The sequence below is a fragment of the Thermocrispum municipale DSM 44069 genome, assembly GCF_000427825.1.
Lineage (GTDB): Bacteria > Actinomycetota > Actinomycetes > Mycobacteriales > Pseudonocardiaceae > Thermocrispum > Thermocrispum municipale.
The window spans coordinates 633,500-714,952 of the sequence record NZ_ATYT01000003.1; the positions used below are offsets into that span (position 1 = coordinate 633,500).

Consider the following 81,453-nt stretch of genomic DNA (forward strand, 5'->3'; position numbering starts at 1 on the left):
TCATGGCGGGCGTGCGCGCGGGGATCTGGAAGACCGCCGCGCCCAGGTCGATCGTGGTGGTCCGCGCGGCCAGGTAACCCAGCACCGTGGCGGCGTCGGATCCGTAGGCCTCGGCCACCCAGACAGCCGAGTAGCCCAGCCGTTCCGCTTCGGTCGCCAGGTCGAGCTTGGCCTGTGCCACTGCCGGGGTGGTGTCCGCGCCGGACCAGTACCCGAGGTTCAGTCCTAATCGCACGGGGACGGACTCTATGGCGCGCTCGCGGCGCCGACGGCACGGGGGTCGAGCGATTGGATCACCACTCGCATAGGCTGCGAGCATGCGGCAACGGCGGCTGGGTGGATCGGGTCTGCGGGTATCCCGGATGGGCCTGGGCACGATGAGCTGGGGAGAGGCCACCGACGCCGACGAGGCGGCAAGTCAGCTGGTGGCCTTCGTCGACGCGGGCGGCACATTGGTGGACACCGCGGACGTGTACTGCGACGGGGAGAGCGAGCGGATCCTCGGGGACCTGCTCGGCGACGTCGTGCCGCGTGACGACATCGTGATCGCCACCAAAGCGGCGGCCAAGCGCAACGACGGGCCGTTCGGGTCCGGGGCGTCTCGGGGTGCGCTGCTGAACGCGCTCGAAGGCTCGCTGCGGCGGCTGCAGGTGGACCACATCGACCTGTGGCAGATCCACGTCTGGGACGACGAAACTCCGTTGGAGGAGACGCTGGCGGCGGCCGACCATGCGGTGTCGTCGGGCAAGGTCCGGTACTTCGGCGTGAGCAACTACACCGGGTGGCAGTTGGCCGCCGCGGCCGAGATCCAGAAGCGCGGGCCGAATCCGATCGTCTCGGTGCAATCGGAGTACTCGCTGCTGGAACGCGGGATCGAACGCGAGGTCGTGCCCGCGGCCCGGCGTTACGGGATCGGGTTGCTGCCGTGGGCTCCGCTGGGGCGTGGCGTGTTGACCGGCAAGTATCGCGGTGGCACGCCGTCGGATTCGCGTGGTGCCGATCCCGGCTACTCCAGCTACGTCGAGCACCATCGGCACGACCGTGCGGCCCGGATCGTGGAGGCGGTGGCCACCGCGGCCGAGGGCCTCGGGACGTCCCCGCTGGCGGTTGCGCTGGCCTGGGTGCGGGACCGGGAGCAGGTGGCGGCGCCGATCGTCGGGGCACGCGACACCGGCCAGCTGACCGGATCGCTGGCGGCCGAGGAGTTGGAGTTGCCCGCGGAGATCACCGCCGCGCTGGACGACGTGAGCGCCATCGAGTTGGGCTATCCGGAGCGGCGGCGTGGTTAGACGAGCAGCGTGTGTGCTGGTCGCAGTGCTGGCGCTCGGCGCGTGCAGCTCGGACGACGGCACCGGTGCGCCGGACGATCCACTGCAGGTCACCGGCGACCTGACCGCCGCGACCCCGGCCCGCTCCCCCGCCACCAGTACGAAGCCGGCGGGCAAGGTTCGACAGGGCGAGCCGCCGAAGGCCGCTCATCGGACTGCTCAGCTCGGTGCGTGGACGCTCGTCGCGCGCGGCAAGCAGGGCATCGAGGTTCGGCGAGACGGCAAGCGCGTGAAGATGATCTCCGACGACCTGGCCAGCGCGGATCAGGTTTTCGTCGTCGACGGGCAGGCCGCGGTGCTGGACCGGCTGCGGAGCGCCGTCTTCCAAGTCGATGTGCAGGCAGGAAAGGTGCGTCTCGGGTTGCGTGCCGGGCAGGGAGCGACGAACGGGACGGTGGACGAGTTCGGCCGGATCCTGGTGGTGGACACGCGCAACGAGGCCCTGCTGGCGTTCGGCATGGACCCGTTCCTGCTGCGTCAGCGCTACCCGGTGCCGGGATCGCCGTACGGGATCGCCTACGACGCCAAGCGGAACATCGCCTGGGTGACGGTCACCGAGACCAACGAAGTGGTGGGGTTCGACGTGGCAGGCGGCGAGCCGCGAGAACGATACCGCTTCCCTACCGTTCGGCAACCGAATTCCGTTACCGTCGAGGAACGCACAGGTGACGTGCTGGTGGCGTCGGCCGCCGGCGAAGGGAACCAGGTGATTCGACCGTGACGACCGGGGCGGTGGGCGAAGGAGAGAGCCAGACGGCGGTGGTCGACGGGAAATGGGAGTACCGCCGACTGCGGATCCCGCCGGGAGTGTCCCGACCGACGGCTGCGATGCAGCTGGCCATCCATGCCGAGTTCTCCGGCTGGGAGCTGTCCAACGTGCGGCTCTACTCGGACGGCTCGCGCCGAGTGTGGCTCAGACGCAAGCAGCAGCCTTCCTTGCCCGGCTTGATCACCTGAGCACGCTGCCGGTCAGCAGCTGCGCAGGAACCGATCCAGCACCCGGGTGCCGAACTTCAGCGCGTCGACCGGGACCCGCTCGTCCACGCCGTGGAACAGCGCGGTGAAGTCCAGGTCGGCGGGCAGTTTCAGCGGCGCGAACCCGAAGCAGCGGATACCGAGCTTGCTGAGTGCCTTGGCGTCGGTGCCACCGCTGAGCATGTAGGGCAGGGTGTGGGCCTCGGGGTCCTCCTCACGGACCGCGGCCTTCATCGCTTCCACGAGCGGTCCGTCGAACGTCGTCTCGATCGGCGGCAGCTCGAACCATTCGCGCTCGACGTCCGGGCCGAGGATCTCGTCGAGTTCCCGGTTGAACGCCTCCATCCGGCCCGGCAGGATGCGACAGTCCACAGTGGCTTCGGCCACCGACGGGATGACGTTGGCCTTGTAGCCGGCGTCGAGCATCGTCGGCGTCGCCATGTCGCGCAGCGTGGCGCCGATGACCCGGGACACTCCCCCCAGCTTGGCGACGGCGGCGTCCAGGTCGTCCTCCGGGAACTCCATGCCGGTGATCTCGGTGACGCCGGCCAGGAACTCACGGACCGAGTCGGTGAGGACGAGCGGGAAGCGGTGGTTGCCGAGCCGGGCGACCGCTTCGGCCAGCTTCGTCACGGCGTTGTCGTGGTTGATCATCGAGCCGTGCCCGGCCCTCCCCCGCACCCGCAGGGTCATCCACCGGATGCCTTTCTCGGCGGTCTCGATGAGGTAGGCGCGTTGGTCGTTGTTCAGCGTGATGGAGAACCCGCCGACCTCGCCGATCGCCTCGGTCGCGCCGGCGAACAGGTCCGGGCGGTTGTCCACCAGCCATTGGGCGCCGAAGGTGCCTCCGGCTTCTTCGTCGGCGAGGAAGGCGAAGATCAGGTCGCGAGGCGGGACGATGCCCTCGCGCTTGTAGTAGCGGGCGATGGCCAACGTCATGCCCAGCATGTCCTTCATGTCGACCGCGCCGCGGCCCCACACGTAGCCGTCACGGATCGCCCCGGAGAACGGATGCACGGACCATTCGGTGGGGTCCGCGGGCACCACGTCCAAGTGGCCGTGGATGACCAGGGCGCCACGCTCCGGGTCGGCTCCGGGTACCCGGGCGAACACGTTGCACCGGTTCGCCGCGCCGGACTCCACCAGCTCGGTTTCGTAGCCGACCTCCTGGAGCTTGGCGGCGACGTATTCGGCGGCCTCGCGCTCCCCGACGACCGTTTCCGGATCACCGGTGTTGGTGGAGTCGATCTGGATGAGTTCGCTGGTCAGTACGACGGACTCGGCTGCCGCGGCGTCGAGTCCGCGGGCAGCGGCCGGGCTTTCGTGGTGGGCGCACACATAGGGATTCCTACCATTGCCGGCGGCCACCCCGCGCGCGGCCGCGGTCGGCACGCCGTGGCGTGGCTAACCCTCACCCCCCCGTGCATGGATCTTGCTCCATCCGCTACCCTGGACGCCGCAAAGTCCGGGTGGCGGAATGGCAGACGCGCTAGCTTGAGGTGCTAGTGCCCGTAAAGGGCGTGGGGGTTCAAGTCCCCCTCCGGACACGGTTGTTGTTCACCCGCAATGCGGGCTGGATGGTCACAGTCGCGATCTTGTCCTCGGGTTCGTAGAGGACGTCCAAGCTCAGCGTCGAGTAGAGCTCGGCAAGCCGCTCCGGCTTGGCCGTGTTCAGGGAATCTCCGACATCGGCGAGCGAGTCGATCATGGCGTAGCCCTCTGCCTCTGTGATGGCGTCTGTGGCTGCCGCCGTGCTGGGAGCGGCCCTGGCTGCGTCACGTTCGGCGAGGGCGGCGTTGACCGGCTCGACGAGTGCGGCGGGGTTTACCCCGGCTTCGATGGCGTCCTGCAAGCCTCCGTGGCAATCCTCATCGTCTGGCGATGGTTGGCAGGGCAGCACGTGCGGGAGATTCACGAGAACCCGCGCTACACCGCTACGCCTTCTTCTTCGGGTGCTGGCACCGCCTTGCCGGCCAGCAAACACTCGACAGCGGCGAGGATCTTGCGCCGGTTGCGCGCCCCGTCGGCCGATTCGACCTACCGGGCCGCCTGGACGCCGCGCCAAGATGAATCGCGTCAGAGTGCTCGCCGTGCTTCCGGCGTCTCACTCGCGCACCGGACACACCGACGGCCGGTCTCGGCCACAGGTTGCCGCTCATCCCGGCGGACGTCCGGGAGGCATCGGCTCATGCCCGCCGCTCGTGCTCCTCGACGAAGCGCGCGAGCGATTCGCTGGCCGACTTGATGTGATCGACCATCGCCTGCCGTGCCGCTTCGGCGTCCTGTGCCAGGATCGCTTCGGCGATCCGTTGATGCTCCCGCAGGTTCTGCTTCAGCAGCCGCGTGTTGCCCGCATACGCCGGGTAGCTCGAGTTGAGCGGAAGCCTGCGGCCGATGTCTTCCAGGCTGAGCATCAGTTGCCGGTTGCCCGACCCGGTCACGATCGCGCTGTGGAAGTCGCTGTTGGTCCTCGACCACCGCTCGTTCGCCTCGTCGGACTCCGACAGCTCGGGGCTGCCGGTGTACCGGTCGATGGCCTCGGCGAAGTCGTCGAGCGCGCGCTGCATCTGCGCCACCTGCGCGTCGTTGATCCGCTCCACGGCCAGCTCGGCGGCCAGTCCTTCGATGGCCGCGCGGACCTGTCCCAGCTCGCGCACGTCCCGGCCGGAGTGCCCGTTCACCCGGGCACCCCGGTTCTTGACGATCGTGACGATGCCACGGGCGTGCAGCACCCGGAGTGCTTCCCGCACCGGAGTCCGGCTCACCCCGAACTCCTCGGCGATCGAGTTGTGCCGCAACCACGAGCCGACCGGGATGGCGCCGTTGAGGATCCGGCGCTGCAGCTCGTCGGCCACCCGGTCGCTGATCGACTCGGAACCCTCGATGTCATCCATATGGGATACGCACTCCTCGCGACGGAATCCTCACCCGGGCTGTTGGCATGTAACGGGAGGATTATGCATCCACCCTAGTGATCAGCTTGCCGGGTGATCCGCTCGAGACGTTTACTGCTCGTGGTCAGCACCATCCCCAGCGCGAGGACCAGCACCAGGGGTACCAGTTGCGTCAGCGGCGCCAGCGCCCACGCTTTCGCGGTGAGCACCGCGCCCAGTGCGGCTCCGCCGATCAGCCCGAGCAACAACGCGGCGTTGCGCCCGACGCTGCGGACTCCTCCACCGGTCGCCAGCCGGACGACGAGTCCGGTGAGAGTGCCGGTCAGGTAGGTCGTCGACAAGCCCCCGGCACCGAAGCGCTGCACGGTGCTGCTCTGCAGGCCCAGCGCCAGAGCGTGTCCGCCGAGCAGGATCAACCGCACCGTTTCGCCGCGCTCGGGTCCGGTGACCCACCAGGCGATCGAGAGCATCACGGTCAGCGCGGTCTGCACCGCCAGCGCACGGGTGACAGCGGCAGGCCACACCGGATCACCGGATTGCGGCAAGCCGGCCAGCCGTGCGCCGACGGCGCACCCGACGACGAAACTGACGATCGCGCTGACGGCCAGCACGATCAGGCTCCCGTCGCCCGTCGCCGCGCCGACACCGGTGATCACCATGTTCCCGGTCATCACGCTGGCGAACGCTCCGCCGAGCGCGAGGAATCCGATGGCGTCCGTCGCCCCGCTGGTGACGGCCAGCAGCACCGCGAGGCGGTCCCGGACACGTTCCTGCGCGGCGCGACGGGCGTCGTCGCGCTCCAGCTGGTCAGCCCCAGGCATACGTGACGCGCTTCTCCTTCGGCTCGACGAAGTCGTTCGGGTCGATGATGTCGTGGTTGCGACCCGACAACCCGCGGCCGTTGGACTGCGGCTTACCCGGCTCCTCGGTCGCCGATTCCCGCACCAATTCGATGATGTAGTGGGTGACCGGGTGGTCCTCGAGATTCTTCAGCCGGTGCGGCTTGAGGCCACCTTGCCTGCCGACGGTCTTGAAGAACGCATAGCCCGCCTCGGCGTTCTGGGCGTGGCTGAATTCTTCCTCCTCGTCGAACTCCATCGACGCGGCACGGCCCGGATGCGGCCACAGGATCAAGTGGTCGTACTGGTGCGAGTGGTAGAAGATCGCCTCGCCGGGCTGCAGCGTCATCGCCCACACCCGCACGTGCTCATTGGCGAAGATCAGTTCGTTTCCCGGGTCGGTGGGGAACCCCTGCGGGGTCTCGCTCATGATTTCTCCTTGGTTTGTGGTCACTGCCGGCTGGCTTCGGATTCGCGAACTTCCTGCAGGTACGCCGTGACGGCTTCGGCGGTCGCCGGCACGTTGCGGTCGATCGAGCCTGCGACGCCTGCCTGCGCGCGGTCGACGTAGGGGCGCTGACGCTCCTCGTACTCGGTGAAAGCGGCCGCAAGGTCGTCCGGGTGCTTCTCCAGCGCCTCGGCGAGGAAGTAGCTGCCGCTGATGGCGAGCGATGTGCCACGCCCGGACAGTGGTGCGGCACAGTGCGCCGCGTCCCCGACCAGTACCACCCGGCCTTTGGACCACGTCGGCATCTTGGTCTGACCGCATTCGTCGAAGTACAGGCCGTCGCTTTCGCCCATCCGCGCGACGAGCTCCTGGATCCGCCACACGTCGTCCTGGTAGACGCCGCGCAGGACCTCGTGGACGGCTGCCGGATCGCGATAGTTGATGTCGAGCTTCGGCGACCGGAAGTACCCGGCCACGATCTCCTCGTCCGGCGTCTGCAGCAGGCTGAGCATCCGGCCGGGCGCCAAGTGCATCTGCCCGGGCGTTCCGGCAGGTGCGGGCGGGCCGATCGGCGCGAGGACGACGTAGACGCCGAGGAAGTTGACGTAGTCCTCTTCCGGGCCGAACACGAGCGCGCGGGTCCGGGAGTGAATTCCGTCGGCACCCACCACCAGGTCGTAATCGTCCTCGGTGCCGTCACTCAGCACGACGTGTACCGAGTCGCCGTTGTCGGACAGCTCGGTGACCGTCGTGGAGAACCGCACATCGGTGTTCTCGTCGAGCGCGCCGGTGAGGATGGGCATCAGCTTCGGCCGCGGGATCTCGATGTCGTCCGGCCGGTCGTTGGCGTACCTGGTGGAGAAGCCCGCGACGCGCTTCCCGTCGTCGTCGACGTACTCCGTGCCGACGGTCATGCTGATCTCGGCGGCCCGCATCTCGTGGTAGATGCCCATCTCCCGGACCATGTCCAGGGCATCGCCCCGCACGTCGATCGGCGAGCCGGTCGTCCGGACGACGGGTGCCTGTTCGATCAGCGTGACTGTGTGGCCGCGGCGCTGCAGGGTGATGGTGGCGGCCAGGCCGGCCACACCGGCCCCGGTTACCAGAATTTTCATGCGTATCCGATCTTGTTGTGAGGTGAGCAGCGGCGAGCCGCCCGGCTGTTACGTACCGATGCGATTCGCCAGAACGTGTTCCCGGACGAGCCGGGCGACGGGTTCCTTGAACTCCGAGCTCAGGCCGTGCCGCGCGTCGGGCACGCATACGAAGGTGGCATTGGGGATCCGCTCGGCGATGAACCGCCCGTCGTCGGGGCTGGCCAGCGGGTCGTCGGCGCCGTAGATGAGCAGCGTCGGGGCCTTGATGGTCCGCAGTTCCTCGTCCAGATCGTGCGTCCGCAAACACTGGATCCGGTACGAGTCGGGGTCACTGACCTGCCCGGCCATCATGGTGCGCAACCGCTCCAGCTGCGCCGGATCGGACTGACCGGCCGGGCTGAGGATGGCCTGCACCATGATGTCGAAGCGTTCCTCGGGCGGACGGGCCAGAGCGGCCTTGGTGAACTCGTTGATGTTCCGGAAGCTCGCGGGGGCCGCTCCACAGATCAGGCTCTGCACACGGTCGGGATGGCGGATCGCGATGTGCAACGACACCGCGCCACCGAACGAGAACCCCATGATGTGGGCCCGCTCGATCCCAAGGGCGTCCAGCAGGGCCACGCTGTCATCGGCGATGTCGCCGATCTCGTAGGGGTCGGTGCAGCGGAAGCTGTCCCCGACGTCTCGCTGGTCGTACGAGATGGCGCGGATGCCCTCGCCGAGCAGTGGGGCGAATCCGGCGTACTGCCCACGGTGAGACTCCCCGCCGTGATGCATGAGCAGGACTTCACCCGAGCCGAGCTCGTGGTAGGCGATCGGTCCGTTGGTCGTCTCCGCCACCTTGACGGTGCTGAAGCTCATCGCGTCGACCTTCTCCTTCCGGATGAGTGAATCCAGTTTATCACTTATTGCATCCCAAATTGAGTGAAATGGTGCCAGTTCCTTCATTCGTGGTACGGGCGGGCGAGTGCGCTACTGCTCGACGCGCGGGATCGAGGCGACTAGCCGCTTGGTGTAGTCGTGCGCAGGCCGGTCGAGGACGTCCGGTGTCTGGCCGGACTCCACCACCTTGCCGTGGTTGAGCACGTACACCCGGTCGGTGATCTGCCGGACGACGGCGAGGTCGTGGGTGATGAACACGTAGGTCAGCCCGAGGTCGGCCTGCAGTTCGCGGAGCAAGTTCAGGATGTGCGCCTGGACGGACACGTCGAGGGCGGAGACAACCTCGTCGCACACCACGATGCGCGGGTTACGGCTCAGCGCGCGAGCGATGGCCACCCGCTGGCGCTCGCCGCCGGACAACTGGCCCGGCCAGCGGTGCGCGTATCCGGCAGGCAGCCCGACTCGTTCCAACAGCTCGGCGGTCGCCGCCTCGAGATCGTCCGCTCCGGACAGGCGCAGGCCCTCGCGAAGCGTGGAGCCGATCGTCCTGGTGGGGTTCAGCGTCGACATCGGGTCCTGGAACGCCATCTGGGCAAGCCCGCGCACCGTCGCCCATTGCTGTCTGGACACCCGTTTCGCGGCCAGCTCCACGCCGCCTACCCGCACACTTCCCGCGCTGGGCCGGGTCAGCCCGACCATCATGCGAGCCAGCGTCGTCTTGCCCGAGCCGGACTCCCCTACCAAACCGACGCTTTCCCCGGCGTACACGTCCACGTCGACACCGTCGACAGCGACTTTGTCCTGATAGTTCTTGCGGACCGCACGCATCTTCACGAGGAGATCGCCTGGCTGGACCGTCTCCGCACCGGCAGCGGGCCCGCCGGCCGCCTCGTCGGTGATCAGCGTGATCTCCTCGGCGCGATCGCACCGAACCCGATGTTCGCCGGACTCGTCAGTGATGCGTAGTGAGACCGGCGAATCGGTACAGGCGGCTACGGCGTAGGAGCAGCGCGGGGCGAAGCGGCACCCGTCCGGCCTGCTACCGGGCGACGGGACCGAGCCGGGAATCGTCAGCAGACGCGGCACCCGATGATCCAGCGGCGGTTCGGCGGCCAGCAACGCCGCCGTGTACGGATGTCGCGGCTGGGTGCGGATGGCGTCCGTCTCCCCCACTTCCACGATCTGGCCCGCATACATCACGTAGACGCGGTCGCAGGTGGCGAACGCGACGCGGAGGTCGTGGGTGATCAGGATCAGGCCCAGCTCGTGGGTCTTGCGCAACCGGTCGAGCAGCTTCAGCACTTCCTGCTGCGTGGTGACATCCAAAGCGGTGGTGGGCTCGTCGGCGATCAGCACCCGCGGGTTCTCCGCGATCGCGGCCGCGATACCCACCCGCTGGCGCATCCCGCCGGAGAGCTGGAACGGGTACTTGCCCGCCACGGCCGGATCGGTGATGCCGACCTCGTTCAGCCTGGCCACGGCCTCGGCTCGCCGCTCCGCCTTGGACAGCTTGCGCCCGTCCTCGCCGCGCAGCGCCGCGGTGACCTGGTCGCCGACCTTCAGCACCGGGTTCAGCATGGTGAACGGGTCCTGCATGATGAAGGCGATCTCGTTGCCGCGCAGCCTGCGCCGCGCCGCCTCGCTGAGCCGCAAGAACGACGTGCCCGCGACGCTGACGTCGCCTTCGCTGGTCAGCTCGGGCGGCAACAGGCCCAGAAGGGCGCGGGCGGTGACGGACTTGCCGCTACCGGACTCGCCGACGATCGCGATCGACTCCCCCGGCGCGACCCGCAGGCTGATCGACTCCGCGATCGGTCTGCGGGCGCGACCTTGTTCGAGCCAGACGCTGAGCGAGTCCGTGGCCAGACCGGTCTGCCGCCCGGTCGAGATGGTCGGGTTCATCGTTGTCTCCTCGCCTGGTCGTGCTTGCGCTGGAGGTATTCGCCGATCAGGTTGGTCGAGACGGCGAGCAGCACGATCGCCACCGCGGGAACGACGGCGGGCCACACATTGGTGAAGATCGTCGCCCGGTTGTCCGAGACCATCCGGCCCCAGTCGGGCGCCCCGGGCGGGGAGCCCAGGCCGAGGAACGACAGCGACGAGAACTCCACCACGCCGTAGGTGAAGACCAGGAAGAACGTGGCGACCATGTTCGGCACGATGGTCGGCACCAGGTGCGTCAGAACGACCCGCCACGTGGGCAGGCCGAGCGTGACCGCGGCTTCCATGTACGGCAGATGTGCCCGCTCCATGACGGCGGCGCGCAGGTTGCGCACGTGCAGCGGAAGACCGAAGACGATCAGTACCGCGAGCGTGATGCCGAACCCTCCACCGGTGACCCCGGCGACCACGATCGCCACCAGCAGGGCGGGCACCGAGTACAGCAGGTCCACCAGGCGGCTGATCACGGTGTCGGTGCGGCCACCGAAATAGCCCGCCGCCACGGCCAGCAGAGTGCCGATGACGGTGACGCCGATGGCCAGCAGGAGCGGGCCGAGCAGTGACGTCCGGGCTCCGGCGATGATCCGCGAGAACATGTCACGGCCGAGCTGGTCGGTGCCGAGCAAGTGCTCGCCGCTCGGTCCTTCCAGGCTGACGGCGGCGTCGATGGCGCCCGGGTCCGCCGGGGCCAGGCCGGGGAAGATCGCGCAGGCGGCGACGGCGAGCAGGAAAAGCCCGGCCAGCGCCGTCAGGACCGGGATCCGCGGCACCCGGAAGCGGGCGGCGCGAGAACGGTTGGAGGTGGACGTGGAGTGTGGCACCGCGGTCATCGTGCGGACTCCAATCGGACGCGCAGGCGGGGATCGACCAGCATGCAGAGCAGGTCGACGACGAGGTTGACCACCACGACGAGCAACGCGGCGCACAGCGTCACGCCTTGAATCACGGGCATGTCCTGGTCGTGGATGGCCTCCACCATGAGGCTGCCGATGCCCGGCAGGTTGAACACGCGCTCGACCAGGATCAACCCGGTGAACAAGCTGACCACGATCGTGCCGGACAGCGTGATCAGCTGGACGCCTGCGTTCCGCAGCACGACGTTGCGCAGCGTCCACCAGCGTCCAAGACCCCTGGCGCGGGCGAACAACGCCTGGTCCTCGGCGAGGATCTGCCCGATCCGGACCCGGCTGATCCTGGTGGTGATGGCCAGCACGGCGATGGCCATGGTGGTCGCGGGCAGGACGAGGTGGGCGATGGTGTCGAGACCACCGTCGCCGATCCCCAGCGCCGGGAACCAGCCGAGCTCGACACCGAAGAACCACGCGAACACCGTGCCGACCACGAACGCCGGAGTGCTCGCCCCGAGCGTCGTCATGCCCAGCGCGAACCGGTCGATCCGGGACCCCGCCCGGTAGGCCGTGACGATGCCGATCGCCACACCGGCAACCAGGGCGATGACCCAGGTGAACAGCAGCAGCGGTACCGTGACCTGAGCCGCCTCGCCGAGCAGGGCGGCCACCGGCCTGCGCTGGATCACCGACTCACCGAGCTCGCCGTGCAGCAGCTGGCCGAGATACGTCCAGTACTGCTCGAGCAGCGGCCGGTCGAAGCCGTAGATCTGCCGGATGTTCGCCAGTTGTTCCTCGGTCGCCAGCTTGCCCGCGATGGCGTACTCCGGCCCGCCGGGTGCGGCATGGACGAACAGGAACACCACGAAGCTCACCACGAGCATGACCACGATCGCCGCGGATATCCGCAGCAGCACGTAGCGCAGCAAACCTGGTGGGATGCCGCCTGGGCGTTTGCGGGTGGCTGCCGGGGCTTGCGTAGTGGTCATCGGTTCACCCCCACCAGCAGGTCCCAACGCTGCATCCACCAGTAGTTGGTGAATCCGTCGATCGTCATCGGCTTCTTCAGGCCGAACGTCATGTCGGGAATCGCCAACGGCAGCGACACGCCGGCGGAGTGGTAAGCCTCCAGCCCCGACAGCAGCGCTTGCCCCCGCTTCGCCTCGCCGACCGGGATGGCGTGGCTGCGGGCCAGCGCCTCGTCGGCCGCCGGGGTGTTCTGGCGCGTCAGGTTGAGGTGCGACTTCGCCGGGACGAAGTAGTCCATCGGCATGACCGGGTCGGGGGCGTTGCTGGAGAACTGGAACAGCAGGACGCCTTCGTGCTTGCCGCGCAGGATGACCTCGACGTAGTCGTCACCCTTCTGCTCGAGCCGGACGTCGATTCCTACCCGCTTGAGGTCCTGCGCCAGCGCCTGCGCGACGAGGCTGGCGTCCGCGTCGGTGGACTCGACCGGGAGCGTCACGCTGAACCCGTTCGGTTTCCCGGCCTTACGCAGCAGCCGTTTCGCCAGGTCGGGATCGAACGCGTTGTCCTTGTCGAACTTGCCGAGGGTGTTCTCGACCGCATGCGGGCTCGCGACGCGTTCGAGCGTGGACGCCGACACCAGGGTGCGGGCCACCTGCCCGTTGCCGGCCAGCGCGGAGTCGACCACGCCTTGCCGGTTGATGGCGTGCCGGACCGCGGCGCGCACGTCCGGATCGTCGAACGGCGGCTTCGTCACGTCCATCATCAGCATGATCAGTGACGTGCCGTCGATCGTGGTGAACGTGAAGTCCTCGACGGTCCGCACCGCTTTGATCTGGCCGGTGGGGATTTCGAAGATCGCGTTGGCTTCGCCGGAGTGCAGCGCCAGCAACCGTGCCGAGTCGTCCGACACGATGGTGAAGGTGATCGACGCGAACGGTGCCTGGTCGCCCCAGTAGTCCGGGTTGCGCCCGATCGTCATCGTCTTGTTGGGCTCGAACTTGACCAGCTGGTACGGGCCGCTGCCCAGCTGCCCCACATCCGGGGTGCCCACTTTGTCCCCGTGCTTGTCGTAGAACGCTTTGCTGACGATGCCGGTACGGGCGACGGTGTAGAGGAACAGTGAATGCGGTTGGGCGAGCTCGACGGTGAGGGTCTTGCCCGAGACGTCAATCGACTTGATGGCTTTCATGACGATGTGCGTGGTGCTCATGTGGTCGTCGCGCATCGCCTGCTGGAAGGTGAACTTCACGTCCTCGGCCGTCAGCTCACTCCCGTCGCTGAATCGCACGTCGTCGCGCAGTTCGAACACGAACTTGGTGGGCGAGACCTGATCGAACGACGCGGCCACGTTCGGCTGGAAGCCGTCCCCGTCGTAGCGGATCAAGGGTTCGTTGACCAGCAGCAGCACACCTTGCGTGGTCACCCCGCCTTGCCACTGGTCGAACACCGGCTGCATCGCCTCGACCAGAACATGCAGCTCGTCGGGCTGACCGGAAGAGCCCGCGCCGCTGGACACCCCGCAGGCGGCCAAGCCGGTGAAGACGGTCAGCGCGGCGAGGGCCGCGGATAATCGTCGGCGCACGCGCCGTAAGCTCCCGTGCGGTTTCATGGTGTTGTCTCCTCGTGCCGGGTGAGCGGTGAACTTCGTCAGACGTGCGGTACGAGCTGGGGCTTTCGACGCCGGGTGAGCCGGTGGGGCTATCGCCCCACCGCGTATCCCTGTGCGCCACGCGGGTTGGCGCCCGCGCGCATCTGGCCGGTGACCGGGTCCCGGTCGACGGCGGACAGCCTGCCGAGGTTGCCGGGGTTGGACACGGTGACGGCGTGTCCCCGGCGGCGCAGGCCTTCGATGACGTCCGCGCCGAGGGCCGCCTCCACGACCAGGCCGCCCGGGGTCCATTCCCGGGGCCAGAAAGACTGCGCGACGGCGGTGGTGTGGAACATCGGTGACTCGATCGCCTGCTGCGGGTTGTAGCCGCCGACCAACGTGCGCAGCAGATACAGCAGTTGCCACTGGTCCTGCTGGTCCCCGCCGGGCGAGCCGATTGCCGACACCGCGACGGAGCCGCGTTCCAGGATCGTCGGGGTCAGCGTCGTCCTGGGCAGGCGGCCGGGGCGAAGCGCGGACGGGCTCGCCGGGTCGAGCCAGGTCATCTGCAGGCGGGTGCCCAGGCAGAAGCCGAGTTCGTCGATCGCGGGATTGGACTGCAGCCAACCGCCGGACGGGGTCGCGGACACGACATTGCCGTGCCGGTCGATCACATCGATGTGGACGGTGTCGCCGCGGGTTTCCCCGGTCGGGCGCACGGTCGGTTCGCCAATTCCGTAAGCGTTGGACACCGCGGCGTCCACCTCTGCTTTGGTGCGCAGCGGCGGGAAATACGGGGGCGTGCCGGGAATCGTGCCCGGCCGCCATTCCGCCGACGCACGAGAAGTGATCAGTGCGGCACGCTGTTTGGCGTACTCCGGCGAGAGCAGGGTGCGCAGGACTTCGTGGTCGTCGCGAGCGTCGCCGTAGTAGGCGTCGCGGTCGGCCATCGCGAGTTTGAGGGCCTCGGCGATGGTGTGCACGCCGCGCTCGGTCGACGGATCGAGGTCGGCGTCGTCGAAGTGGTCGAGGATGGCCAGCGTCTGGAGCAAAACCGGACCTTGCGACCAGAACCCCGCCTTGACCACCGTGGTGTCCCGGAACGTCAGCCGTACCGGGTCCTCCAGCCGCACGGTGAACTCGGCGAAGTCGTCGACCGACAACACGCCGGCGTAGTCGTTTCCATCGGCATGCCGGTGCCGGGTCTGGGCCGCTCGCGCGGCGGCGGTGGCGACGAATCCGGTCTTCCATTCGCGCAGCGCGGCATCGATGCGAGCTTCCCGTGTCGCCCCGGCGTCGGCGGCTGCAATGAGGCGGCGCAACGTACGGGCGTACTGCGGGTTCTTGTGCAGCATCCCCGCAGCGGGCGCCTGACCGTCGACCAGCCATAGCTTGGCGGATTCCGGCCAGTGGTCGCGGAAGAGACCGGCGACAGAGGCGATGGTGCCGGCCGCGTTCGGCAGCAGCGGATGCCCCACCTCGGCGTAGTGCAGGACGTACGACAGGACGTCCCGCAACTCCCACGTGCCGAACTCGCGCAAGATCACCAGCCAGGCCTCCACGGCGCCAGGCACGGCACTGGCGAGCGCTCCGGAGCCTGGGACGAATTCCAGCCCGAGCGACCGGTAGTGCGCGATGTCAGCGCCCTGCGGCGCGGGACCTTGCCCGTTGACCACCATGGTGTCCTCGCCCGCGGGAGTGACCAGGGCGACGAGGTCTCCGCCGGGCCCATTCAGATGCGGTTCCACGACGTGCGTCACGAATCCAGCGGCAACGACGGCGTCGAACGCATTCCCGCCGCGCTCCAGCACGCTTTGCGCCACGGCGGAAGCGACCCAGTTGGTCGACGCGGCCATCCCGAACGAGCCGGTCAGGGCGGGACGGCTCAAGTGGTCAGGTGGAGCAGTGAACATGGCGGAAGTATGCAGTCTTCTGGAGTTGGATGCAATCCCGAAATGATAGGATCCTCGAGTTGTAACGGTGCCGAAATCGCTGCCGCCTGTGGCTACCGTCGTCGGTGGCGCGGACCGGAGCCGGGCCGGCGGGACGTGACGATCATCGTGCAAACGGCCGGCGCCAACCAGCTCGCCCTGATCGCCTGGGGACTTGCTGGAGTACCACCAATAACGATGGGAATCGGTCCGGTACCGGCGACGGCAGACGCCATGCGGCGAGCGGGGTTGCGGCTCGTCGACGACGCGCGAGGGCCGTTGCCCACGCCGATGCCTTCGCGATCAATGTGCTGCGTCAGGATGAACCGGACTGACGTTGCTGCCAGCGGTCCGCAGCTCCTCGCGGTGGCAAGCGCCCGCGTGGCGCCCGGCTCAACGGATCGAGGGCGGGCAGATGGTGGGTGTCGTGGAGGCGAACAATGGGCAGGAGGGTCAGCTGCCCTCGTCTTGCTGGGCATTTCGTACCGTGCCGGCCTCGTCGAGGTGCTGGACCATGACACGTTCGGCCTTGACGGCGTCGCGTTTCGTGAGGGCCTCCACCAGCGCGCCGTGGTGTTCGAGGAAACGTTTCGCGTTCGACGGTTCGTGCCACAGCGATGTTCTCAGCGGCACCGGATGGTTGCGCCACACCGTGTCGAGGTGGTCGGCGAGCAATGCAGGCCCACCCGCACGCGCGATGAGGTCGTGGAATCGTCTGCTGTCCTCAGCAAGATTCTCGACACGACCCGCCTCGAAGTCGCGCAACATCTGCTCGTGCAACTCGCGCAGGGTCGCCAGTTCGTCATCCGTGATCCGCTCGGCGGCCAACCGCGCGCAAAGTCCCTCGATAGCGCCGCGCAGGAGGTAGAGCTCGAGCACCGCCTCCCTGCTCAGTTCGGACACGGTCGCACCGCGATGAGATCGATATGAGATCAGCCCTTCGCTTTCCAGCCGACGCAATGCCTCGCGTACGGGAGTGATCGAGACGCCAAGCCTTCGGGCGATCTCGTCTTGAGGTACTGGGGCGCCGGCCGACAACTTGCCGCTGATGATCTCCTCGCGTAGCACCTGGTGCACGTAGTCAGCTTTGCTACCCGGTGGACGTGGCCGTGTCGGCCTCGCTGAGACCACGCGAGCTCCCTCCAGACATCAGCGGACGTCCCTCACAGTAGCCGAGCGTCACTGCGGGTCAGCCGGAATGGCCGCCCTGACGGAGAAAACAAGGCCTTGACCGCAAGGATGCATTTTATAAGATGCATCCTGTGAATCCACTCTCCGGAATCAAGGTCGTGGACGTCTCGACGCTGTTCGCGGGCCCGACGGCAGCCATGCTCATGGGCGACTTCGGTGCCGACGTGATCAAGGTCGAACACCCGCGACGCGGCGACCCGTCCCGCGGGCACGGATACGCCAAGGATGGTGTTGGCCTGTGGTGGAAGGTCCTGTCCCGCAACAAGCGCACGACAGCGATCGACCTGTCCGCCCCGGAAGGTCAACAGTTGCTCAAGCGCATCCTCGCCGATGCCGACGTACTGATCGAGAACTTCCGTCCCGGCACCCTCGAGCGCTGGAACCTCTCTCCCGCGCAGCTGCACGAGGTCAATCCCCGGTTGGTGATCGCCCGCTTCACCGGATTCGGACAGGTCGGTCCCAAGTCGAATGAACCTGGTTTCGGCACCCTGGCCGAGGCGATGAGCGGCTTCGCGGCAATGACCGGCGAGCCCGACGGCCCACCGACCCTGCCACCGTTCGCGCTTGCCGACGGAGTCGCCGGGCTTGCCGGGGCCTACACCATCATGGTCGCGCTGCAAGGCAGGCAGAAGTCCGGCAAGGGTCAGGTGCTGGACCTGGCGATCATCGAGCCGATCCTGACGGTGCTCGGCCCCCAGATCACGGCGTACCGCGCGCTCGGCGTGGTTCCGGAACGCACGGGCAATCGGTCGTTGAACAACTCGCCGCGCAACATCTACCGCACCCGCGACGGGCGGTGGCTCGCCGTCTCGACCAGTGCGCAGTCCATCGCTGAACGGGTGATCCGGCTTGTCGGCAGACCGGACTTGGTCGACGAACCGTGGTTCTCCTCCGGCCGCGCCCGCGCCCAGCACGCTGACGAGCTCGACGCAGCGGTCGGCAGCTGGATCGCCGAGCGAGACGCGGACGAAGTCATCGCTGCATTCCGGGAAGCGCAGGCTGCCGTCGCCCCGGTGTACGACGTCGCGGACATCGTCGCCGACCCACAGTTCCAGGCGCTCGGCACGATCGTCGACGTTCCAGACCCCGAGCTCGGCACTGTGTCCATGCAGAACGTGCTGGCACGCCTGTCGGATACACCCGGCGAGATCCGGTGGGCCGGCCCTCGCTTCGGTGAGCACACCTCGGAAATCCTCGCTGAAGCGGGCGTTCCGACCGACGACATTGCGGCACTACGCGAACGTGGAGTGATTGCCTGATGCCGACGTCCGTGCCGGTCACCTCGCTGTACGTACCTGCCAGCAGGCCCGAGATGCTGCCCAAAGCGCTGAACAGCGGCGCCGACGTCGTCCTCGTCGACTTGGAGGACGCGGTCCTGGCAGGGCAGAAAGAAGCAGCCCGAGCCAACGCCCTCGCGCTGCTCGACGAACTCCCCGACGAACCCGCCGTGCAGATTCGTGTCAATCATCCTCGCGGGGATTACGGGATTCGCGATCTGCTCGCACTCGGCCGGCATCCGGTGTTCCGGCAGGGGCGTGTCGGATTGCGTATCCCTAAAGTCACTGCTCCGGACGACGTCGACGTGGCGTTGCGACTCCTCGGAATCGACGACGTCGAGTCGGCTCCACCGGTGCACTGCCTGCTCGAATCCGCGGCGGGTGTGGAGAACGCGAACGCCATCGCCCGCCATCCTGCCGTCGTCGGTCTCGCGCTGGGCGAAGCCGATCTGGCGGCCGAGCTGTCCCTCGAAGGTGAGGAGGCGTACACGTGGATCCGTAGCCGGATCGTCGTCGCAGCGGCTGCGGCAGGCCTGCCGGCCCCCGCTATGGCGGTTTACACCGACCTCGACGACCTTGCCGGGCTCGCGAGGTCCTGTGCCCGCGGAAAAGCCCTCGGCATGTTCGGGCGCAGCGCGCTGCATCCCAAACAGCTTTCCACGATCAAATCGGCATTCGCCCCGACCGACGACGAGATTCGTCGGGCTCGCGAGGTCGTCGCAGCAGCGGCGGCCGGAGAGGCAGACGGCACCGGAGCTCTCGCACTCCCGGACGGTCGGTTCATCGACGCGCCGATCATCGAGTCCGCCCGTCGCACCCTTCAGCTGGCAGAACAGCTCAGCTGATGCGTTCTTCCGTTCCTGTTCCTACAACGAAGTGGATCCCTCATGCTTGGCATCTGGGCGCTGGTCGCCTACATCGCGATCATCATCGCGTGGAACGGCGTGTTCAAGCGCAATATCGGGGAAGCCATGATCCTCGGCTTCGTAGCAGTTGCTGCGTTCGGCGGCAGCTCGTTCCTCGACATCTTGTGGGCCGGGCTCAAGGGCGCAGCCACCGAGGAAATCGTCTTCGCCGCGTTGACTTTCGTGTTCATGGGATTCGTCCTCGGTAAGACCGGAGTTGTCGATCAGCTCATCGCGATGCTGAATTCCCTGTTGGGTCGACGTCGCGGCGGCGCGGCATATGTGTCGACCGTGGCCTCCGGCCTGTTCGGCGCGGTATCCGGATCGGGATCAGGAAACGCTGCTGCCGTGGGCTCGGTGACGATCCCGTGGATGGAGAAGTCGAACTTCAGCCCGAAGCTTTCCGCCACCATCGTCGCGGGCAACGCCGGCCTCGGCATCGCCATCCCGCCCAGCTCTTCGCTGTTCATCCTCACCGGATCCGCTGCTGTCGCGAGCTACGTGACAGCAGATCAGCTCTTCGTCGCGTTGTTCCTGGGCGGCGCTTGGACGCTGCTGTACCGCTTGATCCTCGTGTACTACTTCGTGCGCCGCCACAAGATCGGCGCAGTCGATCCGACGCTGATCGAACCCTTCAAGCGAACGTTCGCCGCGGGCTGGTCCAGCCTGCTGGTGTTCATCGGCATCATCGTGCCCGTGTTGCTGACGTCCGGACCCACCGGCGATGCACTTGTCTCGTGGATCGGAGAAGATCCGGCGGACGAGATCTCGATCATCACCTGGATCCCGGTGCTCGTCACGATCATCGGGCTCATCCTCGGGCGGAAAGCCTTGCCTCGGCGGGCATCCGGTTGGTGGCAACTCCTCGGAGAGGTCGGGCCGCGCTACGCCGTCATCGGCGCGACACTGTTCTTCGCTTTCGCCGCCGCCGAATCGCTCGGTGAGCTCGGGCTCGCCGAGCAGCTCGCTTCGCTACTGGGCGAGCTCGACTTGCCGCCGTTCCTGGTGGCTCTCGTGATCGGCTTGATCGTGGTCGGTGTCGCTGCGCCCCTGACTGCAACCGCGACCGTCGCGGCTGTGGGCCCGGTCGCGTTCACCACATTGCTGGCCGCGGGTGTGTCACCGATCCCTGCCGCCGTCGCGATCCTCGTCTTCGCCTCGACCGAGGGTGCGTCCCCGCCCGGTGCCGCACCAATCTACATCGCCAGCGGCATCGCACGCGTCAACCCGGCACGAACGTTCGTTCCGCTGGTTGTCTGGTACGTCCTGCCGATCCTCGTCATCGGCTCGCTGATCGCGGTCGGCGTGCTGCCGGTCTGATGCCAAAGGAGACTTGGATGATCACACGAACGTTGGACATCACTTTCCGCGTCAGCTTGGCCTTGTTCCTCATCGGTGGCGTGGTTGTGGTCGTGACACAGGCGATCGGGCTCGTCGTCCGAAACGGGCCGCTCGTCGAATCAGTTGTCGAATGGGCTGGTACCCCGACCTATGTCCTGGCCGGGATCGCCGGTCTGCTCGGCTTCGTCCTGTCCTATGTGAAGGGCTGGGACACCAGCGACTGAGACCCGGGTAGTTTCCACGACACCGACGCCGAGCGGCTCGGCGTCGGTCGTCACGAGCCGGCGGAACGTGGGTGAGCCACACGTGGTACCGATCGCTAGGGATACCGCGGGTGTCCTGGACGATGCCGCCAGCGGCTCGGGGTGAACATCCAGTTGAGGTGCCAGGCAGCGTCTCGAGAGTCATCGAGGCGGCCGAAGACCCACGCTGTCCGACGTCGCCTGAGGGAATCGATCACGGCGCGGAGGCCTAGGCTTCGCTTGCACTCCAGCTGTACGCGGCACGCCGCGTACAGCACAGACGACGTGGGTCACTCGCGGCGATAGATCGCGGCGTACTCGGCCCGGGCCCGAGCGATCGACTCGCGGTTGGCCTCGGCCCGGGCGGCGCGGAAGGTGCCAGGCGGAAAGCCGTGCTTGGTCAGGCGGTGCTCCGCGCTCTCGGTGCTGTAGGCGCCGGAGTAGAAGTAGCTCACGATCAACGCGAGCAAGCTCATCCCGACATGCATCAGCGGTTCGGCAGGCAACAGCCACCACACCGCAGCGAGTGGCCAGATGACAACACTCGCCCGCACGAAGTGGCGCAGCAGCCAGCGGCGCCCGGTCACGTCCTGCAGCACCCACTCGCGGTACCGGTCCGGCAGTCGTCCACCCGCGGCGTACCACAGCCAGCGCAGCGGGCCGGGTCGCCTCAATTCGCTCTTCATCAAGTCCGACCATACGCACGCCTCGGCCTGGGAGGGTGTTAGAACGATCACGACGAGGCGGGCCGAACTCGCAGGTCGCTGCGGCCGCGGAAACGTCCATAGCCAGCGGCGCCGGAAGGAACCCGTGCGTTGTACGCCCGCCGTGCGGTCCGGTGCCGGCGGACATCGGCGTGATCGAACTGGACCAGCCGCGGAGCGGTCTGCTTCTGATCAACCAGTGGCGGGAGTGAGCCGCGAACTCCACGGCTCGGTCGCCGATACTCCCGCGGCAAATCACCGGATTCACCCCGAAAGGCGCGCTGAAGTGCGACGATTAGTCGATGGAGTACGTGGAACGTTCTCCCGTACCGGCTCTGGCGGGCGTCGTGCGGACTGTCTGGATCCACCGCACCGGCACAGATCCGTACGTGCAACGGCACCTGCCGACCGGCGGAGTCGAGATCCACTGCCCCATCGGCGGGCGGCCACAGCTGATCGGCCCGCTCACCGGCCCGAAGGTCGACGTCATCCCACCACGCACGACCATCGTGGGCGTCCGATTTCAACCGGGAACCCCGCCCCCACTGCCGGCCGTCCCCGGCGAGCTGCTCGACCAGCAGGTAGATCTCTCGGACCTGTGGGGACGGCTGGTCGACCGCCTCGTGGCGGCGATGGCCGAGACGGGCTCGCCCGAGCGAGCACTGACGTACCTGCAAGCCCACCTGCTCGCCGAGTATCGCCACGCAGGCGGCCCGGACCCGCTGATGCGCGAACTCGTGAGCGCGCTGATGCCGTGGCATCCGGTCAGCATCGACGCGATCGCCTCGCACCTGTCACTGTCGATCAGTCAGCTGCGTCGGCGCTGCGTACACGAAGCCGGGGTGAGCCCGAAGGTGCTGCAGCGGACGTTGCGGTTCCAGGGTTTCCTCGCGCTCGCCCAGGCCGGTGCTGCCGCCACGGGCCGGCGTGGCACGGACGGAGTCGCCGGGCTCGCGATCGACGTCGGGTACGCCGACCAGGCGCATCTGACCCGCGAGTGCGTCCGGCTCACCGGATGCACACCGCGTCAACTCCTCGGCGGTGACATCGACCGGTGCGCATGCGGACACGACCACGCCGCCTCCTACCGGCCGTTCCTCGCGACCCGCCTGCGGCCGCCGTTGCGGGGGTAGACCTGCGCGATTCGTTCAAGAATCGCCTTCTCGCCACGCCTAGCGTCGAGGGCATGACAGACCTTGCCCGGCTCGACGGCACCGTCTTCGCCCCGGGATCGCCGGGATACGAAGCGAACCGCCGCCCAGCCAACGTCGCGTATCACGACGTGAGGCCCCGACTGGTGGTGTCGTGCCGCTCAACCTCGGACGTCGTCGCCGTTGTGTCGTACGCGGCGACCGCCGGGGAACGACTCGCGGTGCGTGGGGGTGGGCATTGCTTCGCCGGACGTTCGTCTACCGACGGAATCGTGCTCGACCTCTCCGAGCTGAACGACGTCACCGTGGCCGCCGACGGCGTCGCGACGATCGGCGCCGGCGCCCGCCTGGGACAGGTCTACCCCGCGCTGCACGCGCACGGCCGGACATTGCCGGCCGGGTGCGGACCGACCGTCGGCATCACCGGCCTCACGCTCGGCGGCGGCATCGGCCTGCTCGGACGACAGTACGGATTGACCTGCGATCGCCTGGTCGGAGCACAGGTCGTACTGGCCGACGGCAGCGTGGTGAACTGCGACGATGCGCACGAGCCGAAGCTGTTCTGGGCGCTCCGTGGTGCGGGCGGCGGACAGTTCGGAGTCGTCACCGCGCTGCAGTTCGCCACCGTCCCGGAGCCGCTGACCACACGCGTGGAGGCGTGGTGGTCCGACGTCGCCGTCGAACGGGTCATGGCCGCATGGCAAGCGTGGGCACCGGACGCCCCGGACCAACTCACCGTCAACCTCGCGGTCATCGCCGAGCCGGGCGAGCCGGTCGCGGTCACGGCATTCGGAGCGGCCACGTTGCCCGAGGCCGACACCCACGGGTTGCTGCGCGAGTTCACGCAGCTCGCCGGACTGCCACCGGTGACGGAGCTGATCCCGGACATGCCCGTGCATCGGTTGAAGGCGTCCTTCTCCGACTCGGGCGAGCCGGGCCGAGCCGTGCGGATCAGATCGGAGTTCTTCACTCGCCCGATGCCGGACGACACTCTCGCATCGCTCACCTCTGACCTCACTGCCGGGCCGATCCACACCACCCGCCAGCTGTCGTTCACCGCCATGGGCGGGGCATACGACCGCGTGCCGGTCGGCGCCACCGCGTTCGCCCACCGCGGCCAGCGTTTCCTGCTCGAGCACACCGCAGCCGCGGGAGACCCGTGGGTGGACCGTTCGTGGCACGCCGCGCACGGCGACGCCTCCGGTCGGGTGTACCCGAACTTCCCGGATCTCGAGCTCGACGACTGGCCCGCGGCCTATCACGCCGAGAACCACGCTCGGCTGGTCGAGGTCAAGAACGCCTACGACCCGCACCGGTTCTTCCGCTTCCCGCAATCCCTCTGAACCCGGCGAGCAAGGAGCACACGATGGGCAAGGTCTACAGCGCACATTCGGTCTCGGTCGACGGATACATCACCGGCCGCGGGCCGGCGCCCGGACGCGGACTCGGCGACGGCACCGTGCTGTTCGACTGGTACTTCGACGGCGACACGCCGAGTCGGGTGTTCGACGGGTTCCGGCTGAGCGAATCCAGTGCGAAGTTCTTCGACGCGCTGGCCGGGCGGGACGGCGCCATTGTCGCCGGTCGCAACACCTACGAGGACTCCGACCGCTTCGGCGGCGGGAGCCCGCACCCCGACGCTCCGCTGTTCGTGGTCAGCCACCGGCCCGCGCCGGAGATCACCGAGCGGCAGACCCTGGTCACCACCGGCATCGAGGACGCCATCGCCGCCGCCCGCAAGGTCGCAGGCGACAAGGACGTCGGCTTGATGGGCGGCGGTGTGCTGACCGCCGCGCTGAGAGCCGGACTGGTCGACGAGGTCGTGCTGCACCAGGTGCCCGTCCTGCTGGGCGGCGGCCGCTCGTTCTTCCAGGAACTGCCTGAACACATACACCTGCGGCTACTGGAGGTCGTGCCCGCACCTGGCGTCACACACCTGCACTACGAAGTCGTCCGCTGAACCCGCCGAAGGAGCAACCATGCTTGACCCCGCTGTCCGCCGCGTCCTCGACGGCACCCCGATCGCGCACCTTGCGAGCGTCTCACCCGACGGGGCGCCGCACGTGGTTCCCGTCTGGATCGGCACGCGCGGCGACCACGCCGTCGTGCTGACCGGGCCCGGCTCGCGCAAGGCACGCAATCTCCGTCGCGACCCACGTGTGGCGCTGTCCATCGCGCCCGCCGACAACCCGTTCGAACCGGTCGTCATCCGCGGCAAGGTCGTCGAGTGGCTCGACGGGGACGCGGGATGGGAGGTCGTCGACCAGTTGTCGGACAAGTACGTCGGTGCTGCCTACCCTCGTGACGACGAGCGGGTCGTGGCCGTCATCGAGGTCGTTCGGCAGACCGTCGGCGTCGGGTGAGCTCACGCTCTCGCGCCAGCATCACCTGTCTGCGGGGGTCAGCGTCACCGCTGCACACACCTCCGGTCGCGGCACAGATCAACAAGGCCCGTCGAGCACTCTCTCGACGGGCCTTGTCACCTGTCTGGCTGTCGGCCGCTATCCCTTCCGCGGGCCCCGGTAGTACTTGATCATGCTCGCGTAGCTCTCGCCGGCGAGGCCGTCGGCGATCGCTTGCCGGGTGAGCTCGGCAAGATGACGGGGTAGCGCCGCGTTCACCTCGTGGTCCTCGCTGGTGCGGGTCACGTGCTCCAGTGCCGTCAGATTCATTTCCGTGGTGTCGATCGTGCCCGCGAACTCGCCCGCATCGATCTTCGGCGCTTGGTCGTCGAGGATCGGCACGACCACCGAGTTGAGAAACCATCCCGTGGCCATCGACTCGAACTCCGTGGCGGAGACTCCGGCCGTCCCGACGAGTGCCGCTGCGTGGTAGAAGCCGTTGACCGTCGCGTACATGAAGCCCAGCAGTGCTGTGTTGTACAGCACCGCCAGCCCGGGGTCGGTCCCCACGTGCGACGACGCGCCGCCCAACACGTCCAGGGTCGATCTGTGCGTGTCGAACACGGCGCGATCGCCGCTGTAGAGAATCACGGCGTCCGGCTGCCCGACGGCGGGCACCGGCACCATGATCGCGCCGTCGAGGTAGTCGACGCCGTGTTCCTCGGCTCAGGCCGCGGCCTGACGGGCCTGTTCCGGAGTACCCGAGCTCAAGTTGACCAGCAGTCGCCCGCGGAGGGCGTCCACGCTCGAACCGAGAACGTCGTACATGGCGTCGTAGTCCGCGACGCAGGAGATGACGATCTTGCTGGCGGTCACGGCGTCATCGACTGTGTCGGCGCGAGACGCGCCTTCTGCGACGAGCGCGTCAGCCTTGGCGGCCGTGCGGTTCCACACCGTCGTGGCGTGGTCGTGCCGCAGGAACGCCCGAGCCAACGCCGAGCCCATCGGACCGAGCCCGAGGACCGTCACCGATAGTTGATCATCCATGTGCGCCATTGTGGTGCCGTCACCGCGCGATCGCTTGTGCGATGTATTTCGCCAGGACTTCCGGTGCCTGAGCGTGCGCGAGGTGGCCCTGCCCCGGCATGCGAACCACGTCGGCTTGTGGCAGGGCATTCCGGATGACCTCGAACGCCGTGCCGTACGGCGGCGCGCCCTCGTTGAGTTCGCCCAGCAGGAGTGTGACCGGAACGTCGATCTCGGGGTACCGGTCCCACGCCGGAGTGTGTGCGTTCAGCGCGACCAGCTCGTCCGCAAGGGGGTGGGCGAGCGGACGTAGCACGGGCCAGACGGGGTTCGCGCGTAGCTCGGCGACGTACTCGGCGGAGAACCCCGACACGGTGCGGTTGACGATCTCGACGGCCCGGTCGAGATCCCCGTCGTGGTGCGCGTTCCGCAGGTCGTCGAGCGCCTCGATGCCGAACGGGCTCGACACCGGTTCGTAGGCGACGACCGAGCGCAATCTTTGACGGTCGACAGCGACCTCGAGGGCGATCAGGCCGCCGTAGCTCCAGCCGAACAAGTCGACCGGCTCGCCGATGACGTCCAGCACGTGGTTCAGGTCGTCGATCTCGGTACGCAGCGAGTAGTCCGGCCCGAGCGGCCCGCTGGGCACTCTCCCCCGCCGGTTGAGCACGATGACCGGATTGGGCACCGGCAGCGCATCGACGACCGGCCGCCAGCTGCAGGCGTCGGCCATGACGCCGGGTACGACGACCAGCGGTACGCCGTCACCGTCGCTGCGCTCGGCGAACAGCACGGTGCCGTCGCGGTCGAATCGCAGGGTTCGCATCATCTTCCTTTCAGGAGGTGAAACCGGGCAGCAAGCCCAGCAGCGGGATGGTGATGGCGGTGCAGACCGTCATCGAGAACACGTTGCCGGCGAACGGGTGGACGCCCGCGGGCAGACGCCGGGTGGCGAACGCCGCCAGTGGTGGGCCGGTGAGGGCGCCCAGGACCGCGCCGGCAACGATCGCGGGGATCGTCGGGCCGAACGTGAGCACGGCCGCCGGGGCGACGGAGACGACCGGAACGAAGGTCGGGTACCAGCCGTGCTGGGCCCATTGACGGCGGTAGACCAGCACCCCGACCGTCGCGGTGAGTACCTGTGCGGCGAGCAGCGCGGGCAGCAGTGTGCTGCCGTAGACCGGAACTTGCGGGTTCAGCACGTACGCCAGGACCGTCCCCACGATCAGCCCGAGCGAGGCGATTTCGTTGCCGTGGAACGGCGCCTCGGTGAAGTCGGCGAGTACGCGCCGGACCACCCATGCGGGTCCTTGACGCGGGGGTTCGACGGGCGCTTCGGGTGCGGGCAGGGGTTGCGGCATCCAGGGCAGCAACCGGCACAGCGGGAAGGCCAGGAGCGCTGATATCCACATCGCGGTGACGTTGCCGACGACGGCGGGGAGCTCGAGCGGCGCGCACACGTAGTTGACCAGTAGCAGGGCGATCGGAACCGTCAGGCCTGCACCGAGGATCGCGCCGGTGACGGCCACACCCCACCCGCGGCCGTAGGTCAGTACGACAGCGGGCGGGACGGACACGAACGCCACGAACGTCGGCTGCCACACGCCGGACGTCTCCAGCGTCCAACCCCACAGGAAGTGCGACACGACCACGGCGAGCAGGGCCGACGCGGTCACCCACGGCCACAGGCCGGTGCCGCCGCTGATGGCGAACCCGGCCCATCGGCGGCCGCGTTTCCACGCCACGTGAGCGATCCACCCACCCGCGAGCATCCCGAGCCCGCCGAGCGCGGTCTTGTAGAACTGCGCCTCGGTCGTGTCGCCGAGGCACCAGCGGAAAAATTGCCAGACGTTGTCGTACGCCTGTGCCTGCCACTCCTCGTAACCGGGCAGGACGTGCGGCAGCGACGCGGCAGCCCGGGCAAGGACGAGAGCGAGGCCCGCGGTGGCGGCGACCAGAGCGCCGCCGGCGAGCCAGCGCCCGAGCGAGCCCGCACTGCGCGTGTCGGTCGATTCGGCGAGTTCGGTGGCCATGGGTGCCGCCCGTCAGCGCGGGTAGACCTGACCGCCGCGGTAACCGAGCAGCGGATCGTAGAGATCGGTGCGGCGGTCACGGGGCAGGTCGTTGAGCTCGTTCCAGATCGCGGCCGAGCGGGTCGCCATCAGGTCCAGCTCGGCGAACACCGTGGTCTCCCCCTCAGCCGGAGCCACCTCGCCGACCGGCCAGCCGTTCGTCCCGGTGATCAACGAGCAGCCGAGGAACTTCGCGCCGCGCTCCTCCCCGACGCGGTCGGCTGCCACGATCGGCACGTTGTTGACGTGCGAGGCGGTCATCGTCAGGTACGAGGCCATGCACTTGCCCGCGTCGTCGAACAGCGGCGGCGGCGTCCAGACCCAGTTGTTCACGCTGCAGATGACATCGGCACCTTGCACCGAGAGCAGCCGGGCGACCTCCGGGAACCAGATGTCCCAGCAGACCAGCAAGCCGATACGGCCGATGCGGGTGTCGAACACCGGGAAGCCGAGGTCGCCGGGCGTGAACACCAGCTTCTCGCGGTTCCACAGGTGCGTCTTGCGGTAGTGCCCGATGAGCCCGTCCGGCCCGATCAGCACGGCGGTGTCGTACAACCGCACACCGTCCGCCTCGGCCATGCCACCGACCAAGTGAATGCCACGGTCACGGGCGAGTTCGCACCACGCGTGCACCGTCGGCCCGGTCAGCGGCTCGGCGTGCGCGTAGGCCTCCTCGCGGGTTTCGAACGAGTAGCCGGTGTTGACCAGCTCGGGCAGCACCACGAGGTTCGCGCCCTCGTCGGCGGCCGCGTTCGCCAGCTCGAGGGTGCGGGCGAGGTTCTTGTCCTTGTTCTCCATGCCGACCTGGGGGTCGCACTGGACCGCTGCGGCGACGATGACGCTGGTGGACATGCGGTTTCCTTTCAGTGGGTGATGCCTGACAGGGCTTCGGTGGCGGACAACAAGCGGTACTCGGAGCCGGGTGGGCCGACCAGCTGAACGCCGATCGGCAGGCCGTCGACGCGGCCTGCGGGGACCGAGACCGCGGGCAGGCCCAGCACGCTCCAGGGGCTGGTCAGCGACAACAGGGCCGTGCGAATGTCGACCGGCTCACCTGCGACGCGCCACTCGCGGCTGCCGAGCGGTGGGGCCGTCAGCGGGATCGTCGGCAGGGCGAGGAAGTCGACCCGGCGGAAGACCTCCATCACGGATTCGCGGACGCGGTCGCGACGTTCGAGTGCGCGGACGTACTCCCAGTCGTGGACGTCGCCACCGGCGAAGAGCCGATCGCGTACTTCATCGCTGTACAGCTCGGCTTCGGTGGCGAGCCGGTCGACGTGCACCGCGTAGGACTCCCTGCCCTGGATGACGCGGTACGCCTCGCGCAGGTCGCGGATCTGTGGGAGCGAGACCGTGCTGGGTTCGCCGACGGCGAGGCGCGCTGCGCGCGCGATGCGGGGCTCGACGGGATGGACTGTGCTGGGCTCGAGCCAGCCGATGCTTGGCAAGCCGTCCTGACCATGCGCGGTCTCGCCGGTGGTCAGAGCTGTCCACGCCAGGCGGCATTCCGCACTGCTGCGGGCCAGCACGCCGACGGTGTCGAGCGATGGGGCGAGCGGAAAGACGCCGCTGGTCGGGACCGCTCCGTAGGTCGGTTTGAGACCGACGACCCCACAACAGGCCGCGGGAACCCGCACCGAGCCACCGGTGTCGGTGCCGAGCGCGAGCGGGACGATGCCCGCGGCGACCGCGGCGGCCGAGCCGCTGCTCGAGCCACCCGCCATGCGGTCGACGGCGTGGGGGTTGTGGGTGGGGCCGTTCGCGGACAAGTCGCCGGTCGGGCCGTTGGCGAACTCGTGGGTGGTCGTCTTGCCGATGATGATCGCGCCGGCCTCCCGCAGCCGCGCCACACACGCGGCGTCCTGCTCGGCGACATGGCCGGTGAAGTGTCTGGCGCCTGCCGTGGTGGGCAACCCGCGGACGTCGATCATGTCCTTGACCGCGACCGGAAGACCGTGCAGCGGGCCGCGGTCGGTGCCTGCGGCCAGTTCTTCGGTCGCTTGCTCCGCTGCCCTGCGTGCTCCGGACTCGTCGAGCGTGACGAAGGCGTTGATCCTCGGCTGCCAGCGGGCGGCTTCGGCCAGTGCGATCTCCACCAGGTCGCGCGGTGACGGCCCGTCCGCGCGCAGCTTCGCCGCCAGCTCGGCGACACCGACCCCGGCGAAGAGGCCGGCACCAGGCGGCGCGACGAGCCCGGCCTTCAGGGATGACGACACACCGGTTCCTCTCTCGGACGCAAACGTTTGGGTTTCGTGTCGCGACGCTACCCAAACGTTTGGGGCAATCGTTTGGGTAGTATGAACGCACCATGGGCCGGTTCGTCAAGGGGTTGCCGGCGAAAAGGGAGGGGTCGTGAAGCGTCAGGGCGGAAAGAAGCCCGCCACGCTGCGGATGGTCGCCGAGTCCGCCGGGGTGGACGTCTCGACTGTGTCGAGGGTGCTCAACGGGCCGCCCGACGAGGTCTCACGCGCGGCGTCCCGGGAGACGGTCAAGGCGATCCGGGAGTGGGCGGCACGGCTGGACTACCGGCCGAACCCGCACGCGAAGAGCCTGCGGACCGCGCGGAGCAACCTCATCGGCGTGCTGGTCCCCCGATTGTCGGACGTCGTGTTGGCGACGATCTACGAAGGGATCGAGGATGCGGCCGCGCGCCACGGGTTGGCCACCTTCGTGATGAACAGCCACGACCGGCCCGAGAAGCAACGGGCGAGGACCGATCTGGCCCTGTCCCGGCGGGTGGACGGGCTCGTGCTGGGAGACGCCCACAGCGATGCGCAGCTCGTCGACGAGATCGCCGCGCGCAATGTTCCGTTCGTCCTGGTCAGCAGGCACGCAGGCGACCACCCGTCGGTCACCTGCGACGACTACCTGGGCGGCAAGCTCGTGGCGGAACACTTCCTCGAGCTCGGTCATGAGCAGGTCGGCGTGATCGCGGGCGAACCGTTCGCCAGCACCGGGATCGATCGCACCGCGGGATTCGTCGACCGCTACCGGGAGGCGGGTATCGACGTCCCGGTCGTGCACTCGGCGTTCGACACCGCCGGTGGGCACCGGGCGGCCGAAAAGCTGCTGCAGCAGGGTGCTCGGCCGACCGCGATGTTCGCGGTGAACGACTTCGCGGCCATCGGCGCCATGGGCGCGGTCCGTGACGCCGGCTTGCGGCCTGGCGAGGACGTGGCCGTGGCCGGCTTCAACGACATCCCGCTCGCGGCCGAACTGCCGCTGCCGTTGACCAGCGTGCGCTCACCCATGCACGAGATGGGCAAGCGCGCGCTGGAAGTGCTTGTCGCGATCCTCGGTGGCCAGGAGCCACGATCCGAACGCCTCGCACCGAAGCTGGTCGTGCGAGCCTCCACCCGTCCCTGACGGCCGTCGGCGGTTTCGGACTCCGTCGACGCTTCGCTCAGGCGAGACCGAGGGCCCGTACCCGGTCCGCCGACCTGGTCGATTCAGCCCGCCTTGAGCTGCTCGACCGCAGCGGCCAACAACTCCTCGCCCAGCTCGCACTGCTTCTCACCGGTATCGAACTCGCGCACCTGCAGCTCGAGGTACGTCTCCGGCCCGGCGTCCACATAGACGTTGCACGTCTCGGTGTTCGGAAACCAGGCCGTCACCGACGGGTAGCCCGCGAGCGTGCCGGACTCCGACGACCGGTACTTCGAGTCGCTGGCCACGCCGGCCGACTCCAGGCTTTCGCCGACCAAGCTCAGCGCCAGGATGCCGTCCTCGCGCCATTCGCAACCGTCGACACCGCCGGAGAAGGTGCGCGGCTGTCCCGGATCGGTGAAACCGGCGGCGGACAGCTCGTCCTTCGGCAGCAACTCACACACCTTGTCGTCCTGGAACTTGCTGACGTCCAGCGGTTGCTGCCGGCTTTCCTGGCCGGCGCCGCCCTCGCTGTCCGGCCCCTCCTCGCAGGCGACGAGCAGCGCAAGCCCGGCGAGCGCGACCGCCGCTCGTGCCAGGTGACCGTGCCGCACGTGGTGCTCCTTTCCTCGCTCAGCGCGCCTGGCCGGTCACCTGTCGGCCAGCTTCTCGACGACCGCCTCGGACAGGTCTTCGGCCACGTCGCACGGGTCTTCCTGTCCGTCAGGATTGGTGACGGCGATGGTGAAGGACGTCGTGTCGGACGCGCCCACGAACACGCTGCACGCCGCCGCGGGCGACTTCTGCGGCGTGGTGGTCACGCTCGGGTAGCCCGCGATCTCGCTCGGCTCGAACTTGTCGAACTTGCCTTCCGCCCGCCTCTGGTAGACCACGTCCAGGCCCTGGTCCTCGTGCAGGGTCAGCGACACCGTGCCGGTGTCCCACATGCAGATGCCGAAGTCGTTCTCGGTGCCTGCGTCGGTGATGCCGAGCTCGGTCAGCGCCTCCTCGGGCACCAGTGAGCACTTGTCCTGCGCGGCCTTGGCGATGTCGAGCGGCCGGTCCACCTTCGGTGCCTGCTGGGGTTGCTGCATCGGTGCTTCCGAGGTGGCTGACGGCTGCGCGCCAGCCTCTTGGTCGGCGTTCTGTGCCGGGTCCTCGCCGCACCCGGCTACCAGCCCGAGGCAGGCGACAGCGGCCAATGTGGCATTGATCGAGGAGCGCCAGGACAATTCGACTCCCTACCTTCTTCGTTGGTAACGGCTACCAGCAGCGAGGCCTGCGCGGACCATCTCACCGCACCGTCAGCGCAGGAAATTGATCTGGTCGAAGTCGTCGTCCCAGTCGTCCGGTCCAGGTCGCCTCGGTGCGGTACCGCCGGTGCCGTACCGGGGCTGACCGGCTCCGCCGTAGGGAGGCGCGGACTCCTCGGCCTGCTGGGCCGCTTCTGCTTCCTGCGCCTCCGCCTTGTTCAGGTCGGCCTTGATCTGCTCCCGCTGCTCGGGGGTCAGCGGCGGGACGGTCGCCAGCGAGTTGAAGGCGGCCTTGACGTCGGGGTCCATGGTGCCTGCGAAGTAGCTGGCGATCACGTGCCGCCACGAGAAGTCGCCCTTGGCGATGCGCTCCATGACGACCTGCCACTCCGGGGTGCGCTCGCGCGCCAGGATGCCGGCCTTCATCGCCTCGATCTGCTTGTCGGACAGCCGCTCCGCGTCCCGCGCTCGCTTCTCGCGCAGCTCCGCGGTCGAGTGCTCGACCTGCTGGATGCGCCGGTAGGCGGATTCGATGGTCTCGTCGATCTTGCGCCGCAGGCCGTCCAGATCGGGCAAGTCGACCTTGCCGAATTGCGTCATTCCACTACTCCGACCGAGTTGGCTGACATGGCCGCTGCCCGGCCCACGCTCCCCTGCGTCGGCTGGGCGGTCACGCCGTCACGTGATCCGGTGCCTCGGTACGCGTCGCGACTCACTTGAAGTCCCGACCGTACTTGACCTCACCGGAGCCGTCGTTCTTGATGTACGGCCGGTCGTCCTCGTTGAGCACCGGACCCTGGACCGGCGTGTAGTCCTCCTTCTTGGGCTTCTCCTCCTCGGGCAGCGGGTTGTCCTCCGGCATCCCTTCCTTGAGCCGGTCGGCCCGCTCCTTCGCCTCCTTGTAGTCGCCCTCGTACTTCTCGTAGACCTCGGAGCCCTTCTGCAGCTTCTTGAACGCGTCGCTGTTCTGCACCTCGGTGGTGATCTCTTTGACCTCGCGGGCGAACTCGCCGGCGTTCTTGACCACCTTGATTTCCGGGATCTTCTCCAGCGCGCCCTTGAGGTCGTTGAACAGCGAGAAGATCTCCTTGGCCTGACCGACCAACTCCTTCATGGTCTCGTAGGCCTCGAAGATGTCACCGATCACCCGGGCGATGCGCTCGATGACGTCGACGATGGTGTTGTCGTCGATGTCGATCCCGAAGAACTCCAGGAACGTGTCGACGACCGCCTTGGCGGTCTCCCAGATGGTGCCCAGCTGACCGCGGGTGATGTGCTTGGCGATGAGGTTCACCAAGATGTCGTTGAGGACTTCGCCGATGGCGTTCACCAGCCGCGCGGCCAGCTGCGCCAACACCTCCGCGATCTTCTTGAACGCGCTGGCGATGAACTCGCCGATCTGTTCCGCGGCACCCTTGACCATCTCGGACCAGTGGTGCTGGATGAACCCTTGTGCGGCGGCCGCGGCCTCGCCGGTCCACAAGTGGCTGTCGACGAGCGTGTGGAAGTTCTTGCTCATCTGGATGACGATCGCGGCGAACCCGTCCGCCAGCACCGCCTTCCAGGCGTTGCCGTTCTTGGTGAGCTCGTTGAAGTCACCCAGCAGCGGGTCGAGCACGACCGTCTCGAACGTCGGCGGGTCGCCCTCCCCGATCTTGGGCAGGCCGAACTGGTTGGACAGTTCGTACCACGCCTCCAGGAACCAGTCGGCGATCGACGCCGCCTCCTTGGCGGGCCCGCGCAAGTGCTGCGTCAGGTCCTTGTCGCCGCCTTCTGCGGCCTCGGGCGGCTGCAGAGCGACCTCGGCGATCTGGAAAGCGGACTTGCCGTCCTTGCCGTAGTAGTCCCGGCCGTGGCTGTCCCCCGGCTTCTCGTCGTCGAGGTGGAACTGGTCGAACAGGCTCGCGTTGGTCTCGTCCCTGCCTTGGATGTTGTCGGCCACGTCGATCATGGCGTCGCCGAGATCGGCCATGCCGAAGCCGATCTTGTCGAACACCTGCTCCACGGCGGGCTGGGCGACGTCCTTGATGGCCTCCCCGAACGGCTTGAGCAGCAGCCCGGCAGCACCACCGACGTTGTCGGTTTTCAAGCCGTAATCGATGGCGTACTTCTCGATGGTCGGAAGGTTGTACGCAGCTTCCGCCGCCAAATAGGTTCCGTAAGCCCGAATGCTGTCGGGATTGGCTTCCACAGCGGATCCCCCTGAGATGATCTTGCCCGCGGCCGTTGCAGTGTATCGATGCGCAATGAATACGCTCGCCGCCCCCGGCAAAGCCAACCGAACGGGTGGTCAATTGGGGTTCCGGCCCGTTTCCGACCTACGACGCCCTTGCCGACGCGCCGGATCCCGCTATCCGAGAAATGCACACAGGAAAACCCGGTCATATTGGACAATAGGAAGAAATTTGTCCGAATTCACGTGTGCGGGCAGCATGTGGTCACCATTCGCCGTGACCACATGCTGCGGCCCGAACGGTTCAACCGCCGGCCGGCCTTGCGGGCCTCGATCCGGGCACGACCGTGGTGCCCGCCACCGTGCCCGGGATGGCCGAGCGGTCCTCACGAACAACGGTGCTCGTGCGCCGAGTGAGCGCGGTGCTCGAGCTGAAGTGTGCTGTGGTCCAGCCCGAACCGTTCACGGAGAATCGTGACGGCCCGATCCAGCACCGACTCCTCGCCGCAGCCGGTGGCGGGTCGAACCTCGTCTCCCCCGCTGTCGACGACCAGATGTGCTGACGCGGCGGGCGTGCGGTCGTTGATCGCCCACACGTGGAGGTCGTGGACCTCCACCACTCCCGGAGTGCCTGCGAGCGCATCCTTGACCTCGGTGACGTCGAGTCCCTTCGGCGCGCCCTCGAGAAGCACATGCGCAGCCTCCCGCAACAAGGCGAAAGCCCTCGGGGTGATCAAGAGCATGATCAACAAGGACGCGACCGTGTCCGCATAGGGCCATCCCGTCGTCAGCAGCACGACGGCCGCGGCGATGACGCCGACGGATCCCAGGGCATCGCCCAGCACGTGCAGCGCCGCCGCGCCGGCGACGGGGACCTGCACTTGCCCGAGTCCGTACGTCCGGCGGAAGGTCGCCGGCCGCGTGGCCAGGATCACGCGATCAATGCGGCGAACAGAATCCTCGCGTCGGTCGACAGGTGGCCGGGATCGGCCAGCTGTGCGGGCGAACCCGTGATCAGTGTTCCGACCAGCCCGAACAGGGTGCCGGCGTGTGTGACGTCCAAGACGCTCGCCAGTCGCCGGCGATTCCCCTCCGGTGCGTGCTACATATCAGCTCGGCGCCTTCGTCGAGCGCTCCTGTGCGTTTCCGCGCTAGTTCCCCATGGCAAGACGTGCGCACCCATATCGTACGACTAGATTATTGCCCAACCCATTGCGCAACTGGTTTCGGAAACTCGGCAGTAGAGCCGCAGATGAAGTTATTGTCCTGACTTCAGACGTTCCACCGCTGAAGAAGCCAAGTTTTCTCCCAGGTCGCACAGCACTTCGCGTGACTCAAGATTCCCCACATGAATTTGAAAGTACGATGTCGGAGAGTCTCTACGTACACTTTGCACGCCCTGGTATCAGGAGACCAGTTGGTTACCGCCGCGAAGCCACCGATGTTCCCTGAATCCGAAACTTTGTCTTCCGTGTCGGCCTTGACCAGCTCGGACAGCTCCTGGCCGAGGCTGATCACCAGTGGAACGAGCGCGTCCCCGCTCCACTCGCAACCAGGCAGTCCAATCGAAGTATCCATGGGGCGACACGGCTCCGTTATCCTGCTCTGGTTCAATTTCTCACCTGGCAAGAGGTCGCAGGCGCTGTCGCCGGAATACTTGTTCACGTCCACCGAAGCAGACTCATCCGGAGATTCGCTACAGGCAGTCACCATGACCAATGTCGCCCCCATGAGAGCTACCGACCGCTTCGAACGTGCCGTCATCGAATGTTTCCCTATCTCTCCCGGGTGGATCGACTTCCACAGTGCGACGTCCCCCTCTTGCGAGTCTTGCGAGAGGTTGTGCAGCCGGCGGCCGAGTGCACTTCTTTTGCTCATTTGCGGTTTTAGAAACTGCGCAAGTGGCACTTTGGGGTTAACTTCCGTGCCGCAGGCGGGAGATAAGTATTGGTTTCTGACGGGGTGAGGTGCTGGCCATCGCCCGCCAGTTCGCAAGAGGGTCGGTGTGATCGGGTCTTGCAGCTCCCGCCAAGGTGCCCGCTCGCTCGAGGCGACGTACGCATGCCTGCCGGGACCGAAAGTTCCTCGAAGGTCTATACATGCAGCCACGGAGACTCGTTCGGCGGCCCGAATTCTTTGTGGAAGGGAAGTCTTAGTGGGCGGCACCTTCGGTATACAGCGGTAACCCAGTGTGGCGTTTGTCGAGGGATCGCTCTTTTGGCAGCCGGATGTGAGTGAGCGATCTGGAGCCCCAGGAAATCAGTGCGAAGGTGCTGCTGAGATTCTGTCCTCTCAATGGGCGGTTTTCGCAAAGGGCTGTCCGGCTGGCGCGCTGCCCAGATCGATTGTCCCAGCAGCGCCTCTCCACAGTAGGATGATCAGCGGACCTGAGGAACGCATCGACAAGAATCTGGTGGGCCCGGCGATGGTTCGGCGCAGCGCGGGCGCGGTGACTCGAACGTCGATCCCGGGCTCCGCGAGGTCCGGCTTCGAGTACACCCGGGTCTGAAAACCACAAGTCAGTCGAGCGGAGCCCTACATGCCTGTGCAGTATCCATGGTCCGCGGCCCGGCGGGGCGGCAGATGGTGAAGCTCCCGCGCGTGGTCATCGCAGCTCCGGCCACGGGGCAAGGCAAAACCACGATCGCCACCGGGCTGATGGCCGCGCTGACTGGACGGGGTCTGAGCGTGTCCGGCCACAAGGTAGGGCCGGATTACATCGATCCGGGCTATCACGCACTTGCTACCGGACGCCCGGGGCGCAATCTCGATCCCTTCCTGGTCGGCGAGGATCTGGTGACGCCGCTGCTGCTGCACGGTGCTCAGGGTGCGGAGGTCGCCGTCGTCGAGGGCGTCATGGGCCTGTACGACGGGCTGGTCGGCGGAGAAGGATTCGCGTCGACGGCTCATGTCGCCGCGCTGACCCGGACACCCATCATCCTCGTCGTCGACATCACCTATGCCTCACGCAGCATTGCCGCCGTCGTCCACGGCATGAGCACGTTCCAACCTGATGTCACCGTTGCCGGGGTCGTGCTGAACAAGGCCGGTCACCCGCGCCATGCGGCCGAAGTTTCGCGGGCGGTGGAATCTGCAGGCGTGCCGGTTCTCGGCGTCCTGCCACGCGACGACGGCATCCAGGCGCCTTCGCGGCACCTCGGGCTCGTACCCGCCGCCGAGCGGGGGCTCGCGGCCGAATCGTTGGATGCGCTGTCGGAGCACGTGGCCGCGCATGTCGACCTCGACGCTGTGTTGGATGTCGCCCGGAAGGCACCCGAGCTCGACGCAAAGCCGTGGGACCCAGCTGCCCATGTGAGTGCGTCGAGCCACGACTCCCCCGTCGTCGCCGTCGCTGCCGGCAGAGCGTTCACGTTCCGATACGCCGAGACGACGGAGCTCCTCGCAGCAGCGGGATGCACGATCGCGACCTTCGACCCGGCCCGAGACACTCACCTGCCCTCGGGCACGCGCGGGCTGTATCTCGGTGGCGGATTTCCCGAGATGCATGCCTCCGCGCTCACCGACAACGCGAGTTTGCGCGCCGAATTGCGGCAAGCGGTGCTCGACGGCGTGCCGACGATCGCCGAATGCGCTGGGCTCCTCTATCTGTGCCGGAGCCTCGACGGCAAGCCGATGGTCGGAGCGATCGACGCCGAGGCGGTCATGACCTCGGGCTTCACGCTCGCGTACCACCGGCCTGTGTTGAGTTCGGATTGCCTGCTCGGAGAAGAAGGCACGCCCGCGTCCGCGCACGAGTTCCACAGCAGCACGGTCTCCCCCACGCACGACGCCCGGCCACTGTGGAATATCGACGGCACGCCTGCGGGCTTCGCCGGGCCGACGTTGGCGGCTTCCTACCTGCATGTGCATTGGGCGGGCCACACGGATCATGCGCGACGATTCGTCGACGCCGTTCGGGTCGCAGGTGTCCACCGGGGCGCGCCCGCACCGCCGGTGGATGGTCCTGTCCCGGACCCGTTACGGCACCACGGCGACGAAGAGATCGGGGACGGCCTGCTCGATTTCGCTGTCAACGTCAGCGATCTGCCGCGCCCGACCTGGTTGGACGAAGCGATACGCGAAGGTGTCGCGGCGTCGACGCACTACCCCGACTCGCGCGAGGCGCACGAGGCCGTCGCGCGCCGCCATGGGCGCGCCCGTGCGGAGGTGCTGATCACCGCAGGCGCTGCGGAGGCCTTCTACTTGATAGCGCGGGCGCGGCCGTGGCAACGCCCAGTTGTGGTCCATCCGCAGTTCACCGAGCCGGACGTCGCGCTACGTTCGGCCGGACACGAGGTCGGTCACGTGATCTGTCGATCCGACGACGGATTCGCACTGGAACCGACACAGGTGCCCGACGATGCCGATCTGGTCATCATCGGCAACCCGACGAACCCGACCGGCCGCCTGCATCCGGCTGCCGTGCTGAAGTCGTTGACACGGCAAGGGCGAGTGCTGGTGGTCGACGAAGCCTTCATGGATTTTGTCCCTGGTGAGCCCGAGACGCTGGCGGCGCAGCGGTTGCCAGGTCTGGTAGTCATCCGCAGTCTGACCAAACTGTGGTCGATCCCGGGCATCCGGGCCGGCTACGTCGTCGGGGACCCGGATGTGCTGGCAGATCTGCGGCATCATCAGCAACCGTGGCCCGTCAGCAGCCCGGCGCTCGCCGCGATCACGGCCACCTGCACCCCCACGGCTCGGGCCGAACAGCGGCGCAGGGCCGAGCAGATCGCGCACGACCGCGAGTTCCTGGTCCAGGGATTGGACGACGTGGGCATCGAGGTGGTCGACTCCACTGCGCCTTTCGTTCTGGCCAGGCTCGGCGGCATGCGTTCGTGGCTACGCCGTGAAGGTTTCGCCCTGCGCAGGGCCGACACCTTCCCCGGTCTCGACGAATCGTGGGTTCGGATCGCCGTACGCCGGCGCGAGGCAACACAGCGGTTGTTGACGACGTTGCGGAGCGGCACGACGTGAGCATTCGAGCTCGTACCGGTCGCGCTGTCGGGCTGGGCTTGGGCTTCATCCTTGACCGGCTTGTCGGCGATCCAGCCCGTTTCCACCCCGTCGCCGGCCTCGGCCGATATGCCCACGCGCTGGAAAACGCGTTCTACGGCGATCGTCGCAGGTCAGGCATCATCTACCACGCCGCTGTCCTCGTGCCGCTTGTCGCCGCTGCCGTACTGGTTCAGCGGACCGCACGATCCTCGGCACTCGCTACCGCGGGGGTGACGTGGGCCGTTTTGGGTGGCCGGTCACTCGTGCGGGAGGCCGACATCATCGCCGGCCAACTCGCACGCGGCGAGCTCCCGGCGGCGCGCGAGCAGGTCACGCACCTGGTCGGCCGGGATCCACGTCATCTGGACGCCGACGGGGTCAGCCGGGCGGTCGTCGAGTCACTGGCGGAGAACACCTCGGATGCGGTCGTCGCTCCCCTGGTCTGGGGTGCAGTCCTCGGTATCCCGGGCCTGGTCGGATACCGCGTCGTGAACACGCTCGACGCGATGGTCGGCCACCGCAGCGATCGATACGAGCGATTCGGCTGGGCCAGCGCCCGTGTTGACGACCTGGTCAACCTGGCGCCATCGCGAGTGACGGCCGCATTGGCGGTAGTCCTGGCTCCTCTGGTCGGCGGTCGGCCCGCGGCGGCCGTGCGCGCCTGGCGGCGGGATGCCAGGCGCCATCCGAGCCCCAACGCGGGCCCGGTCGAAGCGGCGTTTGCCGGAGCACTCGGCATCACGCTTGGCGGCACCAACCACTACGGGGACAGGATCGAGCACCGTGCCCGCCTGGGTGATGGCCCAGCCCCCACGCTCGCCGATCTGCCCCGCGCCAAGAGGCTCGCAACACTGATCGCCTGGACGGCTGGCGGTATCGCTGTCGCCTTCGCCCAGGCCGGGAATGGGAAACCACGCGAACACCATGGAAGCCGACGCCGGAGGCTGCTCCGGGCCCGCGCTACCGGGTGAGCGGCTGACATCAGCCTTCCGCCTCGACGGCCGGGTCCTCGTGATTCCCGGCTTCGCCGGGCATTTCCCGGCGCGACCAGTAGGAGGCGACGATCGGGCCGGAAACGTTGTGCCACACGGAGAAGATCGCCGCCGGGAGCGCCGCCACCGGGCTGAAATGGGCAGTGGCCAGCGCGGCGGCGAGCCCGGAGTTCTGCATGCCGACCTCGATGCTGACGGCACGCCGGGCCGGGATGCTGACCCGACAGGCCTTGGCGATCGCGTAACCGAGCGTCAGCCCCAGGCCGTTGTGCAGGATGACCGCGACGACCACCAGCAGGCCCACCGACAGCACGGTGTCCGCGCTCCCGCCGACCACGATCATCACCACGGCGGTGATGCCGACGACCGACACGAGCGGAAGAGCGGGCAGCAGCCGATCCACGAACGACGGGACCACGGTGCGCAGAATCAAGCCGACGACGACCGGCACGACCACGATCTGCACGATCGACACGAACAGGTCTCCCGCGTCGACCGGAAGGAATTCGTCGGCCAGCAGCAGCACGAGCAGCGGGGTCAGCAGCGGAGCCAGCAGCGTCGACACGGTCGTCATCGCCACCGACAGCGCCGTGTCGCCCCGGGAGAGGTACACCATGACGTTCGAGGCGGTGCCGCCCGGAGCCGCGCCGACCAGCACCATGCCCGCGGCGAGTTCCGGCGACAGGTCGAGCGCAAGGGCAAGGCCGTACCCGGCCAGCGGCATCACGACGTATTGAGCGGCCACGCCGAGAAGCAGGGGCCAGGGACGCTTCGCCACCGTCACGAAGTCGCGAGGCTGCAGCGTCATCCCCATCCCGAGCATGATCAGCGCGAGCAGCCACGACACGGCCGGGCCTCCCGCGGCGAACGTCTCCGGGGTGAGCAGCGCAATCGCGCCCGCCACGACGACGATGACCGCGAACCAGCGGCCGACCAGCGCGCCTACTCGTTCGAGAGTCTGCATGGATAGCTCCCGCTCCAAGCTTGTCTCGGTGACCACGCATCGCCCGTCGCGGCCGTGGAGAGTGCCCATCGAGAAGTATGGCCATTTGTCAGACAGTCATGGAACCAGTTCGGCCCGACAACCCGGGAGTCGACCCGCCCTATGAGACGAACGCAATCGGCGCCTCGCGGCCATGCCCCGGCTGTCGGCTCTCGCCTTGTGACTTCTTGTCGCGTTGTGTGCATTCGGGTCGCGGCGTTTGCTTAAGATCTTGCGAATGAGGTGGGGTGATCTTGGGGGCTACGACTGGCAGCTACTTCCCGCAGCGCAGGGCGGTCCCACGGTACTGGGCCTGACCTTCGGGTACGGGCTGCTCGACGAGTCGATCGCAGAGTACGGAACGCTGCGCTACTTCGCGTCGGCTCTGCGGAGCGAGTTGGCCCGGCCCGTGGAGCTGGCGACCAACACGGTCGGGGTTCCCGAGGTCGAGATCAACATCCAGCCGGACACCGTCGCCGTCTCGGTCGTCGGTGACCGCGACACCGTTGTCGGTGCGTGGCAACGGTTGCCCGCGTTCTTCGACGGAACGTTCGCCATCGAGCCGACCGAACCGCACCCGACCGACGAGTGGGGCTGGACGGTCGACATGTTCGCCCGTGCTGGGAAGAACTCGTACTCCCTGTCGCTGTTGCCGCAAGAGCCGCCACGGGTCGGCGCGGAAAAGATCGCCCAGCTACGTAGCCATCTCGCCCCCCGCAAGGGCGCGGTTCGCTGCCTGTTCTACACCAACGACGAAACACTCGCCGTCTCTCTCCCCTGTCCGCCCCGGAGACCGACCCACGGAAGACACTGCCGCCTGCCACTCCGCGCGCTCGCGGCAATTCCACCGGCGGATTGATCTCCGCGACCGCCGGTGGGGCGCTCTACTTCACCGGTCTCGTCCCGCGCACCACCGCCGGCTTGGCGGGCGCCCTGGTCATGCGCACGCATTTCGCCAACGCCCTGCACACGGTCAGCGGCCGGGAATGGCCCGAGGTGAGTTGCTCACCCCGTGGGATGGGCGCCGACCTGCTGTTCTCGATCAACGCCCGACCGTCGGTATCCGCTGACCTGCTCCGGCGGGCCGTGACCGTGATGCTCAACGAACCGGTGTCCGACCTACTCGTCGACGCTGTCATCGACGAGGTCGACGCGCTGCCCATCTGGTCGTTCCAGCGTGATCGCCGCGTGCAGGGCCTGCTGGACGAGCCACCGTTGAACCGCGAGCAGGTGCGACAAGCCCTGGCCGAGGCAACGCGCACGTTGCACATCACCGACATCGGCATCGGCGAGATTCCCGGCTATCCGTCGTTGGACCGCGCCGTTCCGGACGACAAGCAGCAGGAATTCACCGGCGTGCTGCCCGAGGCGCAGCTCAATGCGGCCGGGTTGGCTCACCGCGTCACCATCGGGAACCGCACGCTGCGGGTGCCGAGCGAGGATGCCGTCGTCGATCTCGACAATGCGGTGGTTCGGGTCGACCTCGCCGTCGGGGGTGGGTATGTCGTCTGGGACGACCTGTGCACCGGCATTCCGGTCGACCCCCGCGTCTACGCCAACGGCGCCGAGCTGGAACGCCGGCTCGAGGAAAAGCTCGCCCACGTCCCCCGCATCACACCACCCGACGTGGGCCCCGATCCAGTCCCCGAGCTGCTGAGCCAGAAAACCAACCAAAAATGGCGTCGCTGGCTCGGGGCCGGTATCGCCCTCGTCGTCGCCGTCGTCGTCATCGTCGTGACCGCGATGGAGAACTCCAAGCCGTCGCTCGAGCCGGTGCAGAAGCGGCTCACGTTGGGGCAGACCGCCACACTGGCCAGCGGCACCACCATCACCGTGGAGGCGGTGGACCGCGCGGTGACCAAGGACAACGAGGTGACGCTCACGGTGGGCGTGCGCGCCTGCGCGGGTGAGAACCTCGACACCGAGGATGACGATGCGATCGCTCAGCGCCGCATCGGGCCGGTCAACTTCCAGCTCTGGTCGGGCTCGGGCACGGCTGCCATGCGGGTCGACGACGACCGTCAGCAGCTGCAGACGATCACCCTGCCGCCCGGCGAGTGCACCAGAGGCGAGTTGATCTACCAGACTCGCGATCCCGACGATCTGCGGCTGGGATACGAGAACCCGTTCGGCGACGACGTCGTGTGGTACTTCCGCTGAACGGTCTCAACCACGGCGTTCCAGCTTGTTCAGCATGCGCGCCTGCCGACGGCCGATGCGGGCTGCCTGCTGCAGGGCGCGGGTCAACCGTGCGCGCGGGTTCCAGTCGCCGATGTGCTCGCTGAGCGTCGCCGCGGTTTCTGCCGCCGACGCCGTGAGGTTTCGCTCGAATGCCGCCCGCCCACGCTGCACGATGCCGATGGCGGCGTCGAGCGAATCATCCGAGGCCGCCGTTTTCCGTTCGGTGCGTGGCAGCGTGCGCTCCTGCTCCAACACGGACTGCCAGCCGTTCAGTGCGACCCGCAGCTTGGCCAGCTGGCGGGTCGACGAGAGGGTGAAAAGCCAGCCGACACCGACGACGACCGGAACGGCGACGATCGCCACGACGAATGGTCCGACCAGCGTCAGGACACCGACGTCGTACAGCAGGAATACGGCCACGACGAAGATCACGGCGGAAATCCCGATGAGGTAGCGCACCGGCTTGGGCCACGGCCGGATCTCCTGGCGTCGAGGCGGGCTCACGCTGCCGAACAATAGGCGCCGAACGATGACCGGGGTGCCGTTCCGGCCTATCGAACCCCACCGGGCTCCATCAAGCGGGTCGCCGGGACGGCAGCGAGCTGAGAGCCGACGAGGATGCCGACCGCGACCATCACCGGGTGATGCCACACCGCGTACGCGGCCCAGGTGCACAATCCGACGACGAGCGGCCCGAGCCACATCATCAGGCGGCTGCGGAACGGCTCCCAGCTGAACGGCGTGACCAGCACGCTCAGTACGAACCCGGCGAGGGCCATTCCTGCGAACACCCCGAACGCTTGCTCGAAGCCGTCCTGGCCGAGCCGGAAACCAGTCAGTGCCCCGGCGATGCTGCCGGCCACGACGAGCAAACCCGTGACGGCGTCCCGCATGGTGACGGCGCTTCTCGGCGTGCCCGCGTGCACGATCTGCCAGCCGCGCATCACCACATCCGGTCCGAGCGATGCCCCGACGAACGCACCGATGACCGCGCCGTACCAGCGGCCGAGGAACCAGCCGACAAGAACTCCGGCCAGCAGACCGAGCAGCAGGCCCCGGCCACCGAGATGCAGCCCGTCGCCGACCCCAGGCGCAGTTGCTGCGGAACCCGACGGTGAAGCCGCATAACTGTCGGGGTCCCGGACGTGTTTCGCCCTCCGCACGATCTGTCGCGCCCGTTTCGGCGTGTGCCCACCACCGTCAGCACCTTCAGCAGGAAACGGTCGCGTTCGGCCAGGGTGTCCGGACCCCAATGGGTGATCTCCGGGACCATCGCGCCGCGGACCCGGACGAACCCGACGGTGCGGAAAGCACCCTCCGCCGAGACGTACTCGTACAGCAACGGAAGTTCGGTCACGGCGTCGATCCGGAGAACCGACATCCGGTATCTCGCTGGTTCGGAGATCGCGGCCCCTCCTTGATCACTGCAGCGTGCAGCAGCCTACCCACCATGGATCATCGTCGGCCCTGATCGTGACGGGGCGGCTCGTGGCCGACAGCGGACACCAGAGGCCGCGGGACGTCCGGCTGTTCGGGAAGTCCCGGCGACGGAGGACTTCCAGCAGCGGCCCCGGCCCGCGGCACAGTTCTACGTTCGGGTGGCGGGTCCGGGACGAATCCACGCGCGTCTCGCCGATCCGGGCGGCCGAAGGAGAACACCATGCCCAATCCCGTCGTGCACTTCGAGATCGGCACCAAGGATTCCGGCCGCGCCCGGTCCTTCTACCGCGCTTTGTTCGGCTGGCAGCCCGCGCCCGGTGGCCCCGAGTACTGGTTGATTCCGCCCGAGGGTGACGGCATCGGCGGCGGGATCCGGGAAGCCTCCGACCAGGTGCCCACCTACATCACTTTCTACGTGCAGGTCGACGACATCCGGGCCAGCGTCGCCAAGGCGCGCGAACTGGGTGGACAGGTCATCGTCGCACCGACACCGATACCGGGGGTCGGCGAATTCGCGCTGTTCGCCGATCCCGACGGCAACACCGTCGGGTTGATGACACCGATCGAGGACGGTGGTGACGGCTAGCCGGCGCCCCAGGTGCGGCTCGCCTGTCGCCATTCCTCATCCCATGCGGCATACCGTTGCCGGTTCAGCATCCAGCGGACCAGGCATGCGATGCCGGCAAGCAGTCCGACGAAGCTGAGCCACACCCACACGGCGAACAAGGTGGCATTGAAGGCTGCTTCGCCCTGCGTGAGCGGCTTGGGTACTCGTTCGCCCCGGCTGTCGACCCACACAGTTACGGTGACCCCGGCGCGAGATCCAGGTGGTACCTGGGCCGTACCGGTGCGATGCGTCCCGTTGACCGTCCATTCGACCCGGCCCGTGACCGGCGCTGCGCCCGGACGAGCCGGCGGCGCATCGTCGAGCAGCACCGCGGGTACGGGGCGACTTGCAGCGCTTTCCCGGTCCACACGATCTATCAGGTCCGCGTGCGTCGTCGACCAGATGAGTCCGGCGACGGGCAACGCCAACAGCGCGAGGATCACGCACAGCCGCACCACTGCGGCCTCCACGCGGTCGGACTTGCGCACCAGCGAATTGCGGGAGTCGAGTGGCCGCAACCACGTCGCCCACGCAGACCGATGGTTCGCTTGCGCGCCCATGCCATCAACGGTCGTTCGCGAGCACGGCCGGGACGAGTGCCGCAAGTCCCTGGCGAAGTGGTCTTTTGCCTGTCCCGTGCCGCGGTGGCCGCGCTTCCCGGCGCGCTCGGCGGTTGACACGCCAATCGGTAAGTTGTAACTTACGTAAGTGTCAGCTTACGAAGTCGATGCGTGGGCCGCACTGGGTGATCCGACGAGACGGCGCATCTTGCAACGGCTCGCCCAACGGCCGCAGTCGGTGACCGATCTGGCCGCCGAGCTACCGATCAGCCGGCCTGCGGTCTCGCAGCACTTGCGCGTACTGAAGCGGGCGTGCCTCGTCACCGACCGGCCGGTCGGCACGCGGCGAATTTACGAAGTCGATCGCGATGGCCTGGCCGCCCTTCGCCGCGAACTGGACCAGCTCTGGGGCGCCACCCTGGACAACTTCAAACGGATCGCCGAGCAGGCGGAACAGGAGCAATCATGACGTCTACCCAGACTGCCGTCAGGCACGAGATCACGGTGGCGGTGCCCGTGGAGAAGGCGTTCGCGGTCTTCACCGAGCAGTTCGACCGCATCAAGCCGCGTGAGCACAATCTGCTCGGCGTACCCATCGTGGAGACGGTGTTCGAGCGGCACGTCGGCGGTCATGTCTACGACAGGGGTGAGGACGGCTCGGTCTGCGCATGGGCGCGCGTGCTCGCGTTCGAGCCGCCGACGCGATTTGTGATCAGCTGGGACATCTCGCCGCAGTGGCAGATCGAGACCGACTCGAGCAAGTGCAGCGAGGTCGAGGTCACTTTCCTGCCCGAGGGTCCGGGCAGCACGCGGGTCACGCTGGAACACCGGCACCTCGCGCGACACGGTGAGGGTTGGCAGGCCGAACGCGACGGTGTGGACGGCGAGGGCGGTTGGCCGCTGTACCTGCAGCGCTTCATGGACGTTGCCGCACAGGCTTGAGAAGGCGAGGCGGACCGACGGCGACGTTCCGCCGGCCCGCCTCGCTCGCTCAGCCGGCACACACAGAGGTGTGTTCCCTGATCTTCGTCACGAACGTCGAGACGACACGCCGGAGCCTCTCCCGCAGATCTGGGTCCCGCAGGCCGTCAGCGCCGAGAACATCGTCTGCGTGACCAACCGGCAGTTCGCTGTCGACGACGCAAGCCCCCAAGGTGGACAACACCTTGCGTGTCTCGGCCTGAGCCCACACCGCACCGAACATGCCGGTGGAGGCGCCGATCACCGCTGCCGGTTTGCCGCTGACCGGGTTGGTCGCGAACGGCACGGAAATCCAGTCGAGGGCGTTTTTCAGCGCGCCCGGTGCTCGCCAGCGGGTGTCGGTGGCTTGCCCCGCCGGGCTGCGCAGGCGGCCTGCACCTGGACGAGGGCACCAGCGACATCCGCCGTCGATCGTCGGTGGTTCACTGGTGCGGACGGCCAGGAACGGCGGAGGTTGAGAAAGGGAGCGCATGACCACGGAATTCAGCTCGCTCGACGACATTCGTGACGCGATCGGCACCCCGCTCGGGCCGACCGAGTGGTTCCCGGTGGACCAGCAGCGCATCGACATGTTCGCCGAGGCCACGGGTGATCACCAGTGGATCCACGTCGACCGGGAGCGGGCGGCGCAAGGCCCGTTCGGCAAGACCATCGCGCACGGCTACCTGACCTTGTCGTTGATTCCGCAGTTCGCCGGCCAGCTGTTCCGGCTGAACTTCGGCAGCGCCCGGCTGAACTACGGTCTGAACAAGGTTCGCTTCCCCGCCCCGGTCCCGGTCGACGCACGGGTGCGGGCGACCGCGGAGTTCGTCGAACTCCGCTCGGTTTCGGCGGGAGAACAGCTCACCACGCGCTTCACGATCGAGCTCGAAGGCAGTGCGAAGCCGGCCTGCGTAGCAGAAGCCCTGACGCTGCTGCTTCCCTGACCGTGAGCCGTCGCGCTCGGTCGGCCCAGCGCACGCGACCTCGACATCCTGTCGTCGTCCACCGGAACCTGGCACGAACAGCCGGAACAGGCGTCGTTCGCGGAGCTCATCGGCTTCCGGATACGACTTCGATCTGGACGGCTTGTTCAACTACGGCCTGCAGCGCTTGCTGGACGGACTGGCCGCCCGGATCGGCTGAGGCGTGCTCACCGACCGCACGCAGCCCGATCCCGGCATTCGACCCTGACGCGCGGGTCCTTCAGCTCTAGCCCGCCGGCGACCACCGTCGAAGGCTCGGAGGGACAGGGGCCGTTCGGCATCGGAGGTCGCCATGGCCGACAACACCGACGACGTGCGCGAAGCGGCGCGCAAGCGCTTGGAAAGCAGACGAGGATTCGTCCCCCATCTGCTGGTCTTCCTCGCTGTCAACACGATGCTGGTGTTGATCTGGTGGGTGACCTCCGCGCCGAGTTTCTTCTGGCCGATCATCCCGATCGCGGCATGGAGTATCGGGATTCTGGCCCACGCCTGGGACGCCTTCTTCAGCAAGCCGATCACCGAGGAGGACATCGATCGCGAGCTGCAGCGATGGCGCCACAAACCCGGTTTCCGCTGAGGTGTCGGAGGGTGCGTCATGCGCGTGTGGCGAGTGCAGAAGCCTGGGCCGTTGACCCACCGACCGCTGCGGCTGACCGACGAGCCACGCCCGGAACCGGTTGACGGAGAGTTGCTGGTGCGCGTGCTCGCCTGCGGCGTCTGCCGCACCGATCTCCATCTGGTCGAAGGTGACCTGCCGGTCCACCGCGAGCACGTGACACCCGGCCACGAGGTGGTCGGTGAGGTCGTGGAGCCCGGCGAGGCGTTTCGGCGCGGTGACAAGGTGGGGATCCCGTGGCTGCGCGGCACGTGTTATCACTGTCGCTTCTGCCGGGGCGGGCACGAGAACCTGTGCCCGAAATCCCACTACACCGGTTGGGACGTGGACGGCGGATACGCCGACTACGCGACGGTCCCCGAGCCGTACGCCCTGCCGCTGCCGAACAACTACAGCGACGTCGAACTGGCGCCGTTGCTGTGCGCGGGGATCATCGGCTTCGCGGCGCTCAAGCGTGCGGAGCTACCCGCGGGCGGGCGGCTCGGCATCTACGGCTTCGGCGCCAGCGCTCACCTTGCCGCGCAGGTCGCGCTCGCGCAGGGGGCAACCGTGCACGTGCTGACGCGAAGCGCGAAGGCTCGGGCCTTGGTCCGTGTTCGCGGCCGCCTTGCCCGTTGCCTTGGCCGGTGAGGCAGCCGTACCCGGATCCGGGCGTGCCGGGCAACCCGAGTGCGAGCGCCAGGTTGATCCAAGCCGTGACGGTGTCGACGCCGTTGGCGTGTTGTTCGGACCCGCGAGCGGTCAGCACGTAGGCGTTGCGGGCTTCGGCCAGCATGGCGGCGGCCCGTCGCTGGTCAGCGGCGGCCACCCCGGTGATGCGTTCGACGCGTTCGGGCCACCACGCTGCCGTCTGCCGCCACGTTTCGGCGAACCCGTTGGTGCGCTCTTCCACGTACTCGCGGTCGACGTGACCGTCCGCCACCGTCGCGTGCAGGATGCCCAGGGCGAGCGCGAGGTCGGTGCCCGGTGCGAGTTGCAGATGCAGGGCCGCCTTCGCCGCCGTCGGGGTACGGCGAGGATCGACCACGATCAACCCATGGGTGTCGATGGCCCGGGCGAGGTGACGCAGGAACGGCGGCATCGTCTCGGCGGGATTGGCACCGGCCAGCAGTACCGCGTCGGCGTCGGCCAGATCCGTCATGGGGAACGGCAGGCCGCGGTCCATGCCGAACGCGCGCATCCCGGCAGCGGCCGCGGACGACATGCAGAACCGGCCGTTGTAGTCGATCTGCGACGTGCCGACGGCGACCCTGGCGAACTTGCCGAGCAGGTAGGACTTCTCGTTGGTCAGCCCGCCGCCACCGAACACACCGATGGCGTCCGGGCCGTGTTCGGCGCGGACGGCCCGGATGCGGTCGGCAACCAGATCCAGCGCGTGGTCCCATGTCGTGGGCCGCAAGCGGCCGTCGACGCGCACCAACGGGGTGGTCAGACGCGCCGGTGAGGTCAGCAACGCGGCCGAGGTCCAGCCCTTCTGGCAGAGCCCGCCGCCGTTCGACGGAAAGTCGCGCGGGCGCACCTGAACCGAGCCCGCCCCGGTGGGCACCACCGTCATTCCGCACTGCAACGCGCAGTACGGGCAATGCGTGGCGACCTGGGCCTCGGTTCGGGGATGCAGTGCCGCTGTCACGGCGAAGACGCTAGGTCGCCGCTGTTACTGCAGAACGACCGAATGTTTCCGGCAGTTGACATCGGCCGCACGCCACGTGGCGCACACCGTCAGCCCTGGGTGTTCACGGGTTTGCGGGCCAGCAGCGCATACATGAGCGGGATGCGCGGCTCGGTCTGCGGGAGCCGGAACCACCCGCCCTCGGCCGGCTGCATCGACGGCCGGCGTGGCCAGGGCAGGCGATCGGTCTCGCGCAGCCGCTCGATACGAAGTCCCGCGTCCACGACGGCGGTCGTCAGCTCACCGATCCCGTGCATCCACTCGTACGACACTGTCGCCGATGTCAGCGCGGGGCCGTCGGTGTAGGTGTAGGTCGCGTCCCGCTCGACAGCATGCCCTCTGCTCAGGTAGTCGTTGCGGATCAGCAGCTCGTCGCGTCCGTTTGACGGTGGAACGACTCCGAGTGCGTTCAGCAAGGGATGGAACTCGACGACGTACAGTGCCCCGCCGGGCCGAAGCAAATCGGCCACCACCTTCGCCCACACCGACAGGTCGGGCAGGTAGCAGACCGCGCCTTTACCGGTGTAGACGACGTCGAACCGCGCGCGACCGAGTGCCTCGACTGCGTCATGCACGTCGGCCTTGACATAGGTGACATCGACTCCGGCCTCGCGCGCCAGACGCCGTGCTTCGCGCACGGACGCTTCGGAGATGTCCAGGCCGGTGACCCGTGCACCACGTCTGGCCAGCACCACGGTCTCGGTGCCGAGATGGCACTGCAGGTGCACCACGTCCCGGCCCGTCAGTTCCCCCAGGTCCGTCCATTCGAAATCGGCGAACCACTGCTCCGGGTCGCGGCTGCCGTCCACGCCGTAGAACCCGCTGGCCACGTGAATCGGCGTCCGTTCGTCCCAGTTGGCCTCGTTGGCGCTGATCAGTGCCCGGACATCGGCGTCGAGTTCTCTCCCCACGGGGATCCATCGAGCCAGATCGAGCCCGGCGTGTCCAGTCGAATCAGGCGCGGCTGAGACCGGAGGCGCGCAGTGCCTGCCGCTCGACGGCCGCGCGCAGGGCATCCTCGCTGCCGATGATTCGCACCCGCTGCTGGGCTCGCGTGATCGCGGTGTAGAGCAGCTGGCGGGTGAGGATCGCGGAGGAGGTGTCCGGGAGCACGATCGACACGGTGTCGTACTGGCTGCCCTGGCTGCGGTGGATGGTCATCGCGTAGGCGGTCTGGACGCCGCTCAGCCGGCTGGGATGGACCAGCACCCCGGTGTCGAATGCGGCGACGAGCCCGTCGTCGCGCCGGAGGATGACACCGGTGTCGCCGTTGCTGATGCCTGCGTCGTAGTCGGTCTCGGTGGCCAGCAGGGGCTGGCCGGGAAAGCCCCGATCCGGGTCGAACCGGTGGCCGGCGGCGATGCCCGCCCATTCGACGGCGAGACGGTTCCAGTGCTGCACGCCTTGCGGGCCGTCACGGTGCGCACACAGCACGCGGTGCGCAGTCAGCGCGCCTCGGGCGGCCGTGGCGTCGCCTCGGTCCGCGGCCTCGCGCAGCGCGACGGCGCTGGCGGTGACGTCGCGCTGCAACTCGTCGAGGTCAGTGGCCGAGCACAGCTCCACGGCGTCGTCGCCGGAACGGAGCAGATCGAGGGCTTCGTCAACAGCGCCGCGGCGGACGGCGTCCGCGAGCTCGGCGATGGCGCCGGAGAACCGACGCCCGCGGCGCAACCGGACGATCCCGCCGCACAGTTTCTCCCGCTCCTGCGCACTGAGCGGAGGCTCTTCACCCCCGGCACCGTCGAGATCCACCAGCTGAGCGAGGGCTGGGTTGGCCGGCCGCCGGACCGGGCGCGCGACCAGATCGGCGAGGACGGCGCCGGCGTCCACCGAGGCGAGCTGGTCGGGGTCGCCGAGCAGGATCAGCCGCGTGTCCGCGCGGAGCGCCTCGATCAGGCGGGCCATCAGGGTCAACGACACCATCGACGTCTCGTCGACGATCACCACGTCGTGCGGCAGGCGTCGGTGTGCGTTGTGGGCGAAGCGGCTGCGGCTGTCGCGACGCCAGCCGAGGAGCCGGTGCAGCGTCGTCGCGGTCAGCCCGTCAGGAAGTCCGAGGTCTTGCCTGGTGACGGCCTCCTGCATACGCGCGGCTGCCCTGCCGGTCGGCGCGGCCAGTGCCACGCGCAGCGACGGGCCGTGCAGGGCGTGGAGCAGCGCGAGGATGCGGGCAGCCGTGTGGGTCTTCCCGGTACCAGGGCCGCCGGCGACGATGGTGGTCCATTCGGTCGCGGCCAGCGCCGCGGCGACCCGCTGCCGGTCCGGCGCGTCATGGCCGGGGAAGAGTTCGTCCAGCTTCGCCCGGGCGGCGGACAGGTCGACGTGCGGCCGGGTGCGCTCTCGCTCGGCGAGCGCGGCACGAATGGTCTCCTCCTGCCGGTGGTAGCGGGTGAAGGACAGCAACCAGCCGCTGTCGGACCGCACCAACGTCAGCGGGATCAGCGGTCCTTGGTCGCCTCCGGTGACGAGCGGACTGGTGCGCAGCAGCGACACCAACTCGTCGGGCTCCGGCCACGGCAAGTCGTCGGTGTCCTGGTCGGCGCCGTGTTCCCGGAGCCGGTCCAACTCGACACACACCGACCCGAGCCGCAGTGCACGCACGGTCAGCGCCACGGCCAGCAGCACAGGTTCGCGGTCTTCCTGGCCGAGAGCGCCCAGCCGCAGGGCGACATGGACGTCCGCCGGGGCGAGGATCCCGGCGTCTTCGAAGACGCGCAGGATTCCGGTCGCTCGCTGGGTGGTCAGTTGGGTCATCGCCCCTCCAGCAGGTCGGACAACGCCGTCACGGCTGCTGCCGGGGGCTGCCAGGTGAACACACCACAGCCGGGTGGCGTGTTCGGGCCGATCATGCCGCGCACGAACAGGTATTGCGCACCGCCGAGATGACGCTCCGGGTCGTAGGCCGGAAGCCGCCAGCGCAGGTATCGGTGCAGGGCGACCAGATACAGCAAGGCTTGCAGCGGGTAGTGCGCGCGCAGCATCTCCCCCGCCATCGCCTCGTGCGTGTAGTCGGTGGCGTCGACGGGACCGGCGGCGAGCTTGTTGGTCTTGTAGTCGACCACGGTGAACCGAGGCCCGGGACGGCGCAGCACGGCGTCGATGCTGCCGGTGAGGAATCCGCGCAGCGGTGGCGGCGTCAGCTCGCTGAGCATGTCGGGGTACCCGGCGAGCGGGTCATCGGCCGGCAGATGTGTCCGGATGGTCTCGGCGATGCGCTGCACCGAGACAGTGGCCGCCACCGGCAACTCGAACTCCAGCTCGGTGAGCCGGTCCGCCGGGGCGACATCGGCAAGGGTGTCGCGGCCGATCGGTGTCCGGAGCGCGGCGGTGAGTGCGTGGGCGAGTACGGCGACGTCCACTGTGGACATCGTGCGGGCGACCGCCTTGGCGCACCGCAGCCGGACCTCGGCGGCCAGGTCGTCGGCCGATGTGTCAACCTCCTCGAGCACGGCGTGCACCAGCGTGCCGAACTCCGCGCCTGCGGGCAGCTCGTTCATCAACGAAGCCGTCGGGCTGTCCGTGCCCTCGGCCATGCCAGTGATCCTGTCAGGGTTGATGTCACCGCCCGTGGCACCGCCCGTCGGCTCCGGGGGCTCCGGCTCGTCGATCGTGGTCCGTTCCTCGGTTTCGCTGGCCACACCCTGGTCGGCATGCGCGGCAGCGGTCAACGCGCTGTAGGACGCGCGGCGCCAGAACGTGTCGAGTCGGCGGTCGAACGTGGCAACGGCCAGCTTGCGGTGCGGCTCGGCCGCCGGCTGCCACCTGCGCGCGACTCGCTCGGCAGGCAGGGGTTCGACGGAGATCGCGCCCTCCGCCCAGGTCGTGAAGACCTGCTGCAGAGCGGAATCGGACGGCACCGGCGCCGTCGCCGCCGGTTCGGGCCCGGCACCACGGCCGAAGAGCAGGCGGTTCAGCGGAGCGCTCTTGGTGTTGGTGGTCGGCGCCCACCAGACGACCACACGGGACAGCGCGCGGGTCAGCGCCACGTAGAGCAGCCGGAGATCCTCGGCGGCTTCCTCTTTCTGATGTTGCTTCCTGCGCAGGGCGTAGCCCGGACCGTTCGGACCTCCGACGTCGCGCACGCGATCGGCGCCCTCGTGCAGCAGTAACGCGTCCACGTCGCGCGGCTTGCTGCCGTCCCAGCCGAACGGCAGATACACCACCGGGTACTCCAGGCCCTTGGCGGCGTGAATGGTGACGATGTGGATCGCCGCGCTGTCGCGGTCGAGCATGCGGCTGCGATCGGCGGAGGTGACCGGTTGATCCTCGGCCATGCGGGCCGACAGCCACCGGATCAGGGCGGTGAGACCCAGCCGTCGGGTGCGTGCTTCGCGATTGAGCAGCTGGGCGACGTGCCGGAGGTCGGTGAGTGTGCGTTCGCCGCCTTCGTGGCGCAGGATGCGCTCGGTCAATCGGGTTCGCGCGGCCAACCGTTCGAACAGCGCCGCCATGCCGTGCGCGGAGAACGTCGCGCCGAGCTCGCGCAGCAGGCCGGCGTGTTCGGCGAGCAGCTCGTCCCCACGTTCGTCGAGCTCCGCGGCCGTGACACCGACCAGCGGGGTGAGGGCGGCGAGCCGGACCCGGGGCGGGCGGTGTGGCCGCTCGACGCCTTGCAGTAGCCGCAACCATGCCTCCGCGGCGGGTGCGGCGAAAACGCTGTTGCCGCCCGCTTGCACGCTGGGTACCCCTGCTTTCTGCAGCGCATCGCGGACCAGTGCGATCTGGCTGCGATTCCGCACGAGCACGGCGATGTCGCTCGGCTTCATCGGCCGCCCGTCGAAGGTCGGCGAGCTCTGCAGCAGTTCGACGATGTCGTCGGCGAGATCGGCTGCGATGCGCCGCCGCACCGCGTCCACCGGGGGAAAGCCGTTCTTGTGCACCCGACCGCAGTCGGTTCGGGTCAGATAGCGCAGGCGCAGTGGCGGGCCGGGCAAGCGCTGCGCGGAGTGGGCCGCGGCGACCGGGTTCACCACGATCTGAGGGTGGCCGAGCGCAGCACCGCCGTAGACCCGCTCGAGCGCGGCGAGCAACCCGGCGTCGCTGCGCCAGTTGACGTCCAGCTCGAGGTGGTGATCGGCCTCGCGCACGGCATCGAGGTACGCGAGCACTTCCGCGCCACGGAAGGCGTAGATGGCCTGCTTCGGGTCACCGACCAGGATCAGCGTGCGGTGGCCGTGGAATGCCAGGCGCAGCACCTGCCACTGGACCGGGTCGGTGTCCTGGAACTCGTCGACGAGCACGACCCGGTAGCGGTCCCGGATGCGTTCGCAGGCGGCTGGGCCGTGGACCGGGTGGGCCAGGGTGTCCCGCAACAGGACCAGCAGGTCGTCGAAGTCGCGGATCCCCCGCCGTCGCTTGCGGCGTTCCACCTCGGCACGGGCGGCCTGGGCGAACTCGACGCGTCGCCCGGCCACCGTGTCCGGGCGCGGCTCGGGGACGAGCCGCGCTTGGCTGTCGCGGATCGCTGCGCGTGCCGCCGCGGTGGCCTCGTTCAGTGGCAACAGCGTCTCGTCGTTGCGGTACTTCGCCAGATAGAGATCGGAGATCACCTCCTCGGCGATGTCGTCGGTCGACTCGACCAGAACCGCATCGGGTTCCCGCTCCCCCGCGATCCCCAGGCCGTCCAGCATCTGCTGGCAGAAGCTGTGCGTCGTGGCAATGGTCGCCGCGTCGAAGTCGGACAACGCACGCAGCAACCTCCGCCGCCGAAGTTGCACGACCTCGTCGTCACCGTCGGCCAGGTAGGCGACGAGTCGGTCCTGATCCGCACGGGCACGATGCGGCTCGGTGAGCGCAGCAGCGGTCGCGGCCAGCCTTGCGCGCGTGCGTTCCCGCAGCTCGTGGGTGGCGGCCCGGCCGAAGGTGACCAGCATGATCTGCGACAGTTCGACCAGGCCCTCGGCCAGGTAGCGCGTGGCCAGCCCGGCGATCGCGTACGTCTTGCCGGTGCCCGCGCTGGCCTCGATCACCGTCGTGCCGGACGGCAGCGGGCCGGTCAGGTCGAACGTGGCACCCGGGCTCACACCGGCACCACCGTTTCACAGGCCAGCATCGGCTCCCAGACGCGACGTGCGAGCTGACCGAAGCGGCTGGGTTCGTCGCTCCATCGCTCGTCGTCACGTGGCGGGACGGCGCACAACTGCTCGAACGGCACGTCGACACCGTGCACGTAACGAACGGCCGGGTCTGCGTTCTCGCCGTAGCTGCCGCGGCTGCTGGTCCAGAGGCGCTTGGCGTCGGACATGGCATCGGCGATGCCATCTCCCCGCATGCGACAGCTCGCGTACTTTTCCGCTGTGCGCGGGGCCATCGGCAGTGGTTCACGCAGCCCACGGTCGTAGACGTCGAGCACGTGCTCCAGGACTGCGCACGGGTCGGCGGGTGCGGTCAAGGTCGACCGGCGCGCGCTCGGTTCGCCCGATCTGTACGGGCCGATCGTGACGGCCTGCCATTCGAGGTCACCGGTCGTGGCCGCGACTGCGAGCAGCCGCAGCCAGGCGGCGAACCGGTGCCGCGGCGACAACGTCGAGAACAAGACCGTCACCAGGTTCTTCCCACGCGCGTCCGGCACGGTGCCCGACAACCGTCGCCCGCCGGCGAAGTCGATCGAGACGTCGACGGTGGTCGCGACCTCGCCGAGGTGGGGTGCTGCCGCGTGTTGCACCGCGGCGATGCTGTCGGTGATCTTCCTCAGCGCATTCAGCCCGAGACGCCCGGCGGGGAGGGTTCCGCGGCGCAGCTCCGCCTGGCACACGTCGGCCAGGTCGGCCCCGGCCAGCACCGCTGACAGCATCCGGTCGCCGATCTGCCAGCGTTCCAGGCCTTCGACGGTCAGTGGGAGCGTGTCGTCGACGTCGTCGGCGCGGTCCGACAGCGTGACCCCGAGGCGCTGGCGGAGGAACTCGCGAGCGGGATTGGTGAAGAACGAGACGAGGTCGTCCAGGTCGACGTCGGTCCGGGTGACCGCGGGCAATGCCGTCTGCAACAGGGGCGGCATCGGCTGCTGGTCACGAGAGGCAAGGGCCCCGGCGAACGCGTGCGCGTCGAAGCTGAACGGCCTGGGCGGCACGAAGTTCGCCGCGTCGAACGGCTGCAAGGGCTGCCGCGTGACGACCTTCTCCGGGTCGGCGACAGTGGCCTTGACGACGTCGATCAGCTCGGCCAGCGGGGCCGCCGGCGGTCTCGGCGCTCCGGTGACCGGGTCGGCGCCGGTGTAACAGAGCACCAGATGCTCGGTGGCCGCGAGCGCCGCGTCCAGCAAAAGTTGCCGATCCTCGCTGCGTGGGTCGCGCTCCCCGAGACAGGGATTGCGCGCCAGGATGTCGTCGCCATCGGCCGCGGTCGTGCGTGGGAACGCGTCGTCGTCCAGCCCGATCACCGCGACCACGCGATGCGGAACCGACCGCATCGGAACCAACGTGCAGACCGTCAGCTCTCCGGTGCGGAAGTTCGCCCTGGTCGGGCGCGCATCCAGACGGCGGGCGAGCATCGATCGGACGTCGGCGAGGCGCAGCGTCACCTCGCCGGCGTGTTCGGTCGCCGCAGCGAGCTCACGCGTGGCCTGCACGCGCTGCCACGTCTCATCGGCCGCCACGTCCGTGAGCAGCTCGAGCGCCTGCCCGAGGGTGGCCGTCCACTCCCCCGCTTGCTGCTCGCCGGTCAGCCGGTCCAGCACCGCCGTGAGCCGTTCGACGAACTCGGTGAACCGGCCGGCCAGGTCCACGTCACTGGAGTCGACGTCGTCCAACGGAAGCGCGAGCCCCAGCCATTCGAAGCCGGTCTCGTCGGCGGCCACACCGAGCATCAGACGGTTGAGCGCGGTGTCGAACGTGTTCTGCGGAACGCTTTGCAGGCCGTGCGCGGCGCGCTGCCGAGGTCCCAGCCCCCAGCGCGCGCCCGCCGTGACCGTCCACCTGCGGATGGTCTCCAAATCCTCCGTGGTGAAACCGAAGCGGCGCGCCACCGGCTCGCGCGCGGCCAGGTCGAGGACCTCGCTCGCGGTGACCCGGCCGTCGGCCAGCTCGAGCAGGGTCGCCACCACCTCCAGCAACGGGTTGGTGTACGCCGGACTGCGGTCGGCCAGCCGTACCCGCAGCCGGTGACCGGGATGCTCGGCCACGTCGGGCTGACCGAACGCGGCCGCGATGAACGGGGCGTAGGCCTCCACATCGGGGCACAGCACGATGATGTCCCGCGGCTGCAGGGTCTCGTCCGCCGCGAGCAGACCGAGCAGCGCTTCCCGCAGCACCTCGACCTGCCGGGCAGGCCCGTGGCAGGCGTGAATCTGGACGGTGTCGTCGTTCGGGACTCGGCCTGCCGAGCCGGGAAATCGGTCGGCAGCGATGTCAGCGCGGAGCGCCGCCAGGACCCCGGACGCGGGCTCCTCGGCCGGATGGTGCACGTCGGTGCCAGGGAGCCGACGTTGCAGTTCGCGGACCTCTCTGGCCAGGCCGGCCAGCAGCGGGCTGTCGAGCAGCAATGCGCTGTCGTCCTCCGTCCGTCGCAGCGGCACCGGGCGGCCGGACAGCTTCTGCCACATGACCGGACTGGGGTGCGTCAGCCACAGGTGGACGTCGCGGTGCGCCGACAGCGCGTCGAGGACGGCGAACTGAGCACGCGTCAACCTGGTCGCGCCGAACAACGACACGCGTTCCGGCAGATCAACCAGCGTCGGATCGTCGGCGAGTGCCTGGCAGGTCCCCGCGAGCCGCTCCGCTGGGCTGGGTGTCGCGATTCGGTCGCGCAGCCGTCGCCACAGCTCGACCTGCCACGTCAGGTCCTCGTCGACGCACCCGCCTGCGCCGTCGGAGCGCCCGCCGGCGGCCCAGTCGACCAGCATGTCGGGGCGATTCTCGCCGTAGGAGGTGAACAATCGGGTCAGCGTCTCCGCGGTGCTGTACCGCCGACCGCGCCGGTGCGGTTCCGCATCGCCGTCGGCGCCGAGGTGGCGCGCCAGCATGGCGCACCACGGCTCGTCCGCGCAGTCGTCGATGATCTCCAGCAGCGTCCAGACGAGTCTGCTCGGCGACCACGGGTCTTCCTCCGGGGCGATGCCCTGTGCTCCGGCGATCGCGTCGGCGACCAGCTCGTTGGGTTGCGGAAACTCGATGTTCGCCGCCACCCCGAGCCGGGTCGACAGCTGCTGGGAGAGCCAGCGCTCGACGCCCTTGGCCGGCACCGCGACGACCTCCGGCGCGAACACGTCGTGCGCCGGGTCCGCCAGCAGCTCGGCCAGAGCCGCGACGAGGGTGTCGGATCGCTCCGCGCGATGCACGGTGAACACGCCTGGACCTGCCGTTCCGAGTGGTGGCGCCGGTTCGTCTTGCAGGCCAGTTCTAGCAGACGACACCCACGCTCACCGTGCGCAACGACGGCCAGGCGAGTCACCGAATCCGATCAGTCGACGCGATAGCGGCCGGCCAGCTGCGGGCTCTGTGCGTGGAACGCGGCGAGCTCGGCGTCGAACACGGCTTGCAGCAGGCCGGCGTCCTCCACGCCCGGGGCGACCACGGTCTCGCCCAGCTCCAGTCCGCGCAGGCTCGCCGTGACCACGTCGTCGGCGCTCATCCGCGGCACGGCGCTCATGTCGATCCCCTGCCGCTGGTGGAATTCGGTCGCCACCACGCCGGGGCACAGCACCTGCACCTGCACACCGGTGCCCTCCAGCTCGGCGCTGAGCGTCTGCGACATCGTCACCAGGTACGCCAAACCACCGCCGTAGACGACCCGGCGCGGCATCTGCGAGTGTGGCGCCGGCCCGCTGAAGGCGATCATGCCGGACACGTTGATGATCGTGCCGCGGCCGCGTTCCACCATGCTCGGGACCGCGGCGCGTGACAGCAGCGTGGGCGCCAGGACCTTGACGTTGACCAGTTCCTTGGCCTTGGCCGCGGGCAGATCGGCCAGCGGCATGTAGTGGGCTACTCCGGCGTTGTTCACCAGCACGTCCAGCGACTCCGCTGCCGCCAAGCCGGACACGGTGTCGATGCCGGATTCGGTGGACAGGTCGGCGACCACGGTGCGCACCGCACCCGGGTAGGCCTCGGCGAGTTCCTCCAGTCGCTCCTTGCGCCTGCCGACCGCGATCACGTCGTAGCCGTCGCGCAGCAGCCGGTGGGCGAACGCGGCACCGATGCCGGAAGTGGCGCCGGTGACCAGTGCGAGCTTGCTCATGCGGGGTTCCTTCCCGAAGTGATTGCTGTGCTTCGAGAGTGCTCCCGCGCGTCCGGCGGTACCAGCGACAGCTCTTCCTGGGACTGGCGGTACCAGGACGTTTCGCTTCCGACCGGCGATACTGGCCGGGTGGCATCCACCGAGCTCGGCCAGGCACTGAAGAACTGGCGCAACCGCGTGACTCCGGAAGCCGTGGGCTTTCCCGTCGGTTTGCAGCGACGAGTCCCCGGCCTGCGCCGGGAGGAGCTCGCCATGCTCGCCGGGATCTCGGTCGACTACGTCGTCCGGCTCGAACAGGGCCGGGCCACCGCTCCGTCCGAGCAGGTCGTCGAGGCGCTGGCCAGGGCGCTCCGGCTGTCCAGCGCCGAGCGCGAGCACTTGTTCGTGCTCAGTGGCTTGCAGCCACCCGGCCCGGACCGTGTCCCCACCCACCTGACACCGAGTGTGCAACGGCTGGTGGACCGGCTGCACGGCACACCGGTCGCGGTGTTCGACGCGACCTGGACGTTGCTGACCGCCAATCCCTGCTACACCGCACTGATGGGTGATCCCTCAGCCTGGCGTGGGCACGAGCGGAATGCCGTGTGGCGCAACTTCCATGGTCTGTCCGAGCGGGTCCGGCACACCCCGGAGTCCCGTCATGCCCTGCTGACCGCGCTGGTGGCGGATCTGCGCTCGGCGACGGGCCGTTATCCCGCAGATCCACGGCTGAAGCGGTTGGTCGCCGATCTCCGCGAGAGCAGCGACCTGTTCGTCGAGCTGTGGGACTCCGGGGTGGCCGGACATCACGAGGCCTCCCGTAAGACGATCGACCATCCGCAGGTCGGGCCCGTGACGCTGGACTGCGATGTATTGAGCGTGGCGGGCAGCGACCTGCGGATCATGGTCTACACCGCCGAGCCGGGCACCGAGGATGCCGAACGCCTCGAACTCGTCTCGGTGGTCGGCATCCAGAACCTCGTCGGCGGTCAGGACGCGACGACCGGAGTGACGTGATACATCAGGCCCGCGATCGCGCCACCGAGCACCGGGCCGACGATCGGAACCCACGAGTACCCCCAGTCCGAGGAGCCTTTGCCGGGAATGGGCAACAGCGCGTGGGCGATGCGCGGGCCGAGGTCACGGGTCGGGTTCAGGGCGTACCCGGTGGGTCCGCCGAGCGAGGCGCCGATACCGACCACGAGCATGGCGACCGCCAGTGGGCCCAGGCCGCTCGGGGTGTTGCCGAACACCAGCACCACGTAGACCAGGACGAACGTGGCGATGGCCTCGGTTGCGGTGTTCCAGCCGTAGGACCGGATCGCCGGGCCGGTGGCGAAGACCGCGAGCTTGCTCTCCGGGTCCTTCTCGGCGTCGAAGTGCCGCTTGTAGGCCACGAACGTCAGCGTCGCACCGATGAAGGCGCCGACCAGCTGCGCAGCGAGATACACGAGGAAATTGCCCGCGGTGGCGGGGACGTCGGTGGCGAAATCCTCACCCGCGACCCACAAGCCGACGGTGACCGCCGGGTTCAGGTGCGCACCGGACAGCGCGGCGGCGTACACACCGGCGAACACGCCCAGTCCCCAGCCGAAGCTGATCAGCAGCCAGCCGCCGTCGAAGCCTTTCGACTTGGCCAGCACCACGTTGGCGACCACACCGCAGCCGAGTAACAGAAGCAGCGCGCTGCCCATCGCTTCGGAAAAGAAGATCTGCCCCACTGAGCACCCCACAATTCTTGATCGGTGAAAAAGGCATGGCGAATCCGCCGCAGTAATTTCAGGCGGAAATCAGAAATACTCGAACGGCGGCGTCGAGCGGCCGCCGGTGACCGTCATGCGACGGGTGCGCGACCCTTCCGCAGGGTGGTCGTCGGCCGGGCCGACGGTGCCGAACTGGTGTCCCGGATCTCGTGTCGTCCGTCGGCGAAGCCGATGACGAACTCGTCGGCGATGCCGGTGAACAGGCCGTTCTCCACGACGCCGGGGATCCAGTTCAGTTCCGCGTCCAGCACCAACGGGTCGGTGATCGCCTGCAGGTGCGCGTCGATGATGTAGTTGCCGCTGTCGGTGACGACGGTTTCCCCGTCCCGGGTGCGCAGGCGGAGTTCCGGATCGGAATACCCGTGTTTGGCCAGTAACCGCGCGATCGAGCGTCGCGTGGATTCCCACGAGAACGGAATTACTTCGATCGGCAGCGGAAATGCACCGAGCGTCTCCACGACTTTGCTGTCGTCGACCACCGCGACCATGCGGTCGGAGGCGTCCGCGACGATTCGCTCCCACAGCAGGCACGCGCCGCCGCCCTTGATCATCGCGCCGTTGTGATCGATCTCGTCGGCACCGTCGATGGTCAGGTCCAACCGCTCGACGTCGGCCAGCGTGGTCAGTGGGACACCGACCTCCAGCGCCAGGTCACGCGTGGCGGTCGAGGTCGGCACACCGACCACGTCGAGGCCGTCGGCGACCGCCTTGCCCAGCGCCCGCACGAACCAATGCGAGGTGGTGCCCGACCCCAGCCCCAGTTTCATGCCGTCTCGCACGTAAGCGTCGATGGCCGCGGTCCCGGCGGTCCACTTGGCGCGGTCTTGTTCAGTGCGCGGTTCCATTCGTCTCTCCTGTCAGGTCCGCGAAGCGCTCGATCACGGTGTGGTTGGCGATCGGACTCCCCCATGCCACGTGCCGGTACGGCACGCCGAGAGCCTGCGCGGTTTGCGCGTCGATCTCGGTGTCCCCCACGTATATGACATCGGACGGCCTCACCCCGAGCGCGTCCAACGTGGTGCTGAGGTGGGCCGGATCGGGCTTCGACCTGGGTGTCGCGTCGATCCCGACGACGACGTCGACCAGGTCGGCCAGCCCGGTGCCGGCCAGCACGGCCCGCGCCATGTGGGTGCGCTTGTTGGTGCAGACGCCGATCTTGACGCCCGCGGCGCGCAGTGTCCGCAGCGCCTCTCGGGCATCGGCGTTGACCGTGGTTCCGGCCACCGGTTTCGCCTCGTACGCGGCGCCGTAGTCGGCCAGCACATCGTCCACATCGGATTCCTTGCCGCCGGCACGCGCGACGGCCTCGGCAACCAGCGCTCGCGCGCCGACCCCGAGCAGTGGCCGCACGTCGTCGACCGAGAGCCGGCCGAGCGATCGTGCGGTGAGCGCGACGTTCAGCGCGTCGGTGATGTCCGGCGCGCTGTCGACGAGCGTGCCGTCGAGGTCGAACACCACCGCGGACGCCGGTTTGTCGTTGTTCAGCACAGGGCCGCGGCCTCCTGGTACACCGGCCGCAACTGGTCGTAGAGCCCGCGGTGGACGGCGAAGACCTTCTCATAGGTCTCGACGCTGGCCTGCTGGGGCACGAACGTCTTCTCCACCGAGACACTCGTGAGGGCTTCGTCGAAGTCGCTCCACGTCCCCGAGCCGACGCCCGCGGCCAGCGCCGCACCGTACGCGCCACCTTCGGTCGCCCCGGTCACGGTGACCGTTTCCCGGTTCAGCACGTCAGCGAGCATCTGCAGCCACAGCGACTCGCTGCTCGCACCGCCGGAGGCCACGATCCGCTCGCACGGCACGCCTGCCTGAGTGCACACCTCGAGGATCTCCCGCATGTTCAGCAGCACGCCTTCCATGACGCTGCGCGCGAGGTGCCCCAGCTTGTGCATCGGCGTCAGACCGATCCAGCATGCCGATGCTTCCGGCGCGACGTGCGGCGAACGCTCGCCCAGCAGGTAAGGCAGGAACAGCAAGCCGTTGGAGCCCGGGGTGACTTCCTTGGCGAGCCCGACCAGCCGCTCGAACGACACGGGGTCGGTGGTGGTGGCGGGAGCCAGCGCATCACGGAGCCAGTGGAATGCGCCGCCTGCGCTGAGCGAGACACCCATGATGTGCCAGCGGCCCGGTGCGTTGCCGCACGACACCTGGACGCGGCCGCCGGGGTTCTCCGGGCAGTTGGAGGCGCCGCCGGCGACGATGCCCGCGGTGCCGATGGTGAACCCGACCGGGCCGGGATCGACCAGGCCCATCGCGGTCGTCTGGATGACCGCGTCGCCGCCTCCGCCGTACACCTTGATGCCTTCCGGGAGGTTCCAGCGCCGGGCGAGCTCCGGCAGCAGCGTGCCGGTGTCCTCGATGGACTCGACCACGTCGGGCAGCAGCGCCTTGTCGATCTCCAGCTTCGCCAGCAGCTCGTCCGACCACACGCGCCGCTCCACGTCGAACAGGCCCGTGCCGGACGCGTCCGAGACGTCGGTGATGTAGTTGCCGGTCATCCGCAGCCGGAGGAAGTCCTTGGGATTGAGGATGCGCACCGTGCGGTCGAACAGCTCCGGCTCGTGCTCGCGGAACCAGATGATCTTGCCGCCGGTGTAGCCGGGCAGCATCCGGTTCCTGGTCATCCGCAGCAGTTCGTCCAGCCCACCCACCTGCTCGGTGATCCAGTCGCACTGCGGGGCGCACCGCTGGTCGTTCCACAGAATGGCGTGGCGCAGCGGCTCCCCGGATGCGTCGAGCGCGGTCAGGCCATGCATCTGGCCGCACAAGCCGATGCCGGTCACTTCCCGTCCACCCTGCGGCAGCGACGCGGTCAACGACGCGATGGCCTCGTCGGTCGCCCGCCACCACTCGGCGGGGTCCTGTTCCGCCCACCCCTGCCGGAGGTTGATCATCGGATAGTCACGGCTGGCCTTGGCGATGACTTCACCGTTGCCGTCGACGGCGATGACTTTGCAGGTCGACGTTCCGAGGTCGATACCGATCAACATGATGCTGGGGTCCTTTCCGCGCTTCGTTGCACGGCTTCATCGCGCACCGTGGTGAAGCCTGATGTGCTTGAGGTGCAGGTACGACTCGAGCCCTTCGGGACCGTGCTCATAGCCGAAGCCGCTTTCCCTGCGGCCGCCGTAGGGCGCGTTGATGATTCCGGCGTCGACGTTGTTGATCGCGACGTTGCCGAAGTCCAGTTCCGAGGCCAGCGCGAAGGTCTCCCGCGTGTCCTGGGTGTAGACGTAGGACGCCAGGCCGCCCGGCACGCCGTTGGCGCGGGCGACGACGTCGTCCAAGTCGGTGTACGGGGCGACGCCGACGAGTGGGCCGAACGTCTCCTCCCGCATCACCAGAGAGTCGTCGGGTGCATCCGCCACGACGGTGGGCCGGACGAACAACCCGGGCGACAGGTCTTCGATGCGACCGCCACCGGCGACCACCGAGGCGCCGCGCTCCCGCGCGTCGGCGATGTGGTCGAGGGTGCGCTGGAACGTCTCGTCGATGGTCATCGACCCGACGTCGGCCGCGGGGTCCTTGATGCCGTCGGCCACCACCAGTGCGTCAGCCGCGGCTGCCAGCCCGTTGACGAATTCGTCGTAGACGTCCCGATGCGCGTAGATGCGGTTGATCGCGATGCAGATCTGGCCCGCATTGCGGAACGACCGCCGGGTGGCGCCCTTGACCGCGGCTTCGACGTCCGCGTGCTTGGTGACGATCATCGGGCAGCTGCCGCCCAGTTCCAGCGACAACGCGGTGATGCCGGTGACCGAGCGCATGATGGACTGACCGGTGGCGACCGATCCGGTGAAACCGACCTTGGCGATCGCCGGGTGGGCGACCAGGGCCTGTCCCGTGCTGCCGTCGCCGTACACGAAGTTGACCACCCCGGCAGGCAGGACGGCGGCGACGCACTCGGACAGCACCTGGGCGCAGCCCGGAGTGTGCTCGGAAGGCTTGATGACGATGGTGCAGCCGGCAGCGGTGGCGCCCGCGAGCTTCCAGCCGATCAGCTCGATCGGATAGTTCCACGGGGCGATGCCGGCGACCGGACCGATCGGTTCCTTCTCGACGATGCTCAGGAAGCCACCTGCGTCGTTGGGAATCGTGCGACCGAAGACGCGAGTGGCTTCTTCGGCGTAGTAGTGCAACGCGGTGACGAACTTCTGCACCTCACCGCGCGCCTCGTTCAACGGCTTGCCCTGCTCGCGGGTGATCGCGCTCGCCATGTCGTCGACCCGCTGCGCGCACTCGTCGGCCAGCTGGTGCAGATACTTGGCGCGTTCGGCAGGGCGGGTCTTGCGCCAGGTGCGGAACGCCTCGACAGCCGACTTCACCGCGGCATCGACGTCGTCGGCCGTGGATCGGGGTGCCACCGCGGCCAGTTCACCGGTGGCCGGGTTGGCGCGGTCGATGACGCCGCCGGAGCCGTCGTGCCAGGTTCCGGCGTAGAAGTTACGGCAGGTGATCGGGGTGTTGGTCATTCGTCGGTTCTCCTGGTGCCCTTCGATTGGTCACGGAACGAGCGGTGCATGGGTTGACGGTGCGACTTCGGGACGGCGGTCCTTCGCCGTGCGGTCGACCGAACGGGCATTCGCCCATGCTCGCATCTGCTCCACCAGCCTCTCTTCGTCGAAGGGCTGGCCCGACCCGCCGCGTGCGTCGGCCGCTGCGTGGGGCCCGGCCACGTCCGCTCTGACTCGCACCGGGGGCGGTATCGAGGCGGACGGCCATTCGTATGATGATCGGACGATAGAGCAGGGCGAGATCGAGTGCAAGACCCTTTTGCTTGCCTGATTCGCGAAGGTTCGCTCAGCCGGAGGCGCGCTTGCGGGCGGCCTTGTCGGCATCCCCCGCCAGCAGATCACTGTGGCGCATGATGCGCCGCAGGTGGTTCTCACAGGCGAATCGTGCCCGGGACGGATCGCCCGCCGCGATGGCGTCGGCGATCTCCTCGTGCTCGCGCACGGTGTGACTGGCTTCCGACGGATAGCCGGGACTCGTCCGGTACACCTTGCGCAGGAAACTGTTCACCGGGCGGATGACGAGGGAGAAGAACGGGTTGCCGCTCGCCTGCGCGAGGATCTCGTGGAACGACAGGTCGGCATCCAGAAACGTGTCGGTCCCGATCGAGGAGGACAGATTCCGGTTCGCTTCGCGCAGCGCGGTCAGGTGCTCGTCGGTACGTCGGGCGGCGGCGAACATCGCCATCTCGACCTCCAGCACCAGGCGCAGTTCCAGCAGTTGCTCGAACGAGCCCTCGCTCAGCCGCAGCAACAGCCCGTACTGGTCGGCGATCAGCCTGCCGTCGAACTCGGCCACGGTCATACCGCGGCCGGGCGAGACGGTGACCAGGCCGCGCTGCACCAGCAGCCGCGCGGTTTCCCGGACGACGGTGCGGCTCACGCCGAAGCGTTCGGCCAGTTCGGGCTCGGTCGGCAGCCGGTCCCCCACCGACAGCTGCAGGATCTCCTCCTGCAGGGTGTCCGCGAGGACTTCGGGGAGGCGTTTGCGCGAGCCCAGTTCGGATGCCATGCGCGAGATTCTATGGACGTCGCGTCCGGTGGACGATTTGTCGAGCGTCACGCGTTCGCCTCCAGTCTGCCCACCGACGGTGCCCAGCCACACCGGGAGCGAGCACGACTGCTCGTCCGGGGCTTGTTGTCGTCACGTCCATTGCTGGCTACTTCGTACGATGATATGACTAATGGGGCCGGCGTGGTGTAGGCGCGGGCGAACGTCCCTCGGAGCGGTGACCCGAGGAGGCACACAGTCAGCAAGGAAGGCAGTCACGTGAACCTGTTGTCGTATTCCGACCGCGTTCTTCCACACGATGCTGAGCAGGCGACGCTGGTCGCGCGCATCTTCGACCCGGCGTGTGGTGGCCCCTGCGTCGCCGCGATCCGCGGGACGACGGCGGTGGACCTCACGAGCGTCGAACCCACGGTCTCCGGACTGCTCGAGCGTTCCGACGCCGTGGAGATCGTGCGAACGCACCAGAGCGACAAGACCTGGCCCGTTCAGGATCTGCTGAACGCGACGCTGACGGCCGATCGCTCGCGCCCCCATTTCCTCGCCCCGGTGGATCTCCAGGTGCTCAAGGCAGCCGGGGTGACGTTCGTGCGCAGCATGCTGGAACGCGTCATCGAAGAACGCGCCAAGGGTGACTCCGCCAAGGCCGAGGCGCTGCGTGCACGCCTCGCCGAGGTCATCGCCGGCCACATCAGCCAGGTGAAGCCCGGTTCCGCGGAGGCCGAGCAGGTCAAGCAGGTTCTGGTGGAAGAGGGCCTGTGGTCGCAATACCTCGAGGTGGGCATCGGCCCCGACCCGGAGATCTTCACCAAGGCCCCGGTGTTGTCGGCCGTCGGCACGGGCGCGGAGATCGGCGTGCTGGACCGGTCCACCTGGAACAACCCGGAACCCGAGCTGGTGGTCGCGGTGAACTCGCGTGGAGTGCCGGTGGCCGCGACCCTCGGCAACGACGTCAACCTGCGCGATTTCGAAGGTCGCAGCGCGCTGCTGCTGACCGAGGCCAAGGACAACAACGCCTCGTGCGCCATCGGTCCGTTCCTGCGCTTGTTCGACGAGCAGTTCACGTTCTCCGACGCGAAGAACGTCGACGTGAAGCTGGAGATCACCGGACAGGACGGGTTCCATTCCAGTGGCGTCAACCCGGTCAGTGAGATCAGCCGGGACATCAGCGAGCTCATCGAGCACGCGTACGGGTCGCACCACCAGTACCCCGACGGCTTCGTGCTGTTCACCGGCACGATGTTCGTGCCGACCGACGACCGCGACGAGCCGGGCAAGGGCTTCACCCACAAGCGCGGCGACATCGTGGACATCTCCTCCCCTCGGCTGGGCAGCCTGGTGAACGTGGTGAACTCGGCCGAGCAGGCGCCGGACTGGACCTTCGGCATCCGTGCGCTGATGAGGAACCTCGCCACCCGTGGTCTGCTGCGGGCCACCACCGACACGGAAGCAGTCGCATGACGAAAATCGTTGTCACCGATCACACGTTCAGTGCCACCGAGCACGAAGCGGCGCTCGCCCGCGAGTTCTCCGCCGAGTTCGCCGTGCACCAGTGCAGCAGCGAGACCGAGACCGCCGAAGCGGTCGCAGGCGCCGACGTGGTGTTCGTGAACTTCGCGCCGATCACCGAGACGGTCCTGCGGGCCATGGCGCCGGGCGCGACGGTGATCCGTTACGGCGTCGGGTACGACAATGTCGATGTAGCGGCAGCTCGCGAACTCGGCGTGGCGGTCGCCAATGTGCCGGACTACGGCAGCGACACCGTGGCGGACCACACGGTCGCTCTCCTGCTGACGTTGCTGCGCAAAGTGCCGGCCTACGATCGGCGGGTCCGCGAAGAGGGCTGGTGCGCACCGCGCGATCTGGGACCGCTGCCCGGATTCGGCGAAACCACCATCGGCCTCGTCGGGCTCGGCCGCATCGGAATGGCGGTCCATGAGCGGCTTCGGGTTTTCGGCTTCACGGTGCTCGCTTACGACCCGTATGCCGACCCGGCGGTCACGGACGGCCCGCGGCTGACTGACCTGTCCGAGCTGCTGGCCGCCTCGCACGCGATCTCGCTGCACGCGCCGCTGACCACCGAGACGAAACACATCCTCGACGCCGACGCGTTCGCGCGGGCTCGGCGTGGTGCCGTCGTGGTGAACACCTCCCGTGGTGGGCTCATCGACCATGACGCGCTCGCCGATGCGGTGGAGTCCGGGCAGATTTCGGCCGCTGCACTCGATGTCGTCGAACCGGAGCCGCTACCTGCGGATTCGCGTCTGCGTGCGCTGCCGCAGGTGCTCTTCACGCCGCACGTGGCCTTCTTCTCGGATTCCTCGCTCGACGCGCTGCAACGGCTCGCCGCCGAGGAAGGCGCCCGCGCGCTCAAGGGCGAGCCGTTGCGTTGCCCGGTAGCGTGACCGCACTCGTGGAAAGGACAAGCTGGTGAGTCAGGGAATCGATCCGCGCACCGCAGAACCGGTCGGCGACCCCATCCCCGACCACACCGCCGACGAGGTCAATGCGTGCGTCGACCGCGCAGCCGAAGTCGCCGGGTGGCTGGCAGCCACGTCGAACTCGACGCGGGCGGCGATGCTGCGGGCGGTGGCGTCGGCGATTCGGGACAACGAGACCGATCTGGTCGCACTGGCCGACGCCGAAACGGCGCTGGGCGAACAGCGGCTGGTGGGTGAGCTGGCGCGTACTGCTGCCCAGCTCGACCTGTTCGCCGGCGTGATCGAGGAAGGCGCGTTCTGCGAGGCGACGATCGACCACGCCGATCCCGCCGCCGTTCCGCCGCACGGTGATTTGCGGCGGATGCTGGTCCCGCTCGGGCCGGTCGCGGTGTTTGCCGCCAGCAATTTCCCGTTCGCCTTCTCGGTGCTGGGTGGGGACACCGCCAGCGCGCTGGCCGCCGGCTGCCCGGTCGTGGTCAAAGCCCACCCGAGCCACCCCGGCTTGTCGAACCGCGTCGCGAAGGTTGCCCGCGAGGCGCTGGCACAAGCGGGCGCGCCGACCGATCTGCTTCAGGTCGTGCACGGCTACGAGGCCGGCCGGATTCTGGTCACCCACCCGGCGATCACCGCGGTCGGCTTCACGGGTTCGGTCAAGGGCGGCCGCGCGCTGTTCGACCTGGCCAGCGGTCGCGACGACCCGATCCCGTTCTACGGCGAGCTGGGCAGCATCAACCCCGTCGTGATCACCCAGGCGGCGCTGGCGCAGCGGAGCGATCAGATCGCCGCGGGTCTGGTGGGCTCGTTCACCCTCGGAACGGGACAGTTCTGCACCAAGCCGGGGTTGATCTTCGCGCCGGACGATCAGGCGTTCGCCGAAGCCGTGGCGGAGAAGGCGCAAGCGGTGGACCTCGGGCCGATGCTGGACGCCAGGATTCACTCCGCGTACCAGGAAGGCGTCGAGGCGTTGTGCAAGGTGCCGGGAGTTGCGCCCGTCCTGACCCCTGAGGCGGCGTCGGGGCCGGGTTACCACGCGCGACCTGCCGTGCTGACCGTTTCCGCGAAGGATTTCCGAGCGAACGCGCGGGCACTGACCGAAGAATGCTTCGGCCCGGTCACCGTGATCGTCAGCTACCAGGACACCGCCGAACTCACCGGTGCGCTGAGCGAGATCGCGGGCAGCCTGACCGGCACGATCCACGCCGAGCCGGGCGATCCTGCTGCCGCCGAAGTGCTGGATGTCCTGCGGAAGAGGGCCGGGCGGATCATCTTCAACGGCTGGCCGACCGGCGTCGCGGTGACCTGGTCCCAGCACCACGGCGGACCGTGGCCGGCGACGACCTCCGTCCTGCACACCTCGGTCGGCGCCACGGCCATTCGCCGTTGGCTCCGCCCGGTCACGTATCAGGACGCGCCGGACGAGCTGCTGCCGCAGGAGCTGCAGGAAGCCAACCCGCTAGGCATTCCCCGCCGGGTCGACGGCGTGCTGCAGCCGGGCAGCCCGCAGCGGTGATCACGTGGCCAGTCGTCTCCGGAGCCAGACTGGGCGCACGCTCTCCTTGATGGGGAACCGCTCCAGATCTTCCCGGTAATCCTGGCGGGACGGCGGTCGTATCCACTCCGGCTCGTCTTCGGTGAAGACCGGGTTCCAGTGAGCCCGGCCGCGCGCCGGCACCGTGTCGTCCCGGTAGAAGGTGCGCTCTGCGCTGAAATGCAGGCACCACTGGAACGGAGTGCCGTAACCCGCCTGGTAGCCGTCGGCTCGCAGGCGACGCAACGCATCCAGTTCCGGGAAGTCGGTCAGCTCCGTCTCCGTCGACTGGCCCACTGAGACGCCGTGCTCGTCGGGCGCGGACATGACGTTGCGTCGGAGGACGAGCTCCTCGTGGCGTCCCGCGGCACGGTACGTGAGCGAGACGTTGGACCACCTCGGTGGCAGATCCTGAGCGAGCACGTCCGCGATTCGTTCCATAAGAACGGTACGTTCGTCGTCGTCGAGCGGCTGTTCGTACTTGCCGTACCGCTTGGCGTTCAGCGCCGCGACCCGTTGCGGATCACGAAGCTTCGGCCAGCTCAGTTCGATCGGGAACCGGAGCTGGAAGACGTACGCGACGTCGTTGACGACCACGCGGGCAGGCGCGTTCCGTTCCAGCCAGGCGCCGACGGCGTTGTTGCGGCCCAGGATCCGGGCTGCCAGATGTTGCAGCGCGCTTTCCACGATCACCAGAACGAGCACGAAGACGACTGTCGCCAGCGCGGTGGCTGTCACGGCAAGCCACGACCAGAACCCCCAGCCACGAAGCGCCTCGTAGATGCCTGCCGGAACCGCGAAGACGACCTCCTGCACGACCTCCGCCAGGAACCCCGCGTACCCCGTGATCACGACACCTGCGGCGAGGCCGGCCACGTATCTGACGCCGCGCCAACCGCGCAGGAACGACCAGTCCACGACGAAACCGGTCAACCACCGCCCACAGGTCAACACCAGTCCGAGCGCGTTGTAGATGCCAACGGTGAATGCGGCAGGGGCATTGAATTCGGGTGCGCCGAGCGCGGTGGTGAACAAGAACGATCCGAACGCCACCACACAGAGCCGCGCTAGCCACGTCGCCAGGATCAGAACCCGGCCGAATCCCGCAACGACGGGTGCCCGCTCGGCTCGCTGTTCGCGGGGAGGTCGCAGGCGTGGCCACGGTCCGGCGAGGAACGCGACAAAGGCCGCCGCCCCCGTTCCGATCGCCAGCTGGTGCCGCGTGGTGTCGGTGACGTCGGCGAACGCCGACACCAGGTTGAGCGCGAAGATCGTGAGAAACGAGCAGATCAGCACCGCGATGCGCAACCCCGGCGAGATCATGATCGGACAGTAGCGTGATCAAACTGCCGATCGTGCGGTTCGCCGACGTGATCAGCCGAATGCCGCAGTCCCTGGCAGGCCGTGGTCAGGGCGCGCTCAGTTCGCGCCGCGGCAAGCCGGGGCCCGACAGATTGGCCGTCGCGCCCGTGGAAAACCGTGCGCCCGATCGGAATACCTCGGTGGACGAGGCGCGAGGATCAGAACGAGTCCAACTTGTCGCGGGTCTCGTTCTCGTCCGGTGCGTTGTCCGGGCCAGGGTCGTCGTCGCCCGAAAGTGTGTCGATGCCCATGCGCACCGCACCCGTCACGAAGCGCGCGGCCGAGGAAGCGGCGCCGGCACCACCGTCGTCCAGCGCGATACCTGTGCCGTCGTCGGTGAGCTCGCCGGTCCACACGCTCTTGCGTACCGATTCCCGTTCGCCGCGTGCGTGCTTGGCGTTGGTGAGATTGCCGTCCTCGTCGTACTCCGTGTCGAACTTGTCGCGCCGGTACCCCTTGCGGAAGCCATCGCTGATCTGCTCCTGGCCGTCGTACTCCTCACCGACGTAGCTGCCCTTCAAGTCGCCGAGCTTCGGCGCGCCGAATTTGTTGCCGACATAGCTGCTGGCGCCGGTGAAGAGGGCCTTCGTCACAGCGTCGCCCCCGCGCTTCCCGAGTGCTTTACCGAGGATCTTGCCGAGGACTTCCTGTGCCTTCGCCAGGACCTCGGCGACGTGGCCGAGCAGCCGGGTGATCTTCTCCACGTACCGCATGATCCGCGGGAAGGTTTGTGCCAGCTTGGCCATCACCTCGGCCATTCCCTCGGCGATCGACGCCCCGAACGTCACGATGCTCAGCGCGAGCCTCGGCGCCATGATCTTGACGGCTTCCGCGACGAAGTCGCTGATCAGCGACTTGACCACGGCTTCGACCGTCTCCATGAGGATCGCCGAGCTCTGCAACGCCTCGGCGATGCGGGCCGAGACTGCGCTGACACCGTTGATGCCGTCGGCGAATTCGGCCAACGCTTTCTTGCCGGCCTGTGACGCATCGCCCTTCCACTCCTTGAGGCGGTCGTCGGCGACCTCGACGAAGTTCTGGCCCATCGCTTCCAGGCCTGTGGCGATGCCGACGAAGTTCTCCGCGCCCTTCTTCAGCGCTGGACCGTCGCCTGTGACGTAGTGGAGCATGTCCTGCAGCGGCGTCACGACCGACAGCAGCATGTCCAGGCCGTTGCTGACCAGCCATGCGATCGGGTCGGAGGCGAAACTGGTGATCTCCCCGGCGGCGCCGGCCACGAAGTCGGTCGTGTCGAGCACAAGGTTGGTAGCCGCTGTCGCGACTTCACCAACGCCGGGAGCGTTCTCGCCCCCTTTGACCATGCCGACGACCGTCGATGTGAACTGGCCTGCGCTGCTTTCGACCGCCGATGTCGCTGACCCGAGCGGCACGGCGTTGCGGACGCCCTCGACGTACTCGGTGAATGAACGATCGGTCGACTTCAAGTTGACCTTCTCGGTCGCGTCCTCGACCTCCGCCATCAGTCATCCCCCAGTTCGGATGCAATCCGCCGGAAGCCGTCGGCGGCCTCTCGGTCGCTGGTCTCATAGGCGTCTGCCGCTTGTGCGAATTTGTCGGCGGCCCGCCGGCAGCCCTGTTTCATCTGGCCGAGCATGTCCTGCAGTGAGCGCAACAGGTCGTCGTAGCCCTGTTTGGTGAACAGGCCGACTACGCCCCACGACTCGTTGCTGACGTCTGCCTGCCCGACGAGATCGGCGAACTTGCTTACCTGCTCCGCGTAGGACGGCACCTCCCCCACGAATTGCTGCATGGTCTCGACGTCGACCGTGAATCCGTCCCCAGTCATCGGCGCCTCCCCGCGCACGGTTGCTCGCCCCGGATCCTAGGGGCCGGTGACCGGGCGAGCACGGCGATCAGGACCTTCCGCGCGCATATCAGGCCTTTCGGGTCACCCGAAGGCGGACAAAAGCGGCAGACATCGCAACGCTCTCCGTCGCCCTCGGGGCTCTCCAGTAGACCTGTACTATGTCATATATTACTATGCGGTCGAAGGCTTGCTGCGAAAGGAAGAACATTGAGCACTGACACCAAGCCCTGGCACGGAGTGATCGTCGCCTCGGCCTTGCCGTTCCGGGAGGACCTCTCGGTCGACTTCGACGCTTTCGCCGAGCACGTCCGCTTCCTGGCCGACAACGGCTGCGACGGCATCGCCCCGAACGGCTCGCTCGGCGAGTACCAGAACCTCACCGACGACGAGCGGGCCAAGGTCGTCGAGGTGGCCGTCGAGGCCGCACCGCCGGGCTTCACGGTGATGGCAGGCACCGGCGCGTACGGAGCGATGGAAAGCCGCCGGTGGGCCGAGCAGGCCGCGGAGGCCGGGGCTCACGCGGTCATGCAGCTTCCGCCGAACACCTATCGAGCCAACCAGGAGCAGGTCTTCCACCACTACCAGGAGGTCGCCAAGGCCGGCCTTCCCGTGGTCGCCTACAACAACCCGCAGGACACGAAGGTTGACCTGACGCCGGAGTTCGTCGCGCGGCTGCACCACGAAGGCCTCATCGTCGGCATCAAGGAGTTCTCCGGCGACCCGCGGCGCGCCTACCAGATCAAGGAACTCGCGCCGACCATGGACATCCTCATCGGCACCGACGACAGCGTGCTCGAGGTCGGCATCGCCGGGGCGGTCGGCTGGGTGGCCGGCTACCCGAACGCCATCCCGCAGAGCACCGTCGAGCTCTTCCGGCTGGCGACGTCCGACGACGGCGCGGACTGGGTGAAGGCTCGCCGGATCTACGTCGACCTGCACCCGCTGCTGCGCTGGGACACCAAGACCGAGTTCGTCGAGTCGATCAAGCTCTCGATGGACGTGGTCGGCCGCTACGGTGGCCCGTGCCGCCCGCCGCGCTTGCCACTGCCGGACGAGGTCAAGAAGCGGATCATCGCCGACACCGAGGCCGTGCTGGCCAAGGGCTACCGCTGACCGCACCACTCGCACACGTCGCTGGGACGTGTCCCGCCGGGTTCGCCCGGGCCGGGGCACGTCCCACACTGTTATCGACCGGGAGTCAGTCATGTCACCACTGCCCTACCTCGACCACGATGCGGTCCGTGCTGCCTTGCCGTGGGGGACGGCGATCACCGCGATCGAAGACGCGCTGCGCGCCGACGTCGATCCCGAGGCCGACGGGCCGCGCCTGTTCGCGGAGAACCCCACCGGCGAGTTCTTGATCATGCCTGCCTCGGCGCGGCACGCCATGGGCGTCAAAGTCCTCACCCTGGCGCCGGACAACCCGGCCCGAGGACTGGAGAAGATCCAAGGCACCTACCTCCTCTTCGACGCCGACACCTCGGCCCCGGTCTGCGTCATGGACGGCACGGCCATCACCAGCATTCGCACGCCAGCCGTCACCCTGACCGGCCTGCGCGCGCTGGCCGCGGCGGCGCCTGCCGGGCACGAACTACCGCAGGACCCGCACGTGGTGGTCTTCGGCGCCGGCGTGCAGGGCATCAACCACATCCGCGCCGCGCGCTGGGCGTGGCCGGACGCCCGCTTCACGGTGGTGGGACGCCGCCGCACCCGCGTCGACGCGCTGATCTCCGAGCTCTCCGACGAGGGCATCACGGTCGCGGACGGCACAGCGAATCCGGAGGCCGCCGCACGCGAGGCCGACGTCATCATCACGGCCACGACGTCGTCCACCCCGGTGGTGAAGGGAGCCTGGGTGCGCCCGGACGCGCTGGTGGCGACGATCGGGCAGCACGGTCTCGACGCGCGCGAGGTCGACGCGGAACTCGTTCTGCGGTCCGATGTGCTGCTCGAGTCACGCGGTGGCATGTTCCGCGAAGGCGGCGCGATCATCCCTGCTCGCTCCGTGGACGAGTGGCGCGAGCTCCGTCCGGCGAATCTGCGCGACGGCGTCCGAGGCGAATTCACCCGCACGCCGGGCAAGCCCGCCCTCTACGCCGGGGTCGGCATGGCCTGGGAAGACCTCGTCCTTGCCCAGGTCGTGCATCGCTCGGTCACGTCCTGATCGACAAACGACAGTGGGGTGGCCACGGCCGCGGCCACCCCACTGTCGTTCGGCTCAGTGTTCCTTGGCGTCGGCCGTGCTGTGGCTGGCGGTGAGCCAGTAGTCGGCGTTGTCGATCCCGAGTTTCTTCGGGTCGAACACCGGGTCCACGCCGGCCTTCCGTTGCTGTTCGTAGTCCCGGTAGACCTTGCGGACCACCGGCAGCAACAGCAGGATGCACACCATGTTGATCAAGCCGAGGGTGACGTAGCCGATGTCCCCCGCGGCCCACATCAGGTCGGCGGAGATGACCGCGCCGATGAACGAGATCACCAGGGTGCCGATCTTGAGCACCCACAACGAGGTCTCGTTCTTCTTCTCCTTGGTCAAGAACACCAGGTTGGACGAGGCAATGTAGTAGAACGCGACCTGGCTGGTGAACGCGAACAGGAAGATGGCGATCGCCACGAGTGCGGAGCCGAAGCCCGGGAAGACCGTGTCGATCGCCACCTGCGCGTTCGCCCCGCCGGTCACCAGGTCCGCGGACACCTGTCCGGCGTGGATGACCTCCCCTGCGTCGTTGACGACGCGATAGGAATCGGTGATGACGATCAGCAGGCCCGTGGCCATGCAGACGAACAACACGTCGACGTAGATCGAGAACGCCTGCACCAGGCCCTGCTTCGCCGGGTGGCTCACCTGCGCGGCTGCCGCACCGTAGGTGCCTTCACCGACACCGGCGACCGAGGTGAAGATCGCCCGGCGGATGCCCCACGCGATCGCGTAGCCCACGATGCCCCCGAACACCTCGTCCGCCCCGAACGCGCTCCGCATGATCAGGCCGACGGCATCCGGAATGCGGTCGAAGTTCACCGCGATGACGACCAGCGCGACCAGGATGTAGCCGACAGCCATGAACGGCACGGTCATCTGCGCCACGTGCACGATGCGCTTGGTGCCACCGATGATCACGAAGCCCACCAGGGCGGTCACGATCACACCGGTGATCACCGGGTCGATGCCGAAGGCATGCTCGACGCTGGAGGAGATGTTGTTCGACTGGATGCCCGGGACCAGGAACCCGTAGGCCGCGAACGCCACCGCCGCCGCAACCAGCGCCAGCCAGCGCATCCGCAGACCGTGGTAGATGTAGTACGGGATGCCGCCACGGTGTTCGCCGTCGATGCGGCGCTTGTAGACCTGGGCCAGGACCGACTCGGCGTACGAGCTCGCCGCTCCGATCAGACCGGTCACCGCCATCCAGAAGATCGCGCCGGGACCGCCTGCGGCGATCGCCGTCGCCACGCCCGCGATGGCACCGACGCCGACCCGGGAAGCCAGCGTCATCGACAAGGCCTGGAACGACGAGATCCCGCCGTCCTGGCCCGCCGCCCCCTTGGTGATCAGCCGGACCATCTCCGGTGCCCGGCGGATCTGGGTGAACTTGAACAGCACGGTGAAGAGCAGGCCGAGGGCCATGGCCACGAAGGCCACCAGCTCCCACCCGAAATCCGCGATCGCTTGCACGACCTCGGTGAGAGATTCCATCTGAACTTCCTCTCGCCGCACACGGCACTGTAGAGGTCCGAAGACCATGTGATGCGTCACACGCCCGAGCTAATAGTGCGTGACATATTACATGCCATACGGCGCAGATCCAGAGATGTGCGCGGCCCCACATCTAAGATGAGGTCAGCTCATCGCAACGATTGCCGAGGAATGCCTATGTCGTCCGGCTGGTCAGCGGTACCCGCGCAGCGCGTCAGCAGCCTGCGCAGCCATGTGGAGAAGACGCTGAGTGCGGCCATCATCTCCGGCCAGCTCAAGCCGGGAGACATGCTGACCGTGCCGACCTTGGCGGCGGAGTTCGAGGTGTCCGCCACCCCGGTGCGTGAGGCGCTGCTGGATCTGGCCAGCCGTGGCCTGGTGGCACCGGTGCGCAACAAGGGGTTCCGGGTCACCGAGGTCAGCGAGGAACAGGCGCAGCACATCGCCGACATCCGCATGCTGCTCGAACCGCCCGCGATGCGCCGGTTGGCCGAGGCCTTCGACGCGAGCAAGGAACCCGAGGTGCGCGCACTGGCGGACAAGATCGTCCAGGGCGCGCGCGACGGCGACATCAAGTCGTACCTGGAAAGCGACGTCGAATTCCACGGCCGGCTCACCGGGATGCTCGGCAATCCGATGCTGACCGACATCGTCACCGACCTGCGGACGCGAACGCGGCTGAGCAACCTCGAGCGACTGGCCGCTTCCGGGAAACTCGAAGCGTCCGCGGCCGAGCATCACGAACTGCTGGACGCCCTGGTCGCCCGCGATGCCGAGCGAGCGGAGGCCGTGATGCGCAGGCACATCGGCCACACCGTCGGCATCTGGGCAGGAAAGCGCGAACCCGACGCCTAGTCGGCCGGACTCGTGAGGCCTTTCACGCCGCCCGCACTACCCATTGAATATGTGACATATTACAGTCCGAGACATGAAGGGAACGGTGATGGCGGTCGACGTCGCGGTGATCGGCGCGGGTGTGGTCGGCGCCGCGTGCGCGCACGCGCTCACCGCCCGCGGTCTTCGCGTCGCGGTCATCGATCGGTCGTCCGCAGCCTCGGGAACCAGCAGTCATTGCGAGGGCAACCTGCTGGTGTCGGACAAAGGGCCGGGCCCGGAACTCGACCTGGCGCGGCACTCCCTGGCGCTGTGGCGTCAGCTGGCGCCACAACTCGCCGACGACCTCGGTCCCGCTGTGCCGCCGGTCGAGTTCGAGCCCAAAGGCGGTCTCGTGGTGACCATCACGGCCGAAGGAGCCCAGCCGCTCATCGACTTCGCGGCGCAGCAGCGTGTCGCGGGCGTCGACGCCCGGGTCGTCTCACTCGCGCAGGCCCGCGAACTGGAACCGTGGTTGAATCCGGACATCACCGCAGCGGTCTACTACCCCGAGGACTGCCAGGTGCAGCCGACGATCGCGACCGAGGCGCTCCTGGCCGCGGCCCGCCGGCGCGGGGCCGTCAGCTACTTCCACCACGAAGTCACCGGCCTCATCACGGGCAAGGACGGCCGCGTGACCGGCGTGCGGACCGACCGCGCCGACATTCCCGCAGCGTCCGTGGTGCTCGCCGCCGGGCCGTGGACGGGTGAGCTGGCGACCCGTCTCGGCGCCGGAGTGCCCGTGTGGCCGCGGCGAGGCAACGTCCTGGTCACCACGCGCATGCCACACAGCGTCTTCCACAAGGTCTACGACGGCGACTACTTCGGCGCCACCCAGTCGTCGGACGCCGCATTGCAGACCGCCGCGGTCATCGAGTCCACGCAAGCGGGCACGGTGCTCATCGGATCCAGCCGGGAACAGGTCGGGTTCGACAACTCGATGCGGGTCGAGGTCTACGCGGAGATGGCGAAGAAGGCGCTGCGCGTCTTCCCGTTCCTGGCCGATGCCGGCATCATGCGCGCCTACGGCGGATTCCGGCCGTTCGTACCGGACCACCTGCCGATCATCGGACCCGATGCGCGGATGCCCGGCCTCTACCACGCATCCGGTCACGAGGGCGCCGGGATCGGTCTGTCCGTCGCCACCGCGGAACTGGTGGCCGCGGCGATCACCGCGGACTCCCCGCGCAGCCCGCTCGGTCCCATCGATCCCGCACCGTTCGCGGTGCAGCGACCGTCACTGCAGGCCTACCTCGAGGAGGCTGCCTAATGTGTTTGTCAAGCAGCGGTAGCCGTGTTTCGCCGGTAGTCGGGTTGGTAGGGCTGGCGGGTGCGCAGCAGTGCGTGCAGGACGTTGATGCGTCGTCGGGCCAGCGCGATGAGGGCCTGGTGGTGTCGTTTGCCCTCGGCGCGTTTGCGGGCGTAGAAGGCCTTGCTGGCCGGGTCGCGCTGGATGGCGCAGAACGCCGACTGGTAGAAGACGAACTTGAGGGTCTTGCTGCCGGCGGTGGCGCGGCGCAGGTA

At 68.2% G+C, this 81,453-nt stretch carries 77 protein-coding genes, 1 tRNA gene and 2 pseudogenes (1 of these 80 running past the window's edge); 31 read left to right on the forward strand and 49 right to left on the reverse strand.

The window, feature by feature from the left end; all coding sequences use genetic code 11:
- Positions 1–235, reverse strand: the 5' portion of a protein-coding gene (locus YWM_RS0102940; protein WP_028849454.1) for an LLM class F420-dependent oxidoreductase. 836 nt of this gene lie to the left of the window's left edge; 235 of the gene's 1,071 nt are visible here — the first part of the coding sequence; it begins with the start codon at positions 233–235; the stop codon falls past the left edge of the window.
- An 82-nt stretch (positions 236–317) separates the two neighbouring features.
- Here YWM_RS0102940 and YWM_RS0102945 point away from each other — a divergent pair, with 82 nt between their 5' ends.
- From YWM_RS0102945 to YWM_RS0102955, 3 genes are read left to right on the forward strand one after another with little or no spacing between them, the layout of a single operon-like run.
- Complete coding sequence (locus YWM_RS0102945) at positions 318–1,289, forward strand: aldo/keto reductase (protein ID WP_028849455.1); 972 nt, start codon at positions 318–320, stop codon at positions 1,287–1,289.
- Positions 1,282–2,049, forward strand: a complete 768-nt coding sequence (locus tag YWM_RS0102950) for a YncE family protein (protein WP_028849456.1) — start codon at positions 1,282–1,284, stop codon at positions 2,047–2,049. Before YWM_RS0102945 ends, YWM_RS0102950 begins: the two co-directional genes overlap by 8 nt.
- Positions 2,046–2,285, forward strand: coding sequence for a DUF5703 family protein (locus YWM_RS0102955; protein WP_245565891.1), 240 nt, complete (start codon positions 2,046–2,048; stop codon positions 2,283–2,285). Before YWM_RS0102950 ends, YWM_RS0102955 begins: the two co-directional genes overlap by 4 nt.
- Positions 2,286–2,297: 12 nt before the next feature.
- Here the strand turns inward: YWM_RS0102955 and YWM_RS21950 are convergent, their stop codons facing one another.
- Positions 2,298–3,641 carry a M20/M25/M40 family metallo-hydrolase gene (locus tag YWM_RS21950; protein WP_052344488.1) on the reverse strand — a complete coding sequence of 448 codons (1,344 nt, stop codon included), beginning with the start codon at positions 3,639–3,641 and terminating at the stop codon, positions 2,298–2,300.
- Positions 3,642–3,766: 125 nt separating this feature from the next.
- Here YWM_RS21950 and YWM_RS0102965 point away from each other — a divergent pair.
- Positions 3,767–3,850, forward strand: a tRNA-Leu gene (locus YWM_RS0102965).
- Here YWM_RS0102965 and YWM_RS25515 read toward each other — a convergent pair.
- From YWM_RS25515 to YWM_RS21965, 12 genes are all read right to left on the reverse strand, one after another.
- Entirely contained in the window at positions 3,832–4,155 is a 324-nt protein-coding gene (locus YWM_RS25515) for a hypothetical protein (RefSeq protein ID WP_028849458.1), read from the reverse strand. The genes YWM_RS0102965 and YWM_RS25515 overlap by 19 nt on opposite strands.
- Before the next feature lie 334 nt (positions 4,156–4,489).
- On the reverse strand, positions 4,490–5,197 hold the full coding sequence (locus YWM_RS0102975; protein WP_028849459.1) for a GntR family transcriptional regulator: 708 nt from the start codon (positions 5,195–5,197) through the stop codon (positions 4,490–4,492).
- A gap of 74 nt (positions 5,198–5,271) precedes the next feature.
- Positions 5,272–6,018, reverse strand: coding sequence for a DUF1275 family protein (locus YWM_RS21955; protein WP_052344489.1), 747 nt, complete (start codon positions 6,016–6,018; stop codon positions 5,272–5,274).
- On the reverse strand, positions 6,005–6,466 hold the full coding sequence (locus YWM_RS21960; protein ID WP_052344490.1) for a hypothetical protein: 462 nt from the start codon (positions 6,464–6,466) through the stop codon (positions 6,005–6,007). Before YWM_RS21960 ends, YWM_RS21955 begins: the two co-directional genes overlap by 14 nt.
- Positions 6,467–6,486: 20 nt before the next feature.
- Positions 6,487–7,599 carry an FAD-dependent monooxygenase gene (locus YWM_RS0102990; RefSeq protein WP_028849460.1) on the reverse strand — a complete coding sequence of 371 codons (1,113 nt, stop codon included), beginning with the start codon at positions 7,597–7,599 and terminating at the stop codon, positions 6,487–6,489.
- A gap of 48 nt (positions 7,600–7,647) precedes the next feature.
- On the reverse strand, positions 7,648–8,442 hold the full coding sequence (locus YWM_RS0102995; RefSeq protein WP_052344492.1) for an alpha/beta fold hydrolase: 795 nt from the start codon (positions 8,440–8,442) through the stop codon (positions 7,648–7,650).
- 111 nt (positions 8,443–8,553) lie between these two features.
- Entirely contained in the window at positions 8,554–10,365 is a 1,812-nt protein-coding gene (locus YWM_RS0103000; RefSeq protein WP_028849462.1) for a dipeptide ABC transporter ATP-binding protein, read from the reverse strand.
- A complete protein-coding gene (locus tag YWM_RS0103005; protein WP_052344493.1) occupies positions 10,362–11,234 on the reverse strand; it encodes an ABC transporter permease in 873 nt (290 codons plus the stop codon). The genes YWM_RS0103000 and YWM_RS0103005 overlap by 4 nt, the downstream gene beginning before the upstream one ends.
- Positions 11,231–12,241 carry an ABC transporter permease gene (locus YWM_RS0103010; protein ID WP_084612147.1) on the reverse strand — a complete coding sequence of 337 codons (1,011 nt, stop codon included), beginning with the start codon at positions 12,239–12,241 and terminating at the stop codon, positions 11,231–11,233. The genes YWM_RS0103005 and YWM_RS0103010 overlap by 4 nt, the downstream gene beginning before the upstream one ends.
- Positions 12,238–13,803 carry an ABC transporter substrate-binding protein gene (locus YWM_RS0103015; protein WP_028849465.1) on the reverse strand — a complete coding sequence of 522 codons (1,566 nt, stop codon included), beginning with the start codon at positions 13,801–13,803 and terminating at the stop codon, positions 12,238–12,240. Before YWM_RS0103015 ends, YWM_RS0103010 begins: the two co-directional genes overlap by 4 nt.
- 116 nt (positions 13,804–13,919) lie before the next feature.
- On the reverse strand, positions 13,920–15,722 hold the full coding sequence (locus YWM_RS0103020; protein WP_028849466.1) for a gamma-glutamyltransferase family protein: 1,803 nt from the start codon (positions 15,720–15,722) through the stop codon (positions 13,920–13,922).
- A gap of 471 nt (positions 15,723–16,193) precedes the next feature.
- The gene (locus YWM_RS21965) at positions 16,194–16,817 is read right to left on the reverse strand and encodes a GntR family transcriptional regulator (protein WP_211232410.1); all 624 of its coding nucleotides are present in this window, start codon (positions 16,815–16,817) and stop codon (positions 16,194–16,196) included.
- A 185-nt stretch (positions 16,818–17,002) separates the two neighbouring features.
- Here YWM_RS21965 and YWM_RS0103030 point away from each other — a divergent pair, with 185 nt between their 5' ends.
- From YWM_RS0103030 to YWM_RS21970, 4 genes are read left to right on the forward strand one after another with little or no spacing between them, the layout of a single operon-like run.
- Positions 17,003–18,190, forward strand: a complete 1,188-nt coding sequence (locus YWM_RS0103030; RefSeq protein ID WP_156914594.1) for a CaiB/BaiF CoA transferase family protein — start codon at positions 17,003–17,005, stop codon at positions 18,188–18,190.
- A complete protein-coding gene (locus tag YWM_RS0103035) occupies positions 18,190–19,053 on the forward strand; it encodes an HpcH/HpaI aldolase/citrate lyase family protein (RefSeq protein WP_043659172.1) in 864 nt (287 codons plus the stop codon). The genes YWM_RS0103030 and YWM_RS0103035 overlap by 1 nt, the downstream gene beginning before the upstream one ends.
- Positions 19,054–19,095: 42 nt before the next feature.
- Positions 19,096–20,433 carry a TRAP transporter large permease subunit gene (locus YWM_RS0103040; RefSeq protein WP_028849469.1) on the forward strand — a complete coding sequence of 446 codons (1,338 nt, stop codon included), beginning with the start codon at positions 19,096–19,098 and terminating at the stop codon, positions 20,431–20,433.
- 17 nt (positions 20,434–20,450) lie between these two features.
- Entirely contained in the window at positions 20,451–20,678 is a 228-nt protein-coding gene (locus tag YWM_RS21970) for a hypothetical protein (protein ID WP_156914595.1), read from the forward strand.
- A 308-nt stretch (positions 20,679–20,986) separates the two neighbouring features.
- On the opposite strand, the gene YWM_RS0103050 is transcribed toward YWM_RS21970, so the two are convergent.
- A complete protein-coding gene (locus YWM_RS0103050) occupies positions 20,987–21,382 on the reverse strand; it encodes a DUF5313 family protein (RefSeq protein WP_028849470.1) in 396 nt (131 codons plus the stop codon).
- Between the two features lie 320 nt (positions 21,383–21,702).
- Here YWM_RS0103050 and YWM_RS0103055 point away from each other — a divergent pair, with 320 nt between their 5' ends.
- Genes YWM_RS0103055 through YWM_RS0103070 form a run of 4 tightly spaced genes read left to right on the forward strand, consistent with a single transcriptional unit; the run spans position 21,703 to position 24,914 of the window.
- Positions 21,703–22,533, forward strand: coding sequence for a helix-turn-helix domain-containing protein (locus YWM_RS0103055; RefSeq protein ID WP_028849471.1), 831 nt, complete (start codon positions 21,703–21,705; stop codon positions 22,531–22,533).
- Between the two features lie 53 nt (positions 22,534–22,586).
- Positions 22,587–23,894, forward strand: coding sequence for an FAD-binding oxidoreductase (locus YWM_RS0103060; RefSeq protein ID WP_028849472.1), 1,308 nt, complete (start codon positions 22,587–22,589; stop codon positions 23,892–23,894).
- A gap of 23 nt (positions 23,895–23,917) precedes the next feature.
- Positions 23,918–24,511, forward strand: coding sequence for a dihydrofolate reductase family protein (locus tag YWM_RS0103065; RefSeq protein ID WP_028849473.1), 594 nt, complete (start codon positions 23,918–23,920; stop codon positions 24,509–24,511).
- 19 nt (positions 24,512–24,530) lie between these two features.
- Positions 24,531–24,914 (forward strand): PPOX class F420-dependent oxidoreductase, encoded by a 384-nt coding sequence (locus YWM_RS0103070; RefSeq protein WP_028849474.1) that lies wholly within the window; start codon positions 24,531–24,533, stop codon positions 24,912–24,914.
- A gap of 138 nt (positions 24,915–25,052) precedes the next feature.
- Here the strand turns inward: YWM_RS0103070 and YWM_RS26730 are convergent, their stop codons facing one another.
- Genes YWM_RS26730 through YWM_RS0103095 form a run of 6 tightly spaced genes read right to left on the reverse strand, consistent with a single transcriptional unit; the run spans position 25,053 to position 30,207 of the window.
- On the reverse strand, positions 25,053–25,571 hold the full coding sequence (locus YWM_RS26730) for an imine reductase family protein (RefSeq protein WP_245565892.1): 519 nt from the start codon (positions 25,569–25,571) through the stop codon (positions 25,053–25,055).
- Positions 25,572–25,619: 48 nt separating this feature from the next.
- Positions 25,620–25,940 (reverse strand): NAD(P)-binding domain-containing protein, encoded by a 321-nt coding sequence (locus YWM_RS26735; RefSeq protein WP_245565893.1) that lies wholly within the window; start codon positions 25,938–25,940, stop codon positions 25,620–25,622.
- 19 nt (positions 25,941–25,959) lie between these two features.
- The gene (locus YWM_RS0103080) at positions 25,960–26,745 is read right to left on the reverse strand and encodes an alpha/beta fold hydrolase (protein ID WP_028849475.1); all 786 of its coding nucleotides are present in this window, start codon (positions 26,743–26,745) and stop codon (positions 25,960–25,962) included.
- Between the two features lie 10 nt (positions 26,746–26,755).
- Entirely contained in the window at positions 26,756–27,952 is a 1,197-nt protein-coding gene (locus tag YWM_RS0103085) for a hypothetical protein (RefSeq protein WP_028849476.1), read from the reverse strand.
- A 12-nt stretch (positions 27,953–27,964) separates the two neighbouring features.
- Positions 27,965–28,843, reverse strand: coding sequence for a nitrilase family protein (locus tag YWM_RS0103090; protein WP_028849477.1), 879 nt, complete (start codon positions 28,841–28,843; stop codon positions 27,965–27,967).
- 11 nt (positions 28,844–28,854) lie between these two features.
- Positions 28,855–30,207 (reverse strand): amidase, encoded by a 1,353-nt coding sequence (locus YWM_RS0103095; protein WP_028849478.1) that lies wholly within the window; start codon positions 30,205–30,207, stop codon positions 28,855–28,857.
- Between the two features lie 136 nt (positions 30,208–30,343).
- On the opposite strand from YWM_RS0103095, the gene YWM_RS0103100 reads away from it, so the two are divergent.
- Positions 30,344–31,357 carry a LacI family DNA-binding transcriptional regulator gene (locus YWM_RS0103100; protein WP_028849479.1) on the forward strand — a complete coding sequence of 338 codons (1,014 nt, stop codon included), beginning with the start codon at positions 30,344–30,346 and terminating at the stop codon, positions 31,355–31,357.
- Between the two features lie 83 nt (positions 31,358–31,440).
- Here YWM_RS0103100 and YWM_RS0103105 read toward each other — a convergent pair whose 3' ends face one another.
- From YWM_RS0103105 to YWM_RS27010, 6 genes are all read right to left on the reverse strand, one after another.
- Complete coding sequence (locus YWM_RS0103105; protein ID WP_028849480.1) at positions 31,441–31,971, reverse strand: DUF3558 family protein; 531 nt, start codon at positions 31,969–31,971, stop codon at positions 31,441–31,443.
- 36 nt (positions 31,972–32,007) lie between these two features.
- Positions 32,008–32,589, reverse strand: coding sequence for a DUF3558 domain-containing protein (locus YWM_RS0103110; RefSeq protein WP_084612149.1), 582 nt, complete (start codon positions 32,587–32,589; stop codon positions 32,008–32,010).
- A gap of 72 nt (positions 32,590–32,661) precedes the next feature.
- A complete protein-coding gene (locus YWM_RS0103115; RefSeq protein WP_028849482.1) occupies positions 32,662–33,210 on the reverse strand; it encodes a hypothetical protein in 549 nt (182 codons plus the stop codon).
- A gap of 112 nt (positions 33,211–33,322) precedes the next feature.
- On the reverse strand, positions 33,323–34,759 hold the full coding sequence (locus tag YWM_RS0103120; RefSeq protein WP_156914596.1) for a hypothetical protein: 1,437 nt from the start codon (positions 34,757–34,759) through the stop codon (positions 33,323–33,325).
- A gap of 410 nt (positions 34,760–35,169) precedes the next feature.
- On the reverse strand, positions 35,170–35,664 hold the full coding sequence (locus tag YWM_RS21980) for a cation diffusion facilitator family transporter (RefSeq protein ID WP_245565894.1): 495 nt from the start codon (positions 35,662–35,664) through the stop codon (positions 35,170–35,172).
- Positions 35,665–35,714: 50 nt separating this feature from the next.
- Positions 35,715–35,846, reverse strand: a complete 132-nt coding sequence (locus YWM_RS27010; protein ID WP_281168786.1) for a hypothetical protein — start codon at positions 35,844–35,846, stop codon at positions 35,715–35,717.
- A 1,538-nt stretch (positions 35,847–37,384) separates the two neighbouring features.
- On the opposite strand from YWM_RS27010, the gene cobBC reads away from it, so the two are divergent.
- Both cobBC and YWM_RS21985 read left to right on the forward strand, forming a co-directional pair.
- Positions 37,385–39,757 carry a bifunctional hydrogenobyrinic acid a,c-diamide synthase/histidinol phosphate aminotransferase CobBC gene (gene cobBC / locus YWM_RS0103135; RefSeq protein ID WP_245565895.1) on the forward strand — a complete coding sequence of 791 codons (2,373 nt, stop codon included), beginning with the start codon at positions 37,385–37,387 and terminating at the stop codon, positions 39,755–39,757.
- Positions 39,754–40,749: a cobalamin biosynthesis protein gene (locus tag YWM_RS21985; RefSeq protein ID WP_245565896.1), complete on the forward strand. Its 996-nt coding sequence runs from the start codon at positions 39,754–39,756 to the stop codon at positions 40,747–40,749. Before cobBC ends, YWM_RS21985 begins: the two co-directional genes overlap by 4 nt.
- Before the next feature lie 10 nt (positions 40,750–40,759).
- Here YWM_RS21985 and YWM_RS21990 read toward each other — a convergent pair whose 3' ends face one another.
- A complete protein-coding gene (locus YWM_RS21990; protein WP_043659175.1) occupies positions 40,760–41,734 on the reverse strand; it encodes a bile acid:sodium symporter family protein in 975 nt (324 codons plus the stop codon).
- Positions 41,735–41,990: 256 nt separating this feature from the next.
- Here YWM_RS21990 and YWM_RS0103150 point away from each other — a divergent pair, with 256 nt between their 5' ends.
- Positions 41,991–42,611 (forward strand): hypothetical protein, encoded by a 621-nt coding sequence (locus YWM_RS0103150; RefSeq protein WP_028849485.1) that lies wholly within the window; start codon positions 41,991–41,993, stop codon positions 42,609–42,611.
- Positions 42,608–43,912, forward strand: coding sequence for a hypothetical protein (locus YWM_RS0103155; RefSeq protein WP_028849486.1), 1,305 nt, complete (start codon positions 42,608–42,610; stop codon positions 43,910–43,912). Before YWM_RS0103150 ends, YWM_RS0103155 begins: the two co-directional genes overlap by 4 nt.
- Before the next feature lie 6 nt (positions 43,913–43,918).
- Here YWM_RS0103155 and YWM_RS0103160 read toward each other — a convergent pair whose 3' ends face one another.
- The gene (locus YWM_RS0103160) at positions 43,919–44,437 is read right to left on the reverse strand and encodes a hypothetical protein (RefSeq protein ID WP_156914597.1); all 519 of its coding nucleotides are present in this window, start codon (positions 44,435–44,437) and stop codon (positions 43,919–43,921) included.
- 47 nt (positions 44,438–44,484) lie between these two features.
- Complete coding sequence (locus tag YWM_RS26015; protein WP_156914598.1) at positions 44,485–45,096, reverse strand: hypothetical protein; 612 nt, start codon at positions 45,094–45,096, stop codon at positions 44,485–44,487.
- A 497-nt stretch (positions 45,097–45,593) separates the two neighbouring features.
- Between YWM_RS26015 and YWM_RS21995 the strand changes: the two genes are divergently transcribed.
- A complete protein-coding gene (locus tag YWM_RS21995) occupies positions 45,594–45,959 on the forward strand; it encodes a VOC family protein (RefSeq protein WP_043659177.1) in 366 nt (121 codons plus the stop codon).
- On the opposite strand, the gene YWM_RS0103180 is transcribed toward YWM_RS21995, so the two are convergent.
- Complete coding sequence (locus tag YWM_RS0103180) at positions 45,956–46,540, reverse strand: Rv1733c family protein (RefSeq protein WP_052344498.1); 585 nt, start codon at positions 46,538–46,540, stop codon at positions 45,956–45,958. The two genes, YWM_RS21995 and YWM_RS0103180, sit on opposite strands and share 4 nt — an antisense overlap.
- Positions 46,541–46,688: 148 nt before the next feature.
- Here YWM_RS0103180 and YWM_RS0103185 point away from each other — a divergent pair, with 148 nt between their 5' ends.
- Both YWM_RS0103185 and YWM_RS0103190 read left to right on the forward strand, forming a co-directional pair.
- Positions 46,689–47,009: an ArsR/SmtB family transcription factor gene (locus YWM_RS0103185; RefSeq protein ID WP_028849491.1), complete on the forward strand. Its 321-nt coding sequence runs from the start codon at positions 46,689–46,691 to the stop codon at positions 47,007–47,009.
- Positions 47,006–47,482, forward strand: coding sequence for an SRPBCC family protein (locus tag YWM_RS0103190; RefSeq protein WP_028849492.1), 477 nt, complete (start codon positions 47,006–47,008; stop codon positions 47,480–47,482). Before YWM_RS0103185 ends, YWM_RS0103190 begins: the two co-directional genes overlap by 4 nt.
- A gap of 49 nt (positions 47,483–47,531) precedes the next feature.
- On the opposite strand, the gene YWM_RS26370 is transcribed toward YWM_RS0103190, so the two are convergent.
- A complete protein-coding gene (locus YWM_RS26370; protein WP_084612164.1) occupies positions 47,532–48,092 on the reverse strand; it encodes an NAD(P)H-dependent oxidoreductase in 561 nt (186 codons plus the stop codon).
- On the opposite strand from YWM_RS26370, the gene YWM_RS0103200 reads away from it, so the two are divergent.
- From YWM_RS0103200 to YWM_RS25065, 3 genes are all read left to right on the forward strand, one after another.
- A complete protein-coding gene (locus YWM_RS0103200; protein ID WP_028849493.1) occupies positions 47,992–48,447 on the forward strand; it encodes a MaoC family dehydratase in 456 nt (151 codons plus the stop codon). The two genes, YWM_RS26370 and YWM_RS0103200, sit on opposite strands and share 101 nt — an antisense overlap.
- Before the next feature lie 331 nt (positions 48,448–48,778).
- Positions 48,779–49,063, forward strand: coding sequence for a 2TM domain-containing protein (locus tag YWM_RS0103205; RefSeq protein ID WP_028849494.1), 285 nt, complete (start codon positions 48,779–48,781; stop codon positions 49,061–49,063).
- Between the two features lie 18 nt (positions 49,064–49,081).
- A complete protein-coding gene (locus YWM_RS25065; RefSeq protein WP_028849495.1) occupies positions 49,082–49,732 on the forward strand; it encodes a zinc-binding alcohol dehydrogenase family protein in 651 nt (216 codons plus the stop codon).
- Here the strand turns inward: YWM_RS25065 and YWM_RS22005 are convergent.
- The 6 genes and pseudogenes from YWM_RS22005 to YWM_RS0103240 form a co-directional block, all read right to left on the reverse strand.
- Positions 49,680–50,732: pseudogene (locus YWM_RS22005) on the reverse strand (molybdopterin oxidoreductase family protein); the annotation flags it as partial. The gene YWM_RS25065 and the pseudogene YWM_RS22005 sit on opposite strands and share 53 nt — an antisense overlap.
- 89 nt (positions 50,733–50,821) lie before the next feature.
- The gene (locus YWM_RS0103220; RefSeq protein WP_043659179.1) at positions 50,822–51,682 is read right to left on the reverse strand and encodes a class I SAM-dependent methyltransferase; all 861 of its coding nucleotides are present in this window, start codon (positions 51,680–51,682) and stop codon (positions 50,822–50,824) included.
- A 43-nt stretch (positions 51,683–51,725) separates the two neighbouring features.
- On the reverse strand, positions 51,726–53,525 hold the full coding sequence (recD, locus tag YWM_RS0103225) for an exodeoxyribonuclease V subunit alpha (protein WP_028849497.1): 1,800 nt from the start codon (positions 53,523–53,525) through the stop codon (positions 51,726–51,728).
- The gene (locus YWM_RS0103230; RefSeq protein WP_028849498.1) at positions 53,522–56,794 is read right to left on the reverse strand and encodes a UvrD-helicase domain-containing protein; all 3,273 of its coding nucleotides are present in this window, start codon (positions 56,792–56,794) and stop codon (positions 53,522–53,524) included. The genes recD and YWM_RS0103230 overlap by 4 nt, the downstream gene beginning before the upstream one ends.
- Positions 56,791–60,054 (reverse strand): exodeoxyribonuclease V subunit gamma, encoded by a 3,264-nt coding sequence (gene recC / locus YWM_RS0103235; RefSeq protein ID WP_028849499.1) that lies wholly within the window; start codon positions 60,052–60,054, stop codon positions 56,791–56,793. The genes YWM_RS0103230 and recC overlap by 4 nt, the downstream gene beginning before the upstream one ends.
- A gap of 113 nt (positions 60,055–60,167) precedes the next feature.
- Positions 60,168–60,944, reverse strand: coding sequence for an SDR family NAD(P)-dependent oxidoreductase (locus YWM_RS0103240; protein ID WP_028849500.1), 777 nt, complete (start codon positions 60,942–60,944; stop codon positions 60,168–60,170).
- A gap of 129 nt (positions 60,945–61,073) precedes the next feature.
- Between YWM_RS0103240 and YWM_RS0103245 the strand changes: the two genes are divergently transcribed.
- Positions 61,074–61,940, forward strand: a complete 867-nt coding sequence (locus YWM_RS0103245; protein ID WP_028849501.1) for a helix-turn-helix transcriptional regulator — start codon at positions 61,074–61,076, stop codon at positions 61,938–61,940.
- On the opposite strand, the gene YWM_RS0103250 is transcribed toward YWM_RS0103245, so the two are convergent.
- From YWM_RS0103250 to YWM_RS0103275, 6 genes are all read right to left on the reverse strand, one after another.
- Entirely contained in the window at positions 61,913–62,644 is a 732-nt protein-coding gene (locus YWM_RS0103250) for an MIP/aquaporin family protein (RefSeq protein ID WP_028849502.1), read from the reverse strand. The genes YWM_RS0103245 and YWM_RS0103250 overlap by 28 nt on opposite strands.
- Before the next feature lie 113 nt (positions 62,645–62,757).
- Positions 62,758–63,531, reverse strand: coding sequence for a ribose-5-phosphate isomerase RpiA (gene rpiA, locus YWM_RS0103255; RefSeq protein ID WP_028849503.1), 774 nt, complete (start codon positions 63,529–63,531; stop codon positions 62,758–62,760).
- Complete coding sequence (locus YWM_RS0103260; RefSeq protein WP_028849504.1) at positions 63,515–64,174, reverse strand: HAD family hydrolase; 660 nt, start codon at positions 64,172–64,174, stop codon at positions 63,515–63,517. Before YWM_RS0103260 ends, rpiA begins: the two co-directional genes overlap by 17 nt.
- The gene (xylB, locus tag YWM_RS0103265) at positions 64,168–65,676 is read right to left on the reverse strand and encodes a xylulokinase (protein ID WP_028849505.1); all 1,509 of its coding nucleotides are present in this window, start codon (positions 65,674–65,676) and stop codon (positions 64,168–64,170) included. The genes YWM_RS0103260 and xylB overlap by 7 nt, the downstream gene beginning before the upstream one ends.
- Positions 65,677–65,712: 36 nt before the next feature.
- Entirely contained in the window at positions 65,713–67,158 is a 1,446-nt protein-coding gene (locus YWM_RS0103270; protein WP_028849506.1) for an aldehyde dehydrogenase family protein, read from the reverse strand.
- 328 nt (positions 67,159–67,486) lie between these two features.
- The gene (locus YWM_RS0103275) at positions 67,487–68,209 is read right to left on the reverse strand and encodes a FadR/GntR family transcriptional regulator (protein WP_028849507.1); all 723 of its coding nucleotides are present in this window, start codon (positions 68,207–68,209) and stop codon (positions 67,487–67,489) included.
- 258 nt (positions 68,210–68,467) lie between these two features.
- Here YWM_RS0103275 and YWM_RS0103280 point away from each other — a divergent pair, with 258 nt between their 5' ends.
- The 3 genes from YWM_RS0103280 to YWM_RS0103290 are packed head-to-tail and all read left to right on the forward strand — an operon-like array spanning position 68,468 to position 72,157.
- Positions 68,468–69,667 (forward strand): fumarylacetoacetate hydrolase family protein, encoded by a 1,200-nt coding sequence (locus YWM_RS0103280; protein WP_028849508.1) that lies wholly within the window; start codon positions 68,468–68,470, stop codon positions 69,665–69,667.
- The gene (locus tag YWM_RS0103285) at positions 69,664–70,611 is read left to right on the forward strand and encodes a C-terminal binding protein (RefSeq protein ID WP_028849509.1); all 948 of its coding nucleotides are present in this window, start codon (positions 69,664–69,666) and stop codon (positions 70,609–70,611) included. Before YWM_RS0103280 ends, YWM_RS0103285 begins: the two co-directional genes overlap by 4 nt.
- A gap of 25 nt (positions 70,612–70,636) precedes the next feature.
- The gene (locus tag YWM_RS0103290) at positions 70,637–72,157 is read left to right on the forward strand and encodes an aldehyde dehydrogenase (NADP(+)) (protein WP_028849510.1); all 1,521 of its coding nucleotides are present in this window, start codon (positions 70,637–70,639) and stop codon (positions 72,155–72,157) included.
- On the opposite strand, the gene YWM_RS0103295 is transcribed toward YWM_RS0103290, so the two are convergent.
- The 3 genes from YWM_RS0103295 to YWM_RS0103305 all read right to left on the reverse strand — a co-directional run bounded on the left by YWM_RS0103295 (position 72,158) and on the right by YWM_RS0103305 (position 75,344).
- On the reverse strand, positions 72,158–73,498 hold the full coding sequence (locus YWM_RS0103295) for a hypothetical protein (RefSeq protein WP_028849511.1): 1,341 nt from the start codon (positions 73,496–73,498) through the stop codon (positions 72,158–72,160).
- Positions 73,499–73,695: 197 nt separating this feature from the next.
- Entirely contained in the window at positions 73,696–75,018 is a 1,323-nt protein-coding gene (locus tag YWM_RS25070; RefSeq protein WP_052344500.1) for a WXG100 family type VII secretion target, read from the reverse strand.
- Positions 75,018–75,344, reverse strand: a complete 327-nt coding sequence (locus tag YWM_RS0103305) for a WXG100 family type VII secretion target (RefSeq protein WP_028849512.1) — start codon at positions 75,342–75,344, stop codon at positions 75,018–75,020. Before YWM_RS0103305 ends, YWM_RS25070 begins: the two co-directional genes overlap by 1 nt.
- A 228-nt stretch (positions 75,345–75,572) precedes the next feature.
- On the opposite strand from YWM_RS0103305, the gene YWM_RS0103315 reads away from it, so the two are divergent.
- A complete protein-coding gene (locus YWM_RS0103315; RefSeq protein WP_028849513.1) occupies positions 75,573–76,478 on the forward strand; it encodes a dihydrodipicolinate synthase family protein in 906 nt (301 codons plus the stop codon).
- Positions 76,479–76,569: 91 nt separating this feature from the next.
- Positions 76,570–77,529, forward strand: coding sequence for an ornithine cyclodeaminase family protein (locus YWM_RS0103320; RefSeq protein WP_028849514.1), 960 nt, complete (start codon positions 76,570–76,572; stop codon positions 77,527–77,529).
- 54 nt (positions 77,530–77,583) lie between these two features.
- Here the strand turns inward: YWM_RS0103320 and YWM_RS0103325 are convergent, their stop codons facing one another.
- Positions 77,584–79,056 (reverse strand): alanine/glycine:cation symporter family protein, encoded by a 1,473-nt coding sequence (locus YWM_RS0103325; RefSeq protein ID WP_028849515.1) that lies wholly within the window; start codon positions 79,054–79,056, stop codon positions 77,584–77,586.
- A 171-nt stretch (positions 79,057–79,227) separates the two neighbouring features.
- On the opposite strand from YWM_RS0103325, the gene YWM_RS0103330 reads away from it, so the two are divergent.
- Together YWM_RS0103330 and YWM_RS0103335 are read left to right on the forward strand one after the other, a co-directional pair.
- Positions 79,228–79,911, forward strand: a complete 684-nt coding sequence (locus tag YWM_RS0103330) for a GntR family transcriptional regulator (protein WP_028849516.1) — start codon at positions 79,228–79,230, stop codon at positions 79,909–79,911.
- 73 nt (positions 79,912–79,984) lie between these two features.
- Entirely contained in the window at positions 79,985–81,199 is a 1,215-nt protein-coding gene (locus tag YWM_RS0103335; RefSeq protein WP_028849517.1) for an NAD(P)/FAD-dependent oxidoreductase, read from the forward strand.
- An 8-nt stretch (positions 81,200–81,207) separates the two neighbouring features.
- On the opposite strand, the pseudogene YWM_RS26375 reads toward YWM_RS0103335, so the two are convergent.
- A pseudogene (locus YWM_RS26375) lies at positions 81,208–81,453 on the reverse strand (IS110 family transposase); the annotation flags it as partial.

Excerpts from the sequence above, each read along its gene's own strand:
- YWM_RS0102945 (WP_028849455.1), top strand. The coding sequence starts at position 318 with ATGCGGCAACGGCGGCTGGGTGGATCGGGTCTGCGGGTATCCCGGATG.
- YWM_RS0102975 (WP_028849459.1), bottom strand. The coding sequence starts at position 5,197 with ATGGATGACATCGAGGGTTCCGAGTCGATCAGCGACCGGGTGGCCGAC.
- YWM_RS21955 (WP_052344489.1), bottom strand. The coding sequence starts at position 6,018 with ATGCCTGGGGCTGACCAGCTGGAGCGCGACGACGCCCGTCGCGCCGCG.
- YWM_RS21960 (WP_052344490.1), bottom strand. The coding sequence starts at position 6,466 with ATGAGCGAGACCCCGCAGGGGTTCCCCACCGACCCGGGAAACGAACTG.
- YWM_RS0102990 (WP_028849460.1), bottom strand. The coding sequence starts at position 7,599 with ATGAAAATTCTGGTAACCGGGGCCGGTGTGGCCGGCCTGGCCGCCACC.
- YWM_RS0102995 (WP_052344492.1), bottom strand. The coding sequence starts at position 8,442 with ATGAGCTTCAGCACCGTCAAGGTGGCGGAGACGACCAACGGACCGATC.
- YWM_RS0103000 (WP_028849462.1), bottom strand. The coding sequence starts at position 10,365 with ATGAACCCGACCATCTCGACCGGGCGGCAGACCGGTCTGGCCACGGAC.
- YWM_RS0103005 (WP_052344493.1), bottom strand. The coding sequence starts at position 11,234 with ATGACCGCGGTGCCACACTCCACGTCCACCTCCAACCGTTCTCGCGCC.
- YWM_RS0103010 (WP_084612147.1), bottom strand. The coding sequence starts at position 12,241 with ATGACCACTACGCAAGCCCCGGCAGCCACCCGCAAACGCCCAGGCGGC.
- YWM_RS0103020 (WP_028849466.1), bottom strand. The coding sequence starts at position 15,722 with ATGTTCACTGCTCCACCTGACCACTTGAGCCGTCCCGCCCTGACCGGC.
- YWM_RS0103035 (WP_043659172.1), top strand. The coding sequence starts at position 18,190 with ATGCCGACGTCCGTGCCGGTCACCTCGCTGTACGTACCTGCCAGCAGG.
- YWM_RS0103040 (WP_028849469.1), top strand. The coding sequence starts at position 19,096 with ATGCTTGGCATCTGGGCGCTGGTCGCCTACATCGCGATCATCATCGCG.
- YWM_RS21970 (WP_156914595.1), top strand. The coding sequence starts at position 20,451 with ATGATCACACGAACGTTGGACATCACTTTCCGCGTCAGCTTGGCCTTG.
- YWM_RS0103050 (WP_028849470.1), bottom strand. The coding sequence starts at position 21,382 with ATGAAGAGCGAATTGAGGCGACCCGGCCCGCTGCGCTGGCTGTGGTAC.
- YWM_RS0103055 (WP_028849471.1), top strand. The coding sequence starts at position 21,703 with ATGGAGTACGTGGAACGTTCTCCCGTACCGGCTCTGGCGGGCGTCGTG.
- YWM_RS0103060 (WP_028849472.1), top strand. The coding sequence starts at position 22,587 with ATGACAGACCTTGCCCGGCTCGACGGCACCGTCTTCGCCCCGGGATCG.
- YWM_RS0103065 (WP_028849473.1), top strand. The coding sequence starts at position 23,918 with ATGGGCAAGGTCTACAGCGCACATTCGGTCTCGGTCGACGGATACATC.
- YWM_RS0103070 (WP_028849474.1), top strand. The coding sequence starts at position 24,531 with ATGCTTGACCCCGCTGTCCGCCGCGTCCTCGACGGCACCCCGATCGCG.
- YWM_RS26735 (WP_245565893.1), bottom strand. The coding sequence starts at position 25,940 with ATGGATGATCAACTATCGGTGACGGTCCTCGGGCTCGGTCCGATGGGC.
- YWM_RS0103080 (WP_028849475.1), bottom strand. The coding sequence starts at position 26,745 with ATGCGAACCCTGCGATTCGACCGCGACGGCACCGTGCTGTTCGCCGAG.
- YWM_RS0103085 (WP_028849476.1), bottom strand. The coding sequence starts at position 27,952 with ATGGCCACCGAACTCGCCGAATCGACCGACACGCGCAGTGCGGGCTCG.
- YWM_RS0103090 (WP_028849477.1), bottom strand. The coding sequence starts at position 28,843 with ATGTCCACCAGCGTCATCGTCGCCGCAGCGGTCCAGTGCGACCCCCAG.
- YWM_RS0103115 (WP_028849482.1), bottom strand. The coding sequence starts at position 33,210 with ATGACGCAATTCGGCAAGGTCGACTTGCCCGATCTGGACGGCCTGCGG.
- YWM_RS21990 (WP_043659175.1), bottom strand. The coding sequence starts at position 41,734 with ATGCAGACTCTCGAACGAGTAGGCGCGCTGGTCGGCCGCTGGTTCGCG.
- YWM_RS0103150 (WP_028849485.1), top strand. The coding sequence starts at position 41,991 with ATGAGGTGGGGTGATCTTGGGGGCTACGACTGGCAGCTACTTCCCGCA.
- YWM_RS21995 (WP_043659177.1), top strand. The coding sequence starts at position 45,594 with ATGCCCAATCCCGTCGTGCACTTCGAGATCGGCACCAAGGATTCCGGC.
- YWM_RS0103180 (WP_052344498.1), bottom strand. The coding sequence starts at position 46,540 with ATGGGCGCGCAAGCGAACCATCGGTCTGCGTGGGCGACGTGGTTGCGG.
- YWM_RS0103190 (WP_028849492.1), top strand. The coding sequence starts at position 47,006 with ATGACGTCTACCCAGACTGCCGTCAGGCACGAGATCACGGTGGCGGTG.
- YWM_RS0103200 (WP_028849493.1), top strand. The coding sequence starts at position 47,992 with ATGACCACGGAATTCAGCTCGCTCGACGACATTCGTGACGCGATCGGC.
- YWM_RS26370 (WP_084612164.1), bottom strand. The coding sequence starts at position 48,092 with ATGTCGATGCGCTGCTGGTCCACCGGGAACCACTCGGTCGGCCCGAGC.
- YWM_RS0103205 (WP_028849494.1), top strand. The coding sequence starts at position 48,779 with ATGGCCGACAACACCGACGACGTGCGCGAAGCGGCGCGCAAGCGCTTG.
- YWM_RS25065 (WP_028849495.1), top strand. The coding sequence starts at position 49,082 with ATGCGCGTGTGGCGAGTGCAGAAGCCTGGGCCGTTGACCCACCGACCG.
- recD (WP_028849497.1), bottom strand. The coding sequence starts at position 53,525 with ATGACCCAACTGACCACCCAGCGAGCGACCGGAATCCTGCGCGTCTTC.
- YWM_RS0103240 (WP_028849500.1), bottom strand. The coding sequence starts at position 60,944 with ATGAGCAAGCTCGCACTGGTCACCGGCGCCACTTCCGGCATCGGTGCC.
- rpiA (WP_028849503.1), bottom strand. The coding sequence starts at position 63,531 with ATGGAACCGCGCACTGAACAAGACCGCGCCAAGTGGACCGCCGGGACC.
- xylB (WP_028849505.1), bottom strand. The coding sequence starts at position 65,676 with ATGTTGATCGGTATCGACCTCGGAACGTCGACCTGCAAAGTCATCGCC.
- YWM_RS0103270 (WP_028849506.1), bottom strand. The coding sequence starts at position 67,158 with ATGACCAACACCCCGATCACCTGCCGTAACTTCTACGCCGGAACCTGG.
- YWM_RS0103275 (WP_028849507.1), bottom strand. The coding sequence starts at position 68,209 with ATGGCATCCGAACTGGGCTCGCGCAAACGCCTCCCCGAAGTCCTCGCG.
- YWM_RS0103285 (WP_028849509.1), top strand. The coding sequence starts at position 69,664 with ATGACGAAAATCGTTGTCACCGATCACACGTTCAGTGCCACCGAGCAC.
- YWM_RS0103295 (WP_028849511.1), bottom strand. The coding sequence starts at position 73,498 with ATGATCTCGCCGGGGTTGCGCATCGCGGTGCTGATCTGCTCGTTTCTC.
- YWM_RS25070 (WP_052344500.1), bottom strand. The coding sequence starts at position 75,018 with ATGGCGGAGGTCGAGGACGCGACCGAGAAGGTCAACTTGAAGTCGACC.
- YWM_RS0103305 (WP_028849512.1), bottom strand. The coding sequence starts at position 75,344 with ATGACTGGGGACGGATTCACGGTCGACGTCGAGACCATGCAGCAATTC.
- YWM_RS0103320 (WP_028849514.1), top strand. The coding sequence starts at position 76,570 with ATGTCACCACTGCCCTACCTCGACCACGATGCGGTCCGTGCTGCCTTG.
- YWM_RS0103325 (WP_028849515.1), bottom strand. The coding sequence starts at position 79,056 with ATGGAATCTCTCACCGAGGTCGTGCAAGCGATCGCGGATTTCGGGTGG.
- YWM_RS0103330 (WP_028849516.1), top strand. The coding sequence starts at position 79,228 with ATGCCTATGTCGTCCGGCTGGTCAGCGGTACCCGCGCAGCGCGTCAGC.
- YWM_RS0103335 (WP_028849517.1), top strand. The coding sequence starts at position 79,985 with ATGAAGGGAACGGTGATGGCGGTCGACGTCGCGGTGATCGGCGCGGGT.